The following is a 113,207-nucleotide window of genomic DNA, read 5'->3' as shown; positions in this document are numbered from 1 at the left end:
ATCTCCCTCATCGGCATGGTCCTCGCCGCCGTGTACGTCCTGTGGATGTACCAGCGGATGATGACCGGTCCGACGGCCGAATCGGTCAAGACGCTGCCCGACCTGAACCTCCGTGAGAAGTTCGTGGTGGCCCCGCTGATCGCGCTGCTCATCGGCTTCGGGTTCTTCCCCAAGCCGCTGCTCGACGTGATCAACCCGGCCGTGAACCACACGCTCACCAGCGTGCAGGCCCCGCAGTTCCACCCGGCCATTCCAGTGACCGCTGAGAAGAAGGGGGCAGGCCAGTGAGCCTCCTCGCCGCCGCGCCCATCGAGGCCCCGAAGATCGAATATGGGGAGCTCGCGCCGATGCTCCTGGTGTTCGGTGCGGCGACCATCGGCGTGCTCGTCGAGGCGTTCACGCCGCGCTACCTGCGCAAGTCGATCCAGATGCCCATCACGGTGCTGTCACTGCTCGGCGCGTTCGCGCTGACGGTCTGGCAGGGCGTCCAGGGTGTGCGCGACGCGGCCGCCATGGGAGCGGTCGCCGTCGACGGGCCCTCGCTGTTCATCTGGGGCGCCATCCTCCTGCTGGCGGTCGTCTGCGTCCTGCTGATCAACGACGACGACCACTTCGTCGCCCAGGCGGCCGCCGTCCCCGGCAGTGCCGAGGAGGACCAGGCGATCTCCGTTGGCGGCGCCCACACCGAGATCTTCCCGCTGGTGCTGTTCGCCGTCGGCGGCATGATGCTCTTCCCCGCCGCGAACGACCTGCTGGTCATGTTCGTGGCCCTCGAGGTCATGTCGCTGCCGCTGTACCTGCTGTGCGGTCTCGCCCGCCGTCGCCGCCTGCTCTCGCAGGAGGCGGCGATGAAGTACTTCCTGCTCGGCGCGTTCTCCTCGGCGTTCTTCCTGTACGGCACCGCGCTGCTGTACGGCTTCGCCGGGTCGGTCGACCTGTCGGCCATCCAGCAGGCCCTCAGCAGCGTGGGCGGCCAGGACAGCCTGCTCTACATGGGTGCCGCCACCCTCGGCGTCGGCCTCCTGTTCAAGATCGGCGCCGCGCCCTTCCAGGCCTGGAAGCCCGACGTGTACCAGGGCTCGCCGACCCCCATCACCGCGCTGATGGCCTCCGGCACGCTCATCGCCGCCTTCGGGGCCCTGCTGCGGGTCTTCTGGGTCGCCCTCGGCAACCTGGACGGCGAGTGGAGCCCGGTGCTTTGGGCCGTCGCCATCCTCACGATGGTCATCGGTGCGATCCTCGCGATCACCCAGACCGACATCAAGCGCATGCTGGCCTACTCCTCGATCGCCCACACCGGCTTCCTGCTCACCGCGGTGGTCGCGACCGGCGGCGAGAAGCAGAACGTCAGCGCCCTGTCGGGCATCCTGTTCTACCTGGTGGCCTACGGTTTCGCCACGGTCGGCGCCTTCGCGGTCGTCACCCTGGTCCGTGACGCCGGCGGCGAGGCGGGGCACCTGTCCCGCTGGGCCGGCCTCGGCAAGCGGTCCCCGGTCCTGGCGGGCATCTTCGCGCTCTTCCTGCTCGCATTCGCCGGTATCCCGCTGACGTCGGGCTTCTTCGGCAAGTACGCCGTTTTCGCCCCGGCGGTCGCGGGCGGCGCGACAGGGCTGGTCATCGTGGGTGTGGTCACCTCGGCCATGGCGGCGTTCTTCTACGTCCGGGTCATCGTGCTGATGTTCTTCAGCGACCCGGCCCCGGAAGGCCCGACCATCGCGGTGCCCAGCATGGGGACCGCGGCTGTGGTCACGCTCGCGGCGGCGGCTACGGTAGTCCTCGGGCTCTTCCCGCAGCCGGTGCTCGATCTCGCGCACACGGCCGCGCAGTCGTTGTTCGTTCGATAGGAGTAATGCTTGATGGCCGCGCCGCCCGTAGTCGACCTGCCGTTCATCGACGAGGGGCTGGCAGCGGATATCGCCAGCGGCCTCGACGCGGTCGAGAAGCTGCTCCGCACGTCAGCCGACAGCGAGGACGCCTTCGTCGCGGAGGCGTCCAAGCACCTCATCGAGGCCGGGGGCAAGCGCTTCCGGGCGATGATCGTGCTGCTGGCGTCCCACTTCGGCGACCCGAGTGCCCCCGGTGTCGTCCCGGGGGCCGTCGTCATCGAGCTCACCCACCTCGCGACGCTCTACCACGACGACGTCATGGACGAGGCGCCGGTACGCAGGGGAACCCCCTCCGCCAACGCCCGGTGGGACAACACCGTGGCCATCCTCACCGGCGACTACCTTTTCGCCCAGGCGTCGGAGATCCTGGCCGACCTCGGCCCCGAACTGGTCCGCATCCAGGCCCGCACGTTCTCCCGGCTCGTCAAGGGCCAGATCCGCGAGACGATCGGCCCGCGTCCGGGCGTCGACGCCGTCACCCACTACATCGAGGTGCTGGCCGACAAGACCGGCTCCCTGATCGCCACCTCAGGCCGGTTCGGCGCGATGCTCGCCGGCGCCCCGGCCGAGATCGTCGACCGCATCACCAGCGCCTGTGAGGCCATCGGCGTGGCCTGGCAGCTCGGCGACGACCTGCTCGACGTGGCCTCCTCCGCAGGTGAGAGCGGCAAGACCCCCGGCACCGACCTGCGCGAGGGCATCCGTACGCTCCCCGTGCTGTACGTGCTGGAGTCCACCGCCCCCGAGGACGCCCGGCTGCGCGAGCTGCTCGCCGGTCCCGTGGCCGAGGACGACATCGAGGAGGCCGTGGAGCTGCTCCGTGCCAACCCGGCGATGGAGCGGGCGCACGCCGAGCTGATGTCGTGGGTCGACCGGGCCCGCGCCGACCTCATGGCCCTGCCCGACATCCCCGCCCGCCAGGCGCTGCTCGCCCTCTGCGACTACGTCGCCGACCGGTCGGGCTGACCTCAGCGGCCCGCCAGCAACTCCACGACGGGCGCGAGACGGTCGGCGTACATCGCGTTGACGGTGATGTACGAGATCTGGTGCTCGTCCCTGCGGCGTAGCAGCCGGTCGGCCATCTGACGAGGTGTCCCCTTGAGGACGGCGATCGAGTCCTCGGGGACGCCCGCGCCCAGTTGCGCGGCCAGCCACGGCGGCGGGGGCTCGTCGCCGACCAGGTGCAGGCCGGTGCTGAGCTCCACAGCGTCGAAGTCGTCGCTCGCCTGGCGGATCAGGCGTACCGGATCCGCCAGGGCGTCCTCCGGAGTGGACGCTCCGAGGGCCAGCGCGACGGTGTCGGCGTTCCGCGCCGCGAACCCCAGCATCCGGGCCCCCGCCGCGGCGATCAGCACGCGAGGTCTGGGCCCCGGCCACTTCCCGACGTGCCGGAGCACCTCTTCGAGCTGCCGGATCCGCTGGTCGGGCGTGCCGAACGGCATGCCCAGCCGCGCGGCTTCCTCCCGCGCGTCCGGACGTCCGGCTCCGACCCCCAGCTCGAACCGGCCTCCGGAGAGGAAGGTCAGCCCGGCGATCTCCCAGGCGAGCTGTTCCGGACGCCGGTAGGGCGCGGCGAGGACGAAAGTGCCGAGCCCGATCGACGTGGTCGCGGCCGCCGCGGCGCTCAGCGACAGCAGTGGCGGCAGCGTGGTCAGGGTGTCGGGGGTGAGGAATGTGGCGTAGCCGAGGTCCTCGGCCCGCCGGGCGAGCGCGGTCCACTGATCCGCGTCCGGCGTCATCCCGGCGACGACCCCGAAACGGAAAAGGCGATCAGCCATGTGCACCTCCAGGTTTTCCGCCGATGGTGCCGCGCGGCAGGGCCGGCCGTCGTCGGCCCTGAGGCTCCTCGTGCGGTACAGCGGGGGAGGTACGCGGGGGTTCCGTCGGATACGTCCCGTGGGGTACGTCAGACGGCTTCCAGGGCCGGGGACGCCTGGGCCGCGCGGCGGACGGTGTGGGCGTTGTGCAGGCTCTCCCAGCTGAACACCGCGAGGGCGAGCCAGATGATCGCGAAACCGGCCCAGCGGCTCGAGGGCATGGTCTCGTGGACGACCAGCACGCCGCACAGGAACTGCAGGATGGGCGCGATGTACTGCAGAAGTCCGATCACGGTGAGCGGGACGCGGATCGCGGCGGCGGTGAAGGACATCAAGGGGACGGCCGTGATGAAGCCGGCCCCCACCAGCAGGGCGGCGTGCCCGAGCCCCTCGGTGCCGAACGTCGCCGTTCCCTGGAACTGCAGGAACACCAGGTAGGCCAGGGCCGGGGCGAGGAGCACGAGGGTCTCCACCGCCATGCTCTCGGCCGCGCCGACGTTGGCGGCCTTCTTGATCAGTCCGTAGGTGCCGAAGCTGACCGCGAGCACCAGGGCGATCCACGGCAGGCGGCCGTAGTCGACGGTCAGCACCACGACGGCCAGCGTGCCGAGCCCCACGGCGACCCACTGCCAGGGACGCAGCCGCTCACGGTAGATCGCCACGCCGAACAGCACGCTCACCAGGGGGTTGATGAAGTACCCGAGCGAGCTCTCGACGACGTGGCCGGCGTTCACGGCGTAGATGTAGAAACCCCAGTTGACCGAGACGACCACGGCGGCGAGGGCGAGAAGGAGAAGCGTTCGCGGCTGTCGGGCGAGCTCCCTCATCCAGGACCAGTGCCGCCGGACGGCCAGCACGGCGACGACGGCCACCAGGGACCAGACCATGCGGTGGGCGAGGATCTCGACCGCCCCGGACGGCTTGAGCAGCGGCCAGTACAGAGGGAACAGCCCCCACATGGCGTAGGCGGCGATACCGAACAGGACACCACGGCGTGAGTCAGGCATGTACTACATTTTCGCTGCTGACAGGGTTTACCACAAATAAGTAACTCTTCCCCCTTCCTTAAGCAACGCTTATGAGCGGAACAAGCGCGGCCCTCCCATGGTTGCGGTCGGTGAACGATCGTCCGACGGAGGTGCGCGATGGGTTGGATCTTCGGCAAGAACAAGTCTTCGATGGTGACCCCGGAGGAAGCGCTCCCCGGCCGCGCGATGGCGATCACCGTGCCCGGACGCCACGCGGTGCTCGACGCCCCGCTCGCCCCGCCCTACCCCGAGGGCACCGAGATCGCCGACTTCGGCCTCGGCTGCTTCTGGGGGGCCGAGCGCAAGTTCTGGCAGACACCCGGCGTGGTCTCCACGGCGGTCGGCTACCAGGGCGGGTACACCCAGAACCCGACTTATGAGGAAGTGTGCACCGGCCTCACGGGGCACGCCGAAGTCGTCCGCGTCGTCTTCGACCCGGCCAAAGTGTCCTACGAGGAGCTTCTGCGGGTCTTCTGGGAGGCCCACGACCCCACGCAGGGCATGCGCCAGGGCAACGACATCGGCACCCAGTACCGCTCGGCCATCTACACCCACGGCCCGGCCCAGGAGAAGGCGGCCCTGACCTCCCGCGACGCCTACCAGAAGGTCCTCGGCGAGGCCGGCTACGACCAGATCACCACAGAGATCACCCCAGCCCCGACCTTCTTCTTTGCGGAGGAGTATCACCAGCAATATTTGTACAAAGTGCCCAACGGCTACTGCGGCCTGGGCGGCACCGGCGTCTCCTGCCCCGTAGGCCTCACGACCGGCGAAGCCTGACCTCTGAGCCCGCCCTCACGCAAGGGGCGGGCTCCGTCCGAAAAGGCCCTCGCTACGCTCGGGCTGCGCTCATCGGGGATACAGGGGCTTCGTCCTCTACACCCTCGAAATTCCCCGATCGTGTACAGGGGGGCCGGTTTGGCGCATGCGAGGGCGGTGTTGCGGGCGAACAAGCGTGGCAGTGATACTGGCCGACCCATTGCGACAGCACGGTCGGAATGGTCAGTCGCGTTTCAAGGCTTGCAGGAGATCAGCGGCGAGGAGGGACGTCGCCAACGCAACCGTCTCGGGTTCGCCGATCCCTTCTTCGGCGCGTCCGGCCATCCTTGCACCGAGCGCATCTGGACCGATCGCGAACAGCACGCGCAGGAATTCGATGGCCTCGGTGGTGACCTCGCTGCTGATGGGCTCGCTAAGAAGGCCGCGGAAGGCGGCGGCGAGTTCGGCGGTGTCGGCGTGGATCAAAACGCGGTACGCATCGTGCGCGTCCTTGTCGTTCAGCCGGTGAGGCGCAGAAACGCGTTCGCCTATCTTGTGGAGCTTGGCCACCAGCAGGGCGGCAGGTCCGGCCACTCTAACTCGGTATGTACGGGTGTCCTCCAGGTCAAGGGCGGTAACGTTCATGAACGTGTTGTCGATGACGGCGGCTTCGAGACCCCGAGCACGACGCGCAGCACGGCGATCATGAGGCGGGATACGGGCTCCTCGTGTGTTCTTGCTACCTGGTCCTGCAAGAGCTTCAGGGACCATAAGGTCGACGGGGATGCCCTCGGTATTCAGCCATGAGCCAGGCTGTCCATCGATGGGGTCACGGTAGAACCCCGCGAGCATCATGGACCTCTCGAGAAGTGGTTCGTCTTCCAACACTCTTGGGTCGAGTGCGAGATCACTATCCTTCGTCGTTTCAGCCAGTGCGACAGGACTTCCCGAAGTGCGCAGGTAGATCGCCTGTGCGCCGATCACGATCACAGCGTCGCGATGAGCATCCAGCGCAGCCATGGCGTCAAGAAGCGCAGATCGAGAACGGACGAGGATGTCGTCACTATCGACGCCAGGAGGATTCATTCAGTGTCATCCATTCGATGAGTTCTTCGGCTTCGGAAGGGCTGCGGCCAGGACCCGTCATCAAGTCGACCGCGACCTGAGATGGTGCGGCGATCGTGAGGCCAGAAGCGTCGGCCAAGGTGCGGGCGAAGACGACGTCGGTCTCGGGCTCGGCCAACATCACATTTGCCCCCGCATCAGCAGGGCGAAGATCCCAGAGTCGCGCAGCTTGCCCGGCATCCGCCGTGTAGATCATTGCGGAGCGGGCGGGCGCATAGGGGGCCCAGTTGGCAGCGGCCAAGGTCCCGGTCGCGGCGTACTGAACAGGACTGCCTGACGCCCGCTGAACGAGGCTTGAGAGACCTCGTGGCGCTATCCACCGTGTGACGCGACTGTTCCGCACAAACCCGTAGTCTTCGCTCCAGCGCCTCAGCAGTGCGACCCAGTCAGGCACCGTGACCGCGCCTGAACTGCTTCGTGTCGCTAGATTTTCGGTCTCCAAGAAATCGACCACTCGATAAACCGACCCAGTGGAAACGCCGGAGACATCGACCAGCTCGCGGATGGCCCACGACTTGGCGTAGTCCAACAGTGTTCGCACGACCTTCGCCGCGGGAGCGCCCTTCAATGTTCCGCGTGGTCTTCCGGGACCGCGCCACGGGTCGCGGTCAGCCCCCCGGTCTGCTATGTGCAGACCGGGCTGCGGGACGCTCAGGTGGATGTTTCCTGTCGCGTCTATGTATGACAGTCCAACATCGGAAAGTCGCTTACGCACGGGCGGCGAGAGGTACCTAGAGACCACGACCCCGCGACTGCCGGGAAGCTGTGCCGCGCAGGCGTTCAGTTGATGAAGCAGCGTGGCGGTGTCGCGTCTTTCGACCATGCGCTTGGCTTCGACTACTAGCACCGCAGAGGTTCCGTCCGGTGCGGTCACCCTCCAGAGTGCGTCGAAGCCGGCGTCATGAACCTCGTGGCTGAGAGATCGGACGCTCCACCCGGTTGGCAACCGATCGTCGAGCACAGTCATCCCGGCTGCCAGAACTTCGGTCTCGGTCCGAGGCTGTGGCCTCGCCTCCATCAGGTCTCCAGTCTCTTGACGTTCGGGGAAAACCTTACCTCCGTCGCGTACGGAGAGCCGGTATTTCCCGAACACCATGCTGGCCGTGTTCGCGCTCGCCGGGGCCAGTGCCGCTGGGCCCTGATCCCACTTGCTACTTGAAGCGAACCGCTACCACCAGCAATATTTGTACAAAGTGCCCAACGGCTACTGCGGCCTCGGCGGCACCGGCGTGACCTGCCCCGTCGGCCTGACCGCCGGCGAAGCCTGACTTGCCGTGATCGACTGATCCGGGTCCTTGGTCGCCCGGCTTGCCCAGTGCCGATCGAGGGCCAGAGCCGCCTCCGGCCGTCGCATGTATATCAGAACATGTTCTGACTATGATGGGGCTATGAGCGCGAGCCATGCGGAGTCGGTGACGTTCTCAGACCTGTCGAGGAATCCGCGAGCGGTCGCGGAGCGTGCGACACGTCTGGGGCGGGTCCGTGTCACTCATCGGGATGCACCCGACTTCTATCTGACGGCTGTGGACCGTGAGGAGCAGCGAGATCGGACACTCGCCACCGCGTCTCGCTTGTTCCTTGCGCTCCTCAAACATGATCCAACAGCCAGGACATTGGCTATCGCGATGCCTGAGGTCTTCCCCTGGGTCCGCCATCTCACCACGGACGAACTGCGGAATTTCACGTTCGAACTGGTCGAGGCTCTGTCCGACGCTGCAGAGCTGGACTTGGACAGCACGGCCGAAGAAGTGATCGTGGGCTGGCGGGCGACGGCTCGGATCAAGGCGGACCCGGCGGAGTACGCGGACGCGCGTAAGCCTACGAGCGGAGACTTCGGACCGGTTGAGATCTCTGTATGAGTCCCAAACGTGGGGATCGTGTCACCGTTCCCCCTCCTGACGATGAGTGGGACGTTCGCTTCGCTACCAGTGATGCGGCAAGGGGATGGGAGGAACTGTGCAGGCACGCCCTGGCGAACGCACGGCGCTGTCTTGAAGCTTTGCGCACGAATCCACGCGCGCGAGCAGATCACGAGCGTCAGCATCGTCTCCGCGGCGACCTCGCAGTTCACCGCCACAACGGCAAGGATCTCGAACAGTAGGAGTTCGAGGTCACAAGTGGAGGTCGCGTCCGGTACGTCATCGACGACGGAACGCGCACCGTGTGGTTGATCTCGCTTCGCCTCGCCATCCGAAAGACACGGAAGCGTGATCCGATGCTTGCGGGTCTATTGCCCCAATGTGAATTGCTACCACCAGCAGTATTTGTACAAAGTGCCCAACGGCGACTGTGACCTTGGTGGCATCGGGGACCTGCCTCGTCGGCCTCACGGCCGGGGGGTCCGGCTTTTGAGCCTCAGCGCCCAAGGTGCCAGACGGCTGTCGCGGATTGGGAGGTGTCGGGATCTCGTGTCCGGTGGGCATCGCGCTGGCGAGGGAGTGAACCGGGAGGTCTTCAACGAGGTCTCCGTGCTGTTCGCCGAGCAGCGCGGGCTGACCTACCCCGAAGATCTGATCACCGTGGAAATCCACGGCTACCCCATGCTGTTGATCGACGGCGACATGGCGGGGTGCGTGACCGGCTACGTCGGTCACGCGCGAGGCGTGTTGGACGCTGATCAACTCCGCATCGTCCGGCAGTGTGCGCGTGACCTACGTGCGTTGGTCCCACGACTCCGCCGACGTGAAGGCCGCAGCTATGCCGCACGCTGGCTACGGATCGCCGAACTGATCATGAGCGATGCCCCGGTTTCATCGTCGCCCTGAACCGGAGGGCTGTCGCACACCCCGGTCCCCTTGAGAGGACGCCTCGCGAGGACGTCGGCATTCTTGACCGACGGTCTGAGTACCCGGGAAGTGGTACCAAAGAATGGTACCGTCGCGTACATGGCTGAGACACGGCTTCGGCTGCCGGACGAGACCTATGAGCAGATAAAGCGGATCGCCGGCGGTGACGCGCAGAGCGTCAACTCGGCGATGGTGGCCGCCATTGAGGAGTACATCGCGCGGCGGAGGCGTGAGCGCTACCAGGCGATGGGACGGAAGATCGCCGAGCGGGACCGGGAACTGCTCGAGCGGCTCGCCCGATGAGCCTCTATCCGACCACCGAGGATCTCTTCGCGTTGGCCGAGGTGGTGCTGCCGGAGGTCCGTCTCCGCGATGGCGGCCAGCTTCACGCCGCGGTGCTGCGCCCGCAGACCACGGTGTTCGGTGACGACGCCTATCCCGACCTGTGGGAGAAGGCGGCGGCCCTGATGCAGAGCATCCTGATCGGGCACCCGCTGGTGGACGGCAACAAGCGGCTGGGTTGGGCGTCTGCCGTCGCCTTCCTGGAGGACAACGGAGAGGTCCTGGAGTATCGGGACGTGGACGAGGCCGAGACGCTCGTCATCGCCATGACGACCGGGGAACTGGAGGACATCCCCGACCTCGCGAAGAGACTCCGCAGGCTCCGAGGCTGAAGATTCGGGGTGCCTACGGGGCGGCCGGTGCTCGCGTCGGCGCAGGCCGCGTCCGCAGCAGGGGCACGAGCGCCAGCGGCAGGAGCGCGGCGGCCAGCGGGATCAGGTCCTTGCTCTTCGGCGAAGCGGCCGGCCAATCGGCACCCCGGCGTCGTCATTCGCAAGGTGCGCCATCCGGTGCCGGACAGGGCGATCCACGCGGCCGTCGCGCCGAGGGTCTGCAGGCGGGCCACCTCCGCCGCCTGATCGTCACCGCGGTACGGCAGCAAGTCGCGGGAGGCCTCGCGGGGGCAGCCGGCTCTCGACGGGTTGCTGACCGCGCTGCGCTACGTGGCGAGACAGTGGGGTGCGGTCAGCGTTTGACGGCGCGTAGGACGACGAACTTCGGGCCGCTCGCGGCGACCTCGCAGTTGCCGAAGAGCCGGCGCAGCTTCACGTGGTACCCGAGGTGCCGGTTGGCGACCACCCAGAGCTCGCCGCCACGGCGCAGCGCCGCGCGTGACCCGTTGAACATCCGCCAGGCCGTCGCGTCGGTCCTCGCGCGGTGCGTGTGGAACGGCGGGTTCGTCAGGACGAGATCCACCGTCCCCGCCGGTACCCCGGACATGCCGTCGGCCGCCAGGAACGTCGCCGAGACGTCCGCATCCACGTTCGCCCGGAACGTGGCCTCCGCCGAAGCCAGCGCCTGGTAGGACTCGTCGATGAACGTCACCTCGGTCCCGCCGTCGGCGAGTGCCGCGGCGAGCCCGATCACCCCGTTGCCGCAGCCCAGGTCCACGACATGCCCGCGGCCCTTGAGCGGCGGCAGGTTCTGGAGGAAGAACCGGGTGCCGATGTCGAGGCGGTCCGCGCAGAACGTGCCGGCATGGTTGGTGACGGTGAGCCCGGAGACCGCGCCGATGTCGGTGGGCAGTGTGTAGCTTCGCGGCCACGGGCTGGCGTGCCGGGGCAGCGCGGGGTCGGGTGAGCAGAAGATGAGCCGCGCCTTCTTCGCCGCCGGCGACGTCCTGGTCGGGCCGAGGATGCGCTCGAACAGCTGTAGCGTCGAGGTGTGGATCTCGGTGACCATACCCGCTCCGACGACCACGGTGCCGGCGTGCACGTGCGGTGCGAGACGGTGCAGTTGGTCCTCGAGGAGCGAAAGCCCCTTGGGCACCCGGATCAGCAGCACATCGATCCGGGGCGGCGGCGTGTCCATGGTCGTGTGGAGCCGCACGATGTCCTGGGCGACCCCGTTGCGACTCAGGTTCGCCCGGGTCGCCTGCTGCGTGAGGTAGGAGTCGGTGATCTGCACGGGACGGTAATCGGCGAGCGCGGTGACGAGGGCGCCCCAGCGGTCGCCCAGCACGACGACGGTGCCCGACAGGTCGACTGGTTCGCCGTCGGTTCCCTCGATGTGCCGCAGCAGGTACTCGTCGGCGGCGTCCCAGGCGCGCAGCAGGTCGCGGGGATCCTCGGGGAAGCGGGTGAGACCGAACTCACCTTTCGACGTGCTCAAACGGTTCATCGTGACTCAGGCTAGCGAAGGGAAACAGTGGCTCGACGCACCCAACGCGTGAGTGAGACGGAGGCCCTGACCACGAGCCTCACGCCCGAAGAACGCCAGGAGCTCGCCGTCCCAATACTGGCGGCCCCTCTTCGAAGGGAGCGAGGCCCGGTGGTGGTGGACTCGCAGGCCGAACGACCTACCGCCGGGCTGGTGACCGCCGTCGCCCGGTCGACGCCGCCGCTCTCACCCTCCTGGAGGCGCTCACCTGGGCTTGAGGGGCGCCGTCTGCTCTGACCTGCGGTCTTATTTGTCCAAATGTCCGCGGACGTGATTTGGACGAAGGTCTTCTTGATGTCACGTGCCGGTCGCTGCGAGCGTGCTGGGAGTGCCCCGGTCCGCTTGATACGGGGGAATTCGGGGTGTGGACCGAGACCGGAAGAGGAGACAATGGGTTACAAGAAGCTCGTTCCCGTACTGGCGGGGGCCGGTGTCACCCTCGCGATGCTTACCGTCCCGGCTGCCACGGCAACGGCTGCCACCAAGCCGTCCGTCGTGAAGTCCGTCGCCGCGAAGGCCGCGTCCGTGCACAGGGCGTCAGCCGCGTGCGCGAGCCCGAGGGGTCAGAAGATCAACGTGTCCTGGGGGGACGGGAACGTCAGCACGACCGTCTACTTCAACAACCACTGCAATCAGAAGCGCACCATCGAGCTGCAGTTCGTCTCGCAGCGGAACGTCTTCTGGAAGTGCGTGACGGTCAACCCGCGGACGCACGGAAAGAAGAAGATCGACAATTCCAACCCCAACAAGGTGCTGCTGCCGAAGACCCCCACCTACTGCTAGGCCTGTCGAACGCTCGGGGGTCGTGCCTTCGGGTACGGCCCCCGGGTCGAGGCCGGTCTCTCAGGAAGTTCGGTCGGATCCCGGGGAACCCGTCCGGGCGACCGCGACCCCGCTGCTGGTGACGAGCTGGCATCGGCCCTCCATCACCGGCGGCCTGCGGAGGCGGGCCCGGGCGCGGTCGTCGCGGAAGCTCCTGGTCAGCAGTCGAGCTCGGGTGAGCACCTGGGTGGCCAGTTCCAGCAGTGGGGGCGCCATCAGGTAGACGGCCACTGTCAGGCCGTACAGCAGGAAGAGGTACTGGCCGGCGGTCAGCTGCTGGGCGTGGATGAACGGGACCCAGAGAGCGCTGAACTCGGGCGTGTAGTAGCACAGCGGGGCTTCGAATTGCGGGCCGGTCGGGTCCAGGCAGACGGCGCGCGCGGGGGCGTCGCCGAAGACGGCTCCGCACAGGCCGACCCAGAGGGAGAGGCCGAGCGCCAGCACGGTGATGGTGTTCGCCAGGATCGAGGTCTCCTGGCGGTGCAGGCGGACCGCGAGGACCAGGCACGCGGGCAGCGAGGCGAACAGCAGGTAGCGGGGCCCGTAGAAGGTGGACCCGCTCCACGACCAGTAGGTGGAGTAAAGCAGGATCAGGCCCACGGTGAACGCCGTCCACATACCGTAGAGCGTGGTCAGATCCGCGCTCGCGCGGCCGGGAAGCGCGGCGAGCCTGCGGTGTACGGGCAGGAACAGTCCGGGGGCGAAGAACAGCAGTCCTTTCCCGAACGACAGTAGCAGTGACAGGAGTCCGAAGAAGATCGGATAACTGAGCCATGGGCGACCCGAGAACGGCATGATCGTTTTGGGGCCTCTGTCGTCGCCGTATCCGCTCTCGAACGGGCTGCCCCTGCGGATCCAGGCTTCGAGCAGGACGACCGCCACGGCGGCGGCGACGGCCAGCACCGGCCGGAGTCGCCGCGTGTCCCAGACGCGCCGGGCGGTCAACAGCATCAAGGCGGGCACGGTGGCGGGGGTGTTGGCGACGCCGAGCACGATCGCCGTCCACCCGCGGCGTCTGGTGAGCAGGCAGACGGTGCCGATACCGACCATGATCGCCGTGAACACCTCGCCCCAGTAGAAGAGCAGGTGGTTGGCGAACATCGAGGCGAAGGTCAGCAGCAGGAGGAACCGGCGGAGCAGGGGACGCGGCACGCGATCGCGCAGCATCCGGTAGAAGATGAACAGCCCGACGGCGAAGACCGCGGCGTTGTACTTCTCACACCACCATTCGGGCGACTGGTACATCCGGCCGAGCAGCCAGAGCGGGGCCGAGAACAAGGGACCGATCAGCGAATACTTCTTGTCGCTCAAATGCCCCGTGGTCAGCAGGTCCGACATGTAGACGAAGCGCCACCCGCCGTCCCCCCAGAGCAGGGCGTGGGGCAACAAGAAGGAGATTCCCAGCAGGCCGCCGGCGATCAGGCCGAACTCGATCCGGGCGACCGCCTTGCAGTCGGATTCGCCCGAATTCACGGAATGAAGTTTCGTGTCCGGCATGCCAGGTTCCTTTCATCCCCGTGGCCGGGAGACCGCGAAGGACGCGGACGCCGACCATCAATCGAGGATGAATGACCGAAGCGGCCCGCTTGCGGCGTGCCGCGCAAAGTGTCGTCCAGCGCTTGGTCTTGTCGCCGAGAACCGCCGCCGAAACGGGTTCACTCTCCGCAGGTGAACGGCGGGGCGGTACGGGTTCGCTCTCCCGTGAACCGCCGGGCCAGATGGAAGGCCGGCCGGGACGTCAGGACGCGGTCACCTGGACGTCGAGGAACACCGGCCGCTTGAGGGGGAACAGTTCCCGGCCCGCGGCGTCGGTCATCTTCCAGTAGATGCGGCACTTGCCTGGTTTGTCGGGGGACTGCACCCGGACGGCGATGTCCACGGTCTGGCCGGGGGCCGTCGGCGGTATGACCACGGACTCGGGCGACCGGCAGGGCGCGGCGTTGATGCGGACCAGCCGCCGGCCGCGCCAGTGCGTCGTCCCGGTGTTGCGGATCCTCCAGACCTTCTTGAAGAAGGATCCCTGCCGCACCTTCGACCCGTCCGGGTAGGTGATGTCGTCCACGAACTCGGAGTCGTCCTTGGCGATCGGGCTCGGCGTCGTCACGGCCGGAGGAAGCTGGCGATCGGTCTTCGTCGCCATGAAGAAGATCAGGCCGCCCGCGACGACCGCGGCCGAGACGATGGCGGCGACGAGCCCGCGCCCGCGCCGCGCCGGTGAAGGGGACGGCACGGGAGCCGCCTCGGCGGACGGTGCCGGGGAAGGAGACGGGACCGGCACCACCGCGACCGCGGTGGCCGGCAGCGCCTGAGCCGGGACCTGGGCCGTGGCCGCGTTCGGCAGGGTCTCGTCGGGGACGGCGCCATCGGTGGAGACCGCCTTCGTGTGCTCCCAGAACTCCCGCCACTCGCGTTCGGTCTCCGCGGGGTCATGCCCCAGCCGGTCGACGGCGAGAACCCGGACGAATTCCCACGTCGTCTCCCACGTGGGCAACTTCCGCCCCTGCGCGGCGCTGGCCAGGGACGATTTCGAGGCCGCCGCGCCGAGCCGGGAGGACATCTCGGCGTAGGACGGGTCGCCGGCCTCCTCCTTCAGGCGCAGGAGCCGGTCGGCGAAGGCCTCCACCGCGCCCGATTCGGGATCAGGCCGTATCGGCTGCCGCCCCCGGCGCTTTCCACGATCCTGAGCCTGCACTTGCGGCCCCACTTCCCCCGTCCACGCGTGACTGCCGGTCTTCGGCGCATCCAAATTATCCGACGCGCAGTGCGCCTGGGGGGCGGAGTCGCAGGCTGGTGCCCGGCGGTGATTTGTCCAATGTCCAGCTTTCCGGCCATGGGGGAACCTTGGACAAAGTTCGCTGGGGTCGCCCGCCTTTCCGGTGGCAGTGTGGCGGGTGCCCGGCGAACACCGCCGGTTCCGGACGCGTCGGCCCGTGCGCCGCGTCCGTTGTTCCGCTCACGAGAAGGCTCCCGATCAGGGGATCGCTTCGCCTGCCGGCAGTCGTGGCGGTGATCGGCGTCGCCTGATGCCGGTCATCAGGGGCGCCGCCACGCCGCCGTGCACGCCGAGCACGTGGGATCCCGCGGGACGGTCGACCCCCGTCCGGGGGTGACGACCCGCCCGTCACCCCCGGACCGGTCGTCTGGAAGTTGCCTCGGAAGGTGAAATCGTCCGAGACTCCCGCCGGTAGCGGGGCCAGTTCGACAGGTCCCGAGGGAGAGGTCAGGTTCGCGCGATAGATCTTCGTCGTGGACGCCCCGTCGTTCTCGTTGGCCGCGATGAGCAGCGAGCGGCGGTCGCCGGAGACGGCGATCGACACGATCTCGCCCTCGGTCTCGGGCGCGATCTCGGCCTTCACCTTGGCGTCCAGCGTGAGCTCGGCGGTCTGTACGGAGGGCTCTTCGGGCGGTTGTGGCGGGAAGGGCGCCTGTCCCACCTGCCGGACGACCAGATCGACCCGGGGCTGGCGCGGCAGTTGCGGATCTACCGTGACACGTTCGGGCCGGAGCTCCCTCTGGGCGTCGCGTTCCTGATGATCACGTGCTGGCGTCAGATCTACGGTCTGATCTGCATGGGCGTCTACGGTCACCTGGCGTTCGCCTTCGACGACCAGCTGCCGCTGTTCGAGGACATGATCGACCGCCTCCTCGGCCTCCTCGGGCTCACCCGCAGCCCCCGCCTCCGCTGAAGGTCGCGGATCTCCGGGCAAAAGATCACAAATGGCGGCGATTTTGCCATGATGAGATCCGGCAACGAGGGCACGCGGGGACGGGGGACTTCGTGTGCGGCCGTGCTGTGCCCTCGATTCCTTCATCGGACCTCTCAAGGGGGACAGAACGTGCTTTCGCGATTAACGATGCGCCCACTCATGGGAGTGCTCGCCTTGGCGGCGGCCGCCGTGGGCATCGCCGTGGTGATGCCCGTCGCGCCCGCATCCGCCAGCCGGGTCGACGCCACCTGCGCCAACACCGCCGACGACGCCAAGACCATCCAGACCGCGATCGACTCCTCGAAAGACGGCGACGAGATCGTCTTCAAGGGGCCCTGCCTGATCAACGCGACGATCACCCTGCTCGACCGCCGCACCTACCGGGGCGACGGCAAGGAGGGGACGGTGATCAAACAGGCGGACGGCGCGAACCTGCCCGCCATGCTGGCCTCGGAGTCATGGGTCTCCGACCGGGAGCTCAGCTCCGACACCGTCCGCATCGAGCGGATCATGCTCGACGGCAACCGTGACCACAACACCGGCACCGTGGGCCTGATGTTGCGTTCGTGGAACACCCGCGTCTACGACGTCGACATCTTCGGCACGCCCTCCGACGGCATCCGCGTCTCCAACCCGTCCAAGAACGGCACGCTCCTGCAGAACACGATGGTGAACAGCATCATCAGCGACGTCGACATCGAGGGCGCGGGTGGCGCGGGCCTGCGGGTGGTCGACCCCGGCAACTCCGTCACCGACTGGACCTTCCAGCGTTCCTGGGTCGGCTTCAACGACGGGAGCGCCATCCAGAGCGACAACGCGGCCGGCTGGACCTTCAGCGAGCTGCACCTGTACGGGATCCCCGAGCACGCCATCGACGCGCACCGGTGCTTCGGGACCTCCATCACCAACAACTACATCGAGGACTTCGGCACCAAGGCCACCGCGGACCAGACGTACTACGGCATCCGCTGTGACCTGCAGGGCGACGCCAACACCACCATCGCCGACAACCGGATCCACCGCTTCCTCCCGCCGCCCGACGCTCTGGCCAAGTTCGGCAAGGCGCGCAAGTACGGCATCGCGCCCCCCGTGCGCAGGCCCACGCTCACCGGGCCGCTTCCCTCGAACGTCGACTTCGTCTACCTCGCCCTCGACGAGGTGAACTACGGGACGGGGCACGCCACGGTGACCGGCAACAGCATCCTCGGGCACGGCACCAGGCGCGAGGTCGGGATGCTCTTCAAGAAGGGCCAGGGCGACAGGATGTCCATCGTCTCCGACGGCAACCTGATCGACGACATCGGCAGACGCATCCAGGCCGGCCCCGGCGTACGGGTCAGCCACGGCTACTGACCCCTGTGTGGCCCCGGCCGGGCAGTGCCCGAATCGTCCGCCGCATGACGCGGACGGCCATCGTGCGGCCCGGCCGGGGCCTGTGGCGTGGATGCCGTGAAAACGGACCGGCGCGGGTCGGTGAAGCCGATCAGGGAGTGCCGGCGGCGCGGTAGCGCAGGCCGTCCATCAGCAGGTCGAGCATGCGGCCGGCCTGGTCGCGCTGGTCCGGCTCACCCGCCACGAGGGTGACGCCGACCAGGCTCCTCAGGACGTCGATGGGGTCGACGTCCGCGCGCACGGCGCCGTCGTCGGCGCCGGCCTGGAGCAGCGTGGTCATCGCGGCCTCCATGCGGTCGCGGCTCTCGGTGAACGGATTGCAGCCGGAGGCGATGACCGCGTGCAGCGCGTCGGACATGCCCCGCTTGGTGGTCATGTAGTCGAGGAAGCGGTCCATCCAGGCACGCGTCGCCTCGCCGGGGGGCATGGTGGCGAGCAACTCGGCGGCGGCGTCGCACAGCCGGGTGAGCTCGTTGCGGTACGCCGCCTCGACCAGCGCCTCACGGGTGGGGAAGTGGCGGTACAGGGTGCCGATGCCGACGCCGGCGTCCTTGGCGATCGCCTCGAGCGTGACTTCGGGCCCGTCGTGGGAGAACGCGCGCACGGCGGCGTCGAGCAACCGCTCGCGGTTGCGCCGCGCGTCGGCGCGCAGCGGCCGGGGGTCCGGTGGCGGCACCGCGTCCTCCTCGTCGTCTCGGCTCAACTGTCCCACTTCGTCCAAGCGGTCCGCTAAGGGAGATCGCAATTTGCTAATCGGAGGTTCCTCCACTTAGAGTCGTAGGCATCCGGAGGTTCCTCCGATTTCAGCCTACCGGCTCGGCCTTCCGGTTCGCATGGCCGAGCGAGACGGGACGAACCATGACTGCGACCACACGCATCACCACACCGTTCACCGCCCGGTCCACCGCCGCCGAGGTCGTGGACGGCATCGACCTGACCGGCCGCCGCGTCATCGTGACCGGCGGCGCCTCCGGCATCGGAATCGAGACCGCGCGGGCGCTCGCCGGAGCGGGGGCGGAGGTGACCCTGGCGGTCCGCGACCTCGAGGCCGGCCGGCGGACCGCGGACGACATCGTGGCGACCACGGGCAACAAGCAGGTCCTGGTGGCCCACCTCGATTTGGCCGACCAGGCGTCGGTGGCCTCGTTCGCCGCCGCGTGGGACGGGCCGCTGCACGTCCTGGTCAACAACGCCGGCGTGATGGCGTCCCCCGAGACGCGCACCCCGGAGGGCTGGGAGCTGCAGTTCGCCACCAACCACCTCGGCCACTTCGCGCTGGCCACCGGCCTGCACCGGGCGCTCGCGGCGGCCGGCGGCGCCCGCGTCGTCTCGGTCAGCTCCAGCGCCCACCTGCGCTCGCCGGTCGTCTTCGAGGACATCCACTTCCGCGAGCGCGCCTACGAGCCGTGGGCCGCCTACGGGCAGTCCAAGACGGCCAACGTGCTCTTCGCCGTCGAGGCGACCAAGCGGTGGGCCGCCGACGGTATCACCGTGAACTCCCTGATGCCCGGCGGCATCCGGACCAACCTCCAGCGGCACATGACCGAGGAGAGCCTCCAGCAGCTCGTGAGCCAGGCCGCGGCCGCCGCCTTCACGTGGAAGACCCCCGAGCAGGGCGCCGCCACCTCCGTGCTGGTCGCGACGTCGCCGCTGCTCGAAGGCATCGGCGGCCGGTACTTCGAGGACTGCCAGGAGGCGGGGCCGAACGAGCCGGGCGAGCGCCGAGGTGTCGCCGCGTACGCGCTCGACCCCGAGGCCGCCGAACGGCTGTGGCAGGTGACCGTCGAGACGCTCGGGCGTTGAGGGCCACTCTTCGCTCCTCACGGCGGTCGGGCGCCCCTGTGATGCGCCGGCCGTCGTGACCTGCCCGTCTCTGGCGGATCCTCGGGCTAGGCTTGGCGCGTGACCGCTGAGCCGCTGCACGACGATGGGTACGACCCCACGGAGATCTTGCGCGCCTTGCCCGAGGCGTGGCACGAGCAGTTCCTCGGCGAGTACCACCAGGCCCTCGACGCCGCCCACGAGGTGTGGCGGTTCCGCCAGCTCCGCGAACTGCTGCACGCCTGGCGCCTGCGGGCCGTGGCCTTCTCCACTCCGGGGTTCGAGAGCGCGGCACAGGCCGTCCGCGAGGGCCGCTCCGGCGAGTTCGTGCCGGCCGAGCAGGCCGTCCCGGGCTGGGCCGAGCGTCTGTGAGCTATCGCGTGGAGTTCCACCTGTCGGCTCTGGCCCAGTTGGAAGGGCTTCCGGACGAGGCCTTCGACGCCCTGGTCAAGCGGGCGGCCGACCTCGTCGACGCCCCCTGGGACGCCGAGGTGCTGTACCTCGAGGAGCCGGAGTTCCGGCACACCCTTTTCGGCGACTTCGGCGTGATGGCCTTCCACGTCGACCAGTGCGCGGAGCTGATCCGCATCTTCAACGTCACCTGGGTCGACTGAACCTCCGGCCCCTGTCGGCGGTGTCATGGTGGGAAACCTGCCGTTCGCGTTGAGTAGTCGTCCCAACCGGTTTCTGTACAAATCCGTCATGTGTCTCGGTTAACTGATATAAGTGGCTGGCAATCAGCGGCCTACCGAAATCTCTGCCATGCGAACTACATACGGTCGAGTTCTCCCTCTGGTGGTGGTCGCCATCACCTTCCTCGGATTCGTCGCCTTACTGGCGGCGCTGGCACCCGGAGTCAGGATCGCTCCCGCCGCCGCGACGTCCCGCGTGGCCGAGAAGAAGCCGGTGATCCGGACTTACCTTCTGAAAGTCAGTGGGAAGTCTTATCTCAAGGTTCAGGTGACGAACCCCAACAAAGCCGCCAGGCAGGTCACTGTGCGGCAGCAGGTGTGCCAGAAGAAGTCCTGCCGTACGGTCGCCGCCAAGGTGCTGGTGGGCGCCGGGCGGACGGCCTGGCAGGGCGCCTACCTGGGCGCGGGGACGTACAAGAAGAAGGGCGGCGCGTCGGTCACGGTCGCGGCCCCCGCGACCCCGTCCCCCACGGTCACCGTCACCCTGACCCCGACCACCACCCCCACGATCACGACCACGGCCACCGCCACCCAGACCGCCACGGCCACCGCGACGCAGACCGCCACGGCCACCGCGACGCAGACGGCCACGGCCACCGCGACGCAGACCGTCACGGCCACCGCGACCGCCACCCGGACGGTGACCGCCACGGCCACGGCGACGGTCACGCAGACGGCCACGGTCACGGCCACCGAGACGGCCACGGCGACGGCCACCGCCACGGTCACGGCCACCGAGACGGCCACGGCGACGGCCACCGCCACGGTCACTCAGACCGTCACGGCCACGCCCTCCCCGGATGCCTCGTCGGAGACGCCGACGCCGACTCCCACGCCCGGCCCCAACGACTAGCCGGCGGGCCGCCGTGAACGGCGCCGGCATCGCCGTACCATTTCTCGCCGACGCGGCGCCGAAAACGCACGCACCACGACGGCGACGGGGCCCGGCGGCGCCATTTCGCCACCACGGAAATATGTGAAGCCAAAAGGGCGCTCATTCGCGAGAATGGCGCCCTTTCAGCGTTTCACGCAGGTGTAGGCGCCGTAGACGCGGGCCTGGTATTCCACGTCGATGATTTCGAAGCCCGTGGCGGACAGCATGGGTTCGAGGAGCCAGCGGAAGGTGCTGTACTCGGTGCGCAGGTGCTCTGCGTAGTCTTCGCGCGTGTATCCCCGGGACGGGTCGTCGACCGCGCCCGCCATCCAGCGTTCGAGGACCTCGCCCGCCTCCGCCGGCTGGAAGTCGAAGATCAGATCGCGCAGCCGCAGGACGCCGCCGGGCCGTAGCATCGCGGCGATCCGCTCCAGGGCGACGGTCTTCCAGAAGTCGGGCAACTGGTGCAGCGCGTTACGGGTGTGGACGGCGTCCACCTGGCCGCCCGCGTGCTCGTAGGACAGGAAGCCCGCCCGGACGACTTCGAGGTTCGAGAGCCCGGCCTGGGCGGCGCGGCCGCGCAGGAACTCCAGCATCGCGGGTGAGACGTCGGTCGCCACGACACGCCGGAACCGGGACGCGGCGGCCAGCGCGAACTGTCCCGTGCCGGCGGCCAGGTCGACGACCGTCGCCGTCTCGTCCACCCCGTGCTCGGCGAGCGCGGCGAGGTCGGGGCCGGGGTCCGGGCGCCCCTGCTTGCGGTCGTACCCCGCCACGAAGTCCGGATCGAGGTGTTCCGGTCCGGCGTGGGCGAGTTCGTCGAGTGTCCAGGCGGTGCTCATCCCCTGATGCTGGCATCGGCGGCACGCCCGAGGCACCTGTTTTTCAGGCCGGGGAGCGGGTGAACGAGGCCCGGTAGGCCGTGGGGGTGACGCCGAACCGGCGCACCAGGTGCTGCCGCAGGGAGTCGGCGGTGCCGAGGCCGCTGTCGCGGGCGACCAGGTCCATCGGCAGGGACGTGGTCTCCAGCAGCAGCCGCGCCCGCTCGACGCGCTGGTGGAGCAGCCACTGCAGCGGGCTGAGCGTCGTCTCGGCGTGGAAGCGGCGGGTGAGCGTACGGATGCTCGTGCCGGCGTGCCGGGCCAGGTCGGAGAGGGTGAGCGGCTGGTCGAGCCGTTCGAGCGCCCAGGCGCGTGTGGCGGCGAGGGAGGTGCCGCGTTCGGGCGGCAGCGGGGCCTCGATGAACTGTGACTGCCCGCCCGGGCGGACCGGCGCGACGACGGCGAGGCGCGCCGCCATGTTCGCCGCCGCCGCGCCGTGGTCGACGCGGACGACGTGGAGGCACAGGTCGATGCCGGCGGCGGCCCCGGCGGAGGTCAGGATGCCGTCGTCCTCGACGTAGAGCACGTCGGCCTGCACGTCGACGGCCGGATACCGTCGCGCGAGGTCGGCGGCCAGCCCCCAGTGGGTCGTCGCGCGGCGTCCGTCGAGCAGCCCGGCCTGGGCGAGGACGAACGCTCCCGTGCAGATGGACGCGATGCGGCTGCCGGCCTCGGCGGCTCGCCTGAGCGCCGTGAGCGTGGCCTGCGGGGCGTCCTCGCCGCCGCTGCCGGTGACGATCACCGTGTCGGCCCCGGCGACGGCGTCGAGCCCGTCGGGGACCACCACGTCCGGGCCGCCCACCGTCGGGACGATCCCTGGTTCGGCCGTGCAGACGACCACCTCGTACGCCGGTCGCCCGTCCACCTCGGCGCTGTTGAAGACCATGAGCGGGATGGACAGGTCGAAGCTCATCACCGGTCGAACCGCGACGACCGCGATGCGGTGCATGGCCAGAACCTCCGGATGCTTGGCATTCAGGCCACTGTCGCACATCCTGCCCCGCCGGGACAGTGGGGAGTGCGCTTCCCGGGAGAAGCGCGATCCATATCCCTTTCCTTGGAGGAAGAACATGTCGTTGCACGTGGTCGCGGGCCGGGGTGCCACCGGGAGTGCCACCGCACTGCTGCTCGCCGAGGCGGGCGAGGAGGTCCGCCTGGTGTCGCGCGGCGGCGGCGGGCCCGAGCATCCGTCGATCGAGCGGATCGCGGCCGATGTCACGGACGCCGACGGCCTGACCGACATCGTCAAGGGGGCGGCCACGCTGTTCGGCTGCGCCGCTCCGGCCTACCACCTGTGGCCGGCGGAGTTCCCGCCGTTGCACGCCGCGCTGCTGACGGCGGCCGAACGCACGGGGGCGGGGTACGTCATGCTCGGCAACCTGTACGGGTACGGTCCCGGGCACGAGCTGATCACCGAGGACTCCCCGTTGAACGCGGCCGGGCCGAAGGGGCGCACCCGGGCCCGGATGTGGGAGGAGGCGCTCGCGGCCCACGAGGCGGGACGGGTGCGGGTGACGGAGGTGCGGGCCGGGCAGTTCGTCGGCCCGGGAGCGGCCTCGGTGTTCACGCTGATGGTGCAGCCGCGCGTGCTCGCCGGTGAGCTCGCCCTCGTGGCCGGGCACGTCGACACGCCGCACCCGTACTCGTCGATCGCCGATGTGGCCCGCGCGCTGGTCGCCGTGAGCAGGGACGAGCGGGCGTGGGGGCGGGCATGGCACGCCCCGATGAACGAGATCTCGGTACGCGACCTGGCCGTGCGCCTGGCCGTCCTCGCGGGTGCGCCGGAGCCGCGCGTGGAGCAGATGAGTGACCGCGAGCTCGCCCTCCTCGGGCTGACCGCGCCGATCTGGGCGGAGCTGGAGGAGACCCTGTACATGTCGGATGAGTCCTTCCGTGTCGACTCCACCCGCTCCGGGCGGACCTTCTCCCTCGCGCCCACCCCGGTGGAGGAGACCCTGCGGCGGACCCTCGCCGAGCTGGAGGCCCGCCGGCCGGTGTGAGGATGAGGTGTGCGCGCCTCCAGGTTGATCTCGCTGGTCCTGCTGCTCCAGTCACGGGAGACGATGACGGCCGCCGAGCTGGCCCGCGAGCTGGAGGTGTCCGAGCGGACGGTCACGCGTGACGTCATGGCGCTGTCGGCCGCCGGGGTGCCGGTGTACGCCGAGCGGGGACGCGGGGGCGGGTACCGGCTGATAGGCGGCTACCGCACCCGGCTGACCGGGCTCAGCCGGGACGAGGCCGAGGCGCTGTTCCTGTCGGGGCTCACCGGGCCGATCAAGGACATGGGGCTCACCGACGCGGGGTCCGCCGCCCGGCTGAAGGTGCTGGCCGCGCTGCCGCCGGGCCTGCGCGACGCCTCCGCCCGCGCCGGTCAGCGGTTCCACCTGGACGCGCCGGGCTGGTTCGCCGAGGCGGACCCGCCTCCGCTGCTGGCCGGGCTCGCCGCCGCCGTGTGGCGTGATCAGGTGGTGGAGCTGCGCTACCGCCGCGACCGCGAGGTCCGCCGGACGGCGCGTCCGTACGGGCTGGTGCTGAAGAACGGCGTCTGGTACCTGGTGGCGCAGGTGGGCGAGGACCACCGGACGTACCGGGTGGACCGGATGGTCTCGGTGACGCCCACCGGTGAGGAGTTCACGCGGGACGAGGGGTTCGATCTCGTCGGGTACTGGGCGCGGGGAGTGGAGGGGTTCGTCACCTCGCTGCTGTCGGAGGAGATCACCGTGCGCCTGAGCCCGTGGGGTGTGCGGCTGCTGAGGACGGCCGTGGAGCCGCCGGCGGTCCGGCGGGCCCTCGCGGCGGCGGGGGAGCCCGACGAGCGGGGCTGGGTGGTCACCCGCCTGCCGGTCGAGTCCCTGGAGGTCGCCTACACCGTGGTCCTGCGCCTCGGTCCCGAGGCCGAGGTGCTGGACCCGCCGTCGCTGCGCGCCCTCCTGACCGAGGCCGCCGAACGCATGCTCGCTCTCTACCGGAATTGACGGCACCGGCCGGCGGGGGACCAGGGAGATCGCCGGCAGTGGGGAGGTCAGTAGGGGAGCACGCGTCCGGAGGGGGTGCGCAGGTCCAGGGTGGGCTCGACGACCCTCTTGCGGGGTTTGCGGATCTTCCAGGCGCGTCCGGCGTCGTCGCGGGTGCGCCGCGGTTCGCCGTCGCGTCGTGCCGGGTCGTTCATCATGCGGACCGTTCGAGGTCCTCGGGGCAGGCCGGACTCTCGCCCGGGCAGGTGATCTCGAACCAGACCACCTTCCCGGCGGATACGCGATAGCTGCCCCACCGCGTCGCGAGTGCCTCGAGCAGGAACATGCCGCGGCCCCCTTCGTCGCACTCGTGGGCCTCCCGGACCTCCGGCAGAGCGGAGCTGGTGTCCTGCACCTCGCAGCGCAGCGTGCCGTGCTCCCGGCACAGGGTCATCATCCCGCCCCAGGCGTGGCGCATCGCGTTGGTGACCACTTCGCTGATCAGCAGCTCGATGACGTCGCCCTGGTCGGTGACGCCCCACTCGGCGAGCAGGTGCCGCGCGCTCTCGCGGGTCTTGGGCACGGTGGAGGGGTCGGGGAGCAGGACCCAGGAGGCGCACTGGTCCTCGTGCCGGCACGGCCGGGCGTGCGGTCCGACGGGTCTGCGACAGGTAGGGGTGTACGTCATGCAGCCCGTCCCGGCGTTGGCTGGTTTGAACACATGGCTGATACCTGAATCGGATGATCTTTTTGGCTTGGCGGTCTTCCTTTGCCATCGCATCGAGCTCTGCTCGACGGGTGGATACCTAGGTAACGGGATTTTCTCCCCCAACGGTACCCATAAGGTCTGAAACTGGACCAAACATTTACTCTTCAGCCCGCCAGTGCGGCGGAAGGGGCGTCTCGGCAGGTCAATGCCACGCTCTCGCCTTCGCTTGGATCCTTTCCGCGGAAGTCGTTGACAGGGCTTTGCCAACGATGGTTGCATTCGTTAGGTAACTTTCCTAACGATCGTCCGGGGGCGCCCCCGCCTCCGGCCAGACCGCCGGCCGGTCCGGGTGCGCGGGACCCCACCGCACCCGGAGGCGGCGGGAACGGAGAGACAGGTGCACATCCCCCCGGCCAGCAGACCCCCCCGACTAGCGGCCGTTCTCGTCCCCGCGCTGACCATGGCGCTGGTGCCGGCTCTCATGGGCGCGACCGCCCACGCGGCCACCTCGGCGGCAGCCGTCCGTACGACCGTCGTCACCGCGTCCGTCGACCTGACCGATCCGCACAAGAAGGACATCGCCATGCAGCTGGTGTCGAGCGCGGAGAACTCCTCGCTCGACTGGAAGGCGCAGTACAAGTACATCGAGGACATCGACGACGGCCGCGGCTACACCGCCGGCATCATCGGGTTCTGCTCGGGCACCGGCGACATGCTCGACCTCGTCGAGCTCTACACCCAGCGCAAGCCGGGCAACGTCCTCGCCAAGTACCTCCCGGCGCTGCGCAAGGTCAACGGGTCCGACTCCCACAAGGGGCTCGACCCGAACTTCACCAAGGACTGGAAGACCGCCGCCAAGGACACGGTCTTCCAGCAGGCGCAGAACGACGAGCGCGACAGGGTGTACTTCGACCCGGCGGTCCAGCAGGCCAAGAAGGACGGTCTGCGCGCCCTCGGCCAGTTCATCTACTACGACGCCATCGTCATGCACGGGCCCGGGGACGACGGCACGAGCTTCGGCGGCATCCGCAAGGCCGCCATGAAGAAGGCGAAGACCCCCGCACAGGGCGGCAACGAGGTCACCTACCTCAACGCCTTCCTCGACGCCCGCAAGGCCGCGATGAAGACCGAAGAGGCGCACAGCGACACCAGCAGGGTGGACACCGAGCAGCGGGTGTTCCTCAAGAACGGCAACCTCGATCTCGACCCGCCGCTCAAGTGGAAGGTCTACGGGGACAGCTACTCGATCGACGGCTAGCGGCACGGCTGGCCGCGGAACAGGCCACGGGCCCCTCCGGTGACCGGAGGGGCCCGTGTGCGGGGGGTGCCGTTCCCGTCCGGCGCGAGGGCCGGGCGGGAACGGGGCGACGGCAGGCGTCACAGAGCCTTCAGGCCCTGGATCACCTCCCGGAGCAGGCGCTCCTCCGGCAGCTGGGAGACGGTCGCCGGGGGACGTACGGTGACGAGCTTCTGGTCGCGCAGGTCGCCGAGCAGGATCCGGACGACGTTCAGCGACAGCCCGCTCTCGGAGGCCAGGTCGACCACCGACATGGGCTGGGCGCACATGCGCAGGATGCGAAGGTGCTCGGGCGTGAGCCCCGGCCGCGGCCTCGCGCCGGGGACGATCCGGACGACCGCCACCATGTCGAAGGCCGGTCCGGAGGGACGGGTACGGCCGCGCGTGAGGGTGTAGGGACGGACGATCGGCCCGGCCTCCTGGTCGAGCCACCGCTCTCCGCTGTCGTTCATGACGCGTTGTCCTCACCTTCGTGCGCGCGCTCCCAGCCGGCCCGGAACGAGGAGAACATATCGGGCGAGTGCCCGCCCGGCTCGGTGGAGTCCAACGGGTCGCGCACGGGTCCCGCGTGCTTGGGCGGGTCCTCGTTCTCCGGCGGCTGGGCGCCGGTCTGGCGGAGCTGAGGGGCGAGGCTGGCCTGCCGCACCCGGTGCGGGAGCCCGGTCACCCGCCCGTTGCCGCGTCCGTTCGTGTCGCCGCCCGCGTACCCGGCGGCGCCGTTCGCGCCGTTCTGGCCGTCGCCGGCGGCCCGGCCGTTCCCGCCCGTCGTCGCGGCGGCGAGACCCCAGCCGTTCGTCCCGGCGGGCCGCTTGGGGTGCCCCGCCTGGGTGATCCGCTCGACGGAGTACTCCTCCATGGGCAGCGTCTCGACCGGCGACAACAGACTCTCGGGGATCAGGACGATGGCGGTGGTGCCGCCGTAGGGAGAGGTGCGGAGCGAGACGCGGATGTCGCGCCGGTTGGCCAGGCGGCCGACGACGAACAGGCCCAGCCGGTCGCTGTCGGCGAGGTCGAACTCGGGGGGGTTCGCCAGCTTCTGGTTGATTTGCTCCATCTCGCCGAGGCTCATGCCGAGCCCGCGGTCCTCGATCTCGATGACGAATCCCCTGGCCACGGCCTCGCCCCGCACCTCGACGTGGGTCTGCGGCGGCGAGAAGATCGTGGCGTTCTCCACCAGCTCGGCGAGCAGGTGGATCACGTCCGTGGTCGCCTGGCCGCTGAGCGCGATGTTGTCCGGCATCGACACGTGGACGCGGAGGTAGTCCTCCACCTCCTCGACGGCGGCCCGGACGACGTCGTACAGCGGCACGGGGTTACGCCAGCCGCGCCCCGGAACCGCGCCCGAGAGAATGATCAGACCCTCCGCGTGGCGGCGCATGCGCGTGGTGAGGTGGTCGATGCCGAACAGGTCGTCCAGCATCTCGGGGTCGGTGACCCTCTTCTCCATGGCGTCCAGCATCGACAACTGCCGGTGCAGCAGTGACTGGTTGCGGCGCGCGAGGTTGAGGAAGACCTTGCCGACGCCCTTGCGGATCTCGGCCTGGCCGACGGCGGCCTCGATGGCGGTGGTCTGCACGGTCGTGAAGGCCTGGCCCACGCTCACGATCTCGGAGGTGGTGCCGGTGGCGATCGGGCGCGACTCCGTGGCCACGTCGACGTCCTCGCCCTGGCGTAGCCGCTGGACGACCCGGGGCAGGCGCCGGTCGGCGAGCTCCAGCGCGGCGCGCTGCAGCTCGACCAGTTCGGCGGTGATGCGGCGGCCGAACCGGAGGCAGACGTACAGCGAGACGCCGATCGCGATGAGACCGACGACCAGGGCGATGGCGACGCGCCAGATGATCGCGTCGGCGATGGGCGCGGCGCGGTCGGTGATCCGCTTGGCGCCGATCCCGTTCTGCCGGTCGAAGATGCCGGTGAGCGCGTGGATGTTGGCGCCCCAGCTCGTGGCGCCGCCCGGCAGCGACTTGCCCGGGCGGACGTCCTGGCTGACCTGGTCCTCGATCGAGGCGAACCTGGCGAACGCGGGGGAGTTCTGCAGGACGAGGTACGGCTGGCGCAGGTCGTCGTCCAGGAGCTGGAAGCCCATGTCGTACAGGAGCCTGCGCTTGGTCACCATCTGGGTGAACGCGGTCTGCTCGTCGGCCGTCATCTTGCCCCTGCCGACGACGCCGGCGATCAGGGCGGCCTGCTCGCTCATCAGCTCGCGGCTGCGCTCGATGAGCGTCAGGGCCCTGGTCGGCGGGCCGAGTTCGAGGTCGCTCGCCAGGCGGATGCTGTCGTACACGCGGCTGACGGCGTCGGAGATGAGGCGGTAGGCGTCCAGGGTCAGCAGCGGGGTGAAGGTCCTGGAGTCGACCCGGGCGCGGATGTCGGGCAGCCGCTGGGTGAGCTCGACCAGCTCGGTGACCCGCTGGTAGATGGCCGGGTCCACCCGGTCGCGGACGCCGTCGGCCAGCGCCTTCTGCTCCAGCGCGGCCCGGAGCTGGTCGGTCTTGGTGCGCTGCGCGTTCAGGACGCTGTGCTCCCCGGTGCGCGATCCCAGGTAGACGAGGGACTCGTAGCGCTCGTTCTGCAGCTGCGAGGCGAGGCTGCCGACCGGGTCGACCAGGTTGTCGTAGGTGGCCTGGACACGGAGGAGGTCCAGTCCGCTCTGGATCGTGATCGTCGCAGCGAAGGCCCAGATGCCCAGAAGGGACACCAGAGGTACCAGCACCAGGGTCAGGATCTTGAACTTGATGGATCTCTTACGCCCGCCCATGTGACCTCGCAGGGGAACCGCATCGTTACACGCGGGTTAAGTCAATGGGCGAAACAGTACCAATGGGGGTCGGGGCTAGGTAGGTCACTTTCGTTACGAAAGGGGTCCTATTCGGGATAGGACCGTTCGCGCTGGCAATTTTTGTCTAGTTGTCAGACAATGTGTGCGTGTCGCTGATCCCAGAACCCCGCCGCGCCGGCACCGCAGGAGCCATGGCCGTCGTCGCCGCCGCCGTCCTGTGGGGCACGGCGGGCACGGTCGGAACCCTCGCTCTGTCCGGCTCCACCGACCCGGTGGCTCTCGCCGCGGCCCGCCTCGTCATCGGAGGTCTCGTCCTCGCGGTGGCGGCCGGCCCCGCGGCCTGGCGCCTGCTCCACGGCCCTGCGGCCGGGTGGAGGCTGCCGCTGCTGGCCTCCGCGGGCGGCGTCGCCGCCTACCAGCTCTGTTTCTTCGCCTCGGTGGGCCGGACGGGCGTCGCGATCGGCACCGTCGTCGCGATCGGCAGCGGCCCCGTCTTCACCGGCCTGCTCACGTGGCTGCACGACCGCCGGCGGCCCGGCCGCCGCTGGACCCTCGCCACGGCCGCCGCCGTCGCCGGGTGCGCGGCCCTGGTCTCCGGCGGGAAGGCCGTCGGCGTCGATCCGCTCGGAGTGCTGCTCGCACTGCTCAGCGGCCTGCTGTACAGCTTCTACGCGGTGACCGCCGCGCGCGCGATCACCGCGGGCGCGCCGTCCGGCGCGGTGATGGGCGTCCTGTTCGGCGGAGCGGCGGTGATCATGCTGCCCGTCCTGCTCTGGAGGGACACGGCCTGGCTGGGCGAGCCGCGCGGGCTGCTCACCGCCGTCTACCTCGGCTGCGCCACGACGGCCCTGTCCTATTTCCTCTACGGGAGGGGCCTGCGGTCGACGCCGGTCGCGCGGGCCGCCACTCTGGCGCTGGCCGAGCCGGCCGTGGCCGCGCTGCTCGGCCTGGTCGTCCTGCACGAGCGGCTCACCGGCGTCTCGTGGGCCGGCCTGGTGCTCCTCGGCGCGGGCCTGGTGCTGGTCGCGCTGCCGGAACGGCCGCGCCCGCCCGCTCCCGCGCCCGCCTCCCCGATGGAGAGGGCAGAATCGTCGGCGTGAAACTGCGCCCTGTGTCGACGGTCGACGCGCTCGCGGGAGCCCTGCGCCGGCGCGTGCTCTCCGGCGAGATCGCCCCCGGCACGTCCCTGCCCGAGCAGGAGCTCTCGGCGCTGTACGGCGTTGCGCGCCCGACCGTCCGGGAGGCGCTCGCCGTCCTGGTCCACGAGGGCATCCTCCGGCGCGAGCGCAACCGCAGCGCGTACGTCCCGGAGGTCACCACGGGCGACCTGGACGACCTGATGTACGTCAGGCGCCCGCTGGAGGACCTCATGGCCGTCAAGCTGGCGGGCCGGCGGGTCGCCACGGCCGACGAGGCCCTGGACCGCATGGCCGCGCTGCCGGCCGACGCGCCCTGGGCCGACGTCGTCGCCGAGCACATGGCGCTGCACGAGCAACTGATCGTCGCCGTGGGCAGCCCGCGCCTGGAGCGGCTGTACGCCGCCCTCGCCGCCGAGACGCGGCTCGGCCTGGTGCGGCTGCGCACCGTTTACCACGACAGGGACACGCTGGTCGCCGAGCACCGCATGCTGCTCGACGCCATCGCCGCCGGGCCCGCGGAGGCGGCTCGGCGGGCCGTGGCGGCCCATCTCGATCACACCTGGGGCGCTGATTAGCGGCTTCTCTTGCATGGAGCGCTGGTAACTGGTCACAATCGCGCCCATGCACGGCAACTCAGTGCCGGATTCGTACGTGTACGTGACCGAAGAGGGCGTGACCCGTCACTACGCCGACGGGAGTGTCGAAGCCCTCGCGTGGGAGGACGTCGTCGAGGTCCGCGTCGGGAGCGTCACCGAGTCCGACATCCTGATCGTCCTGCTCGACCGCGACGGGCAAGGATGCGTGGTGCCGCGCTCCGCGACCGACGCGACCTTCCTGGCGAGGCTCCGTTACCTGCCGGAGTTCGACCTCGAACGGCTCACCCGGGCGTTCGACTCGGCGAACTCCGGCTACGTGGTGGTCTGGCGCAGCCCGGACCCGCCGTCCCCGCTGCCGGACCTGGAGTACGACTAAGCCCCCACGCCTGCCGCCGGCCGTCCTGCTCGGCGTGCCTACACGGCTTTGGACCGTTCCGTCAAGGGAGCTGGGACTCCCGAAACGAGGCCGATTGTGGCCAATGCCCGGCTATTTCGCCTGTTTATAACGATCTTTAGTATTTGAACGGACAACCGCGCTCTGATGTCCCAGAGTCATGTGTCAACCAAAGGGGCGCAACGGCCGTCTGCTATCTGCACGATCGGTGCGAGCAGGGTAGGGGTGGGCATGAGGGTGGGGCTGGAGGAGCGCGATGCCGCGATCCTCTCGATGGGCCCGCTGACTGCGTCGAGCATCTGGACGCGCTCCTATATGCGGGCTCTCATGGCGGGCGACGTCGCCTGCGCCATGATCGCATGCGAGGCGGTCATGGGTTTCCGGCTCTGGCTGGGGGCGTTCATCCCCTGGTCGGAGCTGCTGTTCGGCTTCGGCCTCGCGCTGGCGTGGCCGGCCGCCATGGCCCTTGCCGGGGTGTACCGCGAGAAGAGCCACGGCGAGGGCAGCGAGGAGTTCCGCGGGGTCTTCGACGGCGGGGTGGGGCTGACGGCCGCCGTGGCCATCAGCGCGTACGCCACGCAGACCATGATCGCGCGCAGCTACGTCATGGCCATGCTGCCGCTCGCGACGGTTCTCACGCTCCTGTTCCGGTACCGCATGCGCAAGCGCCTGCACCGGCGGCGCGCCGAGGGCGAGTACCTCCGCCGCGTGGTGGCGGTCGGGCACCGCACGGCCGTGCTCGACCTGGTGATGCAGTTCCGGCGCCAGCCGTACCACGGCATGCGGGTCGTCGCGGCCTGCCTGCCCCCCGGCCAGTTCCCCGGCAACGGCCTCGACATCGACGGCGTGCCGGTCTACGGCGACTTCGCCGACGTCGCCACCGTGGCCGACAAGGTCTCCGCGGACGCCGTCGCCGTGCTGGCCTGCCCCGAGCTGGACGGCGCCGCGCTGCGCCGGCTGGCCTGGAGCATCGAGACCAAGGGGACCGAACTGTTCGTCGCCCCCGCGCTGATGGACGTGGCCGGGCCGCGCACGAGCATCCGCCCGGTCGCCGGGATGCCGCTGCTCCACGTGGAGCACCCCGAGTTCGACGGCACCCGCCAGCTCATCAAGACCCTGTTCGACCGGCTGCTCGCGACGGGGGTGCTGCTGGTGCTGGCGCTCCCCATGCTCGTGATCGCCGCCCTGGTCCGGATCACCAGCCCCGGGCCGGCGCTGTTCAAGCAGACGCGGGTCGGGCGGGGCGGGCGCGAGTTCCAGGTCTTCAAGTTCCGCACGATGGTGCGGGACGCCGAGAAGCTCAAGCTGGAGCTGCTCGCTGACAACGAGTTCGACGGCGTGTTGTTCAAGATGAGGAACGATCCAAGGATCACCCGGATCGGCGGGTTCCTGCGCCGCTACTCCCTCGACGAGCTGCCGCAGCTGCTGAACGTCCTGCGCGGCGAGATGTCGCTGGTCGGGCCGCGTCCCCCGCTGCCCGACGAGGTCGCGCAGTACGGCACCGACGTGCGCCGCCGCCTGGTGGTCAAGCCCGGAATGACCGGACTGTGGCAAGTGAGCGGTCGATCCGATCTATCGTGGGAGGAATCCGTCCGTCTCGACCTTCGGTACGTCGAGAACTGGTCGCTCATCCTCGACCTGCAGATCCTGTGGAAGACCTGGGCGGCCGTCGTCCACGGCGGAGGGGCGTACTGATGAAGGCACTCGTGCTCGCCGGAGGTTCGGGCACCCGGCTGCGGCCGATCACCCACACCTCCGCCAAGCAGCTCGTGCCGGTCGCCAACAAGCCGGTCCTGTTCTACGGGCTGGAGGCCATCGCCGCCGCGGGCATCCGCGAGGTCGGCATGGTCGTGGGGGACACCCACGAGGAGATCGAGGCCGCCGTCGGCGACGGCGCGGCGTTCGGCCTGGAGGTCACCTATCTCCGGCAGGCCGCCCCCCTCGGACTGGCCCACGCGGTGCTGATCGCCCGCGACTTCCTCGGCGAGGACGACTTCGTCATGTACCTCGGCGACAACTTCATCGTCGGCGGCATCGAGCCGCTGGTGCGGCGGTTCCAGGCCGACCGTCCCGCCGCGCAGATCATGCTCACCCGCGTCGGCGACCCTCGCCAGTTCGGAGTGGCCGAGCTCGACGGCGCCGGGCGCGTGATCGGGCTGGAGGAGAAGCCCAGGCAGCCGAAGAGCGACCTCGCGCTGGTCGGCGTCTACCTCTTCACCCCGGCCGTGCACGAGGGCGTCGCCGCCCTCAAGCCGTCCTGGCGGGGCGAGCTGGAGATCACCGACGCGATCCAGTGGCTGATCGACACGGGACGGCGCGTCGAGTCGACGGTGATCTCCGGGTACTGGAAGGACACCGGTAACGTCACCGACATGCTGGAGGTCAACCGGCTGGTCCTGGAGGACCTGGAGCAGCGGCTCGACGGCGCCGTCGACGACGCCTCCGAGATCATCGGCCGGGTCGTGGTCGAGGCCGGGGCCACGGTGTCCGGCTCCCGCGTCGTCGGGCCGGTGATCGTCGGCGCCGGAGCGGTCGTCCGCGACTCCTACATCGGGCCGTTCACCTCGGTGGCGGAGGATTGTCACGTCGTGGACAGCGAAATCGAGTACTCGATCCTGCTGCGCCGCGCGTCAATCAACGGGGTGCGCCGCATCGAGGCCTCCCTGATCGGGCACGACGTCGAGGTCACGCCCGCTCCCAACACCCCGAGAGCCCACCGGCTGGTGCTCGGCGATCACAGCAAGGTGCAGATCAGTTCATGAGGGTTCTGGTAACCGGCGGCGCCGGTTTCATCGGGTCGCACTATGTCCGCACCCTGGTCGCGGGCGGCTACCCCGCACTGGCCGGGGCGCGGGTCACCGTGCTCGACGCGCTGACGTACGCGGGGAACCTCGCGAACCTCGAGCCGGCCGACGGCGGCTACGACTTCGTGCACGGCGACATCTGCGACGCCGGGCTGCTCGCCGAGGTCGTGCCCGGGCACGACCTGGTGGTCAACTTCGCCGCCGAGTCGCACGTCGACCGGTCGATCGACGGCCCGGCGGACTTCGTGCGCACCAACGTGCTCGGCACGCAGACGCTGATGCAGGCCTGCCTGGACGCCGCCGTGCCGAAGGTCGTGCAGGTGTCCACCGACGAGGTGTACGGGTCCATCGACGAGGGCTCCTGGCGCGAGGACGCCGCGGTGCGCCCGCGCTCGCCGTACTCCGCGGCCAAGGCGGGCGGCGACCTTATCGCCCTGGCGTACGCCGTCACCCACGGGTTGCCCGTGTCGCTCACCCGCTGCGGCAACAACTACGGGCCGTACCAGTTCCCGGAGAAGGTCATCCCGCTCTTCGTGACGAACCTCATCCAGGGGCGGAAGGTCCCGCTGTACGGGGACGGCGGGAACGTCCGCGACTGGATCCACGTTGACGACCACTGCCGGGGCATCCAGCTCGTGGCCGAACGCGGCGAGCCGGGCGAGATCTACCACATCGCCGGGACGGCCGAGCTGACCAACCTGCAGCTCACCCAGCGCCTGCTCGACGAGGTGGGCGCCGACTGGAGCATGGTCGAGCGCGTGCCCGACCGCAAGGGACACGACCGGCGCTACTCGCTGGACGACTCCAAGCTGCGGGCCATGGGATACGCCCCGGCGACCGGGTTCGACGAGGGCATCGCGGCCACCGTCCGGTGGTACGCCGACAACCCCTCCTGGTGGAAGCACCTCAAGGGCGTCCGGTGAACCGGCTGCTCGTGACCGGCGCGAGCGGCATGCTCGGAACCGCCCTGGTCGCCGAGCTCGCCGCCGACCCCGCCGCTCCCGAGGTGCTCGCCTACGGCCGCGACCGCCTCGACCTGCGCTATCCCGACGGGGTGCGCGAGGTCGTACGGCGCGAGAAGCCCGACACCGTCGTCAACTGCGCCGCCTGGACGGCCGTCGACGACGCCGAGGCGCGTGAGATCGACGCGCTCGCGGTCAACGGCAACGGCGTGCGCGCGCTGGCCGAGGCATGCGACGAGGTGGACGCCCGCCTGCTCCACATCTCCACCGACTACGTCTTCGACGGTAGGGCCCGCGCGCCGTACCGGGAGGACGCCCCGGTCGCGCCGGTGAACGCCTACGGCCGCACCAAGCTCGCGGGCGAACGGGCCGTGCTGGGAGCGCTGCCGCACAGCGGCTACGTCGTGCGGACCGCCTGGCTGTACGGCACGACGGGGCGCGACTTCGTCCGCACCATGATCGCGCTCGAACGGTCGCGGGACACCGTCGACGTCGTCGACGACCAGCTCGGCCAGCCGACCTGGGCCGGCGACCTCGCCGCGCAGTTGCTGCGGCTGGCGCGCGCCGACGCGCCGCCGGGTGTCTACCACGGCACCAGCTCGGGCCAGGCGACCTGGTACGAGCTGGCCCGCGAGGTCTTCACGCTGCTCGGCGCCGACCCCGGACGGGTCAGGCCCACCAGGGCCGACGCCTTCCCACGTCCCGCCGCGCGCCCCGCCTACAGCGTGCTCGGCCACGGCTCCTGGGCGGCGGCCGGCCTCACCCCGATGCGCCACTGGCGCGAGGCCCTGCACGCCGCCTGGCCGCTGATCGCCGGAGGCCGCGCCTGATGTACCTGTCGGAGTCGCGGCGCAACGACGCGGACAAGGCGTCCGGGGACGGCGCGGACGGGCCGCCGCCGCCCGGTGGCGGTGGCGAGGCCGCAGGGCCGCGAGGTCCGGGCGGCGCGGGGCGGATCGTCGTGGGCAACGTTCTCGCCCTCGGCATGGTCAGCTTCCTGACCGACATCTCCTCGGAGATGATCACGGCCGTTCTCCCGCTCTACCTGGTGTTCCACCTCGGTGTCAGTACCATCCAGTTCGGCCTGCTCGACGGGCTCTACACGGGCGCGACGGCCGTGCTGCGCCTGGTCGGCGGCCACGTCGCCGACCGCTTCCAGCGTCGCAAGGCGGTGGCCGGGGCCGGATACGGGCTGTCCGCCGTCACGAAGCTGGGCTTCCTGGCGGCCGGTACCAACGTGCCGCTGATCGGCCTGGTCATCGGCGTCGACCGCACCGGCAAGGGCCTGCGCACCGCGCCGAGGGACGCGATCATCTCGCTCAGCGCCCCGAACGACGGGCAGGGCCGGGCGTTCGGCTTCCACCGCGCCCTCGACACGGCCGGCGCGCTGCTCGGGCCGCTGGCGACGTTCGGGGTCCTGTGGCTCACCCTGGACGCCTACGACTCGGTGTTCTCGGTGAGCTTCTGCGTGGCGCTGGCGGGTGTGCTGGTGCTCGCCCTGTTCGTCCGCGAACCCGAGATGCCCTCGATGCCGGACAAGGGCGGCAAGGAGCGGCTCACCTTCGGGGCCGCGGCCGGGATGCTGCGCGTGGCGCCGTTCCGGCGGGTGGTGATCGCGGTGCTGCCGCTGTCGCTGATGACGATCAGCGACGCGTTCCTCGCCCTGCTGGCGCAGCAGCGGCTCGACATCGCCGCGAACTGGCTGCCGCTGGTCCCGGTCGGGATCTCGGCCGCGTACCTGGTCGCCGCGATGCCGTTCGGCCGCCTCGCCGACCGCTACGGCCCCTCCCGGGTGATGCTCGGCGGCTACCTCGCGGTGCTCGCCTGCTACCTGCTGGTCATCTTCGGGGGCGGCGTCGCGGCGCTCGTGGCCGCGCTCGGGCTGCGCGGCCTCGGCTACGCGGCGACCGACGGCGTCGTCAGCGCGCTGGCCGGGCCCCTGGTGCCCAAGGAGCGGCGCACGATGGGGCTGGCGATCGTCCAGACGGGCCAGGCCCTCGCGGCGATGGCCGGGGCCTGGTGCTTCGGGGCGCTGTGGACGTTGCTCGGCCCCCGGCCCGCCCTCGCGGCGATGGCCACCGGGCTCGGCCTCGCCCTGGTCCTCGCGGCGGTCCTCCTCCGCGGGGGATCGTCGCCTTTCTCCGGGAGATTCGCGCGCGGAGCAGCGCGCGGAAAGGAAACGGCATGACCGCGAAGCGGCGGGCGAGTGCCCCGATGCGGGCAGGACGCGGGCCGAAGGGAGCGTCCCGGTGAGCGCGGTCCAGGGAACTCCGGGGCGGCAGGTGGTACTCGGCACCGTCCTCGACGCGCTGACCATGCGCGACGTCGTCGCCCGGTGCGTGGACGCCATCGACGACGGCCGCCGGATCAGCATCGGCGTGGTGAACGCCGCCAAGATCGTCAACATGCGCGGGGACGCCATGCTGCGCGAGTCGGTGCTCGACTGCGACCTCGTCCTCGCCGACGGGCAGGCGGTCGTCTGGGCGTCCCGGGTGCTCGGGCATCCGCTGCCCGAGCGGGTCGCGGGCATCGACCTGTTCCTCGAACTGCTCGCCGAGGGCGCGCGGCGGGGGCACCGGGTGTACTTCCTGGGCGCGCGTCCCGAGGTGCTGTCCCGGGTGCTCGACGAGGTACGGCGGCGGTTCCCGGGGCTGGTGGTCGCCGGCGCCCGCGACGGCTACTTCACCGACGACGAGGCCGGGCAGGTGGCCCGGGAGATCGCCGCGACCCGCGCCGACATGCTCTTCCTCGGCATCACCTCGCCGAAGAAGGAGATCTTCGTGGGCGAGTGGGGGGAGACGACCGGGGCTAAGATCATCCATGGCGTGGGCGGCTCCTTCGACATCCTCGCCGGGGAGACACGCCGCGCCCCCCGCGCCTGGCAGCGCCTCGGCCTCGAATGGCTCTACCGGCTCCTGCAGGAACCGATGCGGCTCGGACCGCGCTACCTGAAGACCAACGCGGCCTTCCTGCTGATGCTCGCCCGGGAACGCCTGCGGCGGAGACGATGAGCACCGCCCCACACGCGCCGTCCCAGTAGACGCGCCACCCAGATGCGTTCCACCCAGATGAAGGAGGACAACGTGACCCCGAGCCGCCGCATGGCGCTGCTGGGCCCCGGCCAGGCCGGTGGTTCCGATCCGCTGCCGGGTTTCGTGACGGACATGGTCGACCTCGCCGTGCGCGGGCTGCCTCCGGGCTACGTCGACGGGGAGTTCGTCTTCACCCGCCGCGGCCGGGTCGAGGGCGACGGCGCCGACGCGAAGTGGACGGCCGTGCCCGAGGGCCGCAGCGTCCGCTACACCGCCATCGTCGCCCTCGGGGTCAACACACTGCCCGAGGAGCGCCAGCGCCAGGCCCTGGCCGGTGAGACGGCCCTGGAGCTCGCCGGACGGCTGGTGAAGCGGCTGCCGCAGGTCACCGGGCTCGGCGACGCCGCGCTGATCGCGTGGGCGGCTGCCGAGACCGGCCATCCCGAGCTGCCCGCGGCCCTGGAGCACCTCGCACGCCTCGACGACGCCCTGAGCGACGGCGCGCAGGTGTACACCGTCGAGGCGGCCTGGGCCCTGGCCGGCCTCGTCGCGGCCCGCAAGGCCGGCGGGGACGTCCCCGACGCCCGCCTGGAGCGGTCGCGGGCCCGCATCCTCGGCGGTCTCGCCGAGGACCGGCTCTACCGGCACGTGCTCGGCCCGGCCGCGGGGCCCCTGGTGCCCTGGTACCGCGCCCACGTGGGCTGCTTCGCCGACCAGGTGTACCCCCTGCAGGCGCTCGCCCGCCTGCACGCCCTCACGGGCGACGCCGAGGCGCTGCGCGCCGCCGAGCAGGTGTCCGAGGGCATCTGCGCCGCGCAGGGCGCGGAGGGCCAGTGGTGGTGGCACTACGACGCCCGCTCGGGGGCCGTCGTCGAGGGGTACCCCGTCTACAGCGTGCACCAGCTCTCCATGGGGCCGATGGCCCTCCTCGACCTCGCCGACGCCGGCGGGCGGCTCCGGATGGACGAGATCGCGCTCGGCCTGCGCTGGATGCTGGAGCGCCCCGAGACCGGCGAGAGGCTGGTGCTCCCCGAGCTCGACCTCACCTGGCGCAAGGCCGCCCGCGAGGACCCGCGCAAGGTCGTCCGCGGGGCCCGCGCCGCCGCCACCCGCGTGATGCAGGGGGCCCGCCTGTCGGTGCTCGACAAGGTCTACCCGCCGGTGGCCGTCGACCGCGAGTGCCGGCCGTACGAGCTGGGCTGGCTGCTGTACGCCTGGCTGTGCGACCTGCGCGGGACCGAAGGATGATCGCGCGGAGGGGAACCTCGTGACCGAGCTGTCCGTCGTCGTCCTCACCTACCGCTCCGGCGCGTACGTCGGCACGTGCCTGGCCGCGCTCGAGAAGGCCCTCGCCGGCATGGACGCCGAACTGATCGTGGTCGACAACGCCTCCGGCGACGGCACCGTCGAGAAGGTGCGGGAGCTGGCGCCGTGGGCGCGGGTGGTCGCGCGTGACGTGAACGACGGCTTCGCCCGGGGCTGCCACGCCGGCGCGGAGGTCGCCAAGGGCGACTACCTGCTGTTCGTCAACCCCGACGCCCGGGTGTCCCCGGACACCCCGCGCGTGCTGGTCGACCTCGCCCGGCGCGACCCCGCGGTCGGCATCGCCGGCGGCCGGTGCCTCACCGAGACCGGGGAGACCGATCCGCGCTCGTGGTGGGGCAGGCCCACCCTGTGGTCGCTGTTCTGCTTCGGCACCGGGCTGAGCACGCTGTTCCCCGGCCGCCCGAGGTTCGACCCCGAATCGCCCCGCCCGTGGAGCGGCGCGCCGGACGAGGTGCGCCGGGTGCCCATCGTCACCGGCGGCATGATGCTCGTCGACCGGCGGGTCTGGGACCGGCTGGGCGGGTTCGACAAGAGCTTCTTCATGTACGCCGAGGACGCCGACATGTGCCTGCGCGCCGCGGCCGCGGGGTACCGGCCGTCGGTCACCGCCGCCGCGACGTTCGTCCACCCGGCCGGCATGTCGTCGTCCAGTTCCCTGCGCAAGCAGGTGCTGCTGTTCACCGGTAAGGTCACGCTCGTACGGCGGCACTTCCCGCCGGTGCTGCGCGGGCTCGGCGTCACGTTCCTCAAGGCGGGGGTGCTGCTGCGGGCGCTCGCCGGCCGCTTCATGAGCGCGCCCGGCGCCGACCGGCAGGGCAGGCCCACCACCAAGGCCGACGACTGGCGCGGCCTGTGGCGGGCGCGCGGCCAGTGGACCAAGGGCTGGTCCGGCGCTCGCACGTGAACAGGTATTCCGAGGCCGCGGAGCGAAGGACAGGGATGGCAACCGAAGTGAGGATCGCGCCGACCGCGGACGTCGACCCGGCCGCCGAGATCGGCGACGGCACGACCGTCTGGCACCTGGCCCAGGTACGTGAGAAGGCCGTGCTCGGCCGGGGCTGCATCCTCGGCCGCGGCGCCTACGTCGGGCCCGGCGTGATCGTCGGCGACAACGTCAAGCTGCAGAACTACGCGCTGGTGTACGAGCCCGCCGTTCTGGAGGACGGCGTGTTCATCGGGCCGGCCGCCGTCCTGACCAACGACATGTACCCCCGGTCGACCGACGTCGAAGGCGCCCTGAAGAGAGACGGCGACTGGTCCGCCGAAGGAGTGACCGTGCGCGAAGGCGCCTCCGTGGGCGCCCGTGCGGTGATCGTGGCCGGGCGCACCATCGGACGCCACGCGCTGGTCGCGGCCGGCGCGGTGGTCTCCCGCGACGTGCCCGACTTCGCGCTGGTCGCCGGCGTGCCCGCCCGCAGGATCGGCTGGGTGGGCCGCGCCGGCGTCCCCCTGGCCGACCTCGGCGACGGCCGCTGGCGCTGCCCGTCCACCGGCGAGCTCTACACCGAACAGGACGGCACGCTCACCGGCCCCGCTCCCGCGAAGGCGGGGGAGCTTGGTACCGGCTCGACGGAGAGCCCGGGCACCGCCGGGCCCGGCGGATCCGCCGAGGGCTCCGACTGACCCATGCGGCTTTCCCCCAAGGCTCGGCTGGCGGTCGCCGCCGTCGCGTCCGTCGTCCTCGTGGCCGCCGTCCTCGTCGTGGTCCTGCGATCGCGCGAGCACAGCCAGGCGGTGGCCGCGGCGCGGGCCGGCGGCGGCGCCGGGGTCCCGTCCCCCGTCCCGGTCAAGCTCGGCGAGAGCGACGACCTGTACGTCGTCCGGGCGGGCCCCGGCGCGGACAGCGGCATCGTGTACGCGATCGGCGACGCGGGCAAGGGGCCGGCGCGGTCGACCGGCGTGAGCTGCCGTCGCTTCTACGCCGCCGAGCGCACGGCCGTGTGCCTGCGCGTCGTGCCCGGCGTCGTCACCAAGTCCGACGCGATCATCCTCGACGGCGACCTGCGCGAGGTGCGCCGGGTGGCGCTGCCGGGCGTGCCGAGCCGGGCGCGGGTCTCCGCGGACGGCCGCATGGTCTCGTGGACGGTCTTCACCACCGGCGACTCCTACCTCAGCGTCGGCTTCGCCACCCGCACGGGGATCCTCGACACCCGCACGGGCAAGGTGGTGAACAGCCTGGAGACGTTCACGCTCTACAAGGACGGCGAACCGGAGCGCGCGGTCGACCTCAACTACTGGGGCGTCACCTTCACCTCCGACGACAACACCTTCTACGCCACCGCCTCGACCGCCGGACGCGTGTACCTCGTGAAGGGCGACTTCGCGGCCGGGCGCATGAACGTCGTCCGCGAGGGACCCGAGTGCCCCTCGCTGTCGCCGGACGGCACCCGGCTGGCGTACAAGAAGCGCACCGGCGACCAGTCGAGCCCGTGGCGCCTGCACGTCCTCGACCTGCGCAGTGGCCGCGAGACCGCGCTGGCGGAGACCGCGAACGTCGACGACCAGGCCGCCTGGTACGACGACCACACGGTCATGTACGCCCGCCTGCGCGCCGACACCACCGACGTCTGGAAGGTCCCCGCCGACGGCTCCGGCACCCCGGCCACCCTGGCCAAGGACGCCTTCTCCCCCGCCCGGTCCGGGTGATCGGCTCCCTGAAAAAGGTGCCTTCGGCGCGCTTTATCCAAGGCGCCCCTCGCCTCACTCACGACTCGCCGACCCGCAAATGTGCCGTCGAAGTAATGGTGGCGACCGACGATAGCGCCAAGGCCTGGGGCCGATGTGGCAGGTGACCAGGCGAACACGGCTCCCATCCAGAGCCCGGATGGGAGCCGGACAGGTCACCGAACCCTCATTTGAATGAGGATCAGATTTCCTGGTTTCCATTAAGGACGCGTGTCATCCAGTCGAGCGACCCCGTACGCAGCGCTTCGTCCGCGAGGCGTTTCGCAGAAGCCGTCTTGAGCGATGCGAGGGAGCTATCGATCCACGGCTGCATGTTCTGATTACCCTGCTCACGGTATTCCAGAGCCTGGATCAAGCACTCCAGTTTGTCGGCGTCACGAGCGCAGACCGCTTCGAGGCTCGACCTCTCTTCGTACTCGCTCACTGCGCCTCTGATCATCCCGCCTACCGACTCGGGGATGCAGCGCGTCTGGTCGGCGGTTATGTCCTTGTTGGCGGTGGCCTTCACGTAGCGCTTCCCGATGTGAGGGATATCTGTCGTCCTGGTCTCCTGGGTGTCATGCAGGAGACTCAAGAGCGCCGCCCGCTCCGGATTGCCGCCTTCCAGTGCTGCGATCACGACCGCGATGATCGAAGTCCGGAAAGAATGATCAGCGATGCTCTCCGGATCCCGGACCCCTGCAACCAGCCAACCTGTACGCCTGTAGCGCTTGAGCAGGCCGATCTCGTACAGCAGGTCGGTCAGCCGGGCCAACTCCTCCGCCATGATGTCCCCTCTCAGGCTCAGCGAATCATGCGGAGAGCGTAGATGATTGCCTCCAGTTCCCGTCGAGACTGCATGGACACCACGGCCTCATCCAACGTACGGATGGCGGCTTGGTGGAGGTTGCCGGCTGTGGGAACCCGCAGTATCGCAGGTCGGAGCATTACCAACGCCCATAGCGTGTGAACTATGACGTCGACGTAGGGGTTGGTGGAATAAAGCTTGCCGATCAGATGTCGGAAGAGTTTGACCCCGTGCCACGTCTCCGGATCGAGATCCACCATGAACGTGTCGGCCAGCTGCGGCTCGTTGACTTCACCCAGCCAGTAGGCCCAGTAATTCAGATTCGCCAGTTCACATACATCGTCGGCCAGTCGAACCTGGATGAAGTGCTGGAGAGCCTCCCGATCGCCGAGTCTTGCTAACGTGTGGGCTCCGGACCGGACAACAGCCCACGACGGTGTCCATTCATTCGTCCGAGACGCTCGCCGTTCCTCTGTGCGTTGCATGGTTGCAAGCCAGTCGGCTGTGTCGCTACTTTCATCGAAACTGGCGACATAGTGTGCTTGGCGGCGTAGGAGCATTCCGCTGACTTGATCAACGTCAGCATGTTCCGCTACCACCTTGAGGTGCTCGAAAAAGCGCCTTTCTTCGTCCGGGAAGAGGGATGGTGACGACGCTACCGGCCCCCTGCGACCGGTCCTTCGCACAGCACCTGCTACGGCGGATGGCGTCAGCTTGGTGAACGGCCACGCTACAAGATCGGTAAAGGGGCGCGTGATCACCCATGAGGCTAGTGGGTGCTCGCCGCGGTTGGCTTTCGTGGACTCAGGGCTCAGTACATATCCAACAAATCGGTCTGCCTCAATCGACATGTCGAGCTCCGACAACAGTCGGTGGTTGCGTCCACGGAGGTGGTGTAAGAGTTTCCGCTGATAGAGGCGTGGCGTCGTGAAATGAAGACGGCCATCGCGTGATCCTTCGTGATTGCGACATCAAGATCGAAGGAGAGAAAGCGATGGCCGCGAACAACAGTGTGGACCCTGCCGGCTGGCTGGCGAAGCAGATCCAGATCGACGACCCGGATCTGTTGCGATCCATGGTGAAGACCATGGCCGAGGCGTTGATGTCCGCCGAGGCCGACAAACTGTGCGGCGCCTCCTACGGCGAGCGCAGCAGCGAACGGACCAACTCCCGCAACGGCTACCGCGCTCGGGACTGGGACACCCGCGCAGGCACCGTCGAGCTCGCCATCCCCAAGCTGCGGCAGGGCTCCTACTTCCCGGCATGGCTGCTGGAACGCAGGCGGCGGGCCGAGCAAGCCCTCGTCAGCGTGGTCGCCACCAGCTATCTCCTGGGCGTCTCGACCCGGCGGGTGGACAAGCTGGTAGAGCAGCTGGGCATCACCGGCATCTCCAAAAGCCAGGTCTCGCAGATGGCCAAGGTGCTCGATGAGCAGGTGGAGGCCTTTCGCACCCGAACCCTGGACGGCGGGCCGTTCGCGTTCGTGTGGCTGGACGCGTTGACGCAGAAGGTCCGCGAAGGCGGGCGGATCGTCAACGTCCACGCCCTGGTCGCCACCGCGGTGAACGCCAACGGCCAGCGGGAGATCCTCGGCATGGACGTCACCTCGCGGGAGGACGGCGCCGGCTGGCTGGCGTTCCTTCGCGGCCTGGTCGCCCGCGGCCTGTCCGGGGTGCAGATGGTCATCTCTGATGCCCACATAGGACTGGTGGAGGCGATCGGCGCCACCCTGCCCGGGGCGTCGTGGCAGCGATGCCGGACCCACTACCTGCGCAATCTCCTCACCACCGTCCCCAAGTCGGCGCAGCCGTGGGTGGCCACCCTGGTACGCACCATCTTCGATCAGCCGAGCGCAGAGCAGGTCCGCACTCAGCACGCCTGGGTCATCGACGCGCTTGCTGCCAAGTACCCGGCGGCTGCCGATCACCTGGATCAGGCGCGGGAGGACCTGCTCGCGTTCGCCCGGTTCCCGCGCGAGATCTGGAAGCAGATCTGGTCGAACAACCCCCAGGAACGGCTGAACAAGGAGATCCGCCGCCGCACCGACGTCGTCGGCATCTTCCCCGACCGGGCCGCCATCATCCGCCTTGTCGGCGCCGTGCTGGCCGAACAGACCGACGAGTGGACCGAGACCCGCCGCTACATGGGACTCGACGTCCTCGCCAAAGCCCGCCTACGGGTTATCCCCGGCGACACACCGGACCAGGAACACCTCCCGGAAACCCTCACCGCTTAACCTGCAGAAACGGATCACGCGATGACAGCTCGTACACCACTTCCCTGGACGTGACCCAGTCGGTACTGGGCGCCTAGGTGCAGAAGCGAACTTCGCAAAGATAGGTAATTGTTTATGGAGACCGCCATAAGAGGCCGGCGGCCCGACTCCCAGCCCTGAACCGTGGTGATGTCTACCGCCAGTTGTTCCGCAAAGCGTTCTTGGGTTAGTCCGATCGACTCACGAATGATCTTGAGGACGTACCCGGAGATTCTGCCTTCACGGCCGTGTTCACCGTTACCCCGACCCATGGTCAAGGTTTCTCTTCCGCGATGGGTCATGAGGGTGATCACCGCCGTCTACCACTCGTACCTACGGTCAGTTCTACGGCGCCCGCACGGCTCCTAGCGTTGTTGGAGCAAGCGCAAGTCGATCGAAAACAGCAGGCGCCTCACAGCCTTTAGTGATGGAGACACTACCCCGAGGCGCAAAGGGTGGCCATCGCTTCTGAGTGGTGCAGGCAACCAGATTGTGTGGTCGTGCGATGGCATGGTCACCCAGATCCCCGTGCCGCCGCACCTCCCATAAGAGCAAACAGACCCGCCCGGCGCCGGGGAACGACCGGACGGGTCCTTGACCGCATGTGAGAGGTGCGATCCGATGAACAATCCTAGAAATTTCCCAAATCGCCCAGAGCGTCGATTGCCTCATATTTGCCACTGTTCCGATGCTCCGCTGAAGTCACAGGCGATTACCGCCTCTCGGTCCTTCTCTGCGAGCCGGCGGGAGCTGTACCGATGGGGAGCGGTTATATGAGCCGGGAACAGCAGCATTCCGAGCGTGACGACCAAGAGCCGGGGATCTTGTGGACGTGGGCGGCTGACGATCTCGGTGGGCGGGGCGTTCGTGGGGTGACCGGTACTCGGTACCAGGCGCGCCTGAAGCTCCTGGCCGCGTTGAACGCCATGCCGAACCGCGCTCATGGGACCATCCGCCCGGCACAGTTGGACAACTGGGCTCGCCCCTATCCGTGCTACCGCTACGGCCCGATCGTCGTACGCGCTCGCCGTGACGCGGACACCGGAACCGTCGTCATCGATGAGGCGGAGGGACGTTGAGGCCCGATGTCCGGCGTCTCGACGCGCCACGGCCCTTGCGAGTGCCGTACGTCATCGCGTGGTCGGGCGAGGCGGTCACGCACCCGTTGATGTTCACCGAGCACGGCGTCCGGCGCCTCACCTACATCGACGCCCGGCCGTCCGACTGGGTGGACGGAATGCTCCGCGCCCGTACCGGCGTCGACCGGGGCGGCGAACCGGTGTGGCGCGCGCTCAACGTCCACCGGCAGTGGCTGTGCATGGAGGCGCTGCTGTGCCAGGTGTGCGGTGCATCGGGACGGCATCTGGATACAGGGAGGATCTGGTGGGTCGTCACCGAGACCGCGTTCCGTGCCATCGACGTGGCCTCCGGTCTGACCAACGCCCCACCGACGTGCCCGGCCTGCGTTCCGGACTCCTTGGCTTCCTGTCCCCAACTGCGCAAGTCATCGGCGGTCTACACCGTGGCCGTCGCCGAGCCGGTGGGAGTGCTGGCCGAGGTCTTCGAACCAGGCCCGGACGGAATGGCGCGGCGCACCGGTCATAACGAGTTCGTCCGGTTCGACGAGCCGGGTAGGCACCCCTACATCCTCGCCACCCAGCTGGTGGTCCGACTCGAGGACATGCGGCCGGCGGGGACTCCTGAACCCCGCGCCGAACCGGTTAGCCCCTCGTCCTGCAACCTCTCGTGGCCCATGGGTTCCCAACACCCCGTCCCTCGAGGGAAGGAACGACGATGACACCACAAGCCACACCCCAGCTCGATCCGGTCCACTTCCTTGAGCTGGAGATCACCGGCCGCTGCCAGCTCACGTGCGGACACTGTTACGCCGACTCCGGGCCCAGCGATGATCACGGCACCATGACCACGGGCGACTGGGAGAACCTGCTCATCTCCGCCCCCGACGCCGGAATCAAGACCGTGCAGTTGGACGAGCAGCGTGCCGAGGAGGCGTACGCGCAGATGAAGGCGCTCGGCGTGAACCGGCTCGGCCCGATCGACCGGATGCGCGGCGTCGGCCGCGGCGCCAGCATCATCCAGACCGGCGTCACCGAGCTGTGCGGGCAGTGCGGCAACGGCCGCGCCGCCGTCGCCTCCAACGGGGACGTGTGGATGTGCGTCATGTCCCGGTTCCTGCAGCCCGCGGGCAACGTCAAGACCACACCGCTCGCCGAGATCCTCGCTGGGCAGATCTGGCAGAACCTCCTCACACAGGTTCCCCGCCGCGGCGTGAGGACCTGCAACCCGGGGTCGGACGGCAACGACTGCGCGCCGGCCGAGACCATCTGCGAGAGCAACGCCCTCATCATTCCCGCACGGCGGGTGCGGGTCGTCCCCCTCGCCGAAATCGACCGATAGAGCAGACTGCTGACATGGACTGGCAATCTCGCGCGCACCAGCTCGCCGACCGCGTCACCCACCCGGGGTCGCGGTGGCGCGCCGCCGTCGCCGGCACTCCCCGCCACCGGTTCGTCCCCGCCTGGTGGGCCTGGAGCGGCGACCACTGGGAGGTGCGGTACGGCCCGGCCGACGAAGCGGCCTGGCTGGACAACGCCTACCGGGACAAGACGCTCGTCACCAAGATCGGCACTCTGCACGCCGACCAGGCCGAGGCCCACGACGCGCCGACCGGGCGCCCCACCTCCTCCTCCACGCTGCCGGGGCTCGTGCTGCAGATGTACCGGCACGCCCGCATCGGCGACAAGGACAGGATTCTCGACGTCGGCACCGGCTCGGGGTACGGCACCGCCCTGCTGTGCCACCTGTTCGGCCAGGACCAGGTGACCAGCATCGACGTGGACGAGTACGTGACCTCCGTCGCCACATCGCGGCTGGCCGACCTCGACCACCACCCCCGCATCGCGCCGATCGACGCCACCGCACAGCTCCCCTGGACGTTCGACCGGATCGTGGCGATGGTGGCGGTGCGGCCCATCCCCGCCTCCTGGCTGGCCGCGCTCAACCCCGGCGGGCGTCTGGTCACGACGATCAGCAACACCTCGCTCATCGTGTCGGCCGTCAAGACCGACGACGGCGGCGCGGTCGGTCAGGTCGAGCGGGACTGGGCGATGTTCATGAAGACCAGGACCGGCGCCGACTACCCGCCGGGCCTGACGAGCCTGATGCAGACGGCGCGCACGACAGAGGGGGATCGGGTCAAACTCGGCCGGTTCCCCGTCATCGACATCGAAGAGAACGCCTGGGAGCTGCGTTCGATGCTGGAGATCATGGCCCCCGGCGTCGAGCTCGACCATCACCAGGCCGGCGCCACCCGGATCGCGCTCATGGTCCACGAGGACGGGTCATGGGCCCGTGCCGTGCAGACCGATGACGAGCCGCCGGTCGTGCACCAGGGCGGGCCGCGCCGCCTGTGGGACGTGCTCGACGAGGCCCGCGACCACTGGTTGCGGAACGGCATGCTGCCTCTGTACGGCGCGAGCGTCCGCATCACCCCGGACGGGGCGATCCACCTGCGGCGCGGCCGGTGGAAGGCCACCATCGCCTGACTCAGGAACGCGGGACGCGCCCCTCCTGGAGCCGTCAGACGGCTGGTTCAAGTGTGTCCGTGGCCTCCTGGGGGATGGTGGTCCGGCCGGGGGGAGAGCAGGGCGACGAGGGTGCCCAGCAGCATGCCGGCGGCGGCGATGAGGACGGCCGTACGGCTTCCGTCGGCGATCGAGGAACGCGGTGCCGGTCCCGCGACCCCGCGACGCTGGCGTTGGCGTTGGCGTTGGCGATCGCCACGAGCACCGCGAGCCCGATGGCGTTTCGGTACGACCGGCGCCGTCGAGGGCTGGAATGCAGCCTCAGCCGGACGCATGTACATCGTGAAGGGTGACTTGGGCCGACGCGCATCGCGCACGCATAGCGATCACATTAGTGGCACGCCCCAGACTCGGGAGAGACGCGTAAGAAACGTTGTCCTCGGATGAATGACAGGAGAAACTCCGATGTCCACCGCGCATGTCATCATCACCGTCCTCACCGCCGCCTGGGTCGGCTTCTCCGGCTTCTCGCTGCTGCGCAGGGCCGATTTCGTGGCCAAGCCGCTGATCGAATACGGGGTGCCGCAGTCGTGGTGGCCGTGGCTGGGCACGGCGAAGGCCGCCGGGGCGATCGGCCTGCTGGCCGGTCTGGCGGTCCCCCCGATCGGGGTCGCCGCCGCGATCGGCCTGGTCCTGTACTTCGCCGGCGCGGTCGTCACCGTGCTGCGAGCCCGCTCGTACAAGACCGTCGTCTTCCCCCTGCTGTACCTGGCACCCGTGGTCGTCACCCTGGTCCTGAGCACGGCGGCATGACCCACCGATGTGCCCGGCCGGCACCGGCACCGTCAGGAAGGACGGCAGGGTCGTATGGCCCCCCCGATGACCGTCAGAGGGGTTTGCCGTCCTCCCAGATGTTGCCGGTGAAGGCGTTGCCCTTGCCCTTGTCGGTGTAGTAGGCCACCGGGCCGAAGGAGCCGCCCTTGGGGAAGAAGCGGCGGCTGAAGATGTTGTCGACGATGCGGATGTCGGTGGGCACGCCGAACTTCCCCTCGCCGCCATAGATCGTGTACCCCCCTCCGGCGAGCAGGTTGTTCTGGATCAGCACGTCGTGCGTACGGCTGAAGTCCTGGCCGATGATGATCGCGGAGGTCTCGGCGACCTGGTTGAAGACCGTGTTGTGCCGCACCGTCAGTGACAGGCCCTTCATCGGCGAGCCCCCGATCTGGATGGCGTCGACGTGGTCGCCCGGGAACTCCTTGAAGTCGTGCAGGTAGCAGTCCTCGATCACGCCGTGGTCGGTGACGATGCCGTTCGACACCGTGTGGATGTTCGCCCGCCGTACGCTGATCTGCCCGCCCTGGTTGAGCACGGCCGTGTCGACCTTGGTGGTGCCGTCGCCCATGATCTCGACGTCGGAGATGTCCGCGCCGGAGACGCCCTGACGCTGGATGATCGCCCAGTCGCCCTGGCCGACCACGCGGACGTTCCGCACCACCACGTCGTCGGCCTCGATGTTGAGCTTCCCGTGGATCTCGACGCCCTCGACGACCTCACCCGCCTTCTTGACCGTGGTCTCGCCGACCACCCGCAGCTGGGTGCCGGGCTTGGGGCCGGTGGTCCTGGCCGAGGGGAACCCGGACAGGTCGGGACGGCCGTCGGGCTTCCGGGTGGTCTTCGTGGGGACGTCCCGGACGTCGTCGGAGGCGCCGCTCGCGCCGCAGGCGGCGGTCAGGACGCCCACGGCCAGCGCCGCGATGACCAGAGGGACACGACGCGGTGACGCAGGGGAGGCGGGAGAGGGCACGGTCGGCTCCAAGTCGTGGTCTCGCGGAACGCTCCAAGCGGTCGCCTGGAGCGCGGGGTCCGGCTCTCCGGGGAGCCTCAGGAGTGGAGCGGGCGGGTGCTGATCAGCCGGGGCGGCGTGGCGGCGGAGCGCCTGCGGTCGCGGGTGAGGGACAGGACTCCGGCCACGGCGAGGATCGTCATCAGCCCGATGCCGACGGTCGCCCGGCCTTTCTGGAGGGACTGCAGCTCGGGGCCCCTGACGGTGTCGATCGGCTGCCACTTGATCATGACCCTGCCGTTGGCGCCCGCGGCGGTCTGGAGCTGCTGCACCTTCTCGGTGAGGAGCTTGAGCGCGATGTTGAGGGTGTCCATCGACAGTTTGGGGTCTCGCGAGAGGGTCTGCAGGGAGGCGTACGGCTGGCCGTACACCGGGACCTCTTCGTTCCCCCAGTGCGCGACCTCGTAGGAGAAGTCGGCCGTGCCGCCCATGCGGCGTAGACGCTCACGTGTGCTCGGGTTGTCGAAGTAGCGGGCGGTCACCAGAGCCATATAGATGTGATTGTCCGTGAAGTGGTCGTAGACCTCCCCTTGGAACCTGTTCGTCTTCGTTATGAACGCGACCGTCACGGAACTCTGGTAAAGAGGTGATCGATATCTGACCCACGCCAACGCGCCGGCGGCGGTCAGGAAGATCAGAGCCAGGCAGCCGAACCGCACCACCACTCGCCTTCGCACCGACACATCGTGGCACAGGCGTGCGGAGTTTTGGGACGGGCCTGGTAAAGAAACCACTCAGAGGAAACACTTGAGGGGCGATGACAACGAGTCGAGGCGCTCACGCGTCCTATCTCGGCGGCTCGGCGGGGTGGGAATGAACGTTCGGCCGGCCGGGCGGGGGTGAAGGGACACTATGGACCTGCTTGATTCGCTGCGTGCGCTGCTGCGGCGCTGGCCGGTGACGCTGACGTTGCTCGTCGTCACGCTCGCGGCGACCGTCGGGGCGCTGGTGGCGATCCCTTGGCAGTACGAATCCACGGCCACCGTGGTCTTCCTGTCCTCCAGGAAGGGCTCGCAGCCGGTGGGGGGCAACCCATGGCTGGCCTTCGACGGCTCCTTGACCATCACCGCCGAGGTGATCTCGCGGGGAATGAGCGACGAGCGCACCCTGCAGAGGCTCAAGGAGGAGGGTGACACGGCCGACTACACCGTCGGCCTGGCCCAGGACTCCCGGGGTCCCCTGCTCGACATCACGGCGACGGGGCCCGACCCCAAGGTCGCCCAGCGCACCATGGAGACCCTGGCGGCGCTCAGCCAGGAGCGCCTGACCGAGATGCAGAAGAAGTCGGCGATCCTGCCCGACGCCACCATCCGCGCGGAACTGGTCACCTCCACCGACGAGGCACAGCTGACCCCCCAGAAGAAGATCCGCCTCCTGGTGATCGTCTTCGCGGGCGGCATGCTGCTGACCGTCGGCGTTCCGCTGTTCCTGGAGTCCCTGGCCCAGAAGCGGCGCCGGCTGGCCCAGGGCGAGCAGGAGACGACGGGGCCCATCGTGCCGCCGCCGTCCACGCCGCCCGCGAGTTCCCAGCATGTGACGAGGTCCCCCGCCGCGGCCCCGCGCAGCAGGCCGCCGGTGCGGCGTCCGCGGCCGATCGAGCCGGCGGAGCCGCGGGTGTACGACCACCGGGTCACCGGCAAGCAGCCGCCGGCCAGGCGTCCCTCGCCTCCAGAGCCGAAGGACCCGTGGGAAGACCAGCAGCAGTTGCTCGAGGACGGGTTCACCGCCCCGATCCCGGCGATCAAGGTCGACAACGACCTGTACGTCTGGGCCGACGACAAGGATCGCCCCCTGGGCGCTCCTCCCGCCGGGGGCAACGGCGCCGGGCAGAAGCAGGGGCCGCAGACGACCGGCGGTGCCGACCCCGACGACGAGCCGTACGTCGTGTTCGACCCCACGAGGCCAGGTAGGTGACCAGCACGTCGGAGGCCGCGCGGACCAAGGCGCCCGCCCAGCGGCCTCCCGAACGCCAGACCAGGCTGCCCAGGTTGCGCCTGGACCCTGTGTCGATCATGACGTTCTTCCTGATCGTCCTGTTCGTCCTGCCGGCCCGGTACCGCGTCGGCGCGCTCGGCGCGGCGGGCGCGCCCGCCTCGATGGTGGCGGTCCTGCTGATCGTCTGGTACCTGCTGTCGACGCTCTCCCCGCGCTGGACGCCGATCCGGGGCAGGCAGCCGGTCCGCCCGGTGATCATGTTCTTCTGCCTGTCGATCCTCGCCAGCTACGTGGCGGCCATGACGCGGCCGCTGTCCACCGACGAGCTGAACGTGGCCGACCTCGGCCTCATCCTGGCGGCGGGCTGGGCCGGCATCGCCCTGGTCACCGCCGACGGCATCAACAGCATGGACCGCCTGGAGACCCTCCGGCACCGGCTGGTCCTCGGGGCGTCGTTCTCGGCCTTCATCGCGATGCTGCAGTTCTTCAGCGGTGTCGAGATCACCCAGTACATGGCGCTGCCGGGTCTGACCGAGAGCACCTCGGCCGTCCTGTTCGAGCGCGACGGCTTCTTCCGGCCGGCGGGCACCGCCACCCACCCGATCGAGCTGGGCGTCACGCTGGCCGCCGTGCTGCCGCTGGCGCTGCACGGCGCGATCTACTGCGACGACCGCAAGCAGCGGCGGAAGCGGTGGCTGATGGTCGCGCTCATCGCCGGTGTGCTGCCGATGAGCGTGTCGCGCTCGGCCATCCTCGGCCTGTTCATCGTCATGGTGGTGCTGCTGCCGACGTGGCCGTCGGAGTGGCGGCTCAGGGCCATCCTGATCTTCGGGTTCGGCGCGATCGTGATGCGCCTGATGATCCCGGGCCTCATCGGCACCGTCCTCAACCTGGTCACGGTGATCGGGTCCGACGAGAGCTCGACGACGCGCACCGGTGACTACGACGCGGTCATCGCGGCGGTGCAGTTACGACCGTTCTTCGGGCAGGGATTCGCCACCTACCTGCCCCGCATCTACCGGGTGATCGACAACCAGTACCTCATGTCGGCGCTGGAGACCGGCATCGTGGGCGTGCTCGCGCTGATGGCGTTCCTGTTCTCCGGATGGTCCCTGGCGCGCCGGGCCAGACGGGCGGCCACCGACGAGCCCACCCGCCACCTGGCACAGTGCCTGGCCGCCTCGACCGGCGTCGCGATCTTCGGCTTCGGAACCTTCGACGCCTTCAGCTTCCCGATGATCACCAACGTGATGTTCCTGATCCTGGGCATCTGCGGCGCCCTGTGGCGCCTGCAGACCCAGCCGGCAGGGGAGGTCCGTTAGGCCCCCTACCGTCGGCGATCACGCCAGGTCATGAGGGCGGTACGCGGAAGACGGGGCCAGGCCGAGCGCGAGGCGCCGGGCGAGACCGGTGTTGCGGCGCCGGCCCAGGCGGTGCACGGCGAGCTCCAGAGCCTCGCGGTCGCCGACCAGGACCACCCACGCCTTCGCCCTGGTGACCAGGGTGTACAGCAGCCTGCGGTGCAGCATCACCCCGCCGGCCTCCGCCACGATCGGCGCCACCACGAAGGGATACTCGCTGCCCTGGGAGCGGTGGACGCTGACGGCGTAGGCGTGGGTCAGCTCGTCGAGCTCGTCGAAGGTGTACCGGACGGTCTCGCCGTCGTCGGTGCGGATCTCGACCAGCCGCTCCTGGCCGTTCACCTCCGTCACCGTGGCCGTCTCGCCGTTGAACACGCCCTTGTCGTAGTTGTTGCGGATCGGCATGACCCGGTCGCCCACGCGGAAGACCGACGGGCCCGACCAGTGCTCGGCGACGCCCTCACGCGCGGGGTTGAGCCGCTCCTGCATTCTGCGGCCCAGCTCGGCGGTGCCCGTGGCGCCCTTGCGCGTCGGGCACAGCACCTGCACCTGGTCGGGGCCGATCTTCTGCTTGCGAGGGATCGCCTCGGTCGCCAGGTGGACCACCCGCTCGGCGACCTTCGCGGGATCGTCGAGCTCCTCGAACCAGAAACCCCCGTGACCGGGCAGGGCGGGCAGCTCGCCCGCGCGGATGCGGTGGGCCGCCCGGACGATGCCGCTGTCCTGGGCCTGCCGGAAGACGTGGGTCAGCCGGACGCGCGGGATCTCGGGAACCCGCAGCAGGTCGGCCAGCACGCTGCCGGGACCGATGCTCGGCAACTGGTCGCCGTCGCCCACCAGCAGCAGGTGGCAGCCGTCGGGGATCGCGGCCGCCAGCCGGGTGGCCAGCTGGAGGTCGAGCATGGACGCCTCGTCGACCACGATGAGGTCGGCCTCCACCGGGGACTGCTGGAACAGCGCGCCGTCGTCGGGCTCGGCCCGCCGGGCGAGCATGCGATGCACGGTCATCGCCGGGAGGCCGGTGAGCTCCGACAGCCGCTTGGCGGCCTTGCCGGTCGGCGCGGTCAGGGTGACCGTGCCGCCCATCGCCCGCACCGTGCGGGCGATCACCTTCACCGTGTGGCTCTTGCCGCAGCCCGGCCCGCCGGTCAGGACCGAGACGGTGCTGGTCAGGACGAGGTTCACCGCGGCCCGCTGGTCGTCGTCGAGCCCGGGGTCGTCGGCGAAGCCGCGCAGCGGCAGCGTCGAGCGCGCCCGCGTCAGCCGCGCCAGGTGGCCCGCCAGCGCCACCTCGCGGCCGTGCTGCTCCTTGGCGTACACCACCACCTGCTCCGGGTCGGACGGGGACGCCTCGACCACCACCCGGCGCTCGGCCGCCAGCGCGTCGACGCCCCGGCGGACGAGCTCGTCGTCCTGCTCGACGAGACCCGCCGCCGCGGCGAGCAGGGAGGGTAGCGGCAGGTAGCAGTGTCCGTCGCGGCCGGCGGCCGCCTCCAGCCGGTCGAGGACGGCGGCTCTGACACGTCGTGGACTGTCCTCGGGCACCCCGGAGCGCAGGGCGATGCGGTCGGCGGTGTGGAACGCGATGCCCCTGACCTGGCCGATCATCCGGTAGGGGTCGGAGACCAGCACCTCGCGCGCCTCGTCGCCGTAGACCTGGTAGATCTTGGCGGCGAGCAGGGGGCTGACGCCGAAGCCCTGCAGCGCGACCATGAGATCGGCGACGGCCTTCTGCTCGGCCCACGCCCGCACGATCTGCGCCTGCCGGGTGGCGCCGATGTTGACGACCTGGGTGAGGCGCTCGGGCTCGGTGTCGATCACCGTGAGCGTCCGCTCGCCGAAGTGGCTCACGATGGCATGGGCGAGCTTGGGCCCGATGCCGCGGATCAGGCCCGACCCGAGATACAGCCTGATGGCGCGCACGGTGGACGGCTGCACCCGCTCGCAGCGCCTGACCACCAGGCGGCCGCCGTGCCGCGGGTGCTCCTCCCACTCACCGCTCAGCCGCAGCGTCTCGCCCGGCTGCACCCCGGCGAGGGCCCGCCCCGAGGCCACGAAGGCGGGCAGACCCTCGGCGGACATGCGGGCCACGGTGTACTCGTCGTCGCGGACGAACACCAGCTGCTCGACGGAGGCCTCGACGTCGGTCAGGTCTCCGCCCGAAGGCGGCCGGTGGGGCCTCTGGAGCATCGTCATCGTCGACCTCCCCGCCTGAACTCATGACAGGACGATAACGGCCCCCTGTGACAAGTCCGGAGGGGTGATCACTGGCGGAGCACCTTGTCCAGGGTCTCGGCCACCTGCTCCTGCTGGTCGGCGGTCAGGTGCGGGTGCATCGGGAGGGAGAGGATCTCCCCGGCGGAGGCCTCCGCCACGGGGAAGTCACCGGGGCCGTACCCCAGGCCGCGGAAGGCGGGCTGCAGGTGCACCGGCACCGGGTAGTGGATCTGCGCCTGCACCCCGGCCTCCTGGAGCCCGGCCAGCACCCGGTCGCGCTCGGGCACCCGGATGACGTACAGGTGCCAGACGTGCAGGTTGCCCGGCGCGACCTTCGGCAGCCGCACGCCCTCGACGCCCGACAGCAGCCGCTCGTAGCGGTCGGCCGCCGCGCGGCGCAGGTCGTTCCACCCGGCGAGCCGCTTGAGCTTGGCCCGCAGCACCACCGCCTGGAGGGTGTCCAGCCGGGAGTTGAAGCCGAGGGTCTCGTGCTGGTACTTCACCTCGCTGCCGTGGCTGGTCAGCATGCGTACGGCCCGGGCGAGCGCGGGGGAGGAGGTGAGCACCGCCCCCGCCTCGCCGTACGCGCCGAGGTTCTTGCCGGGGTAGAAGCTGGTGGCCGCCAGGCCGACCGGCGGGCGTCCTTCCTGCCGCGACCCCTGCGACTGCGCGCCGTCCTCGACCACCGTCAGGCCGTGCCGCTCGGCGATCTCGTGCAGGGCCGCCATCGGGGCCTGCTGGCCGTACAGGTGGACCGGGATGACCGCGGCGGTGTCCGCGCCCACGGCCGCGGCGGCCGAGGCGGGGTCGAGCAGCAGGTGGTCGTCGTCGCAGTCGGCGAGCACCGGGCGCAGCCCGGCCCGGACGACCGCCTCCGCCGTGGCCACGAACGTGTTGGCCGGCAGCACGACCCCCGCGCCGGGCGGCAGGTCACAGGCCCGCAGGGCGAGTTCGATGGCGTCGGTGCCGTTGCCCGCCCCCACGCAGTGGGCCACGCCCGAGAAGGCCGCGAACTCCTCCTCGAACGCCGCCACGTCGGGCCCCTGGACGAACGCGGTGTCGCGGAGCACCCGGTCGAACCCCTGCAGCACCTCCTCGGCCACCTCGGCGTGGGCGGCGCGCAGATCGACGAAAGGGATCATCAGTACTCTCCGTGGTTCACAGCGGGGGTTGGACGGACGAAACGGGCGGGAACTCCGGCCCAGATCTCGCGGGGAGGGATGTCGCGGGTCACCACGGACCCCATGCCGACCAGCGCCGAGGCGCCGATCGTGAGGGTCTCGCGGACCAGGGCCCCGGAGCCGATGTAGGCCCCCGGCCCCACGTGGACGGCGCCGGCGAGCCGCACCCCGGCCGCCAGCGTCGCGAAGTCGCCGACCACGTCGTCGTGGGTGAGGGTGACGTGCGGCATCACCGAGACGTGCGCGCCGACCCGGACGGCCGCCGTCAGCACGGTCTGCGCCATGATCACCGTGCCGGGGCCGAGCGTGGAGGACCGGGAGACCGACGCGGTCGGGTGCACCAGCGTGGCGTACCGTTCGGCGGGCAGGTCGAGGCGGCGTACGACCCGGGCGCGGGCGGCGTAGTCGCGCGGGCTGCCGATGCACACCACCAGCCTGGCGTCCGGGCGCCGCCGCGCCTCGTCGATCCCGCCCAGCACGGGCGCGCCGTCCACGAGCGTTCCGTGCTTGGCCGGGTCGTCGTCGAGGTACCCCAGCAGGTCCCACGCGGGCGCACGTTCGTTGAGGTCGTGGACGAGCTGCACGGTCTCCCGCGCGAACCCTCCCGCCCCCACGATCAAGAGGGGGGTCACGATCCCCGCCTTTCGTCACTCGGAAGGTTCATGCGGCCTGCCCCCGGATGTCGCGCAGGACGTCGCGGTTGCGGTAGGCGTACAGGACCGCCGCGCCCACCCCCGCGAGGCCCGAGACGGCGAGGGCGGGCAGGTCGATGGGGACGAGGCGGACGGCCGCGGCCGCGACCGCGAACACCGCGAGCGCGGTCAGCACACCCGGGAGCAGCCTGCCGAGCAGGTCGCCGGTGCCGACGCCCGTGCGGCCGAGCTGGACCAGGTACGCCGGGACGACCACCACGGCGGACACCACCACCAGCGCGACCGGCGCCCCCGGCAGTCCCGCGAGCCGGACACCGGCGTAGACGGCCGGGGCGAGGGCGCACAGCCAGAGCACCTGGATGGCGAAGACCGCGCGGGACTTCTCCAGGACGACCAGGTAGTCGTACATGAGCTCCGACAGGATGCGCAGGCTCGCGAACACGCCGAGCCAGACGAGCACGTCCGCCGCCGGCTGCCACTGCGCGCCGTACACGAACCTGACCAGCGCGGGCGCGCTGCCGCTGAGCAGCAGGCAGACCGGCGCGGTCAGCCCCACCAGCAGCCCGGCCGTGGTCAGGAAGGCGCGGTTCAGCCTCGGCCGGTCGTGCTGGAGGCGCGCGAACGCGGCCGGGGCCACCGCCCGCACCGGCTGGGAGAACACCGTGATCGGCCACCCCGACAGGTTGAACGCCAGCACGTAGAATCCCAGCGCGACCGGCCCGAGCAGGTGGCCGACGAGGATCTGGTCGACGTACCCGGCGGCGAACACCACCAGGGACGAGCCCGCGAGCGGCAGCCCGAACCGCAGCAGCCTGCGGGCCACCTCCTTGTCGAAGCCGAAGCGCAGCCGGTGCGGCGCGAAGATCACGCACAGCGTGCCGCCCGCGAGCGAGCCGAGGACGCGCCCGGCGGCCAGGCTGAGCGCCCCCCAGCCGAGCAGGGCGAGCGTCAGCGAGACCACCGCCCCGAGCCAGCTGTCGACCTGGTCCACGATGGCCTTGCGGCCCTGCATGAACTCCCGCTGCATGAGAGCCGCGGACGTCGACACGACCCCGTTGATCAGCACGCTGAGCGCCAGCAGCCGTACCGGACCGGTGGCCGCCGGGTTGCCCATGGCCTGCGCGAACGCCGGCGCCACCAGCAGCACGGCGAGGCAGACGATCGCGCTGGACGCGGTCGCGAGGGTGGTGACCGTCGGGACGATGCGCCGGGGGTCGTCGGGCCAGCGCACCACGGCCAGGCTCACGCCCAGCTCGTTGATGCTCAGCATGGCCAGCAGCGCCACCATGGCCACCGCGAACGTGCCGAACTCCAGTGGCCCGAGCACGCGGGCGAGCACGATGCCGATGGCGAGCGTGCCGAACCGGGCGCTGATCGTGCTGACCAGGCTCCACCCGATGGCGCGCCGCGCCCGCGCTTTCAGTGACTCCTCGGCGGGGGTGTCCGAGGTGGGCCGGGCGGCTGAGGGACCGGTCACCTGCGCTCCTCGGCTGCCGTGCCCTGGTGGCTCTTGGCGACGGCGTTGAAGTCGTCACGGGAATGCGTGCCGCGCAGGCGCTGGTAGCGGCGGCGCAGCTTGTGGGCCGCCACGCCCTGCGCCGTCGCGAGCGCGTCGCGCGGGGACGGCGGCTCGGCGATCGCCTGCTCGTAGATGTCGGCCTGCACCCGGGCGGCCCGTTCCAGGCTGAACCTGTCGGTCACCAGCCTCCTGCCGTACTCGCCCAGCTTGCCGCGCAGCTCCGCGTCGGCGTACAGGCGGCGCAGCGCCGCCTCGAACCGGGCGGGGCCTTCGTCGCGTCCGCCGCCGAGGCCGTACCAGCCCTGTTCGAGGAACAGCGGCTCGGTCTCCGGGGTGAGCAGCTCGAAGAAGCCGTGCTCGCCCTGCACGATCAGCGGCTTGCCGAAGGCGAGCGACCGCAGCGCCGACCCGCCCATGCCGAGGCAGACCGTGGCGGAGGCGTAGGCAGGACGCGGGTCGGCCAGTTCGCCGGTCAGCACGACGACGGGACGGCCGGCCGCCGCGTTCGCCCGCGCGGCGTGCTCCTCGACCTGGTCGCGGGCCGTGCCGTCGCCGGCCACGACGAGCCGTACGTCCAGCTCGCCGGCGAGCCGGCCGACCGTGTCGACCGCGGTCAGCAGGCTTTCGAGCTTGAGCTCGGGCACCAGGCGGCAGACCACGACGATGTCGAGCGGCCCCGGGGTGAGGCCGTGGGCGCGGCGGAACTCCTCCACCGGATGGCCGGGCGCGTTGGCGGCGACGTCCACGGGCGGCTCGATGAGGTGCACCCGGGGGTGCCGCGCGCGGGCCCCTTGCTGGATCTCCCGCGTGCCGACGACCAGCGGCAGCGACGGGGGCAGGAACGGCGCCACCGACATGGACATGACCGTGCAGACGGCCGTCACCCGCGCGTCGCCGAGCGTCGTGTAGTACGCCTCGACACCCGGCGGCCACTCGTAGCCGTGCACGACGTCGACGCCGCGCGATTCGGCGAGCGACCGCAGCCGGCGGATCGTCGTCCAGGACGGACGGCGCCGGTACAGGTCGAGCTCCAGGTGTTCCAGCCCGGCGGCCTTGACGTTGCCCACCAGCGGCCCGGGCTCGCTGACCACGATCACCTCGTGGCCGAGGTCGCGTACGGCCGCCGCGAGCTCGATGGCGTTGAGCTGGCTGCCGCCGAGCTCCATCGAGTGGGGGTAGACCACGATGGTGCGGCTCACCTCACCACCGCCCGGCGGTGACCCTCGTGCAGGCCGACGGCCATCAGCCGGCCGCCGCCGCGTGCAGGGCCCGCGCCACCTGGTCCTGCTCGGCCTCGGTCATGGTGTGGAACAGCGGCAGGATGAGCGAGTTGGCGGTCAGCCATTCGGTGGCGGGCAGCTCGGCGTTCACCTTGCCGGCGTAGGCCGGTTCGAGGTGGGCGGCCATGATGCCCCGCCGCGCGGAGACGCCGTGGGTGGCGAGGAAGGCGAGCAGGTCGTCGCGGCCCATCGGGAAGTCCTCGGGCAGCGCGACCCAGAACGACTGGTAGTTGGTCGTCCCGTGCTCGGGGTCGGCCACCATGCGCAGGCCGGGGATGTCGGCGAGCAGCCGGTGGTAGCGCGCGGCGAGGGCACGCCGCCGTGCGACCATCTCGGCGAGCCTGCCGAGCTGCACGATCCCGACCGCGGCCTGCAGGTCGGTCATCCGGTAGTTGAACCCGACCTCGAGGTACTGCTCCGGCGTCGTGACGCCCTTGGCGTGCCGGTCGGCGGCGCTGACGCTCATGCCGTGCTCGCGCAGCCGGCGCGCCCGGGCCGCGACCTCGCCGTCCATCAGCGTGATCATGCCACCTTCGCCTGCCGTGAGCAGCTTGCGCGGGTGGAACGACCAGGCGGCCAGTCCGGCCCCCGCCCCCACCGGGCGTCCCTTGTACGTCGAGCCGGCCGCGCACGCGGCGTCCTCCACCAGGACCAGCCCCGGGTGGGCGGCCCGCACCTCGTCGACGTCCGCGGGCACGCCCGCCTGGTGGACGAGGATCACGGCCTTCGTGCGCGGGGTCAGCACGGCCTCGATCGTCTTGGCGGTGAGGTTCCCGGTCGCCGGGTCGATGTCGGCGAACACCGGCTCCGCGCCCGCGTGCCGCACGACGTTGGCGGTCGCGATGAACGACAGGGACGGCACGATCACCTCGTCGCCCGGGCCGACTCCGGCCAGCACCAGGCACAGGTGCAGCGCCGTGGTGCAGGACGAGACGGCCACGCCGTGCCCGGCCTGGACCGCCTCGGCGAAGCCGCGCTCGAACTCCGCGACGCGCGGCCCCTGAGCGACCCAGCCCGAGGCGATCACCTCGGCGACCGCCTCCTGCTCCTCCGGCCCGAACCACGGCCGCATCACCGGGATCATCGCCCGGCCACCTCCCTTGACGCCTGCGACGGCGAATCGATGTCGAGCAGTTCCGCGATCACGCGGACCCGCTCATTCCAGTCGTGCAGTGCCGCGAACGCCCGGCGGCGGGTCGCCAGCGCGGGGGTCCTCGGCGTCTCCAGTTCGGCGGTGACCGCCTTGGCGAACGCCCGCGGGTCCTGCCCCGCCACGGAGCGGATCAGGTCGCCGGCCTTCAGCCAGCGGGTGGCGGGCAGGTCCGTCGACACGACCCCCCGCCCGGCCGCGAGGTACTCCAGGGTCTTCAGCGGGAAGCTCGCGCGGTTGAAGGCCGTGTCGGTGTACGGGGTGAGTCCCACGTCGATCACCCGCAGGTAGGACGGGAGGGTCTCGTACGGTTTGGGCCCCACCCAGTGGACCCCGGGACGGCTGGTCAGCGCGGCGAAACGCTCCGGTTCGTACCCTTCGGAGCGCGGCCCCACCACCACGAGCGGGTGACCGGCCTCGGCGACGGCCTCCAGCAGCGAGATGTCGATGCGGGCGTTGACGTGCCCGACGAACCCGGCGACCGGGACGCCGGCCAGCTTCTCGGGCAGGTCGTCCGGCCACGGGGCGAGATCCACCTCGGCGCACGCCTCGCTGTCGCAGCCGTTCGGCACCAGCGTGGCCTCGCGCCCCCGCTCCTTGGCGCGTTCCACCAGGCCGGGGGAGACGACGGCGATCCGGTCCGCGCGCGCGGACATGCGCGTCTCGATGCGGGCGAGCTGCCCGGCGGCCATGCCGAGCAGCGAGGCGCCCGCCGTGAGGTCGTCGGTGATGAAGTGCAGGGTGCGGGCGCCGCGCGCGGCACCGAGGACGTCGGTGGTGCCCGACGCCACGACCGCCCTGATCGGGCGGCCCAGGCCGCGGGCGGCGCGCCGTACGGACCGCCGCGCCAGGGCCGCGGTGAGGCGCTCCACGCCCGGACGGTGGGCCGCGGGCGGGGCCGACGGAGTGAGCCGCCACAGCCCCGGCCGCACCTGGTCGACCCGGCTGCCCCGGGCGCCACGCAGGACGGACCTGGGCGGGTCGACGTACAGCACGTCGACCAGGCCGCTGAGCCGGTCGGCCATCTGCTGGTCGGTGCCCTTGACCCCGTCGTATGCGGTGCCGCCCGCGTAGACGAGCAGTCCGTTCACTCGGCGGGACCCTCCGGGGCCTCGCGCTCGGCGCGCCACCAGGCCACCAGGCGGCGCAGGCCCTCCTCGAGGTCGACCTCCGCCTTCCAGCCGAGCCGGTCGGCCGCGGCGCTCACGTCCGCCAGGCGGCGGGTGACGCCGTTGACCGCGCGGGCCGGGCCGAACTCCAGGCCGAGGTCGCCGCGGCCCATGACCGCCATCAGCGCCTCGGCCAGCTCGCGAAGGCTGGTCTCGGCCGAGCTGGCGATGTTGAAGACCTCGTCGGTGGCGTCGCCCGCCGCGGCGAGGAGGTTCGCGCGCGCGATGTCCTCGGTGTAGACGAAGTCCATGGTCTGCAGGCCGTCGCCGAGGATCAGCGGGGGCTGCCCGTTCTCGATGCGCTCCATCCAGCGGATCAGCACCTCGGTGTAGAGGCCGTGGATGTCCATGCGCGGGCCGTAGACGTTGAAGTAGCGCAGGGCGACGTAGTCGAGCCCGCGCATGGCGTGGAAGCTGCGCAGCAGGCCCTCGTTGAACGTCTTGGCCGCGCCGTACAGGGTGTCGTTGGCGTACGGGTGGTGGTCCTCGCGGGTGGGGAACTCGGTGGCCAGGCCGTACACCGAGGCGGACGACGAGGCGACCACCTTGCGCACGCCCGCGTCGGCCGCGGCCTCCACGACCTCGTAGGTGCCGTCCACCAGCACCTCCAGGGCGAGGCGGGGCTCCTCGGCGCACTGGGTGATCCGGATGGCGGCCAGGTGGAACACCAGGTCCATGCCCTCGGTGACCGAGCGGACGAGCTTGGTGTCGCGGATGTCGCCCTCGACGACCCGCAGGCGCCCGGCTCCGGCCTTCTCGGCGGCGGCGAGGTTGGCCCGGCGGCCGCGGACGAAGTTGTCGAGCACGACGACCTCCGCCGCGCCGGCGGCGAGCAGCTGGTCGACGACCGTCGAGCCGATCGTCCCCGCGCCTCCGGTCACCAGGCAGCGGCTGTTCTCAATCATCGGGCGGATCCTCCCAGGTCGATTCGTCTGCCGTCATTTTGGATGCTTTGTCCCGCGGCTTCCAGGAGAGCGAGGACACGGAGCCCGGACCGGCCGTCGGTCAGCGGGGCGCGGCCCTCCCGGATGGCGGCCGCGAACTCGCCCATGACCCCGCGCAGGGCCTCCCGCTCGGGCAGGGCGGGTACGACGACGTCACCGGTGCGATAGGAGATCAGGGCCGCCCGCCGCTCGTCCTCGCCGGCCGTCGAGAGGTCCACGCCACGGTCGTACACCGCCAGGCGCTGGGCCGGGTTGACGTCGTCCCACACGATGGTGCGCCGGGACCCGCCGATCACCGTCGTGCGGATCTTGGTAGGGCTGAGCCAGTTGACGTGGACGTGGGCGAGGGCGCCCGACGACAGCCACAGGGTGAGGTACGCCAGGCACGGCCGCCCCGCCCCGATCGGGTCGGAGGAGTGCGCCGCGACCGCCACCGGGGTCACCCCCTCGGGCAGCACGAAGTCGAGGATCGACAGGTCGTGCGGCGCGAGGTCCCACAGCACGTCGACGTCCGGCTGGACCAGGCCGAGGTTGATGCGCACCGAGTCGACGAACTGCACGTCCCCGAGCTCCCCGGAGGCGATCAGGTCGCGGATCTTCCGGACGACCGGCGTGTAGCAGAAGGTGTGGTCGAGCATGAGCACCAGGCCCCGCTCCTCGGCGAGCGCGACGAGCTTGGCGCCCTCCTCGTAGGTCGGGGTCAGCGGCTTCTCGACCAGCACGTGCTTGCCGGCGTCCAGGGCCGCGCGCACCAGTTCGAAGTGGGTGCGCGCCGGGGTGGCGATGGCCACCGCCCGCACCGACGGGTCCTCCAGCACGCGCTCCACCGAGGAGGTCGCCCGCACGGTGGTGTAGCGGCCGAGAACCGCCTTCGCGCGGTCCTCGTCGAGGTCGCAGAGCCATTCCAGCCGCAGCTCGGGCGTGGCCATGGCGTTGCGGACGAGGTTGGGGCCCCAGTAGCCCGCACCGATCACGGCTAGGCCGGTCGACGTCACGCGGCTCTCCTCTCGTTTCCAGCAGGCGCCCCGTACCGGCCGGGGCCGGTACGGGGCGATCAGGGTTCGTTATGCGGTTTTCAGGCGGCCGGGGTGAACAGCACGTCCACCCAGTAGTTCGCGCCGTTGTAGCTGTCGGTCGGGAAGCCCGACGACGAGCCGTAGCGGTACACGCCGTTCGAGCCCGCCGGGCCGCCGTTGGCCACGGCGTGCAGCGGCGGGTTGTCGTAGGCGCCGGAGTTGAAGTAGCCGCCGTCGCCCGAGTAGTGGCCGTTCGGGGCGAAGTACGACGCGACGTACACCTGACCCGCGGCCACCGTGACCGGGGTGGTGAAGGTCAGGCTCTGCCATCCCGACGCCGACTCGGTGCCGAAAGTGCCGGTGGCGAGCAGGGTGCCGGTGGAGCTCCACAGGTTGCCCACGTGGGCACCGGTGTTGCCGGTGCCCTTGTAGAACCGGACGCCGGTGACCGTGCCGTCCATCTCGGCGGTGAACTTCACGCCCAGCTCCACCGAGGCCGAGTCGTTGTTCGACGGGTTGGCCGGGGTGGCGTTGCTCGCCCAGATGCTGCACGGGCAGCTCGCCGGGCCGCCGGTGGTGAACGACCAGCTCGTGCTGGTCATGACGTTGCCGGCGTCGTCCTTGGCCCCCGTGACCGTGACGGTGTACGTCGTGCTCTGCGCCAGGGCGGTGGTGGGGGTGAAGGTCAGCAGCGTGCGCGCGGCGTTCAGGTCGACCGTGCCGGCCACCGCCTGGTTGGCGGCGTTCTTCACGGTGATCGTGGCCGTGCCCGCCTGGATCGGCTCGCTGAAGGTGGCGGTGACCGCCGACCCGGTGGCCACCCCGGTGCCGCCGTGGTCGGGCGACTTCAGGGTGACGTACGGCGCGGTGGTGTCGGCGAGCTTCGTGAAGATCACGTCGACCCAGTAGTTCGTCGCCGCCCAGCTGTCGGTCGGGAAGGCCCGTCCGCCGTACCTGTACACGCCGTTGCCGCCGCTCGACCCGCTGGCGAGGGCGCTCAGCGGCGAGGCGACGACGGCCGAGGACAGCCCGTTGTAGGTGGCCGCGTAGTGGCCGTTCGGCGCGTGGTAGGAGGCGACGTAGGTGGTGTTCTTGGTGACCGGCACCGGAGTGGTGAAGTAGACCTCCTGCCACCCCTGCGTCGACTCGCCGCTGAAGGTCGCCGTCGCCAGCTCCTGGCCCGCCTCGTTCCACAGCGTGCCGGTGTGGGTGCCGGTGTTGCCGGCGCCCTTGTAGAAGCGGACGCCCTCGATGAAGCCGTCGGCGCTGGGCTGGAACTTCACGCCCACCTCGAGCGAACCGGTGTCGTCGACACTGGTCACGTCCGGCACCGTCACGTCCGGCCACAGGGTGCACGGGCAGACCCCGGCCGTCCAGGTCTTCGCCGTGGTGAACGAGAAGGTGTACGGCTGGGTCATCGTGTTGTTCGCGTCGTCCTTGGCCCCGGAGACCGTGACCGTGAACTTCTCGCCGGGGGCGAGCGGCGCGGACGGCGCGAAGGTGAAGGTGGTGCGTCCGGCGTCCAGGGTGGCGGTGCCGGCGACGGCCGAACCGCCGGCGTCCTTCAGGGTGAACGTCGCGGTCCCGGCCTGGACGGGCTCGCCGAACGTCACCTTCGGCTGCGCCGTCGTCGGCACGCTGGACGACCCGGGTACCGGGGAGGCCGAGGTGGCCGCCGGCGGGTAGGTGTCCTTGGTCGACAGGATCACGTCGACGTAGTAGTTGCCGCCGTTGTAGGTCTGGTTCGGGAATCCCGCCCCCGACCGGTAGACGCCGTTGCCCGCGGTCTCGGTCGCCTGGGGCGCGGTGAGCGGGGAGTTCACCGTCGGCTGGTAGCGGAAGAAGTTCGCGTCGGCGGCGTAGTGGCCGTTCGGCGCGTAGTAGGAGGCGATGTACGGGGTGCCGGCCGCGATGTGCACCGGTGAGGCGAAGTTCAGCGTCTGCCAGCCCGTGGCGGTCTCGCTTCCGAAGGTGCCCGTGGCGAGCGCGGTGCCGTCCGCCGACCACAGCGTGCCGGTGTGGGTGCCGGTGTTGCCGGTGCCCTTGTAGAACTTCACGCCGGTGATGTAGCCCGCGACCGAGGAGGTGAAGCGGACCCCGAGCTCCAGCGCGCTGGAGTCGTTCTCGGCCGGGTTCGACGGCACGGTCGAGGAGGGGAACAGGCTGCAGGGGCACTCGACGGTGACGCCCCTGGCCACCTCGGCCCCGACGTTGCCGCTGTCGTCGGCCGCGCGCACCTTGATGGTGGTGGCGCCGACGCCGGTGACCTTCCAGGAGTAGGTCCAGCTTCCGCGTCCGCCGGCGGGGTGCCAGGTGGCGCCGCCGTCGGTGGAGACCTCGACCGCGCCGACCTGGCCGCCGACGTCGGCGGCGGTGCCGCTGACGGTGACGGTCGAACCGTTGGCGAGCGTGGCGTTCGCGGCCGGAGCGCTGATCGTCGCGGTCGGCGCCGTCGTGTCGGTCGACTTGGACGCCGCGCTCAGTCCCGCGGTGAGGGACTTGGGCTGCACGCCCATGTCGGCGAACAGGTTGACCGTCGCCTGCTTGATGCGGGTGTCGGTGTAGTCGGTGTCGTTGTAGCTGTCGTGCTCGTTGTCGAGGCCCCAGGTCCACTGCACGGTGCCGGCGCCGAAGACCAGCGCTCCGCTGGCGGCCCGGTACAGGGTCATGCGGTGGGTGGCGCTCATCTGGGCGACGTTGGTGCCGTAGTCGATCAGCCGCTGCTCGGCGGTCGCCGTGGTGGAGGACAGCGGCACCAGGCCCTTGGGCCGGAAGCCGTTGTCGATGTCCTCGTCCCACTCGTAGCCCACCAGACCGGGGATGCTGACCGAGCCGGTGACCTGGTTGGCGACGGACGTGCCGCGCCAGAAGCGCATCTTGCCGTCCGCGGCGGGGACCGTCAGCGGGATGGCCTGGCAGCCGTTGTCGGAGGTGGTGCAGTTGACCGTGAACAGTGTGCCGGTCAGGGCGTTCTCGGGCCTGCCGCCGTCGGCGGGCGGGCTGAAGCGCGGGTCACGCCAGGTGCCCGTCCACACGTTGGGGGTCGGGTCGATCTTGGCGTTGGCGTGGGTCTCCTTGTAGGTGACCAGCGTGCGGTAGTTGTTCTCCCAGCGGGTCTTCCAGTAGACCTCGTTTCCGCTGAAGAAGCCCAGGCTCACCCCGTGGTCGCGGGCGTTCTCGAACGCCGCGCGCTCCTCGCCCGACCAGTACTCGTCGTGGCCGACCGACAGCAGCGCCTTGTGGTTCAGCAGCAGGTTGGGGGACCTCGCGGCGTCCGGCGTGGCGATGTACGACACGTCGTACCCGTTGGCCTCGAGGAAGCGGATCATGGGGTACTCGTTGGCCCACACGAAGTCGCGGCCCCAGGGGGTCGACAGGCGGGTGTTGAACGGCCGGTTGTAGCTCAGCTTCACCGCCCGTCCCGCGGCGATCGTGCTGTCGCCCCGGTAGAAGCTGTTCTCCGCCTTGTAGGGGTTGTCCTCCGTCGCCGGGACGTCGCCCCAGGAGTTGTACGCCTGCCAGGTGGTGTCAGAAGTCTTGAACAGGATGTCGGAGGCGCGGGAGTCGTCCCGCACGACGAACACGATGTGCGTGTCGTCGTGGGTGTCGGTGCGGGTGACGTGCGCGAAGTAGACACCGGAGACCTGCGTGGACGGAACGGTCCAGCTCGCGACGGTCGCCCAGTTGCACTCCACCATGCCGGTGGTGGTGTTCTCGGGGCAGTTCGCCTGCGTGCGCGCGGCCGACGCGTTGGCCGGGACCGAGATGATCTTTCGGGCGCCTTTTCCCTGGTAGTAACCGACCCGGTAGATGTCGACGGTGAGCGCGCTCGCCCCCGACGACCGGATCTTGAAGTTGACGGTCTGACCGAGGTTGACGCTGATCTGGTCGGCGTAACCTTCGACCGTCCCCTTGGGGTCGATCTCCCATTCCTCGGGCGGGCTGCCGACCTGCTCGTTCTCACAGGTGATGGCGTTGCCGGTGGTCGGGCCACAGGCGGCGCTGGTCGCCGAGGCGGGCGCCGCCGGAGCCGAGAGCAGGGCGGCGAGGGTGACCATCGCCGAGGCGATGGCGAACTTCGATGAGCGCTTGGCTTTGTGCCAGATCATGACGCTCCAACGTGGATGGTACGAATTAGAACCCCCGTAAGGTGGCACGCTGAAACGTGGAACCCTCCAAAGGACGCCGCTGTGATCGGTGTGGTTTACGTGATCTCGGGTAGGAAACCGGGCTCTTCGGTGGTCACGTACCGGCCGCAAGCCCCATAATCGGCCGCATGCCACTCCCTGAGGCGACCCTCGTGGTGCCCGCGCACAACGAGGCGGCGGTCATCGGCCGCCTCCTGCGCGGCCTGCTCGACGGCGCCGCTCCCGGAGAGTTCTCCGTCCTCGTCGTCGCCAACGGCTGCACCGACGACACCGTCGCGGTGTCCTCGGCGTTCGGCCCCGACGTGACCGTGCTGGAGTCCCCCGTCGCGTCCAAGGCCGCCGCGCTCAAGGCCGGTGACGCGGCGGCCTCCGGCTTCCCCCGGCTGTACGTCGACGCCGACGTCGAGCTGACCGCCTCCGGCGTGCGCGCCCTGGCGGCCGCCTTGGAACGGTCCGGGACGCACGCCGCCGCCCCCGCACGCGCCCTCGACATGACCGGCGCGTCGTGGCCGGTGCGCTGGTACTACGACGTGTGGACCATGCTGCCGTCGGTCCGCGAGGGGCTGTTCGGGCGCGGGGTCGTCGCGGTCGACGCCGAGGGGCACCGGCGGCTGGCCGCCCTGCCGTCGGTCATGGCCGACGACCTCGCCGCCTCCATCGCCTTCACCGCCGCCGAGCGGGTGATCGTGCCGGAGGCCCGGGTCGTGATCCGGCCGTCCCGCACGTTCGCCGACCTCTTGCGCCGGCGGGTGCGGGCGGTCACCAGCGTCACCGAGGTCGAGGGGCGGGACGACATGCCGGCCCCGCCGCGCACGGGCCTGTCCGACCTCGTGCGGCTCACGCGGAGCCGTCCCTCGCTCGCCCCCAAGACGGCCCTGTTCGCGGCCGTGGCGGTGCTGGCGAAGCTGCGGGCACGCCGGGCCGTACGGCGTGGCGACTATTCCACCTGGCTGCGCGACGAGAGCTCCAGGACCCAGCCGACGGGAGAGGCGTGATGGCGGCAGCCGACCGGGTGCGCAACGGGATCGTCAAGCTCCGCTGGGGGGTGGGCGCCGTGGGCCTGCCGAGGGCGCTGGGCGGGCTCGCCCGCTACGGCGCGCTGCGGCTGCGCGGGCCCCGCACGGCGGAGGTCACGCTGCGGCGGTCCGGGGTGCGGCTGCGTTACCGGCACCCGAGCCAGACGGTGCCGCTGCTGGTCGTCTTCGGTGACGTGATCGATCCCGAGTACGACTTCCTCGCCCGCGTGCTGCGGCCCGGCTGGACCGTGGTGGACGTCGGCGCGGCCATCGGCCAGTTCACGATCTTCTGCGCGCGGACGGCGGAGGTGCGCGCGCACGCCTTCGAGCCGAGCGGGGGCAACGTCGCCGCGCTGACCCGCAACGCCGAGCTGAACGGCGTGGCCGACCGGGTGAGCGTGCACGCCATGGCCCTGTCCGACCACGCCGGCGAGGCCGTGTTCGCCACCGCCGACGTGACCTACGTGAGCGGCCTGTCCGGCCCGGTGGCCGGGCAGGGAGGCGAGCGGGTGCGGGTGGAGACGCTGCCCGGCGTGTGCCGCGAGCTCGGTCTGGGCCACATCGACGTGCTGAAGGTCAACGTCGCGGGCCACGAGCCCGCCGTGCTCGCCGGGGCCGAACCCTACCTCGCCGGGGGCGGCGCCGACGTCCTGATCCTGCTGATCGGGCTCGACTCCCTGCCGTGGTACGCCAAGCTGCACGAGATGGGTTACCGCTTCTTCTTCTACGAGCCGCGCTCGGGGCTGCTCCACGAGGTCGGCCGATTCGACGAGCACGGGTTCCTCGGGTCGCGTCCCTCGCCGGCCCGGCACGTCATCGCGATCAGGGGCGCCGCGTTCGAGCAGGTCACCGGGGGCAGGGTCGGTCTCCTGAGCTGACGGGCACGTTCCAACGGCCGGTTTGTGGCACTCTGTGGTGCCGTGGAACCCATGGCCATCGAAGGCGCTTACGTGTTCACCCCCGTCATCCATGGCGACGATCGGGGGACGTTCCTGGAGTGGTACCGGCAGGACGGCTTCGCCGGCGCGGTCGGACACTCCTTCCGGCTCGCCCAGGCCAACTGCTCGGTGTCCCGAAGGGGCACCCTGCGGGGGGTGCACTTCGCCGACCTGCCACCCAGCCAGGCGAAGTACATCACCTGTGTCAGCGGCGAGGTGCTCGACGTGGTCGTCGACATCCGGGTCGGTTCGCCCACCTTCGGCACCTGGGAGTCGGTCGTGCTCGACGACCGCACCCGCAAGGGGGTGTACATCGGGGAGGGGCTGGGCCACGCGTTCATGGCCCTGAGCGAGCAGGCCACGGTGGTGTATCTGTGTTCCGAGCCCTACAGTCCCACACGGGAGCACGAGATCTCCGCTCTCGATCCCGCCCTCGGAATCGCCTGGCCGGCCGGCGTCGAGCCGCTGCTGTCGGCGAAGGACGCCGCCGCCCCCACCCTGGCGGAGGCCGAGGCCAAGGGGCTCCTTCCGCGATACGCGGATTGCCGGGCGTACTACGCCGGCCTGCGGGAAATGGCGCAAACATATACCGACGTGCCGCCTTATACCACTAATTAGGGGCAGAACGTAACGACTCCCTTCATTGACAGAATTCCCTCTTGCGCGTCAATTTCCCTGCATTCCCATACGAAAACCAGCATTCTGGTTGTCTCGTCGTTTCCCAACCGCAACAATGGCCTCGCACTGAAACATGATCGGAGTCCGGTACCCGTGGGTGCCGGAGGTGGAGGAATGGGCCAGTGAGCAACTCCCGGCATGCGGATGGTCGCCGCCCACGAGGCCGGTCGTCCCCCACGTCCCGATCCGCGCGACCCAAGCGTCTTCCCGCCATCGGCTGGGTGTCGGCGCTGGGCGGCGTCGTCGTACTGGGCACGGCCGCGACGGTCGTGCTCACCGGACGCGAGACGCCGTCCCCCGCCCCCAAGACGTTCGCCGCCCCCGCGTCGAGTGAAGTGACGCTGGAGTCGAGCCTGTGGAAGACGAAGAAGACCGTCAAGGGCAAGACCGGGGCCGAGCACACGCCGCTGGAACTCGGCACCCGTTTCAAGGCCAGCAGTAACGGCGAGGTGACGGGCATCCGGTTCTACAAGCCCGCCTCCGAGAAGGGCACCCACCGGGGCAGCCTGTGGAGCTCCGACCGCAAGCTCCTGGCCAAGGTCACCTTCAAGGACGAGACGGGCAGCGGCTGGCAGCAGGCCACGTTCGACAAGCCCGTGCCGATCGTCGCCGGCCGCACCTACACCGTCTCGTACCACACCCAGAACGGCGGGTACGTCGGCACCGCGGGCGCCTTCGACAAGCCGGTCAAATCCGGACCGCTCACCGCCGAGGCCGGCGTGTTCGCCGCCTCCGACAAGGCGGCCTTCCCCTTCCGCGTGCACCGCGACAAGGTGAACTACTGGGTCGACGTCGTCTTCCGGCACCGCGAGCGCCGCACCTGGCCGCAGCCGACGGGCCGTCCGACCGGCGACGTCACCACCGTCCCCTCGACGCGGCCCACCTCCTCCGCCTCGCAGGACCCGACGACCACCCCCACGGGCTCGCCGCGCCCGTCCGGTGGTGTCACCACGACCCCGACCTCCTCGCCGAGCCCGAAGCCGAGCGAGACGGTCACGCCGACCCGCACGGCCTCGCCGTCGCGCACGCCCACCGGCTCGCCCTCCCCGTCCCACACGGCGTCCCCGACGCGGACGGCCACCAGGACGCCCTCGCCGGAGCCCTCCACGACCAAGCCCGTGACGCCCAGGCCGACGCTGACCGTCGACCCGACCAAGCAGCCGACGCAGGACCCGAAGCCGCCCACCGGCTCCTTCCCCGGCTCCTCCGACACCGGCCCGAGCGGCGCGCTCAAGTCCCACAAGGGCGGCGAGATCCGCGAGAACGGCGCGGTGCTGGAGAACGTCGAGTTCACCGACTCCGTCGACGTCTACGCCGACAACGTGACGATCAGGAACTGCCGGGTGGTCGTGAGCGGATACTGGGGCATCCAGCTCCGCGACGGCCACAAGAACCTCACGATCGAGAACTGCGAGATCGCCGGCAGGGGGTCGAGCCAGCTCGCCGCCGGCGTCAAGAACCTCAGCGACGGCCTGATCACGATCACGGGCAACGACATCCACGACGTCACCGACGGCATCATGACCGGCGAGGGCGTCATCCAGGACAACTACATCCACGACCTGAAGGCCTACCCCGGTGACCACGTCGACGGCATCCAGACCGACGGCACCACCGGCAAGCTGGTCATCAGCCACAACACCGTGAGCAACCCGGTCGACCAGACCAGCGCGATCATGCTGGACGCCGACCTCGGCCCGATCAGGAACGTCACCGTCGAGAACAACCTGCTCAGCGGCGGCGGCTACTGCTTCTACGGCGGCTCCGGCCGCTCCAACCCGACGCAGAACGTCGTGGTGGCCGGGAACGTCTTCAGCCGCGAGCTCAACAAGAACTGCGGGGAATTCGGAGCGGTCGCCCACTTCGACCAGGGCGCCTCCGGCAACGTCTGGAAGAACAACGTCTACGACGACGGCAAGCCCGTCAACCCCTGACGTCCGCGACATGAGGAAGGCCCGCACGCGAAACGCGTGCGGGCCTTCCTCATGGTCTCGTCAGCCCACGCGCCAGGTGTCGCCGCCGCGCAGCAGGTCGGCGAGCTGCCCGGGGCCGCGCTGGGCGACGGCCTCGTCGAGCTGTTCGGCCATCCGCTGGTCGTACGACGGGCGGTCGACCGAGCGGAAGATGCCGATCGGCACGTGCTCGAACGCCGGCTCGTCGAGCCGCGACAGCGCGAACGCCAGCGACGGGTCGGCGGCGTGCGCGTCGTGGACGAGGATCTCCTCCTCCGGCAGGCCCGCCCGCTCGACGACCTCGATGCCGCCGCCGGGGGACCGGCGCACCGCCTTGGAGGCGGACACGATCGGCTGCCCGTGCTCCATGCGCAGCGTGATGTCGTCGCGGATCTCGGGGTCCTTCAGCTGGTCGAAGGCGCCGTCGTTGAAGATGTTGCAGTTCTGGTAGATCTCGACCAGGCTCGTGCCGCGGTGGGCCGCCGCCTCGCGCAGCACCGACTGCAGGTGCTTGCGGTCGGAGTCGATCGTGCGGGCCACGAAGCTCGCCTCGGCGCCGATGGCCAGCGAGATCGGGTTGAACGGCTTGTCGAGCGAGCCCATCGGCGTCGACTTGGTGATCTTGCCGATCTCGGAGGTCGGGGAGTACTGCCCCTTGGTCAGCCCGTAGATCCGGTTGTTGAACAGCAGGATGTTCAGGTTGATGTTGCGGCGCAGCGCGTGGATCAGGTGGTTGCCGCCGATGGACAGCGCGTCGCCGTCACCGGTGATCACCCACACCGACAGGTCGGGACGGGAGGCGGCCAGGCCGGTGGCGATCGCCGGGGCCCGGCCGTGGATCGAGTGGAACCCGTAGGTGTTCAGGTAGTACGGGAACCGGGACGAGCAGCCGATGCCCGAGACGAACACGATGTTCTCGCGCTTGAGCCCGAGCTCGGGCAGGAAGCTCTGCACGGCGGCGAGGATGGCGTAGTCGCCGCAGCCCGGGCACCAGCGGACTTCCTGGTCGCTCTTGAAATCTTTGAGGGTCTGCTTGTCGGTCGTGCGGGGGACGAGCGCCAGCCCCGCGCCGTTGAGCCCGTTGGTCGCCGTCTCACTCACTGTCGATCACGTCCTGGATCACTCCGGCCAGCTCCTCGGCCTTGAAGGGAAGGCCGCGAACCCGGTTGTAACTGATGATGTCGACCAGGAAGCGCGCCCGCAGCAGCAGCGCGAGCTGGCCGAGGTTGATCTCCGGCAGCAGCACCTTGTCGTAGGACTTCAGCACCTCGCCGGTGTTGGCCGGCAGCGGGTTGAGGTGACGGAAGTGGGCCTGGGCGACCTTCACGCCGCTCTTGCGCACCCGCCGCACCGCCGCGGCGATCGGCCCGTACGTCGAGCCCCAGCCGATGACGAGCACGCGCGCGTCGCCCTCGGGGTCGTCGACCTCCAGCGGCGGGATGTCCTGCGCGATGCCGTCGATCTTCGCCTGACGGAGCCGGACCATGAGGTCGTGGTTGTTGGGGTCGTAGGAGATGTTGCCCGTGCCGTCGGCCTTCTCGATGCCGCCGATGCGGTGCTCCAGGCCCGGCGTGCCGGGGATCGCCCACGGGCGCGCCAGCGTCTGCGGGTCGCGCTTGAACGGAAGGTAGGTCTCGCCGTCGTCGCCGTTCGGCGTCACGGTGAACTCGACCGACAGGTCGGGCAGCTCGTCGATCTCGGGCAGGCGCCACGGCTCGGAGCCGTTGGCGAGGTAGCCGTCGGACAGCAGCATGACCGGCGTGCAGTACTTCGTGGCGATGCGCGCCGCCTCCAGCGCCGCATGGAAGCAGTCGGACGGCGTCGAGGGCGCCACGACCGGTACCGGCGACTCGCCGTTGCGGCCGTACAGAGCCATCAGCAGGTCGGTCTGCTCGGTCTTGGTCGGCATGCCCGTCGAGGGACCGGCCCGCTGGACGTCGACCACGATCAGCGGCAGCTCGGTGGCCACCGCGAGGCCGACCGTCTCGGCCTTCAGCGCGACGCCCGGGCCGGAGGTCGTGGTGACGCCGAGGGCGCCGCCGAACGCCGCGCCGAGGGCCGCGCCCACGCCCGCGATCTCGTCCTCCGCCTGGAAGGTGCGGATGCCGAACCGCTTGTGCTTGGACAGCTCGTGCAGGATGTCGGAGGCCGGGGTGATCGGGTAGGACCCGAGGAACAGCGGCAGCTTGGTCTGCACGGAGGCGGCGATCAGGCCGTACGCCAGGGCCTGGTTGCCGGAGATGTTGCGGTAGAGGCCCGGGGCCAGCTTGGCGGGCTTGACCTCGTAGGACACCGAGAACGACTCGGTGGTCTCGCCGTAGTTCCACCCGGCCTGGAAGGCCGCGATGTTGGCCTTGGCGATGTCGGGCTTCTTGGCGAACTTGCTCTCGAGGAACTTGATCGTCGCCTCGGTCGGCCGGTGGTACAGCCAGGAGAGCAGGCCGAGCGCGAACATGTTCTTCGCCCGCTCGGCGTCCTTCTTGGAGATGTCGAAACCCTCGAGCGCCTTGACCGTCAGCGAGGTGAGGGGGACGGCGTGCACGCGCCACTCGCCGAGCGAGCCGTCGTCGACGGGGCTCTCGGCGTAGCCGACCTTCTGCAGGTTGCGCTTGGTGAACTCGTCGGTGTTGACGATCACGTCGGCGCCGCGGGGCAGGTCGCCGAGGTTGGCCTTCAGGGCGGCGGGGTTCATCGCGACCAGGACGTTCGGCGCGTCGCCGGGGGTGAGGATGTCGTGGTCGGCGAAGTGCAGCTGGAAGCTGGACACGCCGGGGAGCGTGCCTGCGGGGGCTCTGATCTCGGCGGGGAAGTTGGGCAGGGTGGACAGGTCGTTCCCGAACTCCGCGGTCTCCGCCGTGAAGCGATCACCGGTCAGCTGCATGCCGTCGCCGGAGTCGCCCGCGAAGCGAATGATCACGCGGTCGAGTTGCTGAACCTGCTTGGTCACAGCTCGGTCCTCCTCGACGCGTCTGGGCGCCGTCGCTCGTGGCACGTATACATTTCCATGCTAGATCCCTTGGGGCTGTGCGGGCTTCTTTACGCATGCGCGTCGAACAGGTGTGACCTGTGTCGCCGGCGACCGCTGCGTTTCTGTCAGGCCGGACCGCGGGCCGCCCGGAGGCAGACGCCCGTGACTCCACGGTGGGTGCGCCGGGCCGGGGGTGGCCCGGGCAAGGCGATGGTGACGACACCTGCTCGAGGGGCGCTCGAGGGTGGGGTCACGACCGGAAACGGCTCCTGATACACAGCCCCGCGGCGAGCCTGCACAGGTCAACGTGCAAGCGGGAGAAGAGCACGTTTCGGGTCACGCTGACTAACTATATGTCCCTCCCGAGTCAGGCTCCCAGCGCCTCACCCCAGCCGCGTCAGCCCCGGCCGGGCCCGCCGGTGTAGACCTGGCCCGGCGCCATCCCCCGCGCGCCGTACAGCTCGGGGACGGTCACGAAGGTGTAGCCGCGGGCGGTCAGGGTCCGCAGCACCTGCGGGAGGGCGTCGGCGGTGCTGGTGGAGCCGGTGTCGTGCATCAGGACGATCGAGCCCGGCCGCACGTGGTCGATCACCCGCTCGGCGACGGTGCCGGGAGCGTCGCCCGCCGCGTCGCCCGCGTCGAGATCCCACCCGACGATCGACAGGCCGAGCCGCCGCGCCTCGGCCGACACCTTGGCGTCCGCCCGGCCGTACGGCATCCGCACCAGCGTCGGCGCGTAACCGGTCGCCCGGCCGATCGCGATCTGGCTGCGGCCCAGGTCCTCGGAGATCTCGTGGGCGTCCAGGCCGGTCAGGTCGCGGTGCGTCCAGGAGTGGTCGGCCACCAGGTGCCCCTCGGCGGCCATCCGCTGGAGCAGTCCCGGGTACGCCTCGGCGGTGGCGCCCACGGTGAAGAAGGTCGCGTGGGCGTCGTGGGCGGCAAGGACCGACAGCAGCCGCCCGGTCCGAGGGCCGGGGCCGTCGTCGAAGGTGAGCGCGACGCACTTGGTGACGGAACAGTCGAGCGCGCCGCCGGTCTGCTCCCCGCCGGGGCCGTTCCCGCGCCTGCTCGCCGCGCCCCCGTCCCAGGGGGTGGGGGCGGCCATGGTGGGAGGCCGGCCGGGGAGCCGGTCCGGCGTGGCGGAGTCGACCGCCTCCATGGCGCGCCGGCCGAGGTCCGACAGCAGCGGCACGGCCTGCGCCTTGGGTACGGCGACCGCTATCCGGCCCATCCGGGCGGGGGCCACCTGGCCGTCGTCGAACTCCACCACCAGGTCGCCGTGCGGGTTGAAGTTCAGGGAGTCGAACAGGGCGTGCTCGGCCTTGACGACGCTCACGTGCATCGCGGGGCCGAGGACCGACAGGTGTTTCTTCACCAGGCCGGCCAGCGTGGTGAGCGCGGTGCGGTCCTTCAGCAGCCCGGCGGAGTCCTGGACGCGGCGGGCGGCCGTGTCGTACCAGTACGTGCTCAGGGAGCTGTGCCAGCCGCTCCCGGTGTCGGAGCCGCTGCGCAGCCGCACCCCGAAGACGCCGCCGGAGGCCGCCGTGATGTGCCAGCCGACGTTCAGCTCGGGGACCGGCGCGGTGGCCGGCCGCCGCGCGGTCTGGCGGGCGAAGGCGTTGATGAACGCGGCGGTCACCGCGCTGAGCTTGCGGGCGAGGGCCGGGGTGGAGGGCGGCACCGGATAGCTCGCGAAGATGTGGCGCCCGGCGAAGTCGTCGCCCTGCCCGCCGGCGGGGGTGTCGCCGCTGGAGACCGTCCGCACCGCCAGGCCGGGGACGGACGTGGGGTCGACGAAGTTGATCGTGGTCGGCTGCGCCGGAAGGGTCGTCGGCTGCTCGTCGCGGGTGAAGGGGAGAGGGAGGCCGCACCCGGCTGAGATCGCGACAAGCAGCGCGATCCCCAGGAAAACGAACAGGCGCGGCATGCTTGACAGACTAGGTACGGCATAGATGGATTTACTCGTATTTGGCGGGATGAGAGACTGGCTTTTGGCTGCGACGGGTAGTGCCTGCATGACGGAAAGCGATTTCCGGTCGCTCCCAGCCGCCCCGTCAGGCCGGGAACCGGGGCCGGACCGGGCGCGTAGCGTGGTGCGGCGTCGGCGGCCTGGGCCGGCCGCAACCGGGGCCAGCGGAGGAAGGGCTGTATGAACGGATATTTCGGTTCTTACCTGGTCGTCGCCGTACTCCTCCTGATCGGCCTCGCCATCGTCGCCGGTGCCCTGCTCGCCAACCGCCTCCTGCGCCCCAGCCGCCCCACCCCCGACAAGCTCCTGACGTACGAATGCGGCGTCGACCCGGTGGGAGAGGGATGGGCGCAGTCGCAGATCCGCTACTACGTCTTCACCTACCTGTATGTGGTGTTCGCCGTCGACGCCGTCTTCCTGTTCCCCTGGGCGACGGTCTTCGCCGCGCCGGGCTTCGGCATGACCACCCTGGTCGAGATGTTCGTCTTCCTGGGCTTCATCGGCATCGGCATCCTGTACGCCTGGCGCAAGCGCGTACTCGCCTGGACGTGACGAAGAGGGGAGAATGGCTCACATGGCCGTCAGCGATCTCCCGATGCCCACCGTGGGGCCGGTGTCACGGCTCGCCCCCAAACCCATGCGGTTCATCCTCAACTGGGGGCGGCGCTACTCCCTGTGGGTGTTCAACTTCGGGCTGGCCTGCTGCGCGATCGAGTTCATCGCCACGTCGATGAGCCGCCACGACTTCATCAGGTTCGGCGTGATCCCGTTCGCCAACGGGCCCAGGCAGGCCGACCTGATGATCGTCTCTGGCACCGTGACCGACAAGATGGCCCCCGCCGTCAAGCGCCTCTACGAGCAGATGCCCGACCCGAAGTACGTCATCTCCTTCGGCGCCTGCTCCAACTCCGGCGGTCCCTACTGGGACTCCTACTGCGTCACCAAAGGCGTCGACCAGATCATCCCGGTCGACGTCTACGTCCCCGGCTGCCCGCCCCGGCCCGAGGCCCTGCTGTACGGCATCACCAAGCTCCAGGAGCGCATCGCGGCCGAGTCGCTCGAAGACCGGTACGCCGGCGAGCCGGGCGTGCGGCCGTGACCGCGGACGACCGCCTCAAGGCGGCGATCGAGGAGCGGTACGGCCCGCGCGCCGGGGTGTCGGAGTCGTTCGGCGAGATCACCGTCGACATCGCCCCCGCCGACTGGATCGACCTGCTCACCTTCGCCCGCGACGGCCTCGGGTGCGAGTTCTTCGACTGGCTGACCGGCGTCGACGAGCCGCCGGACGGCTTCGGCGTGGTCGCCCACCTCTACGACCCGATGCGTCACGCCCATCTGCTCCTGCGCACGCGCGTGCCCCGCGAGGACCCTCGCCTGGCGAGTGCCACCGGCGTCTTCCGCGGCGCCGACTGGCACGAGCGCGAGACCTTCGAGATGTTCGGCGTGATCTTCGAGGGGCACCCCCACCTGGTGCCGCTGCTGCTGCCGGAAGGGTTCGAGGGGTACCCGCTGCGCAAGGATTTCGTGCTGGCCGCCCGGGTCGCCAAGCCCTGGCCGGGCGCCAAGGAGCCCGGCGAGTCCGGGCAGGGGTCGCCGAGCCGCCGCAAGACCCTGCCACCCGGCGTCCCCGCCGACTGGGGCCCGCAGCAGACCACCCCGCCCCCCGTGCGCGGCCCCCGCGCCGTGCGCCCCCCAGCGAAAGAGGACGGCGATGGCTGAGGTGCTCGACGTCGCGCTGCGCCTGATCGTGATCGTCATCGCGTTCCTGACGCTGCCGCTGATCGTCGGGCAGACCGAGCACAAGGCCATGGCCCACATGCAGTCCCGCCTCGGCCCGATGTACGCCGGGGGCTTCCACGGCTGGGCCCAGCTCATCGCCGACGGGGTGAAGTTCGCGCAGAAGGAGGACGTCATCCCCGCCGCGGCCGACCGGCGGGTGTTCTCGCTCGCGCCGGCGGTCGGGCTGCTGCCGTACCTCGTCGTCATGATCGTCATCCCGGTCGGGCCGGGACTGTTCGGGACCGACCTCGACGTGGGGCTGTTCTTCGTGCTCGCCGTGATGGGCGTGGGCGTGCTCGGATCGATCATGGCGGGCTGGGCGTCGGCCAACAAGTACTCCGTGCTCGGCGGGATGCGCGCGGCCGCCCAGCTCATGTCGTACGAGCTGCCGCTGGTGCTCGCCGCGTCCTCGGTGGCCATGGCCGCGGGCACACTCTCGCTGCCGGGCATCGTCGAGGCCTGGCGGTGGTGGTGGCTGCCGTGGCAGGCCATCGGCGCGGTGGTGTTCTTCCTCGCGGGCCTGGCCGAGCTGCGCAGGCCGCCGTTCGACATGCCCATCGCCGAGTCCGAGATCATCATGGGCCCGATGACCGAGTACACCGGCATGCGTTTCGCGCTGTTCATGCTGGCGGAGTACGTCGGCATCGTGGTGCTGTCGGCGCTGACGGCCGTGCTGTTCCTCGGAGGATGGCGGGGGCCCCTGCTCCCGGGCCCCGTCTGGACCCTGATCAAGATCTTCGCCCTGGCCTTCGTGGTCATCTGGGTCCGCGTCAGCTTCCCCCGCTTCCGCGCCGACCAGCTGCAGAAACTCGCCTGGGTCGCCCTGGTCCCCCTAGCCCTCCTCCAACTGGCCCTCACCGGCGTGATCAAGGTGCTCGCGGGCTGACGCTCGTATCCGCCGGCCCGGGCTCGTGCTGCTCGCCCGCGAGCACGTACGCGGCGACCAGGGCGAGGCTCAACGACTGGAGCCGCAGCCTGTGAGCGCTGGCGTGCGGCCCATGAAGGCTATGAGCCGCCGGAAACCTTCAGAGTGGGCACTTCCAGTTGGGCCAGGCGGCTGTTGCCTCGTTCTCCCATGTGTCCAGGGTCCTGCCTTGGTAGACGGTGTCGCGGTGGGTGGCCGTCCAGGCGCTGAAGCCCGGGTTCGGCTGAATCTTCCCGTCGACCAGCCAGGAGCGCCCCTGAAGCTCGCTATCTGGGATCAAACGGTGATCGATGAAGCACTGCATCACGGCCACGAGCGCTGGACCACGCCGCGCGAAGTCGTCGTCCGGCTGCTGCTTGTCTGACTCGTTGCAGCCCGCGAGGAGCACCATCACGCTGATGAGCGTCAGGTATCTGCGGCTCGTACGGCTCACTGCTGTAACCTCATGGCCTGCTGGGCTTCTGTCACCCATTCGGTGAGTTTTCTACCACCATATTCCGTCTCCGCGTGCTGGCTGAGCCATGCCGTGAAGGCAGGATCGGGAGCGAGGCGGCCGTTCCTGACCCAGGTCGCGTCCTTGGGGGGATGCAGGACGCCGGCATTGATCAGCCCCTGGATGACTGGGATTTCGACGTGAAAAACCTGCTCTCTGAAGGCGTCCGCGTTCTCTTTCAGTGCTTTGAGGGCGTTGTCGGTATCGAACATCTCGCTGGCGTACGGCGTCGCCGAACCGGTCAGGAACTGTGTGATGACCCCCGGCCCCCAGGCGTTCTGGAAGCTGAGTGCCCCGAATCCGCCCGTGAGTGCGGCGAGAGCGGTCTGGTTACGGGCTGCCTGCTCGTCTTTCAGTTGGCCTTCGGCGAAGTTCCGATCACGTTCTATGCGTTCGATCAGACCGTAAAGACGTGCCATCTCGGCGAGGTAGTTCGCATCTGAAGAGTCTTTGACGGTCGCGGCGACGGCTGTGGATATGCGTGCGTCCAGCATCCCTTTGAAAGCCCCGAATTCCTTCGGGTCGTGAAGCGCCTGGTCGAAGAAGGTCGAGAGTTCCCTGCCGTCAATGACGGCGATCCACGGGTTCCCCTTCGCTTCTCCCATGGGCACGACCCCCGAACCGTAGGCCTTGGTCGCTCCGGCGGCGAAGTCAGGGAGGTAGCGGTCGGTGGTGAAGATGAGGGATCTGCGAATGTCGTGGGGGAGGACGGTTCCGGGGTGGAGCTTGGAAAAGTCGGAGGTCGCCCTGACGATGTTGATCACCGACCATGCGGACTCGTTGGCGTCCTTTGAGGAGCCCCGTGGGGCGGACACGGCGGCCTTGAGGAAATCGCCGACGTGGGAGCTCAAGTCCACTTGATCGTTGAGTGTTTCCGGGACGGATCCACGGGCGAAGCGAGCGAACGGCGCCGTACTGCTGCCCTTCGTAAGCCAGTCGTCGTTGACCAGCATCTTTGCGTACGTGAACCCCGAAGAGGGATCGCCGAGCACGTGGCGTGCCGCCTGTCCGTTCTGGCTCGCCCGATCCATGACCGCGATCACCGGGTCGAACTCCGCCCACAGCTTTGGAGCGCCGGCATAGCGGGTTGCGGTTTCCAGGGCATCGTTGCTCGCCCAGGCCGGCGTCGGAATCTCGATCTTTCCGGCGGCTCTCGCGGCGAGCATGGAACGGGTGACGTCGGCAAGGAAGTGGGAGTCCCAGGCTTTGCCGTCGGGGCCGTACTTGAACAGCATGCCTGCGGACCACGGGTCGGAGCTCTTCGTGATCGCTGCACGCGCCTCGTCGGACAGCAGGGGGCGGCTGTCCTTGCCGGTGCCGCGGTGCATCCGGGTGGCGGCGGCCAGGGACGCGCCAAGCGCACGAAGGATGCTCGCGCTGTCGGCGCTGAACAGCGTCATGCCCTTCCGGTTGAGAAGGACACGCGCCGCCTGGAGCGCCGCCGGGCCCGCTTCCGCCCAGAAGGCGGCGAGGTAGGCCTTGTCGTCCAGGTGTCGTGCCAGGTGGTCCGGCAGGAGGGACATGCCGATCCGCGCCTGCTCGGGGTCTTTGGTCGCGAGGGCCGCTGCCAGCGCCTTGACGTCCTGTTTCGCCTGGTAGCCGCTCTGCCCGGTGGTGGCCCAGTCGAGCTGGACGGTTGGTGGGGGCGTCTGCTCGAAGGGGAGCAGAGCGCTGCCGGGTGCTCCGCCGAAAGGGGTCCAGCCCTTTTCTCGTGCCAGTTCGTGTGCCCTGGAGACGCGTGCTTCCATGTCTCTGACGTCGTCCAGCGCTTGGCCGATCAGGCGGGGCAGCGGGCCGAAGTCGAGGTCGCTGTCCCACTTCTGCATCTTCTGCCGGACCGCCGGGGCGTGCTGAGCCAGTACGGTGTGCAGGCGTTCCAGCCGGCGGGTCAACTCTTGGAGCCTCGTTGGGTCGACTCCGACGAACTCCCCCATTTCGCCCCTCCCCCTATGACGCGAGTTTCCGGCGTTCTGCTTCCTCCGCACGTGCGATCAGGCGGGGCTGCTCGGCCAGGACGGCGTGGAGCAAGGTGGCCAGTTGATTCTTTCGTGCGGACCAGTCGGCGGCCCATTCGTCCGCGGGCGGCCCCTGCCATGTCTGGTCTCCGAACATCGCGGGCACCGCGCTGAGCGCGTCGAGGATGTCGTCGACCAGCTTGGCGGTCACAGCCATGTCCGCCTGGCACTGCGCCACCTCGGATGATGCCATGGTCGACTGCCTCCCTCCAGGTGATCGGGCCGGGACGCCGTGATGCGGCAGGCGCCGCCTGTAAACCTAAGTCAAGGCTTGTCGGCTCACCAGGCTTCTGCGTCCGGAAATGCGGCATCACCGCTCGATGCTCGTTCCGGGAACATCGCAGGCGGTCGCCGGGGCCGTGGTCAGCGGCCCAGCATGGCTCCGCCGTTGATGTGGAGGAGTTGGCCGGTGATGTAGGCGGCCTCGGGGGAGGCGAGGTACTTGATCGCGGCGGCGATCTCGGGTGGGGTGCCGGGCTGGCCGGTCAGGGTCTGGCCGACGCGTGACCGCACGAACTCCGGGGTCGCCCGGTCGCCGAAGAACTCGGTGTCGGCGACGAAGCCGGGCGCCACCGCGTTCACCGTGATCCCCTCGGCCCCGAGCCGCGCGGCCAGGTCGAAGGTGTAGGCGTTCACGGCGGCCTTGGATCCGCCGTACGATCCCGGGCCGCGCAGCGCCGCGATCGACGACAGGTGCACGATGCGGCCGCCCGGCCGCCTCAGGTACGGCAGGAGGCCCTCGGTGAGAAGTACCGCGGTGAGCACGTTGGCCTCGAAGTTGCGGCGGTAGGAGTCGGCGATGCCGGTCAGCGTGCCGTCGTGCCCCCAGGCGACGTTGCCGCCGGCGTTGGTGACGATGACGTCGACGGGGCCCCGCAGGGCGATCGCCTCGACCGCGGCCTGGGCCTGCCGCGGGTCGGACAGGTCGGCGGTGACCGGGGTGACCAGGTCGGCGCCGTGGGCGCTGTTCAGCTTGGCGGCGGCCTCGGCGAGCACCTCCGCCCGCCGTCCGATGATGACCACCTGGTCGCCGTCCGCGGCGAACGCCTCCGCCGTCGCCAGCCCGATTCCCGTGCCCCCGCCGGACACCACCACGCGTCTCTGCTCCATCGTGATCCCCTTCGATGTGCTTTGGGCAGATTTGATTGCAGGATGAGTTTGCCGGTGAACGGTCCGCGCGTCGAGATCGTCAGTAGTTCTTGAGCGTGATGGCGTTGGCCGCCTTGTGGATCGGCTCGACGACCTTGGCCATCATGCGCTCCTTGCCCGGCATGCGGTCCATCAGCGCGAGCATCTTCATGGACATCCAGACCTGCGCCCTGCTCCGCAGCACCATGCGCTTGATGTTCGCCGGTCCGAGCTTCTGGTTCGCCTCGGTGAACGGCCGCATCTCCCGCTCGTAGGCCGCGAGCCCGGCCGCGTGGTCGCCGTGGGCGGCGGCGAGCTCGCCCGCGAGCACGTACGCGCCGACCAGGGCGAGGCTGGTGCCCTGTCCGGAGGCGGGCGAGGCGCAGTAGGCGGCGTCCCCGACCAGCACGACCCTGCCCTTCGACCAGTGGTCCATCTGCACCTGGCTGATCGAGTCGAAGTAGAAGTCGGGGGCGTCGGCCATGCCGTCGAGCATCCGCGGCACCTCCCAGCCCTCCCCGGCGTAGGCGTCGGCCAGGATCCTCTGCTGCTGGGCCCGGTCGCGCCGGTCGTACGACAGGGGCGGCGCGGCGAACAGGAACATCGCCTTGGCGCCGGTGTCCTTGGCGGTGCTGTAGGTCAGCGCCGTCCTGGCGGGGGAGACGTAGGTCAGCTCCCACCGGTCGAGGTTCAGGTGGTTCGGCACGCTGAAGATCGAGACGTAGTGGCCGAGGTCGCGCACGAACTGCTTCTCGTCGCCGAAGGCCAGCGCCCGGGTGACGGAGTGCAGCCCGTCGGCGCCCACGACCAGGTCGAAGATGCGGGAGGCGCCGCTTTCGAAGGTCACGTGCACTCCGTCGGCCGTCTGGGTGAGCGAGGCGATCGAGTCGCCGAAGAGGTACTCCACCTCGCGCTCGGTGAGGTCGTAGATCATGCGGTTCAGGTCGCCGCGCAGCACCTCGGCGTCGCCGCCCTCGCGGCCTCCGAAGGTGTCGCCGTCCATCGCGGCCACCCGCCGGCCGCTCGCGTCGACGACCGAGGCGCCCTGGACGTCGGTGCGCTCGCGGCGGACCTGCTCCAGGATGCCCATGCGGTCGACCACCTCCAGTGCCGCCCCCCGGATGTCGATCTTGTAGCCGCCGTCGCGCAGGGCCGGCGCGCGCTCCACCACGGTCGGGTTGAAGCCGTGGTGGCGGAGCCAGTAGGCCAGGGCCGTCCCGGCGATGCCGGCGCCGGAGATCAGGACGTTGGCGTTGCTCATGGTGTCTCCCCTGTTCCGTGGGCGCTGTTCGCCCGATGCCAGGAATAGTACAGATGTATCATACAAATGTGCAAGACAAACGTATGAGACATAGGTAGACTCCCAGGCATGGGAAATCGCGAAGATCTGCTCGCCGGTGCCAAGCGGTGCCTGTACGAGAAGGGGTACGCCCGCACGACCGCGCGCGACATCGCCGCGGCCTCGGGCGTCGTCAGCCTCGCCGCCATCGGCTACCACTACGGATCCAAGGAAGCGCTGCTCAACGCCGCCTTCCAGGAGGCGATGAAGGAATGGGGAGAAGAGCTCGGCCGCAGCCTCGCCATGGAGGCCGACCCGCAGGCCACGCCGGAGGAGCGGTTCGAGGCGGCGTGGAGGGCCGTCGTCCGGTCCTTCTCCGAGAACCGCCCGCTGTGGACGCTCCAGTTCGAGGTGATCGCCCAGCTCCAGAAGGTGCCCGAACTGCGGCAGACCTTCGCCGAGTCCGTACGGCAGGCCCGCCTCGGCCTGGTCGGCCTCTTCGGCGACTTCGGCCTCGGCGCCGACGACGAGCAGGCGCAGGCGATCGGCGCGCTCTACCAGTCGATGCTCATCGGCACGGCGTCACAGTGGCTCGTGGACCCCGAGACCGCCCCGAGTGCCCGCGACCTCCTTCAGGCCCTGCGCGGCCTCGCGCCCGGCCTCGTGGGGACGGGCGCGGGCGCGTAGCGGCAGGGTCAGACCGACGTCGGGAGCGGGCCGCCGTTGTAGGCGATGGCGTCGCCGAACGCCTGGAGCAGGTCCAGTTCGCCGGCCCCCTCGGCGTCCAGGTAGGCGCGGTGGAGGTTGAGCACCAGCCGCTCCCGGTCGGCCCAGGCGGCGAACTCCCCGAGATCACACCCGCGGGCGGCCTCCAGGGGTGTCAGCCCCTTCGCGCGGCCCTCCTTCGCGGTGTTCAGGACCAGCCAGTAGTAACGCTCGTGGGCCGCGAGGACGTCCGGCAGTGCCTCGGCCGTGAAGAGCGGGCCGTGGCCGGGCACGATGTGCGCCGGCTCGAAGGAGGCCAGCCACGAGAGCGACCGCAGGGCTCCCTCCACCGAGCCCATGAACACCAGCGGCGTGAGCCCGTGGAAGATCAGGTCGCCGGTGAAGAGCACCCGCTCCTCCGGCAGCCAGGCGACGAGGTCGCCGGTGGTGTGGGCGGGGAACCCCGGATGCCGCAGCTCCACCCTGCGCGTTCCGGTGAACAGCGTGACCTCCGAGCGCACGGCGACGGCCGGCACGCGGCGGGTCACCCCTCCCCAGTCGGGCACCGGCGACCAGATCGGCGGGCAGCCGTCGATGATCGGGTCGGTGAGCAGGCCCTCTCGCATGGCCTCGTGCCCGAAGATCACGGTGGACGCCGGCAGCAGGCTGTTGCCGTAGGCGTGGTCGCCGTGCTGGTGGGTGTTCACGGCCATGCGCAGCGGGGCGTCGCCGGTGGCCTGGGCCACCGCCGCGAGGAACCGCCGCGTGCGCTCCTCGGTGGCGCACGTGTCGATCACGACGCACCCGTCGTCCCCGGTGACCACCCCGGCGTTGTTCAGCCACCAGGATCCGTCGGGCTGCTCCCATGCGAGCACACCGGGGACCACTTCCCGCAGTTGCGCCATGTCGACCGAGGACCGGCCCGCCTGCTGCATGTCTGACTCCTAGTGCACGATCGCGAGCATCACGTCGGACGCCGTGGGCCGGTTCTCCGGGCGCTTCTCCAGGCACCTGCCGACGACCTGGGCCAGGGAGCTCGGGAGCGCCGACAGGTCGGGCTGCTGGGTGAAGATGCGGTGGAACACCGCCGCGATGTTGTCCTCGCCGAAGGCGGGACGCCCGGTGGCGGCGAACACCATGGTGGCCGCCCAGCTGAACACGTCGGACTCGGGGCCGACACGCTCGCCCGAGACCTGCTCGGGCGACATGTAGGCGGGGGTACCGAGCACGCCGCTGGAGGTCGCGGTGGCGTTGTCCAGCACGCGGGCGATGCCGAAGTCGACCACGCGCGGTCCGTCGGAGCCGATCAGCACGTTGCTCGGTTTGAAGTCGCGGTGCACGATGCCGGCGCGGTGGATGGCGGCCAGCGCGCCGACGGTGCCCAGCGCGAGCCGTACCAGCCCGTCGTGCCCGCGCGGCCCCTGCTCGCGGACGAGTTGCTCCAGCGAGGAACCCTCGACGTACTCGCTGACGATGAACAGGCGGTCGTCGGAGATGTCGGCGTCGATCACGCGTGCGGTGGAGAACGGCGCGACCCGCCGGGCCGCCTCGACCTCGCGCAGGAACCGCTGCCGGGCCCCGGTCTCGGCGGCCAGCCGGGCGTGCAGGACCTTGATGGCCACCCGCGCGCCGTCGGGGGTCTCGCCCAGGTACACCGCGCCCTGACCGCCCTGCCCGAGGCTTCCTATGAGCCGGTAGGGCCCGATCTGGTCGGGTTCACCCTTGGGGAGCGGTGCGGGCGTCTGCGTGGGCAGCGTCGAGGAGTTGCGCAGACCGGCGGGCGTGCTCCCCGAGCCGGACCCGTGGGACATGCCCTGCCCCGCCTGTGACGGGTAGGTGTTGCCCGGGCTGGAGGTCCCGGTGTGGCCCATGACGTGGGTGGGGGTGGGGCGGGCGCCGAGGGTGGGATCCGGCACGCGGGCCGGGCCCGAGGTGTGGGCGGGGTTCGGGGTGTGGGCCGGGCCCGGATGGGGCTGGGGGGTCTGCCGCGGGTCCTGCGGCGGCCACTGCCCGTGCCGTGGACGCTGGTCGTACGGCCCGTGCTGTGGCGGGGCCGGCTGCGGGTACGGCCGCGAGGGCTGCCGGTCCTGCGGCACGGTGTGCGGGTGCCCCCGCGGGACGGGGCCGGGCCGCCGCGGGTCCGGATACGGCGCGGGCGCCTGGCGGGGCGGGTAGGACGCCTGCCGATAGGGGGCCTGCGGGTAGGCGTGCGGCGGCTGGACCTGCGGGAACGACCCCTGCGGCACCGGCCGGGGCGCGAACACCATCGAACGGATCGCGAGCGAGTGGATGAGCCCGCCGATCCAGTTCGTGAACAGGGCGAGGACGACGAGGACGGCCACCCCGTCGGGCATCCGCTCCACGTCGCTGTAGGCCGCGAAGGACACGAAGAGGACGAAGAGCCCGAGGAAGTACAGCAGCGCGGCGACGGCCAGCACCGGGGCGCGCCGGCGGTAGGCGGCGTACCCCATGGTGAACGGCGTGGCGACGCCGCAGGTGAACAGCGGAGCCAGTGCCCAAACGATGCTGACCGCGGTGTTGGACGAGGATGGCCTGGCTAGCTGCATATCGCGAACTTTACGGAGCTAGACCTCATTGCGCATGTTTTCCGGCTCAGGGTAGGTAAATGGTGAGCTCTACCAGGTCGGCGGTGAGTTGGGGCGGCAGGTCGACGGCGATGGAGACGTCCTCCGGAGAGATGAAGCCGCCGACGTTCGCCCGCGCCTCCACCACGCGCTGCGCCAGCTCCCTGGTCATCCCGGGGAGGTGGGCGATCACCTCGGCCGGCGCGTGGTTGATGTCCACCAGCCCGCCGTCGTCGTAGTGGCGCGGCAGGTCGGGACGCCCGATGCGCAGCTCGCGGGCCAGCGCCGGGTCGCGCTCGGCCAGCTCCCGAGCCTGCTGCCTGAGCTCGCGGCGCTGCTGGGCGATGGCGACGGCGTAGTCGTTGGGGGATTCGGACCGGTCGAAGACCTGGTTGCGGATGATGAAGGAGTGGATCGTCCCGACGACCGCGCTGCCGCCCGACCCGAGGAAGGTCAGCACCTCGAACAGCTTCTCCGCCGGTCCACCGTCGGTCGCGACCGCGAGGACGAAGGAGAGCATGCCGATGGCGTAGATCGCCGCGGACAGGCCCAGCATCACGCTGCGCAGCTTCGCCGCCGCGTAGCCCATGGTGAACGGTGTCGCCGCGCCGCAGGTCAGCAAGGGGGCCAGCGCCCACAGCACGCTCGCGGGGCCGCCGTCCGGCTTCGGCGGGGGTGGCGGGAGGTGCGGCTGGAACGGCGGGCGCGGCGGCATGGGGCCCGCGTGCTCCCCGGGGTGCCGGGGACCGTACGGCCCCGGAACCGGCCGGTTGTACGGCGTCAGCCCGTGCAGGTCGGGGGGAGGAGGCATCGGCGGGGCGTGCCGCAGGTCGTCGTCGGACCCCGCCCAGCCCCGCTGCGGCGGGCGGTCCCGCCCGGGACCGGGCCGGTCGCTGTACCCGGGGCCGGGTCGCCCGGCGAACGGAGGCGCCTGGTCCGGGCGAGGAGGGCCTCCATGCTCGTGCCCGGAGGACGCGGCCGGCGTACGGCCCGGCAACGGCCTGCCCGTCTGGCGCGGCCGTGGAGCGGTGGGGCCGTTCGGATCACCGGGGTTCTGGGAGGGGCCTCCCTGTGGCCCCGATCCCGGGCCCCCGTGGCCGTTGGTCGGGTGCATAGGGCGAAGAATACGGCCTCCCTTACCCCGCCGCATCGGCCGGAAGGACCACACCTCATTGCCGATTACTCCCCAAAAATCGTGATGATTGTGGAAAACCGGAGGGTGGGACCGGCCCACGCATTCACGACAGCGCCCTTGTGCGCCATGATGTTGAGCCGTGGCTCGTATACCAGGAGAAGGGCTCGCGAAGGGACTGGCCGTCACCCTGCGACACATGCTGAACAGGGCGGACACCCAGCAGTACCCCGAGGTCAAGCCCGATCTGCCCGCCCGCAGCCGGGGGGTCATCGCCCTGGTCGAGGAGAACTGCACGGTCTGCATGCTGTGCGCCAGGGAATGCCCCGACTGGTGCATCTACATCGACTCCCACAAGGAGACGACCCCGGCACCCGAGGGCGGCCGCCCGCGTGCGCACAACGTGCTCGACAGGTTCGCGATCGACTTCTCGCTGTGCATGTACTGCGGGATCTGCATCGAGGTCTGCCCCTTCGACGCGCTCTTCTGGTCGCCGGAGTTCGAGTACGCCGAGCACGACATCAGAGACCTGATCCACGAGAAGGAAAAGCTGGGCGAGTGGGTGCAGACCATCCCGATCCCGCCCGCCCACGATCCGAACGCGGAGCCTCCCAAGGAACTGGCCGCCTCCCGTGGCCCCGCCCGTCCCGCTCGTGAGCGCCCCGCCCCGCCACGTCCCGCGCGACCGGAGCCGGCGGAACGGCCTCCGGACGCGCAGGAGGAGCCCGCGGCGGAGGCCGAGCCGGGCGCGGCGCGGCAGGCGCCGCCCGGCCCCGAGCGAAGGCCCGGAACGGGCACCGGCCGGGCCGCCGTCCGCGCCATCCGTCCTCCCGGCGCGCTGCCGAAGAAACCCGGCACTCCGGGGGGTACGGCACCGGCTCGGGGTACGGAAGGATCACCGGAACCGCCGCAATCGCCTGGATCGGTGGAGGAGTCGTGACGCTCGCAGCGCCGCCCCTGTGGCCGCCCACCGGGCAGGAGGTCGTCTTCCTGCTGCTTGGAGTGGTGGTGGCCGGGTCGGCGCTGCTGGTCGTCACCACCCGCCAGATCGTGCACGCGGCGCTGTGGCTCGTCGTGTCGTTCGGCGCGCTGGCCGGATGCTACCTGGTGCTCACCGCCGAGTTCGTCGCCTGGGTCCAGGTGCTGATCTACGTCGGCGCCGTGGTCGTGCTGCTGCTGTTCGGCCTCATGCTGACCCGCGCGCCGATCGGTCCCTCCACCGGCCTCGACTCGGGGAACAGGGCCGCCGCCCTGGTGGTCGCCGTGGCGACCGCGGCCGTCCTGGTGACCACCGTGGTCGACGGCTTCCGCACCGCCTACGCGCCACTGGTGCCCGGCGAGGGAGCCGCCGAGCCGCTGGGGGCGAGCATCTTCAGGAACTGGGTGCTGCCCTTCGAGGTGCTGTCGGTGCTCCTGCTCGCCGCGCTGATCGGCGCCATCGTCCTCTCGCGCACGGACATCGGCCCGAAGAGCCCGGCCGGCCCACGCACGGATGCCGGGCCGAAGAGCCCGGCCGACGACCCGTCCCGCCCGGACCCCGGCGGTGACCACTCCTCCCGCACCCCCATCGGCGGAAAGGACTGACGTGCACGTCGTCTACCCCGCCGTGCTCGCCGCGCTGCTGTTCTCGATCGGCGTGTACGGCGTGCTCGCCCGGCGCAACACGATCCTCGTGCTGATGTCGGTGGAACTGATGCTCAACGCGGTCAACATCAACCTCGTCGCGTTCGACGTGTGGCTCAGGGACCGGCTCCACGGGGGCCAGGTGCTGACGCTGTTCGTCATCGTGATCGCCGCCGCCGAGCTCGGGGTGGGGCTGGCGATCGTCCTCGCCGTGTTCCGCAACCGGCGCACGGTCGAGATCGACCGCATCCACGACCTCGCCGAGCCGCGCGGGGACGGCCCACCCTCCGGAGCCTCCACGGGCGAGCGGGTACGGGCCGGGGACGGTGCGCCATGACGGGCGCGGCGGGGGCGGTGGTGCTGCTGCCGTTCCTGGGCGCGGCGGCCGGGCTGCTCGCCACCCGGCGGACCTGGGGCGACGCCGAGCCACCGGGGACGATCTCGCGGGCGGCCCACCGCAGGGCGGCCTGGATCGCCGTGCTGCCCACCGCCGTGTCGGCCGCGCTGGCGGTCTGGCTGCTCGCCTACCTGTGGGCGGGCGGGGCCCTGCCGCGCGGCCAGGCGTCGTACGGCCCCGGGTTCTGGGCCGGCGGCCTCCCCGGCGTCGTCGAGGGCACGATCACGGTGATCCGCACCGGCTCCGTCCCCGTCACCGCCGGCCTCCGGGTGGACGGCCTGGCCGCCCTGGTCGCCGTCCTGGTGACCGTGGTCGCGCTGGCCGTGCAGGTGTACTCGGTCGGGTACATGCGCGAGGAGCCCCGCTACCCCTCCTACAGCGCCTTCATCAGCCTGTTCACCAGCGCCATGCTGCTGGTGGTGTACGCGGGGGACCTGCTGGTGCTCTACGTCGGGTGGGAGGTCATGGGCCTGTGCTCCTACCTGCTGATCGGGCACTGGTGGGAGGACCGCGCGAACTCCCGGGCGGCGGTCAAGGCCTTCCTGGTGACGCGCACGGGCGACGTCGGCTTCCTGTTCGGCGTGTTCACGCTGGGCGCCGCCGCCGGAAGCTTCCGGATCGACGACGTGCTCGCGCAGGTGCCCCGCATGTCCACCGGCACGCTGGTCGCCGCGACGCTGCTGCTGCTGTTCGGCGTCGCCGGGAAGAGCGCGCAGGTGCCGCTGCACACCTGGCTGCCCGACGCCATGGCGGGCCCCACGCCGATCAGCGCGCTCATCCACGCCGCCACGATGGTCGCCGCGGGCATCTTCGTGGTCGCCCGGCTGTACCCGGCGTTCCTCGGCGCCCGGCCGGCCCTGGACGCGCTTGCGGTGATGGCCTCCCTCGGCATGCTCGGCGCCGCGCTCGCGGCCCTCGCCCAGGACGACCTGAAACGGGTCCTCGCCTACTCCACGATCAGCCAGCTCGCGTACATGGCCGGCGCGCTCGCCGCCGGATCCGACCAGGCGGCGATCTTCCACCTGCTCACGCACGGGGCTTTCAAGGCGCTGCTGTTCCTGTGCGCGGGCGCGGTGATCCACGCCGTCGGCTCCAACCTGATGAGTGACATGGGCGGGCTCCGGCGGACGATGACCATCACCTTCCCCGCCATGACCATCGGTTTCGCCGCCCTCATCGGGCTGCCCCCGGCCAGCGGGTTCTTCAGCAAGGACGCCGTGCTGGCCGCCATCGAGCACGCCGCCGTGCGGCAGGCGCCGCTCACCGACGCCGCCGCCTGGCTGCTGTACGGCTGCGCGCTGCTGACGGTCGCGGTGACCGGCGCGTACGCCACCCGCGCCTGGCTGCGTACGTTCTTCGGCGACAGCCGCGTCCAGAGCGTCCCGCTGCCCGAGCCCGAGCCCGGTGTCGCGCACGTGTGGGACGGCCGCGAGGCTCCGGCGTCGATGCTCTGGCCCATCGGAGTGCTGGCCGTCCCCGCGCTGCTCCTGGGCTTCGCGGGGGCGACCACGATGATCGAATGGTCGACAGCGGCGATCAGCCTGGTCGTGGCGCTGCTCGGGGCCGGCGTCGTCTACGCGTCCTGGCGCGCCGATCCCGCCGCCGACCCGGCCCGCGTGCTCGGGCCGCTGCGCGCGCCCTGCGAGCGGGCGTTCCACGTCGACGCGGTGTACCACCGGATCTTCGTCGCCCCGGTCCTGTGGCTGGCGGGCGCCGTCGCCCGTACCGACGACACGGTGGTGGACGGCGCCGTACGCGGCTCGGGCGGCCTCGCCCTCGGCGCCTCGGGCCTTCTGCGCCGCCTGCAGACCGGCAACGCCCAGCTGTACCTGACGGGAGTCCTCGCCGGGCTGATCATCGTCGTCGTCGGGGCGGTGGTGCTCGGATGAGCGCCTTGCTGATCGCGCTGCTCGCCGTGCCCCTGGCCGGGGCGGTGGTGCTCATGCTCGTCCCGGCGGCCGCGGGGTGGCGCTGGTACGGGGCGGTGGTCTCCGGCGTCACGCTGCTGCCGGCGCTCGTGGTGGCCGCCAGGTTCGACTACGGCCGGGCCGCGCGGGCGCAGTTCGAGGTGGACCGGGCGTGGATCCCCGGCCTGGACCTGCGGTTCCACCTCGGCCTCGACGGGATCTCGCTCCCGCTGGTGGTCCTGACGGCTCTGCTGACGTTCCTCTGCTTCCTCTACCTGGCCGGTCACCGGCCCGAGAGCGGCCGGTTCCGCGCGCTGGTGTTCACGCTGCTGGTGCTCGAAGTCGGCATGATCGGCACGTTCCTGGCGCTCGACCTGCTGCTGTTCTTCGTGTTCTTCGAGGTCGTGCTGATCCCGATGTACTTCGTGATCGCCGTGTGGGGCGGCCCGGGCCGCCGGGCGGCGGCGGTGAAGTTCATCCTCTACACGCTGCTCGGCTCGGCCGTCCTGCTCCTCGGCCTGCTGCTGATCTGGGCGCACACCGGCACACTCGACATGGTGCGGCTGGCCGCGGCGCACGGCGCCGGCATGTCCCGCGCGGTGCAGGCGCTCGCGTTCGTCGCGGTGGGCGCGGGCCTCGCGGTGAAGGCGCCGATGTGGCCGCTGCACACCTGGCTGCCCGCCGCCCACACCGAGGCGCCGACGGTCGGATCGGTGCTGCTCGCGGGCGTGCTGCTCAAGATGGGCACCTACGGCTTCGCGCGCATCGCCATCCCGGTGCTCCCCCAGGGCGCCGCGACGCTGGCCCCCTGGCTGGGCGCCTTCGCCGTCGCCGGCATCGTGTACGGCTCGCTGGCCTGCCTCGCGCAGCGCGACCTCAAGCGCATGATCGCCTACTCGTCCGTCGGCCACATGGGGTTCGTGCTGCTGGGGCTGGCGACGCTCACGCCGGTCGGCATGAACGCCGCCCTGTTCGGGAACATCGCCCACGGTCTGATCACCGGCCTGCTGTTCTTCGTCGTGGGCGGCATCAAGGAGCGGTACGGCACCTCGCGGCTGTCCCGGCTCGGCGGCGGCATGCTCGCCCGCGTGCCCTACATCGGGTCGCTGCTGACCTTCGCGTGCGTGGCCTCGCTGGGGCTGCCCGGCCTGGCGGGGTTCTGGGGCGAGATGCTCGCGCTGCTCGGGGCCTTCCATCCCGCGCCGGGGCTGTCGCGGCCGCTGTTCCTGGTCTTCATGGCGCTCGGCGGCGTCGGCACGGTGCTGACCGCCGCGTACTTCCTGCTGATGCTGTCCCGCGTGACCCACGGCAGACCCCAGGAGCCCGTGACCGAGCCGGCCGGGGCGCCGCGCGTCCGCGTGGGGGAGGAGGTCGAGGAGGGGCCCGAGGCCCCGGAGGAGGCGCCGGTGGAGCCGGTCGCCACCGAGGCGGCGGTCGTCCAGGCCGAACGTGAGGAACCCGCCCCGCTGCGCGATCTGACCGCCTACGAACTGGCCGCCTGGGCTCCCCTGGTCGTCCTGACGCTGGCGCTGGGACTGTGGCCGAAGGCCCTGCTCGCCGTGACCGACCCGGCCGTCCAGGCCTTCCTGGGGGCGCGATGACTCCGATGACCCAGTCGATCGACTACGGCGCGATCGCGGCGCCGCTCATCCTGGCGGTGGCCGCCGGGCTCGTCCTGCTCCTCGACGCGTTCCTGCCGAGCACGGCCCGTACGCGCGCGACGCTGGGCCTGGTCGCGCTCGCCGGGGTGCTCGCGGCGCTCGCGGTCCTGGTGGCGCAGGCCGCGTCCGGGGCGCGCCCCCGGACGTTCTGCGTGGACCGGCTGTCGTGCTCCTTCGTCGTCGACGGCCTGACCCTGATCTTCGGCGGCGTCGTCCTCGCGGCCGCCGTCGTGGTGGTGCTGCTCTCCTGGGCCCAGCTCGCCGAGCGCACCATCCCGCCCGGCGAGTGGTACTTCCTGCTGCTGTGCACCCTCACCGGCGCGGTCACGCTCCCGGCCTCCCGCGACCTGATCATGCTGGTGGTCGCGCTGGAGCTGGTCTCGCTCCCGGTGTTCGCGCTGGCCGGCCTCAAACGGTACGACCCGCGCGGGTCGGAGGCGGCGTTGAAGCTGTTCCTGGTGTCGGTGATCTCCACCGCCGTCATGCTCTTCGGCGTCTCGCTGCTGTACGGCCTCACCGGCTCGGTCCACCTCGACCGCATCGCCGCCGGGCTGTCCGGCGCGGCCGGCGCGGCCGGCGAGGTGCCCGCCGGGGTGCTCACGGTCGCCGTCGTGCTCGTGCTCGCCGGGTTCGCGTTCAAGGTGGCCGCCGTGCCGTTCCACTTCTGGGCGGCCGACGTCTACCAGGGCGCGCCCGTCCCCGTGGCGGCGCTGCTTTCGGTGATCTCCAAGGCGGCGGGGTTCGCCGGGCTCATCGTCCTGCTGACCCTGGCGCTCCCCGGCCGGGCGGCGGTGTGGACGCCCGTCGTGGCCGTCCTCGCGGCGCTCACCATGACCGTGGGCAACCTGCTGGCCCTGCGGCAGCGCCACGCCGTACGGCTGCTCGCCTGGTCGTCGGTCGCCCAGTCCGGGTACATCCTGGCGCCGCTGGGCGTGGCGGGCCGCTCGGCCGCCTCGGCGTCCATCGCCTACCTCGCGATCTACGCGGCGATGAACATGGGCGCCTTCGCCGTGGTGATGCTCGCCGGACGTGCGGGGGCGCGCGGCGAGCTGGACGACTACCGGGGGCTGGCCTTCCGCGCCCCGGTGCCCGCGCTCGCCCTGGCGTTCTTCCTGCTGTGCCTGGCGGGCCTGCCGCCGGGGCTGGCCGGGCTGTTCGCGAAGGTCGTGGTGTTCCGGGAGATCGTCCAGGGCGGCGCCGGCTGGCTGGCCGTCGTCATGGCGGTCAACACGGTCATCGGGCTCTACTACTACATCGCCTGGACGGCACGGCTGTTCACCCCCTCACCTCTGGCCGAGCCCGGCGGCCGCCCCGCCCGTCCGCTCGTGGTGACCGCCGCGATCGGGGTGGCCCTGGTGATCTCCCTGGCGTTCTCCGTCGCCCCGCAGCTGGTCCTGTCCGCCGTCGGCTGATCCCCCGTCGAGGGCCACCTGACCTGGGCGGGGAACGTTCGGGTGGGCTGTGAACGTTGCCAGGAGGAGCGCAGCGTTCCGAGAGGGGGAAGCGTGCACAACAACGGCCTGCGTACTGCCGTTCTTCTGGGCGCGCTGTCCGCGTTGATCCTTACGGCCGGGGCGTGGCTGGGAGGCGGCGCAGGGGTGCGGCTCGCCGTCGTCGTGGCTCTGGGGACCAACGCGGTCGCCTACTTCTTCTCCGACCGCATCGCCCTGTCGGCCATGCGGGCGCGGCCCGTCAGCGAGGTGGAGCAGCCCGCCCTGTACCGCATCGTGCGCGAGCTGTCGACCGACGCCCGCCAGCCCATGCCGCGCCTCTACATCTCGCCGACCCTCCAGCCCAACGCCTTCGCCACCGGCCGCACCCCGCGCCGGGCGTCCGTCTGCGTCACCTACGGCCTGCTGCAGATGCTCGACGAGCGCGAGCTGCGGGGGGTGGTCGCCCACGAGCTGTCCCACGTCTACAACCGCGACATCCTGATCTCCTCGGTCGCCGCCGCGCTCGCCACGATCATCACCTACTGCAGCTACATCGCCGTCTTCTTCGGCGGCTCGGCCGACGACGAGGACGGGCCCGGCTTCTTCGGGGCGCTGCTGATGATGTTCCTCGGTCCGGTCGCCGCCGGCATGATCCAGATGGCGATCTCGCGGTCCCGGGAGTACCAGGCCGACGAGTCCGGGGCGCTGCTGACCGGTGATCCCCTCGGCCTGGCCTCGGCGCTGCGCAAGATCGAGATGGGGGCGCGGATGCTGCCGCTGCCCGAGGAGAGCCGGCTGACCTCCACCTCCCACCTGATGATCGCCAACCCCTTCCGCGGGGCCGGCGTCGGACGGCTGTTCTCGACCCACCCGTCCACGGCCGCCCGGGTCGCCCGCCTGGAGCGCATGGCCGGCTACCGGCGCTGAATTCAGGGGTTTCCCGTTGTTCGGACTTATTCGAAAAGTAAATCCCCGTAAAACATGACTTGCTAGCGTTTTCCCAGTCGCGCCGGTGAGGGCCGGGCCGCCCGCGACCGGCTGGGGACGGGGATCACCATGCCAGAGCACGAGGCCGCGCCCGACGCCGTGCTGCCATTCGAGCTCGACCAGGAGGGCGTGGACACGGCGCTGCGGCACTGGGTGTCCTCCCGGTGGTTCGCACCGTCGAGCCTGAAGAAGGTCACCAGGGCCGAGTCGCCACGGGGGACGTACCTGCCGCACTGGATCTTCGCGGCCCGCGCCGAGTCCGACTACGAGGGCCGGCGCGGCGACCACTACTGGGAGACCGAGACCTACACCGAGACGATCGACGGCGTGCAGCAGACGCGTACGCGGCAGGTCAGCAGGACCCGCTGGCGGTCGGCGAGCGGCACGGTGTGGCGCGAATTCGAGGACGTCCTCGTGGCCGCCACACTGCGTCTCACCCCCGAACAGCTGGACCGCCTGAAGCCGTGGCCGCTGGAGCACCTGGTGCCGTACGAGCCGGAACGCCTGGAGGGGCGCGACCTCCTGGGCACCGACCTCGACCCGGAGGAGGGCTTCGAGAGGGCGAAGACGGTGATGGCGAAGGAGATCGAGCAGGACTGCCGCCGGGACATCGGCGGCGACGAGCAGCGGGTCGGCACCGTCGAGACCCGCTACTCCGACGTCACCCACAGGCTGGTCCTGCTCCCGGTGTGGATCGCCTCCTACCTGCACGACGGCCGCAGCTGGCAGCTCCTCGTCAACGGACGGACCGGCGAGGTCCTCGGCGACCGGCCGTACAGCACGGTCAAGATCAGCATCGCCGTGGCCGCCGGCCTCGCGGCGCTGGCGAGCCTCATCTTCCTGATCATGGGCGACCACCCCGGCTGAGCACGGTACGGCTCGCGCCGCGGTCGTCCAAGACCGAGCGCGAGCCTGAAGTCACGGGAGGCTCAGTTGAGCCCGCAGCCTGCTCAGGGCCTGGTTCGTCTGGCTCTTGACGGTTCCCTCCGAGCAGCCGAGCAGCGTCGCGGTCTCCTGGACGCACAGGTCCTCGTAGAACCGCTCCGGTGAGCAGGTACGCCGTCCGCATCAGCGCCCGTTGCCGGGAGTTCACGAACTCCCGGAAGCCCTCGTAGCGATCCATTCGCTCTCCTCTCGCCCGTTACCAACGCGAGCGAGGGCCTGGGAGGTTGGAACTCAGGAGTGATGGGCCACCGGGTCGGTCTCCTCGGGACGCAGTCCCGGGATGCCGTCGACGCTCTCCCGGTTGTTCCTGGCCCGGTAGTTCCGCCTCTGCTGGACGTCCTTGCGCTGCGCCCAGTCGTCCAGCAGGCTGCGGTCGTCCTCGTACTTCATGAACGGCACGGCGTACCCGCACGAGTCGGCGATGCGGTCGCAGTCCACGACGATGACGCAGCGGACCCCGGGATGCGGTCCGAAGCGCTCGAGCAGCCGCCCGAACTCCTCGTCGGCCGGCACCACCACCCGGCCCCGGCCGTACAGTCGCAGGATCTTGGGCGGGCCGGAGAACGCCGCGAACATGATCGTGATGCGGCCGTTCTCCCGGAGGTGCGCGATGGTCTCCACGCCGCTGCCGTCGAGGTCGAGGTAGGCGACCGTCATGTCGTCGAGCACGGCGAACGTGTCGGCGTACCCCTTGGGGGAGACGTTGACGTGGCCGCCGCGTTCGGGAGCCGTCGCGACGAAAAATACCGGCTGCGTGGAGATGAACGCGCGCAGCCGGTCGTCTAATCTCTCGTAGACCTTTCCCATTTGCCCTCCTAGCCCAGGTATTCGGGGCTTTACCCGGAGGGCCTTGCGGTCACTCGCCGGGAGTTTTCCAGTCGAACATGCTGGGCTTCACCCTGAACGAATCGACTCTGATCAGGCGACCGTCGGCGGGATCCACCGTGCTCGCCGTCACGCGGCTGGTCGGGGCGTCATTGCTCTTGGCGTGCGCAGTCCATAGCGTGAGCCCACCCGACTTGTCCCAGGCGAGCTGGATCGGGGTCTCGTCCGAGCGGACGTGGAGGGTCACGGCGGGGGAGACCGTGTCGCTGGACAGGTCGTACTGCCGCAGGCGCGGCCTGCCGGAGGCCGGGCTGACCACGACGCCGACGGTCACGCCGTCGTCCGCCAGCGCCACCGGCGAGTTGTTCGACACCACCTGCGGGACCTCGCGGCTCTCCACCTGCTTGCCCTCGGTGTCGTACACGACGAACCTGGTGGTGTTGTCGGAGGTGATCCGGGCGGCCAGGAGATGCCGGCCGTCCGGGCTGAACCCCTGCACGGCCTCGCCGCCCGGCAGCTTCGCCACGTGGCCGCCGCGCAGCGGGATGATCAGCGTGGGCAGCTTGTCACTGGCGTCGGCGTAGTCGATCAGCAGCCTGTCGCCGTCAGGGGAGAGGGCGAGGTCGACGTCCGGCATGCCGAGCCCCTTGGGGACCTTCGACGTCCTGCCGGGCAGGAGGTGCGCCCTGGCTCCGCCGAGGTCCTTCCAGACCAGCCTGTGATCGGACTTGCGGACATAGACGAGCCGCCTGCCGTTCCCGCTCACCGCCAGCGGCGCGGTCGCCGTGGTGTCGACCTTGCCGTCCGCGTCGAGGGGACGCACGAGGGCGTCCGCCAGCGCGACCGTCTTCCCGCCCCGCAGCACCAGCCGCCAGGGCCCGCAGGGCCCCTGCTCGCCCTTCTTGGTGCAGCCGGCGACCCAGGCCAACCGAACGGCCTTCGCGGACTTCGCGGCGCTCTCGGCCTTGACCGCCGTCGCGGTCTTCGTGAGTTCTTTCGCCTTTGTCGCGGTGGAGGCGGCTCCCGTCTTCGCCTCCGCCGGGCTCGCCGCACCCGCGGCCACCACGGCGGCGGCCATCGCGAGGAGAGCGAGCGTACGCGCTTGCTTCATGGCGAATCCTTTCGTCACCCCGGATAGATGCGGCCGCGGGACGAAAGGTTGGGTCACGATTCAGCGTCAGATCACGGAGGCGACCACTGGCAGAGGGCCCCGACGCCGGCCAGCGCCTCCACGGCCGGATGTCCCGACGTGGGCTGGTGTCTCCACGGCCGGATGTCCCGACGTGGGCTGGTGTCTCCACGGCCGGATGTCCCGACGTGGGCTGGTGTCTCCACGGCCGGATGTCCCGACGTGGGCTGGTGTCTCCACGGCCGGATACCCCGACGCCCACGTCGCCCGCGTCCTGTACCAGGCGGCGTGCTTTGTGGTGAATAGACCTGTAACGGGAAAATGTTCTCTGCTTGGGGACGACAGCTTGGTGCCGAAAGGGGTGCCAGCCGCGGATCCAACGTCTACCGTCGCGGTATGGGGCACTCCTCCTTCACCATCCGGCTGAACGACCTCCAGACCGAGGCCCTCGTCCGCCAGGCGCATCTCGAAGGACGCAGGGTCGAAGACATCATCCGCTCAGCCGTGCAGCAGCACATCGAAGCCAGACACGCGGCCATCACACTGATGTCCCGATGGAGCCTCGACCGTGAGGACCTCGAAGCCGCCGCCGCGGCCCTCGACGTCCCTCCCCTGTCCGACGACGAGTGGACCCAGGTCAACCGCCCGCCCATGACCCGGTCACGGGTGTCATGATCCCTGGACGCGTCCTCGACGTCAGCGCTCTGGTCGACATCGCCGTCGCCAAGACCCGCTACTCGCGCCACATCGTCGCCATGTGCCTCTACCGAGGCGGCGGCCTGTGCGTCCCGTCCTCGGCGCTGGCCGCCGTGTACTCCATCGCCCCCCTCGACACCCAGGCAGAACTCTTCGACCTGCTGATGGGGCCAGGGGTGACCATCGACGACCTGACGGCGGGCAAGGCCCCGGACATCGGCGAACTCCTCGACGGCGCCAACGACGTGGTGGCCGGCCACGTCGTCTGGTGCGCCCGCAACACCCGCTGGCCCATCCTCACCGACCGGGGCGACCACCTGACCCTCCTGGACCCCCGAGTCACCATCGACCCCATCCCCTGACCCGCCTGGTTCTCCACCCCGGTCCCCGGTGACTCGAGCTAGCGTCCTACACCGGTGGATCGGCCGACCGTGCCCGGACTTGTCAGGGACCGTCGGATTGAGGTCTGCCAGGGATCGGCCGACCGTGCCCGGACCTGCCAGGGGTCCGGCGGACTGATCTCGGGTCTGCCGGGGGATCCCGTCACCTGAGGTCACGGAGAAGAGGACTTCTGGCAGGCCGCGTCCCGGGGCACTGTGGTCACCTCGACGGTCTGGTTCCTCACCGGCCCGTAAGGGGGCTAGTTGACGGCCGTGGCGAACACGGTGAGACGTAACGGGCCGTCACCTCGCGGATCTTCGAATTCGACCCGGACGCCGGCCCGAAGTGCGGGTCCCCTCGTACCGGCTGTGGGGTCAGCGGGTGTGAAACGGTCGTCTGACTGGCTTCCCTATCCGCTGGTGCAGGGGTGTGGGACGGCTATTAGGTCAGGGGTGGGACGGGGTCCTCTTACCACTCGCCATCCGATCCGCCCGTGGCGAGAGCCGGCCTCACCCTGGTCCTCCTCGCGATGCTGCGGAGTGACCGTATCGGGTGAGGGACGGCGTGCGGCGTCAGTGGGGTTCGGACGCCCCTCTAGCGGTAGTTCGTGAACTGGAGGGCGATGTCGAGATCCTTGCCCTTCAGCAGGGAGATGACCTCCTGAAGGTCATCCTTCTTCTTCGAGCTGACGCGAAGCTCGTCACCCTGGATCTGCGCCTTGATCCCCTTGGGACCCTCGTCACGGATGATCTTCGAGATCTTCTTGGCGTTCTCCTGGTCGATGCCCTCTTTGAGGCCCACGACCAGGTGGTACTCCTTGCCGGACAGCTTCGGCTCGCTCGCGTCCAAGATCTTCAGCGACAGGCCGCGCTTGATGATCTTTTCCTTGAACACGTCCAGGACCGCGTTCGCGCGCTCCTCGCTGTTCGCCTTGATCTGGATGTCCTGCTGACCCGACCACGCGATGCTCGCGCCTGTGCCCTTGAAGTCGAAGCGGTGCCCAACCTCCTTGACAGTCTGGTTCAGCGCGTTGTCGACCTCCTGCCGGTCGATCTTGCTCACCACGTCGAAACTGCTGTCGGCCATCGGTATAGGTGTCCTCTCTCGTCGTCTCCGACCCTAGCGACCCGAGCCGAACCGCGTGTGGATCACCCCGGACCCAAACCGGTGTCACAGTCACCCCGGAAGTCCGCTATTCTTCTTGCTGTCACCGCGACAGCGGAAGACAAGGCAGGTTGCCCGAGTGGCCAAAGGGAGCGGTCTGTAAAACCGTCGGCTCAGCCTACCCAGGTTCGAACCCTGGACCTGCCACACCAGGCGAAAGAGGCCCGTCACCAGCGGAAACGCGGTGGCGGGCCTCTTGCTTTGTGTCCGGCTGTCTGCGGCTGGCAACGGCGCTCTACGGGCCGTCGCGGCCAATACGCGGCCAAGTCTTCGGGCTTCGCAGCGTTCGTGATCCGGCATGGCTTCGGCGTGCCGGCCGTCGGTACGGCCACGCACCATCCCCGCTCCTGCCGAGCAGCTGCACTCACCCACTTCACGGCGTGAGCCTCTCTGCTGTACGCAGCCTTTGATCGTCTGAAGCTGGCAGGGGGTGCTCAACGAAACGAGCCTGATCCTTGCCGATGGTGAGCGCGGCTATGGACAGGACTATCAATGTCTCCTGAGGTGAGGTGAGGGGCGGGGCGCTCCGGCTGCCACCCCGGAACTCCCCGCCCCTCTTGGACTGATAGCCCGATGCGCTCGGCGAAGAGGCAAGGACATCAGTGCGCACCAACATACCGAAAGAACTCGCATGGGGGAAAATCCTCACCCGGCTTAACCAGGGCATTTGCTGAGAAGTGTAACTTCTATCCCCCTGGCACCTTATCCAGTGCGATGATTCTGTAGATCATGGCGGGCTGTTTTGCCTGCTCAGAGGGCGAATGTGGGGGGTAAATCGCCTCTGAGAGAGGGCGAGGTGCCCTAAGTCGCCCTTTCCTCTAATCTCTTCTCATACGGCTCCTGCCACGCCGTACAAACTTACGTCCCGAAAGCCGCTCGGCGAAGAGGTGTTGGAGGTCTGATGATGCGAGAGACGCTCACGATGGTCGCCGGCGTTATTGTAACGCTTGCCATCGTCTACATGGCAGGGTACGCCACCGTACACCTCGCAAAGCTGGCGCCCGCCCGTGCTGCGCGAGTCCTTCTCGCTCTCACCGCGCTACTGGGTGCGATACCGGCGATCCTGTGGGCTCTATATGGGATCTGGTGGAAGGCGTAGATCGATGCCAAAGCGGGTTCTGTCTAATCAGCCCACCTTCTGGGAAGGGCTCTCGGCGTCTGAGAAAGCCAGCTTCCGAAAGCAAGCAACCAGCAGAACAGTCTACAAAGGCGACATCATCCTCTCGGATGGCATGTCCAAACTTGCTGTATTGATGCCAGGCTGCTGGACCCGACTTGAGGTGGAGGTCGGGCCACATAGCCGAACGGTCGTAGATATCTCAGGGCCGGGGGATCTGGTTAGCGTCCTGCATGCAATTGAACCTGCGCGCCCTTACTGGTTGGGGCGTAACGGGATCACGCGAGCCGTTGTCCTGAAGAAAGGGGTCGTGCTTGAGGTTCCTTCAGGAAGGGTTTCAGCGCTGATAGCCAGCGTGCCAGCGGTTCAACAGATGCTCGTGAACTGTGCCATTACGCAGCTACATATAGGTATACAAGCCCGAGCTTCTAGTCACTTAGATGTCAGTACTCGCCTTGCCCGGTTGCTGCTCGACATTCTGTATCGATTCGGCGAAAACAGGTCAGAGCAGCACAAGCTATTAACCCTGGCACCCCCCTTGTCCCAGTCCGACTTGGCTGCATGGATTGGCGCAAGCCTCGCCTCGGTTGCTCGCGTTCTCCGAAATTGGCGTTCTTTGGGCATAATTCGGACTGTCTACGGGTCAATCTCGCTGGTTGACCTGAAACGGATGAGGGAGGAGGCGGTGGGGTCGGATGCGCCGTGGTGGGAACCGCCGTGGGGAATGGCGTCTATTCCCAAGGGTGAGCGCATTGTGCGCGACCCTATACAGCACAATCTAGGGGACTTGCTTACCAAGTAGCTCAATGGCAACTAAGCTCCACCGTTGGTGGCGTCCCATATGCGGCGCATGGCCTCGCCCTCCTGACCGTGAATGCACTTGGCATATACCCGCAAGAGCACGTCCACGCTGTGGCCTGCCCATTCCGCGACTTGGGGGGCCGGGACGCCGGCGTTGAGCCATGTGGAGACGGCGGCGTGCCGGAGGGCGTAGGGGACATCCATGAGAGGTGAGGCGGCTTCCTCGGCGCTGAATGCCTGCTCTCGGGCCTCGTGGAACACCTTGAGGTAAGCCCGATCGGTCATCAGTCCGCCGCGGGGGCCGATGAACACGCGTCCCTCGGGGCCGGTGCCGAACTCCTTCAGGTGCGCCCGTAGGAGGGTCACCAGCTCGGGGTGAATCGGTACCGGCCGTGTCTCGCCGTCCGCGCGGTGCTTGAGGGCGCGGCGCTCTCGTGGCTGGCCGTTGTTCGTCCAGCGGCTTCCGGCGCGGGGTTCGGCGTTGGTGAGCCGCATCTCTCCCCATCCGTCGTCAGGCAAGCTCACCAGGTGCTCGCGCCGGAGGTCAACAACTTCCTCCGGCCGCAGGGCGGCGTAGTACATGCAGCCGAAGAACGCCTGCATTCGCGCTCCGCGTTCGCTGTGCCGGCGGACGGCTGTGAGGAACCGCCGGGCTTGATCGATATTGATGACTGTTCGAGGGTCCACCGTGGTAAGTGTGCGAGGCTTTGTCCACTTCACGGCCTTGAGTGGGTTGGCTGGTAGTACGCCCATCTCGCGGGCGTGCTCCATCGCGTTGTTGAGAACCATCCGCTTGCGGTTGGCGGTGTTCGGCGCCGCCAATTCGCCGTCTTTGGTCCGGCTGACTCTGTCGAGTACGGCGCGGGCCAGGGCCGCGCCCTTTCCCGGTTCGGTGAACGCTGTCACCTGGATCGTGTGCTGTTCCAGCCATCGAATGACGTGGATGAGGTCGGCGGGCGGCCGTGCGTTGTCTCGAATGCGAGTGCTGTAGGCCCAGCGAAGGGCGGCGCGCCGGAGGTCTCGGGAGGGGGCGCCGGCCTCGCTGGTCAGAAGGGCTTCGGTCGCATCGGTGAGGGCTTCGGCGATTCCTCGGCGGTGGTTCGGTGAAGCGTACGGCCATTTGGCGTCCACGTAGGCCAGTGTTAAGGCGTACCAGCTCAGCGTGGACTCTTCGCGTTTCCACGAGATCGGGCGCCCGGTCCGCACGTCGAAGGCTTCCCCTTCGCGCGCTGCGGTCATCAGGCGCGCCCGGAAGCTCTCGGCTTGTGCGAGGTTCCGGAACGGTTCCTTCCATTCGCGACCACCGACGACCCACCTAACCGTATGGGTCGTGACCTTCGCGCCCTTGTAGGTCTTGGTCTTCCAGAAGCGCACGCTGTAGGTGATGTTGTCCATCAGGCGGCGTCCTCGTGTTCGTCTAGCCACTTCTCAAAGTCGGATCGGCGGATACGGAGGTCGCCGTTCGGGATGCGGATGCACTTCGGGGCGGTGCCCTTCTGGCGCCAGTCGTAGAAGGTCGATGGGGAGATTTGCAGCTCCTCACAGAGTTGGCGAACGGTGAGCTTCTCATTCGGCTTGGCGGCCGAGGGCATAGGGCAGCTCCTTCCGTTGTGGACCGGCTATCGCTGAGTGCAGAGACTCGGGTGGACGGCGTACGCGGGCGAGGGCCTGCGGCCAGGGCCGGTACGGGGTGGTTCGGGTTCGCGGCGAATCCAGCCGAGTTGTTCGAGAAGGTCGAGCGGCGTTTCCAGATCGGTCACCTTGCGAAAGCGGCCTCGCGGGAGTGCGGTGAATGCCTCGCGGACGGTGAAGCGCTTGGGCCTAGTACGGCTCAGCCATTCGTGGACGACGCGGGCGGCCTCTTGCTCGGGGTCGGCGCCCATGGCGTCGAAGGCGGCGAGTGCATGGCCGGTGAAGTATTCGCCCAGTTCCATGGCGGCGGCCATGGTGGTGCCGGCGATGGGGTGGCGCCATCCGTCGTCAATGTGGGTGACCATGTGCAGCAGTCCGGCGATGCGGGCTACGGCGCCGTCGAACTTGGCGGCCCAGTCGGCGATGTGGTTCAGGTCGCCGGTGTGTGGGCGTAGCCGGGGTTCGGTGTGGCGGCGTTGGACGGCGAACAGCTCGGCGGCCTCGGGGGAGAGGATGAGCCGGGCGGGGTCTTCCCAGCCGTGCATGTTCATGACGAGGCGTTCGAGGTTGGTGGCGTAGGTGGCGGACACGGCGTCGGGGATGGCGTCGGGTTCGGTGTTGCGGTATCCGACGTTGGAGGCCGGGAGGCTGTAGAGGATGCGGCCGAGTAGTCCTTTGCCGCGGAAGCCGGGTGAGCGGGCGATTTCGGTGATGATCTCGGGTTGGACGGCGAGGCCGAGGGTGAGGGCGGGGTTGTCGATGCGTTCGCGGCGGTCGCGCCGGTCCACGATGAGCAGGTCTCCGGCGTGGCCTTTGAGGAAGAGGTCAAGGTTGGGTGTGCCGGAGTAGCGGCCTGCCAGGGTGGCGAAGATGCCGCCCTCGGCGCTGAGTACGGCCAGGCGTCCGCCTTGTTCGGCGAGCAGGGTTGTGGCGGTCTCGGGGGTGGCGTCGTCGCTGACCAGCCGGGGGACTACCGGGATGGTGATGTCCTCGACGGCCAGGGCGGCGCTTTGTGCCTCGGCCAGGGCATCGGGGACGGTTTCCCCTCGGGCGGTGGTGGCCTTGGCGGTCGCTTTCTCGGCGGCCTCGCGGGCGACCTTCTGCGCGATTTTGGCCTCGGTGATCTGCGGTTGGATCCGTTCTTGGAGGATCTTCTCTGCGTTGAGCAGCGGGGTGACGATGGCGCGGAATACCGGGCTCTTGCGGGAGCCGGGTGGCATGGCGACGACGGTGTAGATGTTGACCGGTTCGGTCCAGGTGCCTCGCACGCACACGATCGCGCGTCCGCCGGCGGCGGTGGAGACGGCGGCCAGGGCGATGCATCCTGCCAGGTCCGGCGGGGTCTGGGTTTCCTCGGCCAGCGCACAGACGAAGTCGGCCAGCCAGCCGGGGAAGACGTGCGCGGGGAAGACGGGCAGGGCACCGCGTGTGCCGAGCGGGACGGGGGTGTCCCAGGGGCGGGCGGGGGTGGTGATGCCGGTGACCAGGTCGGCGGCGCGGGCGGCGGTGTCTTCGGCGGTGTCGGTGTAGCCGAGTTGGGCAAGGCGCTGGCCGGCGGTGATGAGGCCGCGGCGGTGGGCGTGCTCGGCGACGATGCGCGCGTAGTGGGTGAGGTTGGCGGTGGTGGGCGGAGCCTGCATGAGGGTGTGCAGGTATGGGGCGCCCCCGATGCGTGACAGCTCTCCGGTACGGGTCAGCCGGTCGGCGATGGTGATGGGGTCGGCGGGCTGTCCATTCTGCTGTTGGGCGACGATCGCGGCGAAGACGATCTGGTGTGCGGGGCGGAAGAAATCGGCCTCGGCGAGGATGTCGGCGGCGGTGGTGGCGGCCTCACTCGACAGCAGCATGCAGCCGAGTACGGCTTGTTCGGCCTCGATGTCGTGGGGTGGCAAGGTGTTCATGCCGCCTGCCACGGGGGTGGAACGCGACGATTGGCGGGTCACTCGGTGTCCTCCTTTCGGGGGCGGCGCAGGCCGCGGAAGGGGCGGACGACTTTGGTGCCGTCGGCGCGTTGGATCAGGACGTTGCGGGGGCCGCCGCCGGGTCCCCAGCGGATGAGGATCACGACGGGCTTGCCGCGTTCGAGGTAGGTGCGGCCGATCACGCGGCTTCCTTCCTGTCCAGGGCGAGGTGATCGGGGAGTAGGTCGAGCAGTGCGGCGATGGCCTGTTGGGGGACGACGCCGTTGCCGATCAGGTGGAGCTGTCCGTTGCGGCTGATGTCGGGGACGGCGGTGACCCATCCGGCGGACAGGCCCATCAGCCATTCGGAGAAGGGCGGGGCGAGTCGCCGGCCGCCTCGCGGGGCGGGTTCGGTGGGGCAGGGGGCGGGGCGTCCGGTGAGGTGTTCCCATCGGCGGATGGCGGCTTCGTAGCGTCCCCACTCGACAGCCGGACCGTCAGTGACGGCAGGGTCAGGTCTCCGGAGCTGCCGCGCTGGTTGGGGCCGCCATGGGTGCCGTCCGTCGCTCTGGGGGTGGGGAGCAGGCTGACCACCGTGCGCAGGTCCGGGCCGCCGTTGCCCCGGGTGCCGGTGCCGTTGGTGTCGGAGGTGCGCGGGGTCGGTAGCAGGCCAGGCGAGGATGAAGATCCGGGCGCGCTGGTGCGGGGCGCCGACGTCGGATGCTCGTAGAACCCGGTAGCGTCCCATGTAGCCGAGCGCGGCCAGTCGAGATACGACTCGGGCCATAGCGTGCCCACGGTTTGCAGACAGCAGCCCATCGACGTTTTCGAGCACGAGCAGCCGGGGTCGTGGTTCCATTCGGCCGACAGCATCGGCGATGTCATCGAGCAACCACCTTTCGTCGTCCAGGCCGAGGCCGAGACCGGCGGATGAGACGGGCTGGCAGGGAAAGCCGGCGGCCACCACGTCCGGAGCGGGTACGCGCGCCCAGTCGACGGCGCGGATGTCGCCGAGGTTGGGCGCGTCGGGGAAGCGGTGAGCCAGGCAGAGTGCGGCGTTGGGGTCGTTGTCGGCGACCCACAGCAGCCGGGTGCCGAGTACCTCGGAGACGGCGAGGTCGAGGCCGCCGTATCCGCTGCACATCGAACCGGCGGTCATGAGGGCGGTCATCGGGTGCCGTCGCGGTGGAGACGGCGGGCGTAGACGTAGAGCTGCCAGCCGATGCGGGGGCGCATTCCGGTGCCGTCGCAGGCGCGGCAGGTGCGGTTCTTGCCGCCGGGTCGGCACCGCTTGCAGGTGCCCCACGGGGAGGCGAGACAGAACCCGATGTAACCGAGCGTGACGGCGGGTAGGCAGAGGACTAGCAGGGCTATGAGGGGTCCCACAGGGGCCTCCAGGGCAGTTTCCGGGGTTTTCGCAGGTGGGGCGCTAGACGCTAGTTCGCTGGTAGATGAGTGGATGGGGTGCTAGCGGGGGTGCTAGGTCTAGCGGGGGAAGGTGCTAGACCTAGCACCGGTTCGCGGGTCAGGACGCGGTGCCGGAACCGCGCTTTCCGTCACGTTCGGTGATGGCGGTGGTGATGTCGTCGCGGGTGATGCCGCGCCGGTTGGCGCCCTTGCCTCCGCTCTCGGGGGTGCCCCATACCTGTCCGGTGCGGACGCTGTAGGGCTTGAGCGCGGTGGTGAGCTGTGCGGCGCGGGCGTCGGCCTCCAGCTCCATCCAGGGGCCGTAGACCTCGGGGCGAAGTTCGGCCAGCCGGGCGACCACGACCTCGTTCCACACCTTGGCCTCGGAGGGGGCGACGACGGCGAGGATGTCGGCGAGCAGGTCGTGCGCCGGTGCGGTGGGGGCGGGGGTCTCGCCGAGGGCGTGACCGGACAGGGTGCCGGCGGCCTGCCGTAGGGCGTGGGCGCGGTCGGAGATGCGCTTGGTGGCGAGGGTGTCGAGGTAGGCGGTGCGCACGACCTTGGGCATTGGGGTCGCGCCGACCAGGTAGCCGATACCGGCATCGGCCTCGGGCACGAAGGTGGTGGCACGGATGCCGTTCTGGTAGGCCGAGGTGCCAAGGATCATGTCGTTTTCGACCTGGCCACCGACGCGCAGACAGAACCGGATGGACACGTTCGCGCTGACGCCGGTGGGGAGGCTGGCCTTGTCGGGGCGCTGGGTGGCCAGGATGAGCACCACGCCGAGGGCGCGGCCGAGTTTGATGATGAACTCGGCGTCATCGCCGGCCTGCTTGCCGTACTCGGGATGGGCGAACAGGTTCTGGCACTCGTCGAAGATGGCCACCAGCGGGTGAAGGCCGAGGGCGCGCTTGTCGGCGATGGCCCGTGTGACGCGCTTGTCCGGGCACAGGTCGGCGGGCAGGGCTTTGAGGGCGGCGGCGCGGCGCATGACCTCTTTGCGCAGCAGGGTGAGCGAATCGGCGGCGTAGCCGATGGCGGGGTCTTCGATGCCGGAGATGAAGCGGTGGCAGTTGATCTCCAGCGGGTCGAGGTCGCCGGTGCCCTTGAGTTCGTGAATCCACAGCTCCGCGGTGGGGTCGAGCACTGCGCCGCAGGCCAATGCGCGCACCGCGGCGGTCTTGCCCTGGCCGGGCTGCGAACCCATCAGCACGTTGTGTTGGATCAGCGGGACGGTGATGGTGCGGCCTCGGGGGTCGTTGCCGAACGGGATGCCCTTGAACACGTCGTGGCTGTTGGCCTTGGTCAGAGCGAACCGCACGTTGGTCTTGGACAGGTCCTTGTCTCCGACCCACAGGATCAACCGCCCTTCGTGGATGGCGCGGTCACCCTCGGGCCAGATGCAGCCCAGCGGCCGGCGAAGCGCCGAGGCCGGGGCCGCTCCTCCAGCACATCGGCCACCGTCACGCCGTAGGGGAGGTCGATGTCGGCACGCCAGCCGGGGCCGTCGCGGGTGATCGGCGCCACGAAGCGGATGTCGGCGTTCTTGGCCGTGAGGCCGGTCACGCGGATGGCGGTCAGTGCGCGGATCACGATGTCGCTGGTGAGCTTCTCCACGCTGGTGGGGATGACGGCGCGGTTGATCAGCGGCCGGTCGGCGGGCTTGCCGAGCACGCCGAGAACGGCCAGGGCGACGGCGAGGGCACCCCATTGCGCGGCGGTGGGCGCCGAGGCGACCAGGATGCCCGCGATCAGCAGTGTGACCAGGGTGGCGCCGGAGACCCACACGCGCAGCCGGACGCGGGCGTCACGCTGGCGGGAAAGCTTGAGGTAGTTCTCGGGGTCGGCCTTCTGGACGGCGGCCAGCCGTACCGGTTCGCCTTCCAGGTCCCATGTCCACTTGACCATGCCACCGACCAGCCGCGCGAACCCACGCGGGGAACGGAAGGCCAGCCGTCCGGCGTACAGCGGGGCGCGGGCGAGTTGGTAGCCGGTGACGTGCGCGTAGTGCGCGCCGACCCAGCGAAGGGTGTGGATGGCCTCGGTGCGCGAGCGAAGCCACAGCGGCACGATCGGCCGGCGGGTACGGGCCTTTTCTTCCAGGTCCGTCAGCCAGTCGCGGCGTTCGCCGCCGGGCTGGTCAACCCGGA

General features: G+C 70.1%; 108 protein-coding genes, 1 tRNA gene and 3 pseudogenes (1 of these 112 running past the window's edge). 60 read left to right on the top strand and 52 right to left on the bottom strand.

All coding sequences use genetic code 11. The features are described 5' to 3' along the window. The 3 genes in view from KIK05_RS07860 to KIK05_RS07850 are tightly spaced (at most 12 nt apart) and all read left to right on the top strand, a layout consistent with a single transcriptional unit that may run on beyond the window. On the top strand, positions 1-288 hold the final stretch of the coding sequence (locus KIK05_RS07860) for an NADH-quinone oxidoreductase subunit M (RefSeq protein ID WP_214409919.1). 1,242 nt of this gene lie to the left of the window's left edge; 288 of the gene's 1,530 nt are visible here — the last part of the coding sequence; the start codon falls outside the window, past its left edge; its stop codon occupies positions 286-288. Further along, entirely contained in the window at positions 285-1,844 is a 1,560-nt protein-coding gene (gene nuoN / locus KIK05_RS07855; protein ID WP_214409918.1) for an NADH-quinone oxidoreductase subunit NuoN, read from the top strand. The genes KIK05_RS07860 and nuoN overlap by 4 nt, the downstream gene beginning before the upstream one ends. Positions 1,845-1,856: 12 nt before the next feature. Continuing rightward, entirely contained in the window at positions 1,857-2,852 is a 996-nt protein-coding gene (locus tag KIK05_RS07850; protein WP_214409917.1) for a polyprenyl synthetase family protein, read from the top strand. Between the two features lie 2 nt (positions 2,853-2,854). Here the strand turns inward: KIK05_RS07850 and KIK05_RS07845 are convergent, their stop codons facing one another. After that, complete coding sequence (locus KIK05_RS07845) at positions 2,855-3,664, bottom strand: LLM class flavin-dependent oxidoreductase (protein ID WP_214409916.1); 810 nt, start codon at positions 3,662-3,664, stop codon at positions 2,855-2,857. A gap of 128 nt (positions 3,665-3,792) precedes the next feature. Continuing rightward, positions 3,793-4,710 carry an EamA family transporter RarD gene (rarD, locus tag KIK05_RS07840; protein WP_214409915.1) on the bottom strand — a complete coding sequence of 306 codons (918 nt, stop codon included), beginning with the start codon at positions 4,708-4,710 and terminating at the stop codon, positions 3,793-3,795. 138 nt (positions 4,711-4,848) lie between these two features. Between rarD and msrA the strand changes: the two genes are divergently transcribed. Continuing rightward, a complete protein-coding gene (gene msrA / locus KIK05_RS07835; RefSeq protein WP_214409914.1) occupies positions 4,849-5,511 on the top strand; it encodes a peptide-methionine (S)-S-oxide reductase MsrA in 663 nt (220 codons plus the stop codon). Positions 5,512-5,733: 222 nt separating this feature from the next. On the opposite strand, the gene KIK05_RS07830 is transcribed toward msrA, so the two are convergent. Together KIK05_RS07830 and KIK05_RS07825 are read right to left on the bottom strand one after the other, a co-directional pair. After that, positions 5,734-6,510: a hypothetical protein gene (locus tag KIK05_RS07830; protein ID WP_250562421.1), complete on the bottom strand. Its 777-nt coding sequence runs from the start codon at positions 6,508-6,510 to the stop codon at positions 5,734-5,736. A gap of 43 nt (positions 6,511-6,553) precedes the next feature. After that, positions 6,554-7,711 carry a hypothetical protein gene (locus KIK05_RS07825; protein ID WP_250562420.1) on the bottom strand — a complete coding sequence of 386 codons (1,158 nt, stop codon included), beginning with the start codon at positions 7,709-7,711 and terminating at the stop codon, positions 6,554-6,556. 64 nt (positions 7,712-7,775) lie between these two features. Between KIK05_RS07825 and KIK05_RS07820 the strand changes: the two are divergent. The 5 genes and pseudogenes from KIK05_RS07820 to KIK05_RS07800 form a co-directional block, all read left to right on the top strand. Next, a pseudogene (locus KIK05_RS07820) lies at positions 7,776-7,883 on the top strand (peptide-methionine (S)-S-oxide reductase MsrA); the annotation flags it as partial. A 120-nt stretch (positions 7,884-8,003) separates the two neighbouring features. Continuing rightward, the gene (locus tag KIK05_RS07815) at positions 8,004-8,474 is read left to right on the top strand and encodes a hypothetical protein (protein WP_214409912.1); all 471 of its coding nucleotides are present in this window, start codon (positions 8,004-8,006) and stop codon (positions 8,472-8,474) included. Between the two features lie 609 nt (positions 8,475-9,083). Then, entirely contained in the window at positions 9,084-9,380 is a 297-nt protein-coding gene (locus KIK05_RS07810; RefSeq protein WP_214409911.1) for a hypothetical protein, read from the top strand. Positions 9,381-9,500: 120 nt separating this feature from the next. Beyond that, positions 9,501-9,704, top strand: coding sequence for an Arc family DNA-binding protein (locus tag KIK05_RS07805; RefSeq protein ID WP_214409910.1), 204 nt, complete (start codon positions 9,501-9,503; stop codon positions 9,702-9,704). Then, the gene (locus KIK05_RS07800) at positions 9,701-10,075 is read left to right on the top strand and encodes a type II toxin-antitoxin system death-on-curing family toxin (RefSeq protein WP_214409909.1); all 375 of its coding nucleotides are present in this window, start codon (positions 9,701-9,703) and stop codon (positions 10,073-10,075) included. The genes KIK05_RS07805 and KIK05_RS07800 overlap by 4 nt, the downstream gene beginning before the upstream one ends. 352 nt (positions 10,076-10,427) lie before the next feature. Here the strand turns inward: KIK05_RS07800 and KIK05_RS07795 are convergent, their stop codons facing one another. Next, positions 10,428-11,582 (bottom strand): methyltransferase, encoded by a 1,155-nt coding sequence (locus KIK05_RS07795; protein ID WP_214409908.1) that lies wholly within the window; start codon positions 11,580-11,582, stop codon positions 10,428-10,430. A 429-nt stretch (positions 11,583-12,011) separates the two neighbouring features. On the opposite strand from KIK05_RS07795, the gene KIK05_RS07790 reads away from it, so the two are divergent. Next, positions 12,012-12,404: a hypothetical protein gene (locus KIK05_RS07790; protein WP_214409907.1), complete on the top strand. Its 393-nt coding sequence runs from the start codon at positions 12,012-12,014 to the stop codon at positions 12,402-12,404. A gap of 60 nt (positions 12,405-12,464) precedes the next feature. Here the strand turns inward: KIK05_RS07790 and KIK05_RS07785 are convergent, their stop codons facing one another. Both KIK05_RS07785 and KIK05_RS48780 read right to left on the bottom strand, forming a co-directional pair. Next, positions 12,465-13,916, bottom strand: coding sequence for a hypothetical protein (locus KIK05_RS07785; RefSeq protein WP_214409906.1), 1,452 nt, complete (start codon positions 13,914-13,916; stop codon positions 12,465-12,467). A gap of 265 nt (positions 13,917-14,181) precedes the next feature. Beyond that, a complete protein-coding gene (locus KIK05_RS48780) occupies positions 14,182-15,066 on the bottom strand; it encodes an NBR1-Ig-like domain-containing protein (protein ID WP_214409905.1) in 885 nt (294 codons plus the stop codon). 784 nt (positions 15,067-15,850) lie between these two features. Here KIK05_RS48780 and KIK05_RS07775 point away from each other — a divergent pair. Both KIK05_RS07775 and KIK05_RS07770 read left to right on the top strand, forming a co-directional pair. Further along, the gene (locus KIK05_RS07775) at positions 15,851-16,129 is read left to right on the top strand and encodes a hypothetical protein (protein WP_214409904.1); all 279 of its coding nucleotides are present in this window, start codon (positions 15,851-15,853) and stop codon (positions 16,127-16,129) included. A 180-nt stretch (positions 16,130-16,309) separates the two neighbouring features. After that, a complete protein-coding gene (locus tag KIK05_RS07770; protein ID WP_214409903.1) occupies positions 16,310-17,503 on the top strand; it encodes a right-handed parallel beta-helix repeat-containing protein in 1,194 nt (397 codons plus the stop codon). A gap of 130 nt (positions 17,504-17,633) precedes the next feature. Here KIK05_RS07770 and KIK05_RS07765 read toward each other — a convergent pair whose 3' ends face one another. Then, on the bottom strand, positions 17,634-18,245 hold the full coding sequence (locus KIK05_RS07765; protein WP_214409902.1) for a TetR/AcrR family transcriptional regulator: 612 nt from the start codon (positions 18,243-18,245) through the stop codon (positions 17,634-17,636). Positions 18,246-18,400: 155 nt separating this feature from the next. On the opposite strand from KIK05_RS07765, the gene KIK05_RS07760 reads away from it, so the two are divergent. From KIK05_RS07760 to KIK05_RS07745, 4 genes are all read left to right on the top strand, one after another. Further along, positions 18,401-19,345: an SDR family NAD(P)-dependent oxidoreductase gene (locus KIK05_RS07760; RefSeq protein ID WP_214409901.1), complete on the top strand. Its 945-nt coding sequence runs from the start codon at positions 18,401-18,403 to the stop codon at positions 19,343-19,345. Positions 19,346-19,444: 99 nt separating this feature from the next. Continuing rightward, on the top strand, positions 19,445-19,735 hold the full coding sequence (locus KIK05_RS07755; RefSeq protein ID WP_214409900.1) for a DUF6247 family protein: 291 nt from the start codon (positions 19,445-19,447) through the stop codon (positions 19,733-19,735). Beyond that, entirely contained in the window at positions 19,732-19,977 is a 246-nt protein-coding gene (locus KIK05_RS07750) for a hypothetical protein (protein WP_214409899.1), read from the top strand. The genes KIK05_RS07755 and KIK05_RS07750 overlap by 4 nt, the downstream gene beginning before the upstream one ends. A gap of 346 nt (positions 19,978-20,323) precedes the next feature. Further along, positions 20,324-20,908 carry a hypothetical protein gene (locus tag KIK05_RS07745; protein ID WP_214409898.1) on the top strand — a complete coding sequence of 195 codons (585 nt, stop codon included), beginning with the start codon at positions 20,324-20,326 and terminating at the stop codon, positions 20,906-20,908. A gap of 164 nt (positions 20,909-21,072) precedes the next feature. Here the strand turns inward: KIK05_RS07745 and KIK05_RS07740 are convergent, their stop codons facing one another. Both KIK05_RS07740 and KIK05_RS07735 read right to left on the bottom strand, forming a co-directional pair. Beyond that, positions 21,073-21,771 carry a class I SAM-dependent methyltransferase gene (locus KIK05_RS07740; protein ID WP_214409897.1) on the bottom strand — a complete coding sequence of 233 codons (699 nt, stop codon included), beginning with the start codon at positions 21,769-21,771 and terminating at the stop codon, positions 21,073-21,075. Between the two features lie 43 nt (positions 21,772-21,814). Continuing rightward, positions 21,815-22,759: a GlxA family transcriptional regulator gene (locus KIK05_RS07735; RefSeq protein ID WP_214409896.1), complete on the bottom strand. Its 945-nt coding sequence runs from the start codon at positions 22,757-22,759 to the stop codon at positions 21,815-21,817. Between the two features lie 121 nt (positions 22,760-22,880). Between KIK05_RS07735 and KIK05_RS07730 the strand changes: the two genes are divergently transcribed. Together KIK05_RS07730 and KIK05_RS07725 are read left to right on the top strand one after the other, a co-directional pair. Continuing rightward, positions 22,881-23,810: an NAD-dependent epimerase/dehydratase family protein gene (locus tag KIK05_RS07730; RefSeq protein ID WP_214409895.1), complete on the top strand. Its 930-nt coding sequence runs from the start codon at positions 22,881-22,883 to the stop codon at positions 23,808-23,810. A 9-nt stretch (positions 23,811-23,819) separates the two neighbouring features. Next, positions 23,820-24,785: a helix-turn-helix transcriptional regulator gene (locus KIK05_RS07725; RefSeq protein WP_214409894.1), complete on the top strand. Its 966-nt coding sequence runs from the start codon at positions 23,820-23,822 to the stop codon at positions 24,783-24,785. A gap of 47 nt (positions 24,786-24,832) precedes the next feature. Here the strand turns inward: KIK05_RS07725 and KIK05_RS07720 are convergent, their stop codons facing one another. Continuing rightward, complete coding sequence (locus KIK05_RS07720) at positions 24,833-24,979, bottom strand: hypothetical protein (protein WP_214409893.1); 147 nt, start codon at positions 24,977-24,979, stop codon at positions 24,833-24,835. Continuing rightward, the gene (locus KIK05_RS07715) at positions 24,979-25,452 is read right to left on the bottom strand and encodes an ATP-binding protein (RefSeq protein WP_214409892.1); all 474 of its coding nucleotides are present in this window, start codon (positions 25,450-25,452) and stop codon (positions 24,979-24,981) included. Before KIK05_RS07715 ends, KIK05_RS07720 begins: the two co-directional genes overlap by 1 nt. 418 nt (positions 25,453-25,870) lie before the next feature. On the opposite strand from KIK05_RS07715, the gene KIK05_RS07710 reads away from it, so the two are divergent. Then, on the top strand, positions 25,871-26,731 hold the full coding sequence (locus KIK05_RS07710) for a chitosanase (protein WP_308249801.1): 861 nt from the start codon (positions 25,871-25,873) through the stop codon (positions 26,729-26,731). 119 nt (positions 26,732-26,850) lie between these two features. Here KIK05_RS07710 and KIK05_RS07705 read toward each other — a convergent pair whose 3' ends face one another. Then, positions 26,851-27,222 carry a DUF742 domain-containing protein gene (locus KIK05_RS07705; protein ID WP_214409891.1) on the bottom strand — a complete coding sequence of 124 codons (372 nt, stop codon included), beginning with the start codon at positions 27,220-27,222 and terminating at the stop codon, positions 26,851-26,853. Beyond that, on the bottom strand, positions 27,219-29,528 hold the full coding sequence (locus tag KIK05_RS07700) for a sensor histidine kinase (RefSeq protein WP_214409890.1): 2,310 nt from the start codon (positions 29,526-29,528) through the stop codon (positions 27,219-27,221). The genes KIK05_RS07705 and KIK05_RS07700 overlap by 4 nt, the downstream gene beginning before the upstream one ends. A 167-nt stretch (positions 29,529-29,695) precedes the next feature. Between KIK05_RS07700 and KIK05_RS07695 the strand changes: the two genes are divergently transcribed. The 13 genes from KIK05_RS07695 to KIK05_RS07635 all read left to right on the top strand — a co-directional run bounded on the left by KIK05_RS07695 (position 29,696) and on the right by KIK05_RS07635 (position 42,448). Further along, positions 29,696-30,649, top strand: coding sequence for an EamA family transporter (locus KIK05_RS07695; protein ID WP_308249800.1), 954 nt, complete (start codon positions 29,696-29,698; stop codon positions 30,647-30,649). After that, a complete protein-coding gene (locus KIK05_RS07690; protein ID WP_308249799.1) occupies positions 30,646-31,263 on the top strand; it encodes a GntR family transcriptional regulator in 618 nt (205 codons plus the stop codon). Before KIK05_RS07695 ends, KIK05_RS07690 begins: the two co-directional genes overlap by 4 nt. 46 nt (positions 31,264-31,309) lie before the next feature. After that, positions 31,310-31,660 carry a hypothetical protein gene (locus tag KIK05_RS07685; RefSeq protein ID WP_214409889.1) on the top strand — a complete coding sequence of 117 codons (351 nt, stop codon included), beginning with the start codon at positions 31,310-31,312 and terminating at the stop codon, positions 31,658-31,660. A 249-nt stretch (positions 31,661-31,909) separates the two neighbouring features. Further along, positions 31,910-33,373: a sugar transferase gene (locus tag KIK05_RS07680; protein WP_214409888.1), complete on the top strand. Its 1,464-nt coding sequence runs from the start codon at positions 31,910-31,912 to the stop codon at positions 33,371-33,373. Next, positions 33,373-34,440, top strand: a complete 1,068-nt coding sequence (locus KIK05_RS07675; RefSeq protein ID WP_214409887.1) for a glucose-1-phosphate thymidylyltransferase — start codon at positions 33,373-33,375, stop codon at positions 34,438-34,440. Before KIK05_RS07680 ends, KIK05_RS07675 begins: the two co-directional genes overlap by 1 nt. Continuing rightward, positions 34,437-35,405, top strand: coding sequence for a dTDP-glucose 4,6-dehydratase (gene rfbB, locus KIK05_RS07670; RefSeq protein ID WP_214409886.1), 969 nt, complete (start codon positions 34,437-34,439; stop codon positions 35,403-35,405). The genes KIK05_RS07675 and rfbB overlap by 4 nt, the downstream gene beginning before the upstream one ends. Then, complete coding sequence (gene rfbD / locus KIK05_RS07665) at positions 35,402-36,274, top strand: dTDP-4-dehydrorhamnose reductase (RefSeq protein ID WP_214409885.1); 873 nt, start codon at positions 35,402-35,404, stop codon at positions 36,272-36,274. The genes rfbB and rfbD overlap by 4 nt, the downstream gene beginning before the upstream one ends. Then, the gene (locus KIK05_RS07660) at positions 36,274-37,632 is read left to right on the top strand and encodes an MFS transporter (protein ID WP_214409884.1); all 1,359 of its coding nucleotides are present in this window, start codon (positions 36,274-36,276) and stop codon (positions 37,630-37,632) included. Before rfbD ends, KIK05_RS07660 begins: the two co-directional genes overlap by 1 nt. A 61-nt stretch (positions 37,633-37,693) precedes the next feature. Further along, entirely contained in the window at positions 37,694-38,455 is a 762-nt protein-coding gene (locus KIK05_RS07655) for a WecB/TagA/CpsF family glycosyltransferase (RefSeq protein WP_214409883.1), read from the top strand. Between the two features lie 72 nt (positions 38,456-38,527). Continuing rightward, positions 38,528-39,724, top strand: a complete 1,197-nt coding sequence (locus tag KIK05_RS07650; protein ID WP_214409882.1) for a hypothetical protein — start codon at positions 38,528-38,530, stop codon at positions 39,722-39,724. Between the two features lie 19 nt (positions 39,725-39,743). Beyond that, positions 39,744-40,706, top strand: coding sequence for a glycosyltransferase family 2 protein (locus KIK05_RS07645; RefSeq protein ID WP_214409881.1), 963 nt, complete (start codon positions 39,744-39,746; stop codon positions 40,704-40,706). 35 nt (positions 40,707-40,741) lie between these two features. Continuing rightward, positions 40,742-41,425 carry an acyltransferase gene (locus KIK05_RS07640; RefSeq protein WP_214409880.1) on the top strand — a complete coding sequence of 228 codons (684 nt, stop codon included), beginning with the start codon at positions 40,742-40,744 and terminating at the stop codon, positions 41,423-41,425. A gap of 3 nt (positions 41,426-41,428) precedes the next feature. Continuing rightward, positions 41,429-42,448, top strand: a complete 1,020-nt coding sequence (locus KIK05_RS07635) for a TolB-like translocation protein (RefSeq protein ID WP_214409879.1) — start codon at positions 41,429-41,431, stop codon at positions 42,446-42,448. A gap of 220 nt (positions 42,449-42,668) precedes the next feature. Here the strand turns inward: KIK05_RS07635 and KIK05_RS07630 are convergent, their stop codons facing one another. Both KIK05_RS07630 and KIK05_RS07625 read right to left on the bottom strand, forming a co-directional pair. Beyond that, positions 42,669-43,253, bottom strand: coding sequence for an HD domain-containing protein (locus KIK05_RS07630; RefSeq protein ID WP_214409878.1), 585 nt, complete (start codon positions 43,251-43,253; stop codon positions 42,669-42,671). A gap of 17 nt (positions 43,254-43,270) precedes the next feature. Next, a complete protein-coding gene (locus KIK05_RS07625; protein ID WP_214409877.1) occupies positions 43,271-44,125 on the bottom strand; it encodes a transcriptional regulator in 855 nt (284 codons plus the stop codon). 143 nt (positions 44,126-44,268) lie between these two features. Between KIK05_RS07625 and KIK05_RS07620 the strand changes: the two genes are divergently transcribed. Further along, entirely contained in the window at positions 44,269-45,510 is a 1,242-nt protein-coding gene (locus tag KIK05_RS07620; RefSeq protein ID WP_214409876.1) for an IS256 family transposase, read from the top strand. A 14-nt stretch (positions 45,511-45,524) separates the two neighbouring features. Here the strand turns inward: KIK05_RS07620 and KIK05_RS07615 are convergent, their stop codons facing one another. Continuing rightward, on the bottom strand, positions 45,525-45,800 hold the full coding sequence (locus tag KIK05_RS07615) for a helix-turn-helix domain-containing protein (RefSeq protein ID WP_250562449.1): 276 nt from the start codon (positions 45,798-45,800) through the stop codon (positions 45,525-45,527). Between the two features lie 803 nt (positions 45,801-46,603). Here KIK05_RS07615 and KIK05_RS07610 point away from each other — a divergent pair. The 4 genes from KIK05_RS07610 (at position 46,604) to KIK05_RS07595 (ending at position 49,886) form a co-directional block, all read left to right on the top strand. Further along, entirely contained in the window at positions 46,604-47,326 is a 723-nt protein-coding gene (locus KIK05_RS07610; RefSeq protein ID WP_214409875.1) for a hypothetical protein, read from the top strand. After that, a complete protein-coding gene (locus KIK05_RS07605) occupies positions 47,323-47,946 on the top strand; it encodes a radical SAM/SPASM domain-containing protein (protein ID WP_214409874.1) in 624 nt (207 codons plus the stop codon). Before KIK05_RS07610 ends, KIK05_RS07605 begins: the two co-directional genes overlap by 4 nt. A gap of 14 nt (positions 47,947-47,960) precedes the next feature. Next, entirely contained in the window at positions 47,961-49,094 is a 1,134-nt protein-coding gene (locus KIK05_RS07600) for a methyltransferase domain-containing protein (protein ID WP_214409873.1), read from the top strand. Positions 49,095-49,538: 444 nt separating this feature from the next. Further along, entirely contained in the window at positions 49,539-49,886 is a 348-nt protein-coding gene (locus KIK05_RS07595) for a DoxX family protein (protein ID WP_214409872.1), read from the top strand. A 73-nt stretch (positions 49,887-49,959) separates the two neighbouring features. On the opposite strand, the gene KIK05_RS07590 is transcribed toward KIK05_RS07595, so the two are convergent. Both KIK05_RS07590 and KIK05_RS07585 read right to left on the bottom strand, forming a co-directional pair. Further along, the gene (locus KIK05_RS07590) at positions 49,960-50,877 is read right to left on the bottom strand and encodes a hypothetical protein (RefSeq protein WP_214409871.1); all 918 of its coding nucleotides are present in this window, start codon (positions 50,875-50,877) and stop codon (positions 49,960-49,962) included. 77 nt (positions 50,878-50,954) lie between these two features. Beyond that, positions 50,955-51,485 carry a hypothetical protein gene (locus tag KIK05_RS07585; protein ID WP_214409870.1) on the bottom strand — a complete coding sequence of 177 codons (531 nt, stop codon included), beginning with the start codon at positions 51,483-51,485 and terminating at the stop codon, positions 50,955-50,957. 283 nt (positions 51,486-51,768) lie between these two features. Between KIK05_RS07585 and KIK05_RS07580 the strand changes: the two genes are divergently transcribed. Then, a complete protein-coding gene (locus tag KIK05_RS07580; protein ID WP_214409869.1) occupies positions 51,769-52,830 on the top strand; it encodes a YveK family protein in 1,062 nt (353 codons plus the stop codon). After that, positions 52,827-54,173 (top strand): O-antigen ligase family protein, encoded by a 1,347-nt coding sequence (locus KIK05_RS48775; RefSeq protein ID WP_214409868.1) that lies wholly within the window; start codon positions 52,827-52,829, stop codon positions 54,171-54,173. The genes KIK05_RS07580 and KIK05_RS48775 overlap by 4 nt, the downstream gene beginning before the upstream one ends. Positions 54,174-54,191: 18 nt before the next feature. Here KIK05_RS48775 and recD2 read toward each other — a convergent pair whose 3' ends face one another. The 10 genes from recD2 to KIK05_RS07525 form a co-directional block, all read right to left on the bottom strand. Further along, positions 54,192-56,408 carry an SF1B family DNA helicase RecD2 gene (recD2, locus tag KIK05_RS07570; protein WP_214409867.1) on the bottom strand — a complete coding sequence of 739 codons (2,217 nt, stop codon included), beginning with the start codon at positions 56,406-56,408 and terminating at the stop codon, positions 54,192-54,194. A gap of 68 nt (positions 56,409-56,476) precedes the next feature. Then, positions 56,477-57,571, bottom strand: coding sequence for a DegT/DnrJ/EryC1/StrS family aminotransferase (locus KIK05_RS07565; RefSeq protein WP_214409866.1), 1,095 nt, complete (start codon positions 57,569-57,571; stop codon positions 56,477-56,479). After that, positions 57,571-58,242 carry an acetyltransferase gene (locus tag KIK05_RS07560; RefSeq protein WP_214409865.1) on the bottom strand — a complete coding sequence of 224 codons (672 nt, stop codon included), beginning with the start codon at positions 58,240-58,242 and terminating at the stop codon, positions 57,571-57,573. The genes KIK05_RS07565 and KIK05_RS07560 overlap by 1 nt, the downstream gene beginning before the upstream one ends. A gap of 28 nt (positions 58,243-58,270) precedes the next feature. Next, positions 58,271-59,740, bottom strand: coding sequence for a lipopolysaccharide biosynthesis protein (locus tag KIK05_RS07555; RefSeq protein ID WP_214409864.1), 1,470 nt, complete (start codon positions 59,738-59,740; stop codon positions 58,271-58,273). Further along, the gene (locus tag KIK05_RS07550; RefSeq protein ID WP_214409863.1) at positions 59,737-60,981 is read right to left on the bottom strand and encodes a glycosyltransferase family 4 protein; all 1,245 of its coding nucleotides are present in this window, start codon (positions 60,979-60,981) and stop codon (positions 59,737-59,739) included. Before KIK05_RS07550 ends, KIK05_RS07555 begins: the two co-directional genes overlap by 4 nt. A 43-nt stretch (positions 60,982-61,024) precedes the next feature. Continuing rightward, complete coding sequence (locus tag KIK05_RS07545; protein ID WP_214409862.1) at positions 61,025-62,146, bottom strand: DegT/DnrJ/EryC1/StrS family aminotransferase; 1,122 nt, start codon at positions 62,144-62,146, stop codon at positions 61,025-61,027. Further along, the gene (locus KIK05_RS07540) at positions 62,143-63,303 is read right to left on the bottom strand and encodes a glycosyltransferase (protein ID WP_214409861.1); all 1,161 of its coding nucleotides are present in this window, start codon (positions 63,301-63,303) and stop codon (positions 62,143-62,145) included. Before KIK05_RS07540 ends, KIK05_RS07545 begins: the two co-directional genes overlap by 4 nt. Continuing rightward, the gene (locus KIK05_RS07535; RefSeq protein WP_214409860.1) at positions 63,300-64,286 is read right to left on the bottom strand and encodes an NAD-dependent epimerase/dehydratase family protein; all 987 of its coding nucleotides are present in this window, start codon (positions 64,284-64,286) and stop codon (positions 63,300-63,302) included. Before KIK05_RS07535 ends, KIK05_RS07540 begins: the two co-directional genes overlap by 4 nt. Next, positions 64,283-65,320: a Gfo/Idh/MocA family protein gene (locus tag KIK05_RS07530; protein WP_214409859.1), complete on the bottom strand. Its 1,038-nt coding sequence runs from the start codon at positions 65,318-65,320 to the stop codon at positions 64,283-64,285. The genes KIK05_RS07535 and KIK05_RS07530 overlap by 4 nt, the downstream gene beginning before the upstream one ends. Positions 65,321-65,400: 80 nt before the next feature. Beyond that, entirely contained in the window at positions 65,401-69,450 is a 4,050-nt protein-coding gene (locus KIK05_RS07525) for a DUF4082 domain-containing protein (protein WP_214409858.1), read from the bottom strand. A gap of 167 nt (positions 69,451-69,617) precedes the next feature. On the opposite strand from KIK05_RS07525, the gene KIK05_RS07520 reads away from it, so the two are divergent. From KIK05_RS07520 to KIK05_RS07505, 4 genes are all read left to right on the top strand, one after another. After that, complete coding sequence (locus tag KIK05_RS07520) at positions 69,618-70,484, top strand: glycosyltransferase (RefSeq protein WP_214409857.1); 867 nt, start codon at positions 69,618-69,620, stop codon at positions 70,482-70,484. Further along, positions 70,484-71,383, top strand: coding sequence for an FkbM family methyltransferase (locus KIK05_RS07515; protein ID WP_214409856.1), 900 nt, complete (start codon positions 70,484-70,486; stop codon positions 71,381-71,383). Before KIK05_RS07520 ends, KIK05_RS07515 begins: the two co-directional genes overlap by 1 nt. 51 nt (positions 71,384-71,434) lie before the next feature. Further along, positions 71,435-72,061: a dTDP-4-dehydrorhamnose 3,5-epimerase gene (rfbC, locus tag KIK05_RS07510; protein ID WP_250562419.1), complete on the top strand. Its 627-nt coding sequence runs from the start codon at positions 71,435-71,437 to the stop codon at positions 72,059-72,061. A 281-nt stretch (positions 72,062-72,342) separates the two neighbouring features. Next, positions 72,343-74,055 (top strand): DUF4082 domain-containing protein, encoded by a 1,713-nt coding sequence (locus KIK05_RS07505; RefSeq protein ID WP_214409854.1) that lies wholly within the window; start codon positions 72,343-72,345, stop codon positions 74,053-74,055. A gap of 60 nt (positions 74,056-74,115) precedes the next feature. Here KIK05_RS07505 and KIK05_RS07500 read toward each other — a convergent pair whose 3' ends face one another. The 3 genes from KIK05_RS07500 to KIK05_RS07490 all read right to left on the bottom strand — a co-directional run bounded on the left by KIK05_RS07500 (position 74,116) and on the right by KIK05_RS07490 (position 78,968). After that, positions 74,116-75,174 (bottom strand): 2-oxoacid:ferredoxin oxidoreductase subunit beta, encoded by a 1,059-nt coding sequence (locus KIK05_RS07500; RefSeq protein ID WP_214409853.1) that lies wholly within the window; start codon positions 75,172-75,174, stop codon positions 74,116-74,118. Beyond that, positions 75,167-77,020, bottom strand: coding sequence for a 2-oxoacid:acceptor oxidoreductase subunit alpha (locus KIK05_RS07495; protein ID WP_214409852.1), 1,854 nt, complete (start codon positions 77,018-77,020; stop codon positions 75,167-75,169). Before KIK05_RS07495 ends, KIK05_RS07500 begins: the two co-directional genes overlap by 8 nt. Before the next feature lie 418 nt (positions 77,021-77,438). Beyond that, positions 77,439-78,968, bottom strand: a complete 1,530-nt coding sequence (locus tag KIK05_RS07490) for a polysaccharide deacetylase family protein (RefSeq protein ID WP_214409851.1) — start codon at positions 78,966-78,968, stop codon at positions 77,439-77,441. Between the two features lie 222 nt (positions 78,969-79,190). Between KIK05_RS07490 and KIK05_RS07485 the strand changes: the two genes are divergently transcribed. The 4 genes from KIK05_RS07485 to KIK05_RS07470 are packed head-to-tail and all read left to right on the top strand — an operon-like array spanning position 79,191 to position 81,675. Further along, on the top strand, positions 79,191-79,562 hold the full coding sequence (locus KIK05_RS07485) for an NADH-quinone oxidoreductase subunit A (protein ID WP_214409850.1): 372 nt from the start codon (positions 79,191-79,193) through the stop codon (positions 79,560-79,562). Positions 79,563-79,584: 22 nt separating this feature from the next. Next, positions 79,585-80,109 (top strand): NADH-quinone oxidoreductase subunit B, encoded by a 525-nt coding sequence (locus tag KIK05_RS07480; RefSeq protein WP_443729117.1) that lies wholly within the window; start codon positions 79,585-79,587, stop codon positions 80,107-80,109. After that, the gene (locus tag KIK05_RS07475; RefSeq protein ID WP_214409849.1) at positions 80,106-80,729 is read left to right on the top strand and encodes an NADH-quinone oxidoreductase subunit C; all 624 of its coding nucleotides are present in this window, start codon (positions 80,106-80,108) and stop codon (positions 80,727-80,729) included. Before KIK05_RS07480 ends, KIK05_RS07475 begins: the two co-directional genes overlap by 4 nt. After that, the gene (locus KIK05_RS07470; RefSeq protein ID WP_214409848.1) at positions 80,722-81,675 is read left to right on the top strand and encodes a complex I subunit 1/NuoH family protein; all 954 of its coding nucleotides are present in this window, start codon (positions 80,722-80,724) and stop codon (positions 81,673-81,675) included. The genes KIK05_RS07475 and KIK05_RS07470 overlap by 8 nt, the downstream gene beginning before the upstream one ends. Before the next feature lie 139 nt (positions 81,676-81,814). On the opposite strand, the gene KIK05_RS07465 is transcribed toward KIK05_RS07470, so the two are convergent. The 5 genes from KIK05_RS07465 to KIK05_RS07445 form a co-directional block, all read right to left on the bottom strand. Continuing rightward, positions 81,815-82,147: a hypothetical protein gene (locus tag KIK05_RS07465; RefSeq protein ID WP_214409847.1), complete on the bottom strand. Its 333-nt coding sequence runs from the start codon at positions 82,145-82,147 to the stop codon at positions 81,815-81,817. Further along, entirely contained in the window at positions 82,144-84,141 is a 1,998-nt protein-coding gene (locus KIK05_RS07460) for a hypothetical protein (protein WP_214409846.1), read from the bottom strand. Before KIK05_RS07460 ends, KIK05_RS07465 begins: the two co-directional genes overlap by 4 nt. Before the next feature lie 13 nt (positions 84,142-84,154). Beyond that, the gene (locus KIK05_RS07455) at positions 84,155-84,415 is read right to left on the bottom strand and encodes a hypothetical protein (RefSeq protein WP_214409845.1); all 261 of its coding nucleotides are present in this window, start codon (positions 84,413-84,415) and stop codon (positions 84,155-84,157) included. Between the two features lie 170 nt (positions 84,416-84,585). Further along, positions 84,586-85,332: an SDR family NAD(P)-dependent oxidoreductase gene (locus KIK05_RS07450; protein WP_214409844.1), complete on the bottom strand. Its 747-nt coding sequence runs from the start codon at positions 85,330-85,332 to the stop codon at positions 84,586-84,588. A gap of 79 nt (positions 85,333-85,411) precedes the next feature. After that, a complete protein-coding gene (locus KIK05_RS07445) occupies positions 85,412-86,611 on the bottom strand; it encodes an FAD-dependent monooxygenase (protein ID WP_214409843.1) in 1,200 nt (399 codons plus the stop codon). 108 nt (positions 86,612-86,719) lie between these two features. Between KIK05_RS07445 and KIK05_RS07440 the strand changes: the two genes are divergently transcribed. After that, positions 86,720-87,316, top strand: a complete 597-nt coding sequence (locus tag KIK05_RS07440; RefSeq protein WP_214409842.1) for a TetR/AcrR family transcriptional regulator — start codon at positions 86,720-86,722, stop codon at positions 87,314-87,316. An 8-nt stretch (positions 87,317-87,324) separates the two neighbouring features. On the opposite strand, the gene KIK05_RS07435 is transcribed toward KIK05_RS07440, so the two are convergent. Genes KIK05_RS07435 through KIK05_RS07425 form a run of 3 tightly spaced genes read right to left on the bottom strand, consistent with a single transcriptional unit; the run spans position 87,325 to position 90,730 of the window. Then, positions 87,325-88,269 (bottom strand): MBL fold metallo-hydrolase, encoded by a 945-nt coding sequence (locus tag KIK05_RS07435; RefSeq protein WP_214409841.1) that lies wholly within the window; start codon positions 88,267-88,269, stop codon positions 87,325-87,327. 9 nt (positions 88,270-88,278) lie between these two features. Beyond that, the gene (locus tag KIK05_RS07430) at positions 88,279-89,901 is read right to left on the bottom strand and encodes a serine/threonine-protein kinase (protein ID WP_214409840.1); all 1,623 of its coding nucleotides are present in this window, start codon (positions 89,899-89,901) and stop codon (positions 88,279-88,281) included. A 46-nt stretch (positions 89,902-89,947) separates the two neighbouring features. Continuing rightward, positions 89,948-90,730: a ComEA family DNA-binding protein gene (locus KIK05_RS07425; RefSeq protein WP_214409839.1), complete on the bottom strand. Its 783-nt coding sequence runs from the start codon at positions 90,728-90,730 to the stop codon at positions 89,948-89,950. Between the two features lie 520 nt (positions 90,731-91,250). Between KIK05_RS07425 and KIK05_RS07420 the strand changes: the two genes are divergently transcribed. From KIK05_RS07420 to KIK05_RS07385, 8 genes are all read left to right on the top strand, one after another. Further along, a complete protein-coding gene (locus tag KIK05_RS07420) occupies positions 91,251-91,991 on the top strand; it encodes a 4Fe-4S binding protein (protein ID WP_214409838.1) in 741 nt (246 codons plus the stop codon). Continuing rightward, positions 91,988-92,635 (top strand): NADH-quinone oxidoreductase subunit J family protein, encoded by a 648-nt coding sequence (locus KIK05_RS07415; RefSeq protein ID WP_308249798.1) that lies wholly within the window; start codon positions 91,988-91,990, stop codon positions 92,633-92,635. Before KIK05_RS07420 ends, KIK05_RS07415 begins: the two co-directional genes overlap by 4 nt. A 1-nt stretch (position 92,636) precedes the next feature. After that, the gene (nuoK, locus tag KIK05_RS07410; protein ID WP_308249797.1) at positions 92,637-93,011 is read left to right on the top strand and encodes an NADH-quinone oxidoreductase subunit NuoK; all 375 of its coding nucleotides are present in this window, start codon (positions 92,637-92,639) and stop codon (positions 93,009-93,011) included. Beyond that, on the top strand, positions 93,008-94,960 hold the full coding sequence (locus tag KIK05_RS07405; protein ID WP_214409836.1) for an NADH-quinone oxidoreductase subunit 5 family protein: 1,953 nt from the start codon (positions 93,008-93,010) through the stop codon (positions 94,958-94,960). Before nuoK ends, KIK05_RS07405 begins: the two co-directional genes overlap by 4 nt. Beyond that, a complete protein-coding gene (locus KIK05_RS07400; protein WP_214409835.1) occupies positions 94,957-96,579 on the top strand; it encodes a complex I subunit 4 family protein in 1,623 nt (540 codons plus the stop codon). The genes KIK05_RS07405 and KIK05_RS07400 overlap by 4 nt, the downstream gene beginning before the upstream one ends. A gap of 5 nt (positions 96,580-96,584) precedes the next feature. Beyond that, positions 96,585-98,051, top strand: coding sequence for an NADH-quinone oxidoreductase subunit N (locus tag KIK05_RS07395; RefSeq protein ID WP_214409834.1), 1,467 nt, complete (start codon positions 96,585-96,587; stop codon positions 98,049-98,051). Positions 98,052-98,144: 93 nt separating this feature from the next. Beyond that, entirely contained in the window at positions 98,145-98,999 is an 855-nt protein-coding gene (gene htpX / locus KIK05_RS07390; protein ID WP_214409833.1) for a zinc metalloprotease HtpX, read from the top strand. A 129-nt stretch (positions 99,000-99,128) separates the two neighbouring features. Then, positions 99,129-99,926, top strand: a complete 798-nt coding sequence (locus KIK05_RS07385; RefSeq protein WP_214409832.1) for a hypothetical protein — start codon at positions 99,129-99,131, stop codon at positions 99,924-99,926. A gap of 51 nt (positions 99,927-99,977) precedes the next feature. Here KIK05_RS07385 and KIK05_RS07380 read toward each other — a convergent pair. The 3 genes and pseudogenes from KIK05_RS07380 to KIK05_RS07370 form a co-directional block, all read right to left on the bottom strand. Continuing rightward, positions 99,978-100,088: pseudogene (locus KIK05_RS07380) on the bottom strand (sigma factor-like helix-turn-helix DNA-binding protein); the annotation flags it as partial. Positions 100,089-100,235: 147 nt separating this feature from the next. Continuing rightward, positions 100,236-100,811 (bottom strand): pyridoxamine 5'-phosphate oxidase family protein, encoded by a 576-nt coding sequence (locus KIK05_RS07375; RefSeq protein WP_214409831.1) that lies wholly within the window; start codon positions 100,809-100,811, stop codon positions 100,236-100,238. Positions 100,812-100,860: 49 nt separating this feature from the next. After that, the gene (locus KIK05_RS07370) at positions 100,861-101,940 is read right to left on the bottom strand and encodes a hypothetical protein (protein WP_214409830.1); all 1,080 of its coding nucleotides are present in this window, start codon (positions 101,938-101,940) and stop codon (positions 100,861-100,863) included. Between the two features lie 414 nt (positions 101,941-102,354). Here KIK05_RS07370 and KIK05_RS07365 point away from each other — a divergent pair, with 414 nt between their 5' ends. Both KIK05_RS07365 and KIK05_RS07360 read left to right on the top strand, forming a co-directional pair. Next, positions 102,355-102,633, top strand: a complete 279-nt coding sequence (locus KIK05_RS07365; RefSeq protein ID WP_214409829.1) for a hypothetical protein — start codon at positions 102,355-102,357, stop codon at positions 102,631-102,633. Continuing rightward, positions 102,630-103,016 (top strand): hypothetical protein, encoded by a 387-nt coding sequence (locus KIK05_RS07360; RefSeq protein ID WP_214409828.1) that lies wholly within the window; start codon positions 102,630-102,632, stop codon positions 103,014-103,016. Before KIK05_RS07365 ends, KIK05_RS07360 begins: the two co-directional genes overlap by 4 nt. Before the next feature lie 613 nt (positions 103,017-103,629). Here KIK05_RS07360 and KIK05_RS07355 read toward each other — a convergent pair. Then, entirely contained in the window at positions 103,630-104,121 is a 492-nt protein-coding gene (locus KIK05_RS07355) for a YajQ family cyclic di-GMP-binding protein (protein WP_214409827.1), read from the bottom strand. Between the two features lie 143 nt (positions 104,122-104,264). Between KIK05_RS07355 and KIK05_RS07350 the strand changes: the two genes are divergently transcribed. Next, positions 104,265-104,346, top strand: a tRNA-Tyr gene (locus KIK05_RS07350). 929 nt (positions 104,347-105,275) lie between these two features. Further along, complete coding sequence (locus KIK05_RS49385; protein WP_372455575.1) at positions 105,276-106,118, top strand: Crp/Fnr family transcriptional regulator; 843 nt, start codon at positions 105,276-105,278, stop codon at positions 106,116-106,118. A gap of 11 nt (positions 106,119-106,129) precedes the next feature. Here KIK05_RS49385 and KIK05_RS07340 read toward each other — a convergent pair whose 3' ends face one another. The 8 genes and pseudogenes from KIK05_RS07340 to KIK05_RS07305 form a co-directional block, all read right to left on the bottom strand. Further along, positions 106,130-107,512, bottom strand: a complete 1,383-nt coding sequence (locus tag KIK05_RS07340) for a tyrosine-type recombinase/integrase (protein ID WP_214409825.1) — start codon at positions 107,510-107,512, stop codon at positions 106,130-106,132. Continuing rightward, the gene (locus KIK05_RS07335) at positions 107,512-107,709 is read right to left on the bottom strand and encodes a helix-turn-helix transcriptional regulator (protein WP_214409824.1); all 198 of its coding nucleotides are present in this window, start codon (positions 107,707-107,709) and stop codon (positions 107,512-107,514) included. Before KIK05_RS07335 ends, KIK05_RS07340 begins: the two co-directional genes overlap by 1 nt. 27 nt (positions 107,710-107,736) lie before the next feature. Beyond that, positions 107,737-109,692, bottom strand: coding sequence for a DUF3987 domain-containing protein (locus KIK05_RS07330; RefSeq protein ID WP_214409823.1), 1,956 nt, complete (start codon positions 109,690-109,692; stop codon positions 107,737-107,739). Next, on the bottom strand, positions 109,689-109,853 hold the full coding sequence (locus tag KIK05_RS07325; protein WP_214409822.1) for a hypothetical protein: 165 nt from the start codon (positions 109,851-109,853) through the stop codon (positions 109,689-109,691). The genes KIK05_RS07330 and KIK05_RS07325 overlap by 4 nt, the downstream gene beginning before the upstream one ends. After that, positions 109,850-110,809, bottom strand: a complete 960-nt coding sequence (locus KIK05_RS07320; protein WP_214409821.1) for a DNA cytosine methyltransferase — start codon at positions 110,807-110,809, stop codon at positions 109,850-109,852. Before KIK05_RS07320 ends, KIK05_RS07325 begins: the two co-directional genes overlap by 4 nt. An 8-nt stretch (positions 110,810-110,817) precedes the next feature. Further along, on the bottom strand, positions 110,818-111,036 hold the full coding sequence (locus KIK05_RS07315) for a hypothetical protein (RefSeq protein WP_214409820.1): 219 nt from the start codon (positions 111,034-111,036) through the stop codon (positions 110,818-110,820). A gap of 139 nt (positions 111,037-111,175) precedes the next feature. Next, entirely contained in the window at positions 111,176-112,420 is a 1,245-nt protein-coding gene (locus tag KIK05_RS07310) for a hypothetical protein (RefSeq protein WP_214409819.1), read from the bottom strand. After that, positions 112,417-113,207: pseudogene (locus KIK05_RS07305) on the bottom strand (hypothetical protein); the annotation flags it as partial. The gene KIK05_RS07310 and the pseudogene KIK05_RS07305, both read right to left, overlap by 4 nt.

The sequence above is a fragment of the Sphaerisporangium fuscum genome, from assembly GCF_018531465.1.
GTDB classification, from domain to species: domain Bacteria; phylum Actinomycetota; class Actinomycetes; order Streptosporangiales; family Streptosporangiaceae; genus Sphaerisporangium; species Sphaerisporangium fuscum.
The sequence above is the reverse complement of the archived record's forward strand: the minus strand, read 5'-3'. Positions and strand labels throughout refer to the sequence as shown.

Coding starts and splice junctions, on each gene's coding strand:
- KIK05_RS07850 (WP_214409917.1), top strand. CDS start 1,857: ATGGCCGCGCCGCCCGTAGTCGACCTGCCGTTCATCGACGAGGGGCTG.
- KIK05_RS07845 (WP_214409916.1), bottom strand. CDS start 3,664: ATGGCTGATCGCCTTTTCCGTTTCGGGGTCGTCGCCGGGATGACGCCG.
- rarD (WP_214409915.1), bottom strand. CDS start 4,710: ATGCCTGACTCACGCCGTGGTGTCCTGTTCGGTATCGCCGCCTACGCC.
- msrA (WP_214409914.1), top strand. CDS start 4,849: ATGGGTTGGATCTTCGGCAAGAACAAGTCTTCGATGGTGACCCCGGAG.
- KIK05_RS07830 (WP_250562421.1), bottom strand. CDS start 6,510: ATGGCTGCGCTGGATGCTCATCGCGACGCTGTGATCGTGATCGGCGCA.
- KIK05_RS07825 (WP_250562420.1), bottom strand. CDS start 7,711: ATGGTGTTCGGGAAATACCGGCTCTCCGTACGCGACGGAGGTAAGGTT.
- KIK05_RS07815 (WP_214409912.1), top strand. CDS start 8,004: ATGAGCGCGAGCCATGCGGAGTCGGTGACGTTCTCAGACCTGTCGAGG.
- KIK05_RS07805 (WP_214409910.1), top strand. CDS start 9,501: ATGGCTGAGACACGGCTTCGGCTGCCGGACGAGACCTATGAGCAGATA.
- KIK05_RS07800 (WP_214409909.1), top strand. CDS start 9,701: ATGAGCCTCTATCCGACCACCGAGGATCTCTTCGCGTTGGCCGAGGTG.
- KIK05_RS07795 (WP_214409908.1), bottom strand. CDS start 11,582: ATGAACCGTTTGAGCACGTCGAAAGGTGAGTTCGGTCTCACCCGCTTC.
- KIK05_RS07790 (WP_214409907.1), top strand. CDS start 12,012: ATGGGTTACAAGAAGCTCGTTCCCGTACTGGCGGGGGCCGGTGTCACC.
- KIK05_RS07770 (WP_214409903.1), top strand. CDS start 16,310: ATGGGAGTGCTCGCCTTGGCGGCGGCCGCCGTGGGCATCGCCGTGGTG.
- KIK05_RS07760 (WP_214409901.1), top strand. CDS start 18,401: ATGACTGCGACCACACGCATCACCACACCGTTCACCGCCCGGTCCACC.
- KIK05_RS07740 (WP_214409897.1), bottom strand. CDS start 21,771: ATGAGCACCGCCTGGACACTCGACGAACTCGCCCACGCCGGACCGGAA.
- KIK05_RS07735 (WP_214409896.1), bottom strand. CDS start 22,759: ATGCACCGCATCGCGGTCGTCGCGGTTCGACCGGTGATGAGCTTCGAC.
- KIK05_RS07730 (WP_214409895.1), top strand. CDS start 22,881: ATGTCGTTGCACGTGGTCGCGGGCCGGGGTGCCACCGGGAGTGCCACC.
- KIK05_RS07720 (WP_214409893.1), bottom strand. CDS start 24,979: ATGAACGACCCGGCACGACGCGACGGCGAACCGCGGCGCACCCGCGAC.
- KIK05_RS07715 (WP_214409892.1), bottom strand. CDS start 25,452: ATGACGTACACCCCTACCTGTCGCAGACCCGTCGGACCGCACGCCCGG.
- KIK05_RS07705 (WP_214409891.1), bottom strand. CDS start 27,222: ATGAACGACAGCGGAGAGCGGTGGCTCGACCAGGAGGCCGGGCCGATC.
- KIK05_RS07700 (WP_214409890.1), bottom strand. CDS start 29,528: ATGGGCGGGCGTAAGAGATCCATCAAGTTCAAGATCCTGACCCTGGTG.
- KIK05_RS07685 (WP_214409889.1), top strand. CDS start 31,310: ATGCACGGCAACTCAGTGCCGGATTCGTACGTGTACGTGACCGAAGAG.
- KIK05_RS07680 (WP_214409888.1), top strand. CDS start 31,910: ATGAGGGTGGGGCTGGAGGAGCGCGATGCCGCGATCCTCTCGATGGGC.
- KIK05_RS07675 (WP_214409887.1), top strand. CDS start 33,373: ATGAAGGCACTCGTGCTCGCCGGAGGTTCGGGCACCCGGCTGCGGCCG.
- rfbB (WP_214409886.1), top strand. CDS start 34,437: ATGAGGGTTCTGGTAACCGGCGGCGCCGGTTTCATCGGGTCGCACTAT.
- KIK05_RS07660 (WP_214409884.1), top strand. CDS start 36,274: ATGTACCTGTCGGAGTCGCGGCGCAACGACGCGGACAAGGCGTCCGGG.
- KIK05_RS07640 (WP_214409880.1), top strand. CDS start 40,742: ATGGCAACCGAAGTGAGGATCGCGCCGACCGCGGACGTCGACCCGGCC.
- KIK05_RS07635 (WP_214409879.1), top strand. CDS start 41,429: ATGCGGCTTTCCCCCAAGGCTCGGCTGGCGGTCGCCGCCGTCGCGTCC.
- KIK05_RS07630 (WP_214409878.1), bottom strand. CDS start 43,253: ATGGCGGAGGAGTTGGCCCGGCTGACCGACCTGCTGTACGAGATCGGC.
- KIK05_RS07625 (WP_214409877.1), bottom strand. CDS start 44,125: ATGTCGATTGAGGCAGACCGATTTGTTGGATATGTACTGAGCCCTGAG.
- KIK05_RS07620 (WP_214409876.1), top strand. CDS start 44,269: ATGGCCGCGAACAACAGTGTGGACCCTGCCGGCTGGCTGGCGAAGCAG.
- KIK05_RS07615 (WP_250562449.1), bottom strand. CDS start 45,800: ATGGGTCGGGGTAACGGTGAACACGGCCGTGAAGGCAGAATCTCCGGG.
- KIK05_RS07605 (WP_214409874.1), top strand. CDS start 47,323: ATGACACCACAAGCCACACCCCAGCTCGATCCGGTCCACTTCCTTGAG.
- KIK05_RS07600 (WP_214409873.1), top strand. CDS start 47,961: ATGGACTGGCAATCTCGCGCGCACCAGCTCGCCGACCGCGTCACCCAC.
- KIK05_RS07595 (WP_214409872.1), top strand. CDS start 49,539: ATGTCCACCGCGCATGTCATCATCACCGTCCTCACCGCCGCCTGGGTC.
- KIK05_RS07580 (WP_214409869.1), top strand. CDS start 51,769: ATGGACCTGCTTGATTCGCTGCGTGCGCTGCTGCGGCGCTGGCCGGTG.
- recD2 (WP_214409867.1), bottom strand. CDS start 56,408: ATGACGATGCTCCAGAGGCCCCACCGGCCGCCTTCGGGCGGAGACCTG.
- KIK05_RS07565 (WP_214409866.1), bottom strand. CDS start 57,571: ATGATCCCTTTCGTCGATCTGCGCGCCGCCCACGCCGAGGTGGCCGAG.
- KIK05_RS07545 (WP_214409862.1), bottom strand. CDS start 62,146: ATGATCCCGGTGATGCGGCCGTGGTTCGGGCCGGAGGAGCAGGAGGCG.
- KIK05_RS07535 (WP_214409860.1), bottom strand. CDS start 64,286: ATGATTGAGAACAGCCGCTGCCTGGTGACCGGAGGCGCGGGGACGATC.
- KIK05_RS07525 (WP_214409858.1), bottom strand. CDS start 69,450: ATGATCTGGCACAAAGCCAAGCGCTCATCGAAGTTCGCCATCGCCTCG.
- KIK05_RS07520 (WP_214409857.1), top strand. CDS start 69,618: ATGCCACTCCCTGAGGCGACCCTCGTGGTGCCCGCGCACAACGAGGCG.
- KIK05_RS07515 (WP_214409856.1), top strand. CDS start 70,484: ATGGCGGCAGCCGACCGGGTGCGCAACGGGATCGTCAAGCTCCGCTGG.
- rfbC (WP_250562419.1), top strand. CDS start 71,435: ATGGCCATCGAAGGCGCTTACGTGTTCACCCCCGTCATCCATGGCGAC.
- KIK05_RS07490 (WP_214409851.1), bottom strand. CDS start 78,968: ATGCCGCGCCTGTTCGTTTTCCTGGGGATCGCGCTGCTTGTCGCGATC.
- KIK05_RS07485 (WP_214409850.1), top strand. CDS start 79,191: ATGAACGGATATTTCGGTTCTTACCTGGTCGTCGCCGTACTCCTCCTG.
- KIK05_RS07480 (WP_443729117.1), top strand. CDS start 79,585: ATGGCCGTCAGCGATCTCCCGATGCCCACCGTGGGGCCGGTGTCACGG.
- KIK05_RS07470 (WP_214409848.1), top strand. CDS start 80,722: ATGGCTGAGGTGCTCGACGTCGCGCTGCGCCTGATCGTGATCGTCATC.
- KIK05_RS07460 (WP_214409846.1), bottom strand. CDS start 84,141: ATGGGGGAGTTCGTCGGAGTCGACCCAACGAGGCTCCAAGAGTTGACC.
- KIK05_RS07455 (WP_214409845.1), bottom strand. CDS start 84,415: ATGGCATCATCCGAGGTGGCGCAGTGCCAGGCGGACATGGCTGTGACC.
- KIK05_RS07450 (WP_214409844.1), bottom strand. CDS start 85,332: ATGGAGCAGAGACGCGTGGTGGTGTCCGGCGGGGGCACGGGAATCGGG.
- KIK05_RS07445 (WP_214409843.1), bottom strand. CDS start 86,611: ATGAGCAACGCCAACGTCCTGATCTCCGGCGCCGGCATCGCCGGGACG.
- KIK05_RS07440 (WP_214409842.1), top strand. CDS start 86,720: ATGGGAAATCGCGAAGATCTGCTCGCCGGTGCCAAGCGGTGCCTGTAC.
- KIK05_RS07435 (WP_214409841.1), bottom strand. CDS start 88,269: ATGCAGCAGGCGGGCCGGTCCTCGGTCGACATGGCGCAACTGCGGGAA.
- KIK05_RS07430 (WP_214409840.1), bottom strand. CDS start 89,901: ATGCAGCTAGCCAGGCCATCCTCGTCCAACACCGCGGTCAGCATCGTT.
- KIK05_RS07425 (WP_214409839.1), bottom strand. CDS start 90,730: ATGCCTCCTCCCCCCGACCTGCACGGGCTGACGCCGTACAACCGGCCG.
- KIK05_RS07420 (WP_214409838.1), top strand. CDS start 91,251: ATGCTGAACAGGGCGGACACCCAGCAGTACCCCGAGGTCAAGCCCGAT.
- KIK05_RS07405 (WP_214409836.1), top strand. CDS start 93,008: ATGACGGGCGCGGCGGGGGCGGTGGTGCTGCTGCCGTTCCTGGGCGCG.
- KIK05_RS07400 (WP_214409835.1), top strand. CDS start 94,957: ATGAGCGCCTTGCTGATCGCGCTGCTCGCCGTGCCCCTGGCCGGGGCG.
- KIK05_RS07395 (WP_214409834.1), top strand. CDS start 96,585: ATGACCCAGTCGATCGACTACGGCGCGATCGCGGCGCCGCTCATCCTG.
- KIK05_RS07385 (WP_214409832.1), top strand. CDS start 99,129: ATGCCAGAGCACGAGGCCGCGCCCGACGCCGTGCTGCCATTCGAGCTC.
- KIK05_RS07375 (WP_214409831.1), bottom strand. CDS start 100,811: ATGGGAAAGGTCTACGAGAGATTAGACGACCGGCTGCGCGCGTTCATC.
- KIK05_RS07370 (WP_214409830.1), bottom strand. CDS start 101,940: ATGAAGCAAGCGCGTACGCTCGCTCTCCTCGCGATGGCCGCCGCCGTG.
- KIK05_RS07365 (WP_214409829.1), top strand. CDS start 102,355: ATGGGGCACTCCTCCTTCACCATCCGGCTGAACGACCTCCAGACCGAG.
- KIK05_RS07360 (WP_214409828.1), top strand. CDS start 102,630: ATGATCCCTGGACGCGTCCTCGACGTCAGCGCTCTGGTCGACATCGCC.
- KIK05_RS07355 (WP_214409827.1), bottom strand. CDS start 104,121: ATGGCCGACAGCAGTTTCGACGTGGTGAGCAAGATCGACCGGCAGGAG.
- KIK05_RS49385 (WP_372455575.1), top strand. CDS start 105,276: ATGGGATCTGGTGGAAGGCGTAGATCGATGCCAAAGCGGGTTCTGTCT.
- KIK05_RS07340 (WP_214409825.1), bottom strand. CDS start 107,512: ATGGACAACATCACCTACAGCGTGCGCTTCTGGAAGACCAAGACCTAC.
- KIK05_RS07335 (WP_214409824.1), bottom strand. CDS start 107,709: ATGCCCTCGGCCGCCAAGCCGAATGAGAAGCTCACCGTTCGCCAACTC.
- KIK05_RS07320 (WP_214409821.1), bottom strand. CDS start 110,809: ATGACCGCCGGTTCGATGTGCAGCGGATACGGCGGCCTCGACCTCGCC.